This window comes from Pseudomonas sp. URIL14HWK12:I12, from assembly GCF_003097135.1.
GTDB lineage: Bacteria > Pseudomonadota > Gammaproteobacteria > Pseudomonadales > Pseudomonadaceae > Aquipseudomonas.
Genome location: NZ_QEQL01000001.1, coordinates 400301 through 514636 on the forward strand (window position 1 = coordinate 400301; position 114336 = coordinate 514636).

Genomic DNA, 114336 nt, shown 5'->3' on the forward strand with positions numbered 1-114336 from the left:
GGGAAATGATGGGGAACACGCAGGGCATGGCATTGAGGATCAACCCACCCAGGAAGGCGGCGAATACCGCGCTCAGCATGCTCTGAGCCCCATCAGGAATGGCTGGCGTGCCATTGCTTGACCGCCTCCATCGCCTTTTGAATATGCGCTTCGGGGTTACGGTCGGTGTAGCTGAGCAATACCTTGCCGTCGGGTGCGATCACGTAGGAGGTGCGATCGGACAGCGTCTTGCCGTCGGGCGTTTTGATCAGTGTCTGGTATTGCTCCGCCACCTTGGCACCGGGGTCGGCGGCTACGGTGAATTTGTCGCGGCATTCAAGTTTGGAGAAGTCGGCCACCCGTTCGAGGTTGCCGGCGGTGACACCGATCACGGTGGCACCGAGCTGCTTGAACTGGTCGGTAGCTTCGGCGAATGCATGGGCTTCCAGGGTGCAGCCGGCGGTGAACGCGGCCGGAAAGAAATACAGCACCACCGGCCCCTGTTGCAGGGCCTTGGCCAAGGAAAACGCGACCGGCTTGCCCGCCAGTGCGCCGTCGAGTGAGAAGTCAGGTGCACTGGCGCCCTCGGGCAGAGCGGCGAAGGCCGGAGCGGCCGAGGCCAACAGTGCGGCGAGCATGAACGGCAAAGCCTTGGAAATTTTCATCGAACATCCGGTTTTGGCATAGAGGGCGCGCGGGGATCGCACGGCCCTTTGCAGCATAGCCCAGCGTTACAGAACGCTGGATGAAACCGCCCTCAGATCAGCTGGCGGCGGCCGCATCCACGCCGATGCGCGATCGCTTCGCCCAGGCGCCGGGCCAGTGCTACGTAGTCGCTGTCGAAATGGTGCCCGCCCTCAAGCGGCACTACCTCACCCACCGAAGGCTGGCCAAGGCATCCGCTGTCTTTGGCTTCGTTGAGGCCATACACGCAATACACCTTCTCTGCCGGCACTTTCGCAAGCTCCGGGCCGGTTTGGTAATTGCCTTCGCCGGTGCCCAGCCAGCCTTCGATGCGAATCTCGAAGTTGGCCGTACGGGCAAAGGCAAGCAGGATCATACTGTCTACTGACTGCTGGTCGGCCGCTGGCAGCCGGTTGTAGATCGCCGGAAGGATATCGGCGCCAAAGGAATACCCGGCCAGCACGAAATGCTGCACGCCCCACTTCTGCCGGTACTCGGCCATCAATCGGGCGAGGTCCTCAGCGCTCTGCTCCGGGCTTTTGAAACTCCAGTAGTACTTCAGCGTATCCACGCCCAGTACCGGGTTGCCCAGGCTTGCCATGGTCTCGCCGACCTGCTTGTCGATATCACGCCAGCCACCATCCCCTGAATAGAAAATCGTGACGGTGTCCGAAGGCTGCGGGGTGGGCATCTCGACCACCTTCATTGGCTCATTGGCGTCGTCACTGGCAAGGCTCAGCACCGAGCTGCGCAGGTACTGCACCAAGCGTTGCCCTGGTTGCGCTTCAACCCCGGAGCCCAGCAGCAGCCGTTTGCCTGCATGGGCGCCAGCGGGCATGCACGGGCCCATCAGGCCATCCATCACGACCGCACGGGCGCCGCTGTGGTGGTGGGCACCTACCCACTGCGCAGCCAAGCCGCCACCTGAGCCAATGCCCGCCAGCAACGCAGGCGCGTTGGGCAACTCCTGCAGGGCCTTGGCTACCGAACTGGCCTGCTCTTCACAGGTGCCCTGCGGCACGCTGATCTGCACCAGTTCAGCGGAGGCATCGAGGCTGAGCTTCTGCAAATCATGGGCGCTGATCAGCTGTTCAGGGGGCATCAGAAGCGCCACCGTCTGGGCACTCTTGCCGCGAGGGATCACCCGCGTGATGGTGTTCGACATCTGCTCCACCGCCGGCAATGGCGGTGGCAAGTGCGGGCGGCGCTTGGAAGAATGAAAGGGCGAAATCAGATAAAGCGCGGTACTGCTCAACGCGACAACAAGGCACACAGTGGCCCAAACGCGATGTTTGCCAGGCATGGATAGCGTCTCGAAAGCTCGTTTTAGAGCCGACTCAGGAGCGGCGGGGCCCAGCGGTGGCTGGGCGTTCCTTCTTACGTCGGCTATCCATGCTCATCGGCCTGAACCGGGGCGCGCCTGCACGATTGCAACAGGCACGATACACGGACGGATCATAGTGCCGTTAGTGGCTAAATACTAGCACCCCTAGAGACCCATCGAGCCCCAAGCTACCCTCCCTGCTGCCAAGTCCCAAGCGCCTGTGCCCACGCTTTTGAAAACGACGGGCAGGGTGAGGTCGACCTGACCGCGCAGCGCCGAGGCCAGCGAGTTTACCTGCGCCCAGTCCACACGGGCGCGCAGCAAGTCGCCGGCCTCATGCCGGGCGCCGTCAGGCTCATCGGCAAACAGCTGGCTGCTGGCCAGGGTCTGGGGGCCGATTTCGGCCATTTCAGGCTTGAACGCCCCTACACCGATGACCAATCGCCCCGCCTGCCCGGGAAGGTCGTAGACAGGTTCGAGGCTGGTCGTGAGCAGGATCACCACATCGGCTGCTTCGGGCAGCTCATTTGGGCATGGCGCAAGGTTCGAGTGCCAGGGGGCACAGGCCCGGCAGAAAGCCTCGGCGCTCTGTTGGCTGCGGCTGCGCACCCACACCTGCGCCTTGGGGTACAACGCGGCAAGGGCCTGAACGTGATGCCGGGCCTGCACCCCGGTCCCGTAGAGCACCACTGAGCAGGGTGTGCAAGGTAGCAGCGTGCCGATGGCCAGCATGCTCACAGCGGCCGTGCGCCGGCCCGTCACTTCAGGGCCATCGAGCACGGCCCGGATCGCCCCGGTTCTGGCGTCGCATAGGCTGACCGCACCATGAATCGTGGGCAACCCCAACGCGCCGTTATGAGGCTGAACGTTTACCAGCTTGTGAATGGCCAGGTCGGAAGCGGTCGCCGGCATGCTCAGCATCACCCCGCCCTGCCCCAGCGGCACGACCAACCGCTCGGGGCTGATGATCTCGCCGCGTTCAAGCTCAGCAGCGGCCTGAGCGATTGCTTCGACCAAGGCTGGATAGTCGAGCAGATGCGCAGTCTGCCCGGCGTTGTACACCTCGATTCCGGCGTGGGAGTGGGCCATGCAAAGCTCCGTATCGATGTTGAAATGAGTGTAGGGAGTCTTCCCCATCTAGCCCTTCTGAGTATGGCCAGTCCAAGGGCAACATACCGCGTAAGGCTGCCCGATGAAATGTCTGGAAATAGGATCCTATGAGCGCTATACATGGAGAATGATTTCAAACGGGAGACCTCACCATGCCCCCCTTCACTGCAAACTTTCAGGCTGGAGACGCTTGGGAACCTTATGACCCAGGAGAACAGGCGCCGGTGTCGGGTATCTACCGCTGCGAACACTGCGATCAAGAAGCTACGGTGATCCGGGGCCATCAGCTACCTCCGCGTTCACATCACACTCATCTTTCTCCGCTGTCTATTCGATGGCGGCTGGTGGTCAAACGCAACGAATGATCCCCTGCCCGAGCGTCCAGGGCGCAAGCTCCCGTGGTAAAACTATGTAATAGCCCGTTACAATCACCGCCCTTGGGGCCACTGCCCCGCTACAGGCCCCTTTTTCTCGTAGGGGCCCCGGCCGTATTGTTTCGAGACCCACATGCCAGGACGCAACGGGCCCTCAGCCTCGCTTTTCGCCATGAACACGGTGCCGCACAGCAGCGGCACCCGCATCGTGCGCCTTTCGTTGATCTTCATGCTGCTCGTCTTGGCGACCTTTCTAAGCGTCGAAGGCTGGCGCGCATGGCGTGATTACCAGCAGGCTTATGCCAGCGCTCAAGACTCGGTCATCAACCTTGCCCGGGCGACCGCTCAGCATGCCGAGGATGCTATCCGCCAAGTCGATGTGCTGACTGACGCTCTGCGAGAGCGCATTGAAGGCGATGGGTTAGGCAGTCTTGACCGCACCCGCATCCATAACCTGATGAAGCAGCAAGCGCAGATCATTCCGCACTTGCACGGGCTTTTCCTGTACGACGCCGACGGCCGCTGGCTTGTGACTGACAAGGACGGGGTACCCGAAGGTGCCAACAACGCCGACCGCGACTATTTCGAATACCACCGTACCCACAGTGACCGGCGCGTGCGCATAGGTGCGGTGGTCAGCAGCCGGTCGACCCACGAGCTGATCATCCCGGTATCCAGGCGGCTGAACAACCCGGACGGCTCCTTCGCTGGCGTGCTGCTGGGTACGATTCGGGTCAGCTACTTCGTTGACTACTATGGCGACTTTCGAATCGATGATCGCGGTGCGCTGGTACTGGCCCTGCGCGACGGCACTATCCTGGTGCGCCGGCCATTCAGTCAGGATGTGATCGGAACCAGCCTCACCCAGAGCGAGATTTTCAAGCGCTACCTGCCGCATTCCAGCGAAGGCGTCGCCGAAGTCAAGGCAGTAGTAGACGGCACTACCCGGCTGTATGGGTACCGCGCATTGGCCAGCTACCCCCTGGTGGTAGAAGCAGGCTTATCGCGCGACTCCTATGTCGGCCCCTGGTGGCGGGACCTCGTCAAAACCGGCCTGGTGCTGGCGGTCATGGTAGCGTGCTTGTCGGGGTTCGGCCTGATCGTCCTAGGGCAGATACGCCAGCGGGTAACCATCGATGAGCAACTGCGCCTGGCCCATCAACGAGTGCGGGAGATGGCACTCACCGACAGCCTCACAGGCCTGGGCAATCGACGCCGGCTGGATGCAGAGCTGGCCGTTCAAATCGCCCATGCCGGTCGGCAACAGGCGCCTTTGGCCTTGATCATGCTGGATGTGGACTACTTCAAGCGTTTCAATGACCAGTATGGCCACGCTGCTGGAGACGACTGCCTGCGACGCGTCGCCGAGGCGATCGCAGGTGCATTGCAAAAGCCCACCGACCTCGCGGTGCGCTATGGAGGGGAGGAATTCACAGTGCTGCTGCCCGATACCGATGCCCGCGGCGCGGCGCAGGTCGCCAAGGCCGTGTTGGCGGCAATACGCAGCTTGAACATTACTCACCAAGCAAGCCCGCATGGCCGCGTAACGGCCAGTGCGGGGATCGCAGCCCGGCAGCCCTCTTCGCCCCTGGGGGCTGAAGGGCTGATCAAAGCTGCCGATACCCAGCTCTACCTGGCTAAGGAGTCGGGGCGCGATAACTACACAGGATGGCCGTATCCCGCGCCCGCTTTTGGCGGCAATCAGTAGCCAAGAACGCTACCTTGGCAGCGGTCACAAGCTTTGTATACCTGCCACGCCGACCATTTCGGGGTAACGCTGATGGGTGGTGGCATAGAACACGTTACCGTTGTAGTGCACGCCCGCTGCGTAACCGCGTTGGACTGATCCCAGCCAACAGTTCCTGAGGCCCTTGAACCTTAGAAGGAAATGCCTGCCCCAGCCGGCCTGGCAGCCACGGACATGTGCAGGCAAGCAAGGCGAGTAACCATGCTTTTTCTGCCACGCAACCGCCCCCGTGTGTGAGGTGTCCGAGATCTCGCCCAGTCTCATGAGGAATATGTTCGTAGCCCTGACCGGATAAGAAACGGTTTGGTTGCTGCCATCGGTGATGGAGATTCTGGCCGTACCGGACCGCAAGACCTTTACTCTGCCCTCAGAATCAACTTGCGCTACTGTGGGGTTGTCTGAGCTGTATTTGTAGGGTGGGCTGCCACCAGTGGCCTTGCGTGATTGAGCTCTGGTCTCGTCGCTCGGCCACTGATGGGCGTGGTTAATTCTTTCCGGAGCGAACCAGCCTTTAAGATCCACACAGACCCAGTCAAACACCATGGTGCCTTGATTCACTGCCAAAGGTGGTGCCAGCATATGCGGCTCTGCGACCTGGAACGTCAGATCCTCGGAGACCTGTTTGGGAAAGCCGTCGCGCTCTATGACGTAGTAAACCACTACATCCATTGGCTTTCCGGTAGCTGACTTGAACTGCGCCGGGTCGATGCCGAACGGGCTTGGGGCACTGCCTGCGGCGACCTGCTGGCTGTCTTCGTAATAGCCTCCTTCTGAAGTTGTCCATACCATTGTGAGTTTGTAAGCGGTGGAGATGTTGCTATTCGGAGGAATTACAACGTCGGCCCCAAGCTTGAAGTCGGCCAGTGAGGGATCCACTACGTGGTCGGTCTCAGCTGGGTCCAACGTCGGTGCAGGGAGGGTTTTTGCGCGGTTGCCGATCTCAACCGTCGAGGTAGCCGACTTTTCAACCACTCCGGATTTACGTTTAACCGTATAGGAAAAAGTCACCTCCCCACCGTCCAATGGCGCCACGCAGTCAGTCGCTTTGAAACGAAACACCACGCCTTTTCCTGCACCTTTGGCTGTAACCGTCCGCCATGGGGAGAGCTTGACCAGTGGCGTGCCGTCGGCGGCCATGCCTTTCCATTGCACCTGCACTTGGTCACCGGCAACCAGCCCTGCGTCTGCAGGGACCAGCACGCTGGCGCGAGCTGAATCAGCTTCAAGGCGCCCTTCCGGCGCTTCACTGAGCAGCGGTGCCGGCAGTTCATCCAGTGCACCATCGATGTCCACAAAGGCGCTGGGCGACCGCTGCGTAGTACCATTGCTAGTTACTTCATAGTAAGCGTGCGCATGCCCTTTACCCGCGTTTGCTACCGTGCCGTAGGGCACAGTGAAACGCAATGTCCTACCTACGGTGCTCACCACTTGGGCCGGCAATGGCAAAGTAGTGCTGTTACCAGCCTCGCTGGTTATGACCCAGTACAAGGTCACTGTGTCATTGACTGCGAAAGGTGCAGGGGTATCGACTTTGATCACCAGATCAGCACCGTCGATACGGTCCAGATCAATGGCCGACACCACCTCGTTGTTATCCGGGTCGCTGGGGTCAACAATACTGGGGGCGGGATAGCTGTCTTTTTTCAGCTCGACAATCACATCGGTTTCATAGGACCACTCTGACTCGTTACCCACTTCGTCTTCGATATAATAGGCCACCGGCAGCCGGTTACTGGCGCCCGCCGCACTGATTGTCGCTGCCGGAACAGTGATGCTCAGCGGCTTGCCAACATCCTCGGTGCGCACTTTGTATCCGACAACCTCGTCGCCCCAGTAGAGGTAAACGAAGTCGTTCGCTCGCATGTTCACATACGGGGGAACGGTCACGACGACAGCTTTTTTTGCATCATCCGCCGTGACTTTGCCTGGTGCAGTAGGTGCGGCCAGCGGGGTGGGGCTTGCTTGGGAGGGGTTGTTTTGCGAGCCACCTGCCTGGCCTGACTGGCTACCGTGCACCTGAACAAAGGATGGCCGTGAGGCGTTTACTGACTTGCCGCTGTAGACCTCGTAATAAACACATACCCGCCCTTGGCCATACTTGGCCACCTCTTCTTGGCGAAGTGTGTACCGGAGTGTTCGCCCCACCACTACGACGTCTTGGCTTCCAACAACTGTCGCCGTAGTACGCCCTGCCGCATCCGTGACTTCCCAGTACAACTTGACGGTATCGCCCTGCTTGAACCCACGTACCGTGTCGACTTTGACAATCACATCCAGCCCTTTGATAGCTTCAAGGTCCAGCGAGCTGACGGTGTAGTTCTTTTCAGGCGCTTTAGGATCTACGACGCTCGGCGAAGGGTAGTCAACGGTCGACAGCTGTACGGGCACGTTTAGTGCGTCTGACACCTGCGACTTCCATGCGGGCGCGGTAGTGATGTAGTAACTGACTGAAACTTGATCTTGCGAAGCGGCGGCCAGCAAAGTCGCACGGCCTACGTTGATCGTCACCGGTTTCCCGATGTCACCCGCCTGGACGGTGTAGTCGACAGTTTGATCACCCCAATTAAGCGTTATCACATCGCCTTCGCGCATGTTGGGGTAGCCGCCGATGGTCACTGAAACGCCGTTGGCCAGGTCTGCTTGGGTGACCGCTCCTGAGGGTGGAAGTGAGGGCTTCGGCGCTGCTGGCTTGGGTGTGCCGGTGAATGGGTTGGTTGCGGGCGTGGGCGAATTACCGGATGCACCTGTGCTCGTTCCTGGTTGAGAACCACTGTTTGACGGACCAGAACTCCCGCCGCCTGGGGCCTGGCCGCTTCCAGCAGAGCCGCCGGTGGCCGGTGCAGGCGTGGGTGCAGGCGCAACACCCGGCTGCCCGTAGCGAACCAAGACCTTGACCGAGGGTGACCTGGCATAAACCTGGCCACCGCGCTCCAAAGTGTAGGCCAACTCATGCAGCCCTTCAGGAACGTCGTCGCTGCTGACATTCAACGTCACAGGGTCATTGCGCATCGCTTGTGCGATCCGCTCCACCATGACGGTCGAGCCACCCCATTGGAGTTTGACAACATCGCCGGGCGCGCGCCCAGACGCAAACGGCACAATGACCATGACGCCATCATCTACCGCCCACACCAGTTCATCGTTCAGCCCCAGATCGGCACTATCCATAGGCCAAATGGCGTCGACGATAAAAGGCGGCAGACAATTATCGGGCGTACGTGACGGATAGCGCGTATTGATGTAGGAGCGATAGTCGTTCAACTGATCCGTGAGACCCTGACTTGGATCGAAGTCACTTTCAATTATGGCGTCGTCAATACTATCAATCATTTTCGGGGCATTAATATCACTCATGATGATTCCTTAGCACGTGAACGATCAAGAAGGCTTTGAAGCTTCAGGCTATCGGGCGGCCGTCAGCCCGACAACTGGCATATCTATCGGTAACTTCGTTGAATTCACGCTCTCTAACGTTATGGATTTAAAACGTTCCGGCTCGCGTCATTTAACTTAAAGGGCGCGCATCAAACTTTCTGCAAACACCTACTTGAATATTGATTTGCAGCACCTCGGGCGAGCCTCCCCCAGCGCCGGCTACGATTGCCTGTTTCCTCTGTTTGACCTGGCAGCCGCCTTTGCCCAAGCTAGCGAGCTTTGCCTACTTCGGAGCTTGCCTGCCGTGTCGCCTTTTTCTCACCGCCTCTGGCGCGCCCTGCCAGTGGCTATGGCCATTGCCCTGGCCAGCCTCACCGGCTGCAACAAGAATGAGCCGCCCAAAGAGGCCGCACCGGTGGCCACCTACACCAAAGCCAGCTGGAGCGACTTGCCCGCCAGTAGCGACGCCGACCTGCTGGCTGGCTACGCCGCCTGGCGCTCTGCCTGCACGCGCCTGGCCCGAGACCCCATCTGGGGGCCGGTGTGCGTGGAGGCTGCGAAGGTTCCCGGTGACGCAGCCTCGGTCAGGCGGTTTCTGCAGGACCAGTTGCAGGTCTACAGCTTGCGCTCGGCCTCCGGCCCAGATGGGCTGATTACCGGTTACTACGAGCCGGTCTACCCCGGCAGCCTGAAGGCCGATGCCAACCATACGGTGCCGGTCTACGGCGTCCCTGCCGACCTGATCACTGTGGCACTCGATAGCATCTACCCCGAGCTCAAAGGCAAACGCCTGCGCGGTAGGCTGGATGGCCAGGTGCTGAGGCCTTACGACGATGCCGCAACGTTGCGGGCCAAAGGCAGCAAGGCGCCGGTCCTGGCCTGGCTCACCAACCCAATGGATCTGCAATTTCTGCAGATTCAGGGCTCGGGCCGGGTGCATCTGGATAACGGCCAGCAGATCCGTATCGGCTATGCCGACCAGAATGGCTACCCGTACAAGCCAGTCGGGCGCTGGCTGGTCGAACAGGGGTTGGTGCCCAAGGACGAGGTGAGCATGGGCCGGATCCGTGACTGGGCCCGGGCCAACCCTGGGCGCGTGAATGAGCTGCTCGACAGCAACCCCAGCTACGTTTTCTTCAACGCTCGCCCTGACAGCCCGGAGGGCCCTCGAGGCTCGCTGAACGTGCCGCTGACAGCAGGCTATAGCGTGGCCATCGACCGCAAGGTCATTCCCCTGGGCAGTTTGATGTGGCTCGCCACCACGCGCCCCGACGGTAGCGCCGTCACGCGCCCGGTCGCCGCCCAAGATACCGGCGGCGCTATTGCAGGCGAGGTGCGCGCAGATCTGTTCTGGGGCACTGGGGACGCAGCCGGTGAGCTGGCGGGCAGCATGAAGCAGGCCGGGAAACTGTGGCTGCTCTGGCCGAAGGGCGTGCCGGTACCTTGACAGCGCAACGGCCAGGTCCACCGATGCCGCGATTGAATCTGGCACCAATCGGGATATGATCGCTGGTCCACAGCGTACACAGACATTGGAGACTTCATGGTCGCCGCCACGCCCGACCTCTGGTACAACTTCATCCGCGCGCATCGCTGCCTGATTCGTGAAATCGAACGGCGGTTGGCTCAGGAGAAATTGCCGCCCTATGCCTGGTACGACGCGTTATGGGGTATCGAAAGTGGCGAAGGCGGTGCCCGTCGCATGCACGCGCTGGCTGACGCCATGGCTATCGAGCGATACAACCTCACCCGCCTGGTCGACCGGCTTGAAAAAGAACAGCTGGTTACCCGGGAAAAAACCAGTGAAGACGGGCGCGGCCTGATCGTTCGCATCACCGACAGTGGCAGAACCCTGCGCCAACGCATGTGGGCGATTTACAAGGGCGCCGTGGCGGAGCTGTTCCTGGTGGAATTCGACGAAGAGCAGCGGCTGCAATTCACCCTGGCGCTGCAGCGTGCCAGTGCCAACGCAGTAGGTAGCCGCAAGGCTGATCATTCCAGCTGATAGCGCCGCCTGGCCTGATGCATGACGTTGGCATGAAGCGTGCCATTTAGCACCAATGCCTGCAGGGCAGCCAGAATGATCCAATGGCAACCAAGGTGATGGCCAAGCCTGAGACTATCGGCACCCAACGCTGTGTAGGGTACCGCTAGGTGGGGTTTCAGTTGCGCGGCCACATATTCGGCATAGCCCGTCACCGCGATAACCGGCGCATCGCTGCCGCTCAGGCACCGGGCCAGATGGCATGGAGCCGAGGTTCGGCTGCTTGCGCGAGTAGCGGCATCGCGGGCGAGCCGAGTAAAGCTGGGGCAGCTCCATACCTGAGCGACGATGCCCCAGTCGGCCAGCAGGCGGTCGGCAGCGGCCCTGACTTCGCGCAACATGGGGCCGGCGCCCAGCAAGCGCAGGGCCGGTGCTTGGTCGATCGTATCGTAGATGCGATACATGCCTTGGTAGGCGTCGGAACGATCGCAGGCAAGCCCTTCACGCGGCCCCGCCTGCAAGTCCATATATACAAAGCCGGGTTTTCCTTCGATATAAAGCTCTGCCAACGCGCCCACGAGAACGGCCCTGGCCTCTTCGCCGCAGGCAGGGTCGTAAGGAAGGCATTGCGGGTCACCCGGTGCCCAAGCCGGCAGATGGCGAACCAGCGTGTCTCCAACATGGCCAATGTCATTGAGCACGATGCCACGCGCGCCTTGTTGCCCAGTCATTGCAGCCAACCGCGAGCGGGTCATTCGATGTGTCAGGTGCAGTTGGAGGCTGGGCTCGGTGAGGTTACGCCCGGCCTGCTCCGCCAACTGCAATGTGTGCAGGGCACTGGCCAGATGACTCCGGTGGTCGAACACGCACAACTGCGTAGCCAGGTCCGGGGCCTGGAGCAACTGGCTTACCCGTTCGTCGATGTACGGCAAAGCCGCCTGCGCCGACCAGCCGCTTCGCTCGATATGCTCGATACAGGCACGCGCCGCCGCGGCGGTATCGGGCGAGGGTTTGGACGGATGATGATCCATCGGTAAAACTCCTGGCTGGCCTTGCGATATGCAATGGGGATAATGCAGACTCGTTGCACATGCAATCAGAAAACCATGGGACAGCGCAATGCCCGCCCCCCGCGCGATCGGCCAGGCTCAGCCCTTTGTTCAACTATCGGCCAACGGGCCTGCGTGACGCCGAGACCGTACATGGACCGCATCCCACCGTTGCCGCTGCCCGCGCAGGACGCCCACCTGGCCGCCTTGCTCGAGCACCTGCCCTTTGAAATCAACTGCCCCCTGACCTACTTCACAGTCGAAAAACGTACCGACCGCCTATCGCACTTCACCTCCAGCTTTCCCATGGCTTGGCAGCGGGAATATCGCGCCCTTGCCCTGCACCGCACCGACCCCCTGGTGGCCTATGCGGTACAAAGCGTGGCGCCTTTCTCCTGGGCCGAGGCCCCTGCGCCCAAGGCCGATGCCATGGGCGCCCTGTATCAACGCTTGCTCGAGCAATGCGGCCTGATGGAAGGCTATACCTTTGTCGTTCACGACCCCCGCCAGCGGATGGGCTTGCTGAGCCTGTTCAACCGCGAATGTGATCCGGCCTTCGAGAGGCAGATCCAGCGGTGCAAAGGAGCGCTGCAGATGGCGCTGGTCGCCTTTCACAGCCGCATGAACAGCGGGGCGAGCGGGGCCGCCCTGGAACAACCCCTGACGCCGCGCGAGCATTCGATCCTGGGCTGGGTGGTAATGGGCAAATCCTATGGCGAGATCAGCTGCATTTGTGACATCAGTGAGCGGACGGTGAAGTTTCACATGGCCAACATCGTGCGCAAGCTTGACGTGCACACCGCCAAGCAAGCGGTTTTCGAGGCGACCCGCCGGGGCCTTGCCTGAAAACACTGAGCTTGTACCACCTGCACCTGCACTTATACCTGCACCTCGGTACAGTTACCGCCCCCGAGCGAAAAACCAATGATGGCAAGGCGTTACCGACGCACATAACCCTCAAAGGAGTTCGCTCAAAATGGACCTTCCGTCCTCTACGGCCATGCCGGCCGCCGCGCTGGCGGCACACGACATCACTCAGCACGAGATTCAGGCGCTCAAGACTCGCCATAACCTTGCCGACGCACACACCCACCAGCGCCAGAGCCCTAGCCAGGCGCAAATCGTGCGCAACCTGCCATTGCTATGGGAACGTGCCCAGCACCTGACCCAGCACCAGAGTGAGCAGGCCTTCATCCAGGCGTTCTTCCGCTTTCACGGGCAACACCATGCGCTCAAGCGTAGCGACGAAATCTATTTGGTGTATGCCGCCTCTGTGGCCATGCACATCACCGCCACGTACTTGCGCAAGCATAAACTGCGCGTAGGCCTGATCGAGCCCTGCTTCGACAATTTGCACGACCTACTGGCGCATATGCAGGTGCCGATGGCCCCCTTGCCCGAAGCGATTCTTGCCGACCCCACTCAGGTGTACCGGCTGTTGCAAGCCCATGCTGGCGAAGTGGATGCGGTGTTTCTGGTCGACCCCAACAACCCCACGGGCAGCTCAATGTTCGCAGATGGCCATGAGAGCTTTGTGGAGGTGGCGCGCTATTGCCGTGACCACGGCAAACTGCTGATTCTGGATTTTTGCTTCGCCGCTTTTCTGATGACCAGCGGGCGCACTCGGATAGACGCCTACGCACTGCTCGATGCAATGGGCACCGATTACCTGGTGATGGAGGACACTGGCAAGACGTGGCCGTTGCAAGACGCCAAATGCGCCACGCTGATGAGCAGCCCAAGGCTCAATGCCGAGATCTACAGCATCGTTACGAGCGTACTGCTCAACGTTTCGCCGTTCGTGCTGCAACTGGTGACCGAATACATCAACGACAGCGCCGCCGATGGGTTCGCTTCGGTGCGCGACGTGCTTGAAACTAACCGGCGGGTCGCTCGCCAGTACTTGGATGGCACCTTGCTGAGCTATGTCGAACCCGCTGTAGAAACCAGCGTGGCCTGGTTCCACATCCTCAAAGACGGGCTGTGCGGTGACCGCTTGCAAGCTTATTTGCTGCAGCACCAGGCATACGTGCTGCCAGGAAGGTACTTCTACTGGAGTGCACCTGAACAGGGGGCGCCCTATGTGCGCCTGGCCCTGGCCCGTGAGCCGGAAGCCTTCGAGGCGGCCATGAAGGTGATTCGCGCAGCATTGGAGGCTTACGATGCCTGACGCCATCCCAATCATCGACGCCAGCTGGTTCATGGGCATGCACCATGAAAACTCGCATGTCCGCGCGCGTTCGCTTGCGTTCTTCACCCAGCACTACCATCGCCAGGCCTGGATGAGCTTCAGCCAGGTCGGGATCTGCGACGCCATCATCTGGAAAAAATCCCGCGAGCTGCAGGACCTCTACTATCCGTTCATGGACGTGCTGCACTCGCAGATGCGCATCCAGCGAGCCGGTTACTCAGAGGCAGCCCTGCAGCGCGCTGCAACCTGTGATGCCCTGGCGGGGTTGTCCCCGGAAAAACGTTTGTTGGCGGCTCAGGTGCTGGACTGCCAGGCGCCCTTTCATACCAATGACCAGGACTACCTTGGGTGCCCTGCCCTCAAGCCCTGGCTCGTGGCGCCTGAAGCCAGCCCTGTGCCTGGCCACTTCCCAGATAGCCTGCAGCAGCTTTATGAGGCGTCACTGGCGCTGAGCATCCAGGCGCAGGAGCTAGAGCATGTCTAAGCCCAATATACTGGTTCCGCTGGTAACCCCCCTGGACGCTCACGGTGAGGTGTGCGAGCGCTCGGTACAGCGGCTGATCCACGCCTGCGGCCCATTAGTGGATGGGTTCATCCCTTGCCTCACGTCCGGCGAAGGCTGGCGGCTGAGCCCTCGGCAATGGTCTGACATGCTCGGCCATACCCTTCGCCATGCGTTGCCGGTGCATCAGGTGGTGGCAGGTATCGAGCTGGCCAGCACCGAAGCAGTGATCGAACGTGCACAGCTTGCACAAACCCTAGGCGCTGCCGCAATCATGGTGGCATCGCCCTTCGGTGGCGGTGCCTCGCAAGAGGCGCTGTTCGAGCACTATCGGTGCGTGCATGACAGCACCCCATTGCCACTGATGGTCTACAACGAGGCAGCACTGTCGGGTAATGAAAAAAACCTCGAAACCCTGCTGCGCATTGCCAAGTTACCCAGGGTCATTGGCCTGAAGGACTCGCCCAGCCAGCCGCGCACGCAGGCGGAGGTAGACCAGTTGCGGCAAGCCGGTGTCGCTTATTACATCGGCTGGGAGCAAGAGCTGGCCGGGCGACTTATCAGCGACGGCAATGTGGTCTCGCTGGCCAACGTAGAGCCAGCCCTGTGTCGGCTAGCCTGGCAGCCAGGGCAGCCAGGGTTGGCAGCTCTGATCACGCAGCTCGATGCCTACCACCAGCTGGGCGAGCCGGCTTGGTATGAACACCTCAAGCGTGAACTGGTCGCCCGCGGCACCCTCGCCTGCGCGGCTACCGTACCGGAGCTGGCCCAATGACCCTATCGCACAAGCAACTGTTTCGGGCCAACAGGGCTCTGATCGATCACCTGCAGCCGATCGAGCCTGCCCTGCTGGCATTCGAACAGCGATGGATCGACCGCCTGGTGGTACGCACCCAAACTCCCGAGCAACCGGCCACGCTGGTTCAATGGCGGCGAATGTTCGACGCCCTGATGGCCCAAGACACCGCCGAAGAGTCGCCCAGCGCCCGCTATGTGGCGCAGTCGATGACCCGCGAGCAGTTCAAGTGCCTGGTGCAGGCCTTTGCATTGGACGGGCTGACCGAGGCCCAGGTGTTCTACCACCTGATGCCGAGGTTGAGCCTTGAGGCGCAGATGCCGATGCTGCGCATGCTGCTCGACGAGTTCGGCTGCGGCAACCTCAAACGCTCTCATACCACGCTCTACAAGGCGTTGTTGAGCGAGCTGGGCATGCCTACCGACCTGGAAAGCCACATCGAGGCGACCAACGAGGCAGGCTGTGCCTTCGCCAACTTGTTCTGCTGGCTGGCGATGCGTGCAGACGACCCCTCCTGGTTCGCCGGCATGATCACCTACTTCGAAACCCTGGTGCCGACGGCATTCGGCTGTTACACCGCCCTGTGCGAGCGGCTGGAGATTCAGGCTCACCACTATTACAGCGAGCACGTGCACATCGACGTGTTTCATGCCAAGGAGGGCCAACGGCTGCTCAAGGCGATGGCCAATGGCGGTGAGCTCGACTGCGCCAAGGCCTGGCATGGGGTGTGCGTGGGGCGGGCGGTGATCGACCAAGCGTTCGAGCAGGCCGTGCGCCAAGCTCGTGCCGGCAGCGCTCACCCGGAGGTGGCCGATGCCCGATGACCTACCGGTGGCCCCCACCTTCACCGTGCACCTGGAAGATGCCAGCTATGAGGTGCCCAGCCTGTGCCCGCATCGGCACGGCTGGCTGGCGCATGGAATGGTCAACCGGCAACGGCGCACCATTACCTGCCCCCTGCACTTCTCGGTGTTCAGCCTAGAAAACGGTGAGCAGTTGAGCGGGCCGCCCTGCGGTTCGCTGGCTTGCCGCCGCCTTTAAACCGCTACCAGTGTGCCGGTGCGAACCCTTCGCGCTGGCACACTGATGCTTGAGCGCCGCTCTCTGGTAATATCTGCCGCCTGCCCGGCCGGGGCCGCCGTTCGGCGAAGCCTGCCCAGGCCATTACCGCTTCGTTCAAGGACCCTTCATGCCCGCTTCAACCTGCAACTTCGTGCTCAAAGTCAGTTGCCCCGCAACCTCCGGTATCGTCTCGGCGGTGACCTCCTACCTGGCGGACTCGGGCTGCTACATCGGCGAAATGGCGCAATTCGACGACCAGAGCAACAACACGTTCTTCATGCGTGCGGTGTTCCGCTTCAACGACGGCGCCGCCAACGACATCGAGCAGATCAAAGCCGGCTTCGACGCCGTAGCCCAGCGCTTCGACATGAGCTGGGAACTGTTCGACAGCCGCCAGCCGCTGCGCGTCCTGCTGATGGTCAGCAAATTCGACCACTGCCTGCGCGACCTGCTCTACCGGCACAGTAAAGGCGAGATGAGCATGCAGATCACTGCGGTGGTCTCCAACCACCTCGACCTGCGGCACATGGCCGAGCGCGAAGGCATCCGCTTCGTGCACCTGCCGGTGAACAAGGACAACAAGGCCGCCCAGGAAGCGGCATTGATGTCCATCATCGAGGAAACCGGCACTGAGCTGGTGGTGCTGGCCCGCTACATGCAAATTCTCTCCGATGACCTGTGCCGCAAGCTTTCGGGCCGCGCGATCAACATCCACCACTCGTTCCTGCCTGGTTTCAAGGGCGCCAAGCCCTATCACCAGGCTTTCGAGCGCGGCGTCAAGCTGATCGGGGCCACTGCCCACTACGTGACCAGCGACCTGGACGAAGGCCCGATCATCGAGCAGGAAGTGCAGCGCGTCGACCACGCCTACCTGCCTGAACAGCTCGTCGCGGTGGGCCGTGATACCGAGACGATCGCCCTCTCCCGCGCGGTGAACTACCACCTGCAGCACCGGGTATTCCTGAACCACGACCGTACGGTGATCTTCAGATGAGCGACCAGGCGCCGCCCTCTGCGGCGGCGCCACGCCCTAACGCCCTGAAGATCGCCCTACTCGGCGTGCTGCAGATTCTCTCCTGGGGCGGCTCGTTCTACCTGCTTGGTGTGCTTGCCGACCCGATCGTGGCCAGCACCGGCTGGCCACGCCAGGGCGTGCTGGGTGGTGCCTCGCTGGGGCTGCTGGTGGCTGGCTTGCTGGCGCCACTGTGTGGCCGGCTGATCGCCCGGTACGGTGGGCGGGCGGTGCTGGCCGGGCATGGTTTCTTTCTCTGCGCCGGGCTATGGTTGATGGCGCTGGCGCCCTCGCTGCCATGGTTTCTGCTGGCCTGGGTGCTGCTGGGCGTTGCCATGGCTGGCGGCCTCTACGACGCGCTGTTCACCTCACTGGGAGCAAGCCACGGCCTTGGGGCCCGGCCGATCATCGTTGGAGTCACGCTGATTTCAGGCTTTTGCACCACGTTGATCTGGCCACTGCTGGCGGTCATGGTGCATGCACTGGGTTGGCGCTGGACCTGCGCAGTCTATGGGGGTGTCGCCCTGCTCGCCCTCTACCCGCTGTACCGCTACGCCCTGGCCGCGCCTGCATCGGCGGCCAACCGTAGCAAGGCTGCCACAGGCAACCCCAAGGCGTTGCCGGCCACGTTGCACTGGGTCATGACCCTCTTGTTTGCGTTGGCTGCCGCACTGATGACCTGCCTGACCCTGGTGCTGCTCAGCGTTCTGCAAGCGCGCGGCCATAGCCTCGCTTCTGCCATCGCTCTGGGTGCGCTGATTGGCCCGGCGCAGGTGCTTTGCCGGGTGACCGACCTGCTGCTCAAGCGCCAGGCACCGCTGTTTACCGCCCTGCTATCAAGCGGCATGACGCTGGTGGGTTTGCTACTGGTGGACTTCACGCCCAGCCTGGTGGCGTTGGGCCTGGTGCTGTACGGGGTAGGCAATGGGCTACGCGCCATCGTCAAAAGCACGTTGCCGCTGGTGGTCGTCAAACCGGCTGATTACGCCGTGGTCTCCGGGAGGATGGCGCAGCCGGCGTTGATCGCCCAGGCGCTGGCACCGCTGGCATGCGGCTACCTGATTGCCCACCTGGGCAGCGAGGCGATGATTCACTTGATGACGGCGATGGCGGCCGTCGCCTTCGCCTTATGCCTGTGGCTGGTACAGTTGATCCGCAGGTTCCAGGCAATCTGAAACAAAACCGGCGCTGATGCGCCGGTATGCCCTAGAACGGCCGTTCAGTACTTGAACCGCCCCACCAGCCCATTGAGCTCGGCGGAAATCTCGTTGAGCTGGCGTGCCCCGCTGCTGGCGGTTTGCGCTAACCCTTCGACCTCCTGAGCGTCGGTATGGATTTGTGCGATGTGGCGGTTGATGTCTTCGGCAACCTGATGCTGCTCCTCGGCAGCCGTGGCGATCTGGCTGTTTTGATCACGAATGCTATCGACCGCATCGCGAATCTTCTCGAAGCTGCCACGGGCCTGCTGGATGCGCGCTTCGCTCTGGCGTGAAATGCCCAGGCTTTGCTGCATCTGCACGGTCACTTCCTGTGTACGCCGCGCCAGGTTGCCCAGCAGCGTGTCGATTTCACCCGTGCTATCAGCGGTGCGCCGCGCCAACGCCCTCACTTCGTCGGCCACCACCGCAAAACCGCGGCCTTGGTCGCCCGCACGGGCCGCCTCGATGGCTGCGTTGAGCGCGAGCAGGTTGGTCTGCTCGGCAATCGAGCGGATGGTGTCGAGGATGCTGTTGATGTTCTGGCTGTCCTGCTCCAGCACCTGCATGGCCTGGGTCGCGTGTTCCAGGTTGCCAGCCAGCTGCACCACGCTGCCGGTGGCGTCATCGATGTGCTGCTGGCCGCTCTGCACGTCGCGCTGGCCCGCATCGGCGCTAGCGGCAGCGTGGCTGCAGGCGCGGGCCACTTCGTTGGAGGTGGCGACCATCTCATTGAAGGCCGTGCTCACCAGCTCGACTGCTTCACGCTGGCGGCCGGCCGCATCGTTCATGGCGGTGGCCACATCACGGCTGCCGCCGGCGGCCTGTTGCAGATCGCCCGAGGCTCGGCCAATACTGCGCACCAGTTGAGCGATGGCGCCAAGGAATTGGTTGAACCAACCGGCCAGCGTGGCGGTTTCGTCCTTGCCCTGCACGGTGAGGTTGCGGGTCAGGTCGCCCTCGCCCTGGGCAATCGACTGCAGGCCGTCGGCAACGCCGCGGATCGGCCGCACGATCATTCCTGAAAAGCTCATGCCCACCAGCGCGAACAGCACCGCCAGGGCCACGGCGATGCCGCTGATCAGCCAGGTCAGGTGGTTGGCCTTGGCCATCACTTCATCGCGCTGGATCAGGCCGATGAAATGCCAGCCCAGCGCCTTGGAGGTGACCACGTTGGCCATGTAGGTCACGCCGTTGAGGGTAACTTCGGTCACGCCCTCATTCACGGCAGCCAGGGGCGCGTAATCCGGGCCCAGCTCCTTGAGCTGCTTGAAGTTGTGCTTGGCGTCGCTGGGGTCGACGATTACGTTACCGTTGGCCTCGGTCAACATCAGGTAACCGCTCTTGCCCAAGTGGATTGCTTTGACCTGCTCGGTCAGGCCCTTGATGGAAACATCCAGCCCTACTACGCCACGCAGCTTGCCTTGGGCATCGTTGAAGCTGCGAACGGTACCGATCAACACCGCATCGTCCGGCGCCCAGTAATAAGGGGCGGTCCGCGCATTCTGCCCCGGTGCTGCGGTGGCTGCGAGGTACCAGGGGCGCTTGCGCGGGTCGTAGCTAGATAACTTGGCGTCGTCGGGCCAGCTGGCGTAAGTGCCGTCTTCAAGGCCGACCGATAGATAGGCCGTGCTGGGATGGCTTTTGGCGAAACGCTCGAACACCGCGAGCAACGCTACGTTATTCGGCGGCAGCGGCACACTGGCAGCATCGGCGCCCACATAGCTCTTGAGACCGTCGATTCCGGTAATGTACGGATCACGCGCCAGGTATTCCACGTTCTGGCTGATGCCAGCGAAAAACTGCTGCATGGCGTTGTCGATTTGGCGGATCTCCCTGCCGCTGCTGTCGACGAAATCCTCGGCCGCCTGGCCGCGCAGGTTGAACACTACCAATGCAGCGACGACCACGACGGGCACGCAGGCGATGGCAGCAAAAGCACAGGTAAGCTTCTTGCGAATATTCATAGGGAGATCCCGTAGCGATGAGCGAGAGCGGGCAGCAAAAAGATCGATAGTTGCGCCGTTTTTGTTGTTATAAGCAGTCAACGTGCGCGAGGCGAGTGCCTGTAACCAGCACATCGGCGCGGCAGGGATGAACTTGAGAAAAAAACAATGGATGCCTGTTCGGCCTCGGTATCTTGAGCGAACCGGCGTTTGCAAAACCGGTGAAATATCCCAAACTGCCCGCCATTCGGCTTGCCCACCAGGACCTTTTTCATGCCCCGCGACGACGCCTCACCGATGATCCCCGAACAACGTCGCGAGCAGATGCTGCGGGCCCTGCGCAAACAACAGGTACTGAGCGTTCACCAATTGATGGAGATGTTCGATTGCTCGCACATGACCATCCGCCGCGACATCGCGTTGCTCGAAGAAAGCGGCCAGGCCTATTCGGTCACCGGCGGGGTACGCATCGCCAGCCAGTTGCACAGCGAGCCCAGCCACCAGAGCAAGGCGGTGGTGGAGCTGCCGCAGAAGCAGGCCATGGCGCGCTGCGCCGCCAGCCTGTTGCACCCGGACATGACCGTGTACCTGGACGCCGGCACCAGTACGCTGGAGATCGTGCCGTACATCAGCGCCCTGCAGGGGATGACGGTGGTCACCAATGACTTCGGTGTGGTGGCGGCGCTGGCCGACGTGATGCACGTGCAAGTGATCCACACCGGCGGCCTGCTCGACCACCCCAACCGCTCCTGTGTTGGCCCGCTCGCCGCGCAGACCCTGCGGCGGCTCGCAACGGATGTGGCGTTCATGAGTACCAGCAGCTGGGATTTCAAACGCGGCACCACCACCCCCTCGGCACCGAAGGTCGAGGTCAAGCAGGCCGCCATGCACGCCGCTTCCCGCTGCGTATTGGTAGCCACCAGCAGCAAGTACGGTACCTTCGGCACCTACCGCATCGCCGGGCTGGATCAGTTCGACACCATCATCACAGACGCAGCGCTTGCGCCGGCTGCGGCCGAAGGCATCAGAACCCTGGGCGTGGAATTGATGCTCGCGGAGTGAGCCTTAACAAGGCGATGTTAAATTATGTTAATTCCGCCGACGTAGGAGTGAGGCACTGGGTGGCACGCTCAGAGCTTTAGCTTAAAGCCGCATGAGCTCTGCCTTTTGAAAGAGCCTTAAAAAAACACTTCACATTATCCGCTCACTGGCTCACTATCCGTTAACAAATCATAACATCGCTTGAGCGCCGCGTTCGCAGCGCTCCATCGAGGAGAAACGGATGAGCAACAAAAACGTCGGCGTCATCGGCCTGGGTGCCATGGGCCTGGGCATCGCCCGTTCGCTGCTGCGCAGCGGCTTCAACGTTCATGCCTGCGACGTGCGCGAAAGCGTTGTGCAGGCCTTCTCCGAAGAAGGTGGCGTGGGTTGCGCAAGCCCCGCGCAACTGGCAGCCGCCTGCGAGGTGGTGATCACCGTGGTGGTCAACGCCGAGCAGACCGAAACCGTGCTGTATGGCGAGAACGGCGTGGTCGCCGCGCTCGAGCCTGGCAGCCTGGTCATCGGGTGTGCCACCGTGGCCCCCACTTTCGCCATCGAGCTGGGCAAGCGCCTCGGCGAACAAGGCATCGACTACCTCGATGCGCCGATCTCCGGTGGCGCCGCCAAGGCCGCAGCTGGGCAGATGACCATGATGACCAGCGGCCCGGCGCAAGCCTATGCCAAGGCAGAAGCGGTGCTTGCCGGCATGGCCGGCCAGGTCTATCGCTTGGGCGACACCCACGGCCTGGGCTCGAAGGTCAAGATCATCAACCAGCTGCTGGCCGGGGTACACATTGCGGCCAGCGCCGAAGCCATGGCGCTCGGCCTGCGTGAAGGCGTCGACGCCGACGCCCTGTACGAGGTGATCACCCACAGTGCTGGCAATTCGTGGATGTTCGAAAACCGTGTGCCGCACATCCTCAATGCCGACTACACGCCCCTGTCGGCGGTAGACATCTTCGTCAAAGACCTGGGCCTGGTGCTCGATACCGCCCGGGCCAGCAAATTCCCGCTGCCGCTCTCGGCCACCGCGCACCAGATGTTCATGCAGGCCTCCACCGCAGGGTTTGGCCGCGAAGACGATTCGGCGGTGATCAAGATCTTCCCCGGCATCACCCTGCCCACCGCCAAGCCAGCCAGCGAGTAAGCCCATGAGCATTTCCGCCAAGCCCTTGCTGGGCTGCATCGCCGACGACTTCACCGGCGCGACTGACCTTGCCAACATGCTGGTGCGCGGCGGCATGCGCACCGTGCAGAGCATCGGCGTACCTTCAGCCGAGGCGCTGGCCGAGCTGGATGCTGACGCCATCGTGATCGCACTCAAATCACGTACCCTGCCTGCGGCCGAAGCTGTGGAACAATCGCTGGCGGCACTGGCGTGGCTACGTGAGCGTGGTTGCGAGCAAATCTTCTTCAAATATTGCTCCACCTTCGATTCGACCGAGCGGGGCAACATCGGGCAGGTTACAGACGCGCTGCTGCAGGCGCTGGGCAGCGATTTCACCCTGGCCTGCCCGGCCTTTCCGGAAAACGGCCGTACGATTTTCCGTGGCCACCTGTTTGTACAGGACCAACTGCTCAATGAATGCGGCATGCAGAACCACCCGCTCACGCCGATGACCGACGCCAACCTGGTGCGTGTGCTGCAGGCCCAGACACCCAACAAGGTCGGCCTGCTGCGCTATGACAGCGTGGCTCAGGGCGAGGCCGCAGTGCGCGAGCGCATTGCCCAATTGCGCTGCGACGGTGTCACTGTCGCGATCGCTGATGCGGTCAGCGATCGCGACCTTTATACCTTGGGCCAGGCTTGCGCCGGCCTGCCGCTGCTGACCGGCGGCTCTGGCCTGGCCTTGGGCCTGCCTGGCAACTTCCGCAAGGCTGGCAAGCTGCGTGACATCGACGCTGCCGAGCTGCCGCAGATCGAAGGCGGTGAGGTCGTGCTTGCCGGCAGTGCATCGGTAGCCACCAACGGCCAGGTAGCGGCGTGGCTTGAAGCCGGCCGCCCCGCCCTTCGCATCGACCCTCTGGCGCTCGCCGCCGGTGAGCCCGTGGTGCAACGCGCACTGGGCTTTGTCCGTGACGCCGGCCAAACGGTGTTGATTTACGCCACCAGCACACCGGATGACGTCAAGGCTGTGCAAGCCCAATTGGGCGTAGAGCGCGCCGGGGAGCTGGTAGAAAGCGCGCTCGGTGCCATCGCCAAGGGCCTGTTCGAGGCCGGCACTCGCCGCTTCGTGGTCGCCGGCGGAGAAACTTCCGGTGCCGTGGTGCAGGCGCTTGGCGTAAGCCTGCTGAAGATCGGTGCCCAGATCGACCCAGGCGTGCCGGCCACTGCCAGCACGGGTGCGACGCCGCTGGCACTGGCACTGAAGTCCGGCAACTTCGGCGGCCGTGACTTCTTCGCCAAAGCCCTGGCACAGCTGGCCGGAGGTGCCCAATGAGCCGTGAAGCCAAGCAACGCGAAGAGATCTGCGACATCGGCCGCCTGCTGTTTGGCCGCGGCTATACCGTGGGCAGCGCCGGCAACATCAGCGCACGGCTCGACGATGGTTGGCTGATCACGCCCACCGACGCCTGCCTGGGCCGGCTAGACCCTGCCGCCATCGCCAAGGTGAATTTGGCCGGTGAGTGGGTCGGCGGCGAAAAACCCTCCAAGACCCTCGCCTTGCATCGCCAGGTGTACGACCGCAACCCTGGCGTGGGCGGTGTGGTGCATACGCACTCAACTCACCTGGTGGCACTCACCCTTGCAGGGGTCTGGGCGCCAGATGACATCCTGCCGCCAATCACCCCTTATCAGGTGATGAAAGTCGGCCATATTCCGCTGATCGGCTACGAACGCCCCGGCTCCCCCAAGGTTGCCGAGCAGGTAGCGCAACTGGCGAACCGAGTGCGCGGCGTAATGCTCGAGCGCCTGGGCCCGGTGGTCTGGGAAAGCTCGGTCGCCAAAGCTGCGTATGCCCTGGAAGAGCTTGAGGAAACCGCCCGCCTGTGGCTGATGAGCAACCCCAAGCCTGCGCCATTGACCGCCCAGGCGCTTGAGGAGCTGGCCGAGACCTTCGGCGCGCGCTGGTAAGGCACCAACCCCCGGGGCCGGGCCCCGGGCACAATAAAAAAACGGAGCACCACCATGACCCCCATGTTGTTGATGGCCATCGCAGCGGCCGGTATCGCCGTGTTGTTGCTGTTGGTATTGCGCTACAAATTCCAGCCTTTTGTGGCCTTGATGCTGGTAAGCATCGTGGTGGCCCTGGTGGCCGGGGTTAAACCAGGCGACTTGGTGGCCACCATTGAAGGTGGCATGGGCAAAACCCTTGGCCATATTGCGATCATCATCGCTCTAGGGGCGATGATTGGCCGTATCATCGAGCTGTCCGGCGGTGCAGAAGCCCTGGCAAAGTCGCTGATCAAGCGCTTCGGCAACCGGCGCACGCCACTGGCGCTGACCGTCGCCGGGTTCATGGTAGGTATTCCGGTGTTCTTCGAAGTCGGGGTCATCATCCTGATGCCGCTGGCCTACGGCGTGGCCCGGGCTGCGCGCAAGCCACTGCTGGTGTTCGCCTTGCCTATGTGCGCAGCCCTGCTGGCCGTGCACGCCTTCTTGCCTCCTCACCCGGGCGCCGTCGCAGCTGCCGGCCAGTTAGGTGCTGATCTCGGCCGCGTGCTGCTGTTCGGCTTGCCGATCGTGGCCGTGCTCTGCCTGATCGGCTACCTGATCGCCGGGCGGATGACGCGGCGAGTCTACCCGATGACCGACGACATCCGCAGCGAGGTATTCGGGCCACACATCACTAACGAAGACATCCAGGCCTGGGCGCGCGACGACTACTCCAAGCAGCACATCGAGCACACCGCCCAAGGCAGCGCCCTCGATGAAAGCGCCAGCAGCCTGGCCGCTCGCCTGCCCGCTGCACCTGCGCCCGGCGCAAGCATCATCGTTTCGCTGATCCTGCTACCGATCGTGCTGATCCTGCTGGGCACTTTGGCCACGACGCTGTTGCCGGCCGATTCAACCGTGCGCGCGATATTGACGGTGCTGGGCGCTCCGCTGGTGGCGCTGCTGATCGACACCCTGCTCTGCGCCTGGCTACTAGGGGCGCGCCGGGGTTGGAGCCGCCAGCAGGTCAGTGACGTGATCGGCTCGGCACTGCCGGGGGTGGCGATGGTGATTCTGATCGCCGGTGCTGGTGGCGTGTTCGGCAAGGTGCTGGTCGACACCGGTATTGGTGCGGTGGTCTCCGAAGCGCTGCGCAACACCGGCCTGCCGGTGCTGGCGCTAGGCTTCATCCTGACTCTGCTGTTGCGCGCGGTACAAGGCTCGACCACCGTGGCGCTGGTGACCACCGCCGGGATTCTTGGGCCGTTGATCGCCACCCTGGGGCTCAACCCCAACCAGATGGCCCTGCTGTGCCTGGCCATGGGCGGTGGCGGGCTGGCCATGTCGCACATCAATGACGCCGGATACTGGATGTTCACGAAGCTCGCCGGCCTGAACGTAGGCGATGGCCTGCGCACCTGGACTGTACTCGTGACTATCCTGGGCACCTTGGGCTTTCTGATCACCCTGGCTTTGTGGCCACTGGTATAACCCTTCGGAGACTCGCGCGATGCCACGTTTTGCCGCCAACCTCAGCATGCTCTACCCCGAGCATGAATTTCTCGACCGTTTCGCCGCCGCTGCGGCTGACGGTTTCGAAGCGGTGGAGTACCTCTTCCCTTACGATTACCCGGCTCAAACCCTGAAACAGTGCCTGGTTGAGAATAACCTGGTGCAGGCGCTGTTCAATGCACCCCCGGGTGACTGGGCTGCCGGTGAGCGCGGCATCGCCTCCCTACCCGGCCGCGAAACCGAGTTTCGCGACGGCATCCAGCAGGCCCTGGCCTACGCTGAGGTGCTGGGTAACGACCGCATCCACGTGATGGCAGGGCTGCTGCCGAGCGAAAGCCTGCGCGCCGCGCACCAGGCGGTGTACGAAGCCAACCTCGCCTATGCCGCTGCGCAAGCGGCGAAAGTCGGTGTAACGGTGCTGATCGAGCCGATCAATACCCGCGACATGCCGGGTTTTTTCCTCAACCGCCAAGACCAGGCCCAAGCCATCGTCAACGCGGTTGGAGCGCCCAACCTGAAGGTCCAATTCGACTTCTACCACTGCCAGATCGTCGAGGGCGATGTCAGCAGCACACTGCGCCGGGATTTCTCCAACATCGGCCACATTCAGATCGCCAGCGTACCGGAACGCCATGAACCCAACCTGGGTGAGCTGAACTATCCCAACCTGTTCGCACTGATCGACCAGCTCGGCTACAGCGGCTGGGTGGGTTGCGAATACCGCCCCAAACGCGGTACCTCCGAGGGCCTTGGCTGGCTGCGCGAGTGGAAAGCCGCGCAACGCGGCTGAGCATTGCCCGCCACCTGGCGCCGGCCCATGGCGCCAGGTAGGCACCGGCTATACACTGCAGGCTTTGAACCGTTCCAGGTGCACCATGGCCACCGATACCTCCAAACTCGACCGCATCCTTGCCGACAACCAGCGCGAGCGCGAACGCGGCTACCGCGACAAAGCCCTGAAGATGTACCCGCACGTGTGCGGCCGCTGCGCTCGGGAATTCTCTGGCAAGCGCTTGAGTGAGCTAACCGTTCACCACCGCGATCACAACCACGACAACAACCCCCAGGATGGCTCGAACTGGGAATTGCTGTGCCTGTACTGCCACGATAACGAGCATGCGCGGTACACCGACCAGCAGTACTTTGGCGAGGGCTCGCTCAGCACGCCAAAGATCGCCACGGCCACCCACAACCCGTTCGCCGGGCTGGCAGGGCTGCTGAAGAAGTAAGCGAAGCAATGATCCGTCGCGGGCAGCGTACTGGGCGATGAGCCCTGTGCTCAGCCGAGCAAGTCGCGGCTGTCCAGCAGTGCCCAAAGAATCGGGGGTTGCTGCACCATCGCCCGCCTGACCGCCGCAGGCACGGCCTTGCAGGTCTTGCGGCACAGCCCCGGCTGGGGTTGCAGCTCGATACGTAAGCCCAACGCGCTGCGCACTTCAGCGGGCCCCGGCTCCACCACCAGGCGCACGCCCAGCTGCTCCTGCAACTTCTGCTGCATGCGCTGCAGATCTTCAAGGCTTTGCAGCCCCTCGAGCCGCGCGATCAGCCGTTTTTCCTCCTCGCGGGTAAGCCGCAGCACGCGCGCGTCGGCGCCTGGCTGCTGGAGCCGTTCTCGCTCGCACACGCAGGCGCCGGGGGGGCAAGGGTTACGCAAGGGCAACTCGAGGCTGTTCATGGAGCCGGATCATAGCCGTCCGCTCGACCCTTGCCCACCGCCGCGTATCGCCGTGTCAATGCAACTGGGCCCATAGGCCGAACAGCCCCAGCAGTACCCAGAACACCATGAAGATCACCGGGCTGCGGAGGCTGAACAGCAATGAGGCCCGGTAGCCTTTTTGGCTGTTCTCCCAGTCGCTGAACAGCGGCGAGTCGTCGTAAGCCCGGCCCATGGAGGGTTCGCTGGCCAACAGGTGGCGTTGCTTGAATTGCCAATGGTCGATGATTTCGTACGAAGCGCGGATGCCCGGCCAGGCATGCAGCGAGCTGACCACACCGAGCAGCGCCAGCAGCGAGGGGGCCACCATCGTGAACAGCTGGCCCCAGGAAGGGTTGACATTCGCCATGCTCGAGCAGAATGCGATCACCAGAAACGACTGCGCGGTCAGGTAGGCGTTAGTGCGGTTGGAAAGCAGGCTGGACTCGAAATGGATTTCGCGCCGGTAGAACTCCAACCGCGCGCGCGGGGTGTCGAACACGCTCGGTGCTTCTTCGGGCGTGGAGGGAGACAGCGGGGGGTCGACGATGATGCGTTGCATGGTTGCCAGGGCCTTGAGCTCGTTTGCGCCTTGCATCTGGCTACAGCGCGCGCCAAGGGTTCAACCGCCCTCAGCTTTCGCGCACTATCAATTCGAAGCCCAGGTCCATGTGCGGCTGCGGGTCGGCCTTGCCGTCAAGCCGGTCAAGTAGCTTCTGCGCGGCGAACTGGCCGATCTCGGCGCGGGGTGTACGGATCGAGGTCAACCGCGGAACGGTATGGGCAGAGGGCGGCAGGTCGTTGAAGCCGACCATCGATACCCGCCCCGGCACCGCGATGCCCTGGCGCTGGGCCTGGTAGATCGCACCATGGGCCAGGTCGTCGTTACAGAAGAACAGCCCGTCTACATCCGGACAGCGCGCCAGTAGATCCGCGAATAGCTCACCGCCCAGGCCAATGGACGAGCGCTGAGGGCACAGCACCTCCAGAGAAGCGTCGTACACGCCCTGCTCTTCCAGAGCCTGCCGGAACCCCTCAGCGCGGTGCAGCACCCGGCTGTCCAGTTGCGCTGCGACATACCCCAGGCGCCTGCGCCCCTGGCTGAGAAGATGCTGCGCCGCGGCACGGCCGGCCTGCTGCTGGGAAAACCCCACGCAGGGCACCGCGGGGTCGGTGGCCAGGTCCATCATATGGACGCACGGCACATGGCTTGCCGCCAGCATGCGGTAGGACGCCTCGCTGCGTTCGAGCCCCGTGAGCAGCATCCCTGCCGGGCGATAGGCCAGATAATTGCGAATCAGGTTTTCTTCTTCGCCAGCATCGTAGTGGAAGTTGCCGATCAGCACTTCCAACCCTCGCGGGTGCAGCACCCGGTGGATCGCCTCCAGGGTGTCGATGAACAGATGATTGGACAGCGATGGAATGAGCACCACCACCGAGGCACTGTGGCGAGAGGCCAGTGCCCGCGCCGCCGGGTTGGCCACGTAGCCCAGCTCAAGCGCGGCCTGGCGCACGCGCTCAGCCAGCATTGGCGCAACGCTCGGCACCCCGCGCAGCGCACGGCTGGCGGTAATGGGCGAGACATCCGCCAGTGCAGCTACCTCATTGAGGGTGGGGCGGCCGGTGGTACGGTTTCCAGTGGCGGGCATAAGGGCGCTGATAATGGCTCAAGTGGGGGGCGATTGTACTTGCCAATCCATTTAATTTGGTTAAGGTAGCGCTGTCTCACGCCAGCCTCCGTAAGAATTTTTCCCTCTGCCAGGGGTCGGAATGCTTGAGCGGCCTGGACGACTCGAATAACAACCATAGCGGTAGCGACCAAGGCGCGGTGGTGCTCCAGCCCACCGAGACAGCGCTACCCCGCCTGGAGGTACCGATGCATTCCCCACTCAACGCGCTGGTGGTCATGGGCGTGACCGGCTGCGGCAAAAGCACCATTGGCGCAGCCATCGTAACCCTGAGCGGCGGCCGCCTGATCGAAGGCGACAGCTTTCACCCCCCTGAGAACATCGAAAAGATGCGAGCCGGCACTGCTTTGACCGACGCCGACCGCGCCGGCTGGCTCAAGCGCCTGGGTGAAGAAATGGCTTCCATGATCGCCCAGGGCGAACGCCCGGTGCTGACCTGTTCTGCGCTCAAGCGCAGCTACCGCGAAACCCTGCGCTCGGCTGTGCCTGAGTTGGGTTTCGTGTTCCTCGAATTGACCCGCGAGGAATCGGCCTACCGCGTGGCGCACCGCCCGGGCCACTACATGCCTGCCAGCCTGGTGGACAGCCAGTTCGCTGCGTTGGAGGTGCCGACCGGCGAGCCCAATACCCTGCCCCTCGATGCCACCGCCCCGGTTTCAGAGCTCGCCGCCCAAGTCGACCGCTGGTTGCGTGAGCGCGGCTCGGTCAATTTAAAACAACCGGCCTAACCCGCCACATCACAATCACAACAAGAGGCCAAGGCCATGTTCGGGCTGTCTCACAACACCTTTCTGCTGCTCGATGCCGGCGTCACCATCGTCGGCCTGATCCTGTTGATCACCCACGCGCGCATCCATCCTTTCGTTGCCTTGACGCTGGCGGCGGGCTTTCTAGGCCTGACCTCTGGCATGCCTGTGGCGAAGGTCATGCAGGCCTACCAGAACGGCTTCGGTGGCGTGCTGGGCTTTGTCGGTATCGTGCTGGCACTGGGCACCATGCTCGGCAAGCTGATGGCCGACTCCGGCGGCGCCGACCAGATCGCCCAGACGCTGGTGCGTTGGTTCGGCGTAAAGAACGTGCATTGGGCAATGATGTTCTCTGCGTTCCTGGTGGGCATCCCGTTGTTCTTCGAGATTGGCTTCATTCTGCTGATCCCCCTGGTGTTCGTGGTCGCGCGGCGCACGGGGCTGTCACTGGTGAAGATCGGCATTCCGCTGCTGGCAGGCCTGTCGGTCGTGCACGGGCTGGTGCCGCCGCACCCGGGCCCACTGTTGGCGATCGGCGTGTTCGGTGCCGACATCGGCAAAACCATCTTCTACGGCCTGCTGGTTGGCCTGCCCACCGCAATCATCGCAGGCCCCCTGTTTGGTAGCCTGATCGCTCGCTACGTGCCCAACACGCCTAATCAGGAGCTGGTGGACCAGATTGCCAAGGAGTCCGACGCCAAGAACCTGCCCAGCTTCGGCGTGACCCTTTGCACCGTTCTGCTGCCCGTGTTCCTGATGCTGCTCAAAACCGCTGCCGACGTGGCACTGCCAGCCGACCACATCGTGCGAGCCTGGATGGACTTGATAGGGCACCCCATCACCGCCCTGCTCGCCGCCTTGCTGCTGGCCTTGTACACCTTCGGCGCGGCACGGGGCTTCACGCGTGACCAGGTGCTCAAGCTGCTCGACAAGAGCCTGGCGCCCACCGCGGCGATCGTGGTGATCGTTGGCGCAGGCGGTGGTTTCAAGCAGATGCTGGTGGACAGCGGCGTGGGCGACGTTATCGGCCACCTGGCAGTGCAGGCACAGATTTCGCCGATTCTGCTGGCCTGGCTGGTGGCAGCAGTGATTCGTGTGGCGACCGGCTCAGCGACCGTTGCGACCATCACCGGCGCCGGCATCGTGGCCCCTGTGGTGACGCTGGTGCCCGATGTGAACCGTGAGCTGCTGGTACTGGCTACCGGTGCCGGCTCGGTCATCCTGTCGCACGTGAACGACGCAGGCTTCTGGCTGGTCAAGCAGTACTTCAACATGACCGTGGCTGAAACCTTCAAGACCTGGTCGATGATGGAGACCATCCTCTCGGTGGTCGGCATTATCCTGATCATGTTGCTGTCGCTGGTGGTGTAACCCCTCCCTCGCCCCGTGGTGCCGGCCTGTCGCAAGGCTGGCACCCTCCGGCTAGTCAGGCACCTGAATGCCGGGCGTCAAGCCGCTCCCCGCCTGATCAGTCAGCCCAGCGTTTGCCATAACGGATGCACCAACAGGTCAGCCAGCGCCAGCGGCCGCGCCAGGTGATAGCCCTGCGCCTGGCCCGCACCGATGTCACGCAGCAGGTTCAGCGCCGCCTGATCTTCCACACCTTCGGCCACCACCGACAACCCCAGCGATTCGGCCATGCGCACGATCGCGCGCACGATCGCGCGGCTGCGGTTGCTGCCGGTCAGCTCCAGAATGAACGACTTGTCGATCTTGAGCCCCGTGAAGTGGAACTGGTGCACATAGCTCAATGACGAGAACCCGGCACCGAAATCGTCGAGCACTACCGACATGCCATGCTCGGCCAGTTGCAGCATGGCCTGGCGCGCTCGCTCGGGTTCAGCCACCAACGCGCCCTCGGTCAATTCAAGGCAGATCCGCCGTGGCGCCACATTGAAGCTGGCCAGCAACTCCAGCACTTCGCCGGCGAACTCAGGGCGAGTGATGCTGTAGCTGGAGCAGTTCACATGCACCGTCGGCCAGTGGGCGTGTGCGGGGTTGGCCAGCAATTGCGCGACACTGCGCAGCATGTAGTGGTCGAGCCGGCCAATCAGGCGAAGCCCCTCGAGCGCGGGCAAGAACGCACCCGGCGCAAGAATCCGGCCATCGGCCTGGCGCCATCGGATCAGCGCTTCGAGTGCGACCAGCCTGCCGCTTGCCACATCGACGATGGGCTGGAAGAACGGTACGAGTTCATCCTCGCGCTTGAGGGCATTACGAAGCGCGCTTTCGCGCTCGAGCTGGTCCGATACCTCACGGCGCAGCACCTGATTGAACACTGCGAAACTGTCACGCCCGGCGTTCTTGACTCGGTACATCGCAGCATCGGCGTCGCGCAGCAAGTCGGAGGGCTCGCGGTGGAATTGCTCGTCAGCGTTGACGACGCCCACGCTGCAAGATGAAAACACAGCCTGGCCGTCCAGATGAAACGGCAGGTCGAAGGCTGTCAGGATACGCTCGGCAATGGCCACAGCCACTTCCACCGATGCATCGGGTGCCAGCACTGCGAACTCATCCCCTCCCAGACGCGCCAGCAGGTCGCTTTCGCGCAGGCAACTGCGCAGGCGCGCGGCGGAAGCCATCAGCAAGAGGTCGCCAAAGTGGTGACCACGGCTGTCGTTTATCAGCTTGAAACGGTCCAGGTCGAGAAACATCACCGCCAGGGGGCGGCCATCGCGGCGGTGCTGCTCCCATTCCCATTCCAGCCGCTGTTGCAGGTGCGCGCGATTGGGCAGGCCTGTCAGCGAATCGTGGATGTTCTCGTGCAACAACTTGGCGTTAGCCAGGTCCAGCTCGCGCGTGCGATCTTGCACACGCGCTTCCAGGCGCAAATTGGCCTGATGAATCGCCTCAGCCGCGCTGCGCCGGGCCAGGGCCGTGTCGATGTGGCGCGACACGAAGGTCAATAGTTCCTGGTCGCGCTGGCTGTAGCGCACGTCGGCGATGTAACTCTGCACCACCAACACACCCCGTACCACTGCCTCGGCAAACAACGGTATGCCCAGCCATGACTGCGAGCGCACCGGCTCGTTGGTGTTCTGGATCTCACCGCTCTGCATAAGGGCAGTGGCATCTTCGTAGTCGATCAGGCACGGCCGCCGCTGCCGGATCACGTATTCGGTCAACCCCCGCCTGCCACGGCGCGGTGCAGGCCGGCGACCGACTTGTTCGTCGATGTAATAGGGGAAGGTGACCTCCGAGGTGTCCGGGTCGTACTGGGCGATGTAGAAATTGCGGGCATAGAGCAACTCGCCGACGATCGCGTGCAGTTGAGGGAACAACTCAGCCACATCACCCGGTTGGCTGGACAGCTCGGCAATCTGGAACAGCGCGGCCTGGAGGTGTTCGGCGCGTTCGCGCTCAGTGACCTGCTGGCGCAGGGTTTCATTCAGGCGTGTCAGCTCCCGGGTGCGCTCAGCGACCACCTCCTCCAGGTGCGCTCGGTGAAGGATACGGTCCAGCGCCAACGCCACGTGCCGCGCCACCACCAGAAACAGGGCACGGTCCTCGGCGCTGTAGAGGCGCTCGGGCTGGTAGACCTGCATTGCGATCATGCCGAACACTTCGTCGGAGGCGTTCTTGAGCGGCGCGCCCATCCAGAATTCAGGCACATGGCCCACGCAATAGAAGCGGCCGGTTTCCCGGGCGCGATGGATGTCTTGCCGCGTGACCAATAGGGGCCTGCCGGTGGTCAGCACCAGGCCTGTCATCGAGAGGCGGGCCAGGTCCAAAACCTCCCGGCCGTCGTTTTCAAGCGCTTCATCGTCGGTGGTATCGACGTAGTAGGGGTAGGTGATGGCCTGGGTACGGCTGTCGTACAGCGCCAGGTAGAAGTTCTCGGCATCGATCAGCGTGCCCAGCTCCTGATGCAGGCGCACCATGAAGGTCGCTCGATCGCGTACTGAGGTGGCCAAGTGGCTGATGCTGTAGAGCACCCGTTGAGTATGCTGGGCCCGGGCCAGCGCCTGGCTTTGCAAGCACAGGCCCAGGCGCAGGGCGAGCGCTGCCAGCTCCGGTGAGCCGGCACTTGCGCGAGGCGCAAGTAACCAACCCAATTCGATTTCACCGTGCCCAGTTGCCCAGCGAAACAGGTTCCAGGCTTGGCAAAAGGCATCCAATGCACCGTCGTCGAGGGTGGGCGGCCAGCCGAAGGGCGCACTGCCCTGGCCCGCCAACTGCAAATGCTCGCCGGCCCGATAAAAGCCCCATTGCTGATCATGCTCAGCCAGCGCGGCCTGCCTCAATACCTGGTCGAGGTCTCGCGGCGACAACTCCATGTATGCTCCAAACCAGCGTTTCTGAATGTTTCGACATCATCCGGTCTGCCAGCGGCTAATAGCAAGAGGCCAGAGCCCGAGACGGAGGCCGGCTGTCGCCGCACGTGTCGCTTATAGATAAGCGGCGGCCCATCGGGGCAATCGTCATCCCAAACCCTGGAGGCTCTGGCGCCGGATTGTTCGACACTCCGGCAATATGTAGTCCTTTAGAATTAACACTACAAAATGAGTTGACGCCGCTCTTTTCCTTTTGCATGATGCAGCCATCTCCCTGATCGGGAGCGCTGGCAACAGCGGTCTGATCGCCTGGCGACCGCCAGGCTCTTCGTGAGTGTGCTGCCCACAAGGCAGATTGATGAGCTAACCCGCAATGCGCCGTGCAGGCGTTGCGCGCAGGCTGGAATTTATCAAGCTGCTGGGCGGCCCCATGGCGTTCCTCCCCTGCTGATCTTCCCTGCGCCTTGCTGTGCCTGGCATTTGCATGTAGCGGCGTTAATCAACCCACTACACGATCTGCCCGCTGGACGAACTTGGATAACAGATCGATCGATACGAGGTGCATCATGACGCTGAACCTGAACCAACAACCGACCGTCGATGACCTGGCTCGCCTTTTCGCCGCCCGCCGGGATACCCATGACAGCCACATCCTGTGGGTGTGTGCTGACGGAAATGTTCACATCGAAGCGATGACCCCGCACACCTGTGAGGAGCAATTCGAACAGCATCGGCCGCATATGCGGGCACGCTTGCGGGTGTACCGCCGAGGTGCGGGTTATGTCGGCAAACGGGCTGCCGCTGACCGGGAATTCATCGGCAACGTGCTGAGCACCCTCACCCGCACCTGGCAGCAGCACCGCCACCAAGCTGGGGTGAAAGTCCTCGACCAGTATTGCTGAGCCTTGCGCCCACGCGGCAGCCTATCGCCGCGTGGGCATTTCTCCGCTTCGGCTCAGCCACAGCCTGCAACCTGCTCGAAAAGATGAGCTGGCGTAAGAAGACGGCCCAATAGGGCGGGCGCCACCCGAAGCGCTCAGTCTGCCAGTTGCGCCACCCCTTGGTCTTCCCCCAGAAACCCGCCGCTTTGATGCCGCCACAAACGCGCGTAGGCGCCGTTGCGAGCGAGCAGCTGCGCATGCGTGCCCTGCTCGATGATCCGGCCCTGGTCCATGACGATCAGCCGGTCCATGGCCGCGATGGTAGACAGCCGATGTGCGATGGCGATAACCGTCTTACCCTGCATCATTTCATCCAGGCTTTCCTGAATCGCCACCTCGGCTTCGGAATCGAGCGCGCTGGTGGCCTCGTCCAGCAACAGGATAGGCGCGTTCTTGAGCATCACTCGTGCGATGGCTACACGTTGGCGTTGGCCACCGGACAGTTTGATGCCTCGCTCGCCCACCAGGGTGTCGTAGCCGGTATTGCCGTCGCGGTCGCTCAGTTGCTGAATGAAGCCGTCAGCCTGCGCACTGGCCGCAGCGGCCTGAATCTGCGCATCGGTAGCCTCTGGCCGGCCGTAACCGATGTTGTCACGGATCGAGCGATGCAGCAGCGACGTGTCCTGAGTGACCATGCCGATGGCTGCACGCAGGCTGTCTTGAGTCACCTGGGCAATGTCCTGGCCATCGATCCGAATGTGCCCGCTGTCAACGTCATAGAACCGCAGCAGCAGGTTGATAAGGGTTGACTTACCGGCCCCGGACCGGCCCACCAGGCCGATCTTCTCGCCGGGGCGAATGGCCAGGCTCAGCCCATCGAGCACCTGGCGTTCGCCACCGTAGTTGAAGCTGACATTGTCGAACACCACTTCGCCCCCAGCGGTGGCGAGCACCTTCGCATCCGGCGCATCGAGCACCTTGGGCCCATGGGTCAGGGTCGACATGCCATCCTGCACCGTGCCGATGTTCTCGAACAAGGAGGTCATCTGCCACATGATCCAATGCGACATCCCGTTAACCCGCAAGGCCATGGCGGTGATCGCCGCCACCGCTCCGGTACCCACTTCGCCTTGATGCCACAGCCACAATGCATAACCGCCCCCGCCGAGGATCAGCCCTACCACCAGAGCCTGATTGACGATTTCGAACTGGCTGACCAGGCGCATCTGGCGAAAGCCGGTGTTTTTGAAGTCTTCCATGGCCGCACGAGCGAAGTGCGCCTCGCGCTTGGAGTGGGAGAATAGCTTCACCGTGGTGATGTTGGTGTAGGCATCGGAGACGCGGCCGGTCATCGAGGAGCGCGCGTGCGCCTGCTCCTCGCCCACCTTGCCCAGCCGTGGCACGAACCAGCGCATGGCCAGGCCGAAGAGCACCACCCAAGCCACAAAAGGCAACATCAATCGAAGGTCGAAGCCCCCGGCCAGGGCAATGATGGCAATGAAGTACACGCCGATGCCCGGCACGATCTCGATCAAAGTGAACAGCACCTCACGCACCGCCAGGGCGGTCTGCATGACTTTGGTAGTCACGCGGCCAGAGAACTCATCGGAGAAGAACGACAGGCTCTGGCGAAGCATCAGCCGATGAAAATCCCAGCGCAGCCGCAGCGGCAGGTTGATGGCCAGCACTTGGTGCTGAACCATAGTACGCAGCGCCACCAGGCCGATGCTCGCTATCAGCACCAGGCCGATACCCCAGAGCACCCGGCGTTCCTGCTCGGAACCTGGGCTGCCGGCCTGCCAGGCAGAGAGCGAATCCACCACTTGCCCCAGAAACGAGAACAACCAGGCTTCGTAAACCGACACCGCCGCGCTGAGCAATGCCATGGCAAGTACATAGCCCCGCGCACCGCGGGTGCACGCCCAGAGAAAACGCACCAGCCCGACCGGTGGTGGCGGAATTTCATCTGGGGGAAAGGGGTCGAGCCGTCGTTCGAATGAACGGAGCATGGGGGCCTCCTAGGCAAACAGGGTCGGCAATGGTGCCACCGAATGCTTTCGGTAGCACCCTTGCCCAACGATCTGACTCTGTTGCGCTCGATTATGCTCCGAGACGTTTGGCCATCGATTGGCGCTCGATGCGCTCGATCTCTTCGACCGGCACGTAGTAGCCTCGGTCGTCACGTGTGGCGTGGCGCACCATGACGGCCAGGGTTGTGGCCAGTGCTGCTAACGCCAACCACCAGATGTGCCAGATCATCGCAAAGCCCAGCAGTGCGCACCCTGCCCCCATCACAAGCCCAGTGCAGGTGTTGTTGGGCATGTGAATGGGGTGATAGGCAACCGGCGCTGGCGCCCCTGCCTGCTTGATCGCGTGCCAGGCATCCAGCCCTTCTACCTTGGGCAACACGGCGAAGTTATAGAACGGCGCCGGCGAGGTGGTAGCCCATTCCAATGTGCGGCCGCCCCAGGGGTCGCCAGTCAGGTCGCGGTGCGCCTCGCGCTGCCGATAGCTCACATACAACTGGGCCAACTGACAGACAATGCCGCAGGCGATCAGCAGCGCACCGACCATCGCCACGTGCAACCAGGGTGTCCACAGCGGGTTGTCGGTATGGTTCAGGCGCCGGGTCATGCCCATGAAGCCCAGCGCATACAGTGGCATGAAGGCCAGGAGAAACCCCACTGACCAGAACGCCACAGCCGCCCTGCCCCAGCTTTCGACCAGCTTGAAACCAAAGACTTTGGGGAACCAGTAGGTCATGCCGGCCAGGTACCCGAATAGCGCCCCGCCGATGATCACATTGTGAAAGTGCGCCACTACAAACAGGCTGTTGTGCAATACGAAGTCTGCGCCCGGTACTGCCAGCAGCACGCCGGTCATGCCGCCAATGCTGAAGATGACCATGAAGCTGAGCGTCCACCAGACCGGCGTGGTGAAACGCAGCCGGCCCCGGTAAATGGTGAACAGCCAGTTGAACAGCTTGGCCCCCGTGGGAATGGCGATCACCATGGTTGCGATGCCGAAGAAGGCGTTGACGTTTGCGCCCGAGCCCATGGTAAAGAAGTGGTGCACCCATACCATAAAGCCCAGCAACGTGATCGCACCGCTGGCGAAGATCATCGAACGGTGGCTGAACAGCGCCTTGCCGGCGAATGTCGCAACCACCTCCGAATACACCCCGAACGCAGGCAGCACCAGGATGTAGACCTCCGGGTGCCCCCAGGCCCAGAACAGGTTCACGTACATCATCGGGTTGCCACCCAGATCGTTAGTGAACAGGTGGAAGCCCAGGTAGCGGTCCAGCGTCAGCATGAACAAGACCGCGGTGAGAATGGGAAAGGCGCTGACGATCAGGACGTTGGCCCAGGTGCAGGTCCAGGTGAAGATCGGCATGTCCATCAGTTTCATGCCCGGCGCGCGCATCTTCAACACCGTGACCAGAAAGTTGACCCCGGTGAGGGTGGTGCCGATACCGGAGATTTGCAGCGCCCAGATGTAATAGTCCACACCTACACCCGGGCTGTAGCTCAGCTCGGACAGCGGCGGGTAGGCGATCCAGCCAGTCTTGGCGAACTCACCGACCCCCAACGACAGGTTCACCAGCAGCACACCGGCCACCAGCAGCCAGAAACTCAGCGAGTTCAGGAACGGGAAAGCGACGTCACGCGCACCCACCTGCAAGGGCAGCACGATATTCATCAAGCCGGTCAAGAACGGCATGGCCATGAAGATGATCATGATCACGCCGTGAGCGGTGAATATCTGATCGTAGTGCTCCGGTGGCAGGTAACCAGGCTGGCCTTCGGTGGCGAGCGCCAGCTGGCTGCGCATCATGATCGCGTCAGCGAACCCCCGCAGAAGCATCACCAGCGCCACGACGATGTACATCACACCTATGCGCTTGTGGTCCACAGAGGTCAGCCATTCATGCCAAAGGTAGCGCCACTTCCTGTACCAGGTCAGAGCGGCTATCAAGGCCAAACCCAGCAGAGCGATGCAAGCCAATGTGACCATGACGATAGGCTCGTGCCACGGCACCACCTCCCAACCGAGCTTTCCGAACATGACTATTTCTCCGTGGTGAGCCAACCGCTCTTGATGCCAAAGCACGCTAATGAGCGGGCAAAGGTGATCTGTTCAGATCGCGATAAAGGCAAAATGATCGGAACCGTTTATGTAGCACCTCGAAAATCCGGTAAATTTCATGATTCGCCAGACGGCGCGGGTGCCGTAGAAGGGATGGGCCAGATGCACAAGCTCAAGCGTTACGAAAAGCTCGCAGACGAAATCTCGGCGCTGATCCGCCAGGGTGTTCTGGGCCCCAACGACCGCATTCCTTCAGTGCGCCAGGCCTGCCAGACCTACAGCGTGAGCCCGGCCACCGTGTTCAAAGCGTATTACCTGCTCGAAGACCGAGGCCTGATCCAGGCGCGTGAGCGCTCGGGCTATTACGTACGAGAGCATGTCCGCCAGCCCTTGGCAGAGCCCGCCATGCAGGCGCGCCAGCCAGGCGCAACCGAAGTGGACGTCAGCGAACTGGTGTTCTCGGTGCTTGGCTCGCTGCGCAACCCGCACACCGTGCCGTTTGGTTCAGCCTTTCCAAGCCCGGACCTGTTTCCCCTCGCCCGCCTGGCTCGATCCATGGGCCAGAGCCTACGGCAGCTCTCACCCCATGCCATCATCGCCGACCAGACTGACGGCAACCCTGAGCTGAAGCGCCAGATCGCGCTACGTTACATGGTCAGCGGTGTGCTGCTGCCGATGGAAGAGCTGGTGATCACCACGGGCGCCATGGAAGCGCTGAACCTGTGCCTGCAAGCAGTCACCGAGCCAGACGATCTGGTTGCAATCGAGGCGCCAGCTTTTTACGCCTGCCTGCAGGTGCTGGAGCGCCTGAAGCTCAAGGCAGTGGAGATCCCTGTTCACCCCCGCGATGGCATCGACCTGGACAGCCTCGAGCACAGCCTGACGACACTGCCGATCAAGGCCTGTTGGTTCATGAGCAGCTTCCAGAACCCCATCGGTGCTAGCCTCGCCGACGCCAGTAAGCAGCGCTTGAGCGAACTGTTGCATCAGCATCAGGTTCCGCTGATCGAAGATGACGTATATGCGGAGCTACACTATGGCTTCCACCCCCCTCGCCCGCTCAAAAGCTACGACAACCAGGGCCTGTTCATGCATTGCGGCTCTTTTTCCAAATGCCTGGCGCCCGGTTATCGGGTGGGCTGGGTCGCTGGCGGGCGGTATGCACAAAAGATCGCCCAGCTGAAGCTGATGACTACCATCTCCCCTTCGGTACCCATCCAGGCCGCGATCGCCGACTACTTGCAGCACGGCGGTTTCGACCGCCACCTGCGCAAGCTACGCCAGGCGCTGGAGCAACAACAGCAAGCCATGCTCGCTGCAGCGGCCCGGCATTTCCCGCAAGGCACACGTGTGACGCGGCCAGCGGGGGGTTATTTCCTATGGTTCGAATTCCCTGAACAAGTGGACTCGCTCAAGCTGTTCGAGCTGGCGTTGGCGCAAGGGATCAGCCTAGCGCCAGGGCCGATCTTTTCGGCGCAGCGAGCATTTCGCAACTGTGCGCGGTTGAACCATGGGCACCCGTGGGGGCCAAGCTCGGAGGGGGCGATGGAGCTGCTGGGCCAGATCGTTCGGTCTTTCTGAGCGCCCGCATGACTGGGCGTGATATGCGCACTGCTTTGGGGCGGCGAGTTGCGTCGCCGCCACTATTAAGGCTGTGGGTACAGTTTCAAAGCACGATGTAATCGTTTTGTTGGATTATTCCCCGGTGCGGTTCTTGTACCAGGTGCACATACCGGCCGGCTATCTCATCAATTGGCAGGCAATCGTCGATGTCCATCACCGCATCGGTATGTGCTTTTTTCCAGGACGCAAGCATGCGCTGGCGACCCTGATCGATTGCAGCTCGCTTGTCTGGAGCGACGATCAAGACGTACTGATGGGCCTCACCAAACGCTCGGTTGTCATATCCGCCCAGATTGATGAAGAAAAGCCTCGGCGCACCGGAACCTGGCGCAACCGGGCTGAACTGCACTTTCCACTCATCTATTCCGTCAACAGCCATCCAGGCGTCGATATGCAGGCCCTTCTGGCTGCCAAACCAGCCTTCTCGCAAGGCCGGAAACGTGGCTTCGAGGCTCGGAGCAACCACAAACGCAACATCGTGGACTTCGATCTTTGCCCTTGGATGCTTGCCGCCGAGCATTATCACGAACAGCTTCTTTGCGGGTTCCGAAGGCATGCCCTGCACACTCCGATCGTTTGCATGTCGAGACTTCAATCCACCGCCGGCCCGCAGAACATACGGGCGTACCACCCTCGGCAGACACAACGCGTTAAAGGCTGCGCCCAGATGCCAGGGTACAGGCATAAACCGTGCGGGTACAAAAAAGCCCCGACCATGCGGGGCTTTGATGTATAGAGTATGGCGGAAGCGTAGAGATTCGAACTCTAGGATAGTTGCCCATCGGCGGTTTTCAAGACCGCTGCCTTAAACCACTCGGCCACGCTTCCTCGTTTTGCGGGCGACATCTTACTGTAATCTGCGCCCCTGTCAATCATGCTTTTCCCGTTCGTGCAGGCGCTCTGGTATGCTCGTTTTGCAACGAGGTGTTTCCATAACCCCTTTGTCACTTGCCGACGGCAGGAAGCCTTGATTCAATCGCAGCATCACTCAAGAGGAGTCTCGCCATGCGCGAACAAGACTATATCATCAACCAGCGTTCGGAGGCCGCGCAAGGCGAGGTCAGCCGTGTGCTGCGCAACACCTACGGCCTGCTGGCGCTGACTCTCGCGTTCAGCGGCGTCATGGCTTTCGTTTCCCAGCAGATGAACGTGCGTTACCCGAACGTTTTCGTCGTGCTCATCGGGTTTTACGGCCTGTTCTTCCTCACCAACAAGCTACGTGATTCGGCTTGGGGCATTGTCTCCACCTTTGCTCTCACTGGCTTCATGGGCTATATCCTCGGCCCTATCCTCAATCGCTACCTCGGCATGCAAGGGGGTGCAGAGGTTGTAGGTTCTGCATTCGCCATGACCGCCCTGGTATTCTGTGGTCTGTCGGCTTATGTGCTGATTACCCGCCGCGACATGAGCTTTCTGTCGGGCTTCATCACGGCAGGCTTCTTCGTGTTGTTGGGCGCTACGCTGGCAAGCTTCTTTTTCCAGATCAGCGGCCTGCAACTGGCAATCAGCGCGGGCTTCGTGCTGTTCTCCTCGGTATGCATCCTGTTCCAGACCAGCGCTATCATCCATGGCGGTGAGCGCAACTACATCATGGCGACCATCAGCCTGTATGTGTCGATCTACAACCTGTTCGTTAGTTTGCTGCAAATCTTCGGCATCATGAGCAGCGACGACTGATCTTGGTTGCATCAGCAAAAAGCCCGCTTCGGCGGGCTTTTTCGTGCCTGAAGGTTTAGAATCGGGGCATCTGCCACGCTAGGTCCGTCATGAAATTCGCTATAGCCGTATTCGCCCCTGCACACTCGCCCGCCTCACGGCGGGCCTTGCGTTTCGCCCAGGCCGTGCTGGCTCAGGGGCACGCCATTGAGCGGCTTTTTTTCTATCAGGATGGAGTCCACAGCGCATCGGCGAACGTGGTGTCGCCCCAAGATGAAATCGACGTGGCGGCGCAGTGGCGGGTGTTCATCAGCGAACATGCGCTCGACGCGGTGGTATGCATCGCTGCGGCGCTACGCCGGGGGGTGCTGGACGAGCAGGAGGCGGCACGCTATCACCGGCCCGCGGCCAACCTGCCTTCGCCGTGGGTGCTGTCCGGGCTGGGGCAGCTGCATGAGGCAGCGCAAACTGCCGATCGGCTCGTCAGCTTCGGAGGCGTTTGAATGGCCAAGTCGGTATTGATCATCACACGCCAGGCACCTTGGGCGGGCCCCGCTGCCCGCGAGGCACTCGACATCGCGTTGGCTGGCGGCGCGTTCGATTTGCCCTTGGGCATGCTGTTCATGGACGACGGCGTCTTTCAGATACAGCCGGGCCAGGCACCTCTCGCCCTGGAGCAAAAGAACCTCGCTGCCAATCTGCAGGCGTTGCCGATGTTCGGCGTCGATGACCTCTACGCCTGTGCCGATAGCCTGGCGGCACGAAGGGTGCCGACCGACTCGCTGGCACTGCCCGTTGAGATACTGGACGCCGACGCAATCCGAGCCCTCCTGGGGCGTTTCGATGAAGTGATCACCCTCTGATGGCAACCTTGCACGTAGTCTCTCATTCACCGTTCTCCGACAGCCGCCTGGCCAGCTGCCTGCGCCTTTTGGGTCGCGAGGACGGCCTACTGCTGTGCGGCGACGCTGCTTACGCCCTTCGCACACCTGAAACGCTACCCAATACCGGCCTTTTCGTACTGGCCGAAGACGCCGACGCACGTGGGCTAGTGGCACCACCGCACGCTCAGCTGATCGATTACGCAGCATTCGTCGACTTGACCCTGGCTTATGACAAGGTAAACAGCTGGCTATGAGCGACCCGATGACTGTAGAGGGCGCGGTTGTTGCGGTGGACAACGACGGTTTTTTGCTGGAGTTGTCCCAGTGGTCGCCAGCTGTAGCGCACGCCCTCGCCGCGAAGGCGGCCATCGAGCTCACGGACGCCCACTGGGAGGTGCTACACCTGCTGCGACGTTTCCACGAAGAGTATCAGCTCTCACCTGCCACACGCCCGTTGATCAAGTATTGCGCACTGCACCTTGGCCCTGAGAAGGGCAACAGCGCACACCTGAATCGCCTGTTCAACGGCACCCCGGCCAAGCTTGCCGCCAAGCTCGCCGGCCTGCCCAAGCCGACCAATTGCATATGACTACCCATGCCGACCTGCAACTGACCACGCCTGAGGAGCACCCTTTCGCGGTGTTCGTGCGCATTCTGGGCAAAGGAAAACGGGGCGCTCGCAGCCTCACGCGCGACGAGGCCCGGCAAGCTATGGGCATGTTGCTCGACGGCGAAGCCGAAGCCGCCCAGCTCGGGGCTTTCCTGATGCTGCTTAGGCACAAGGAAGAAAGCCCTGAAGAACTGGCCGGCTTCACCGAAGCAGTACGAGCACGCTTGCCAAACCTGGGGTTAGGCGCCGACATCGACTGGCCCAGCTACGCCGGCAAAAAACGCCACCTGCCCTGGTATCTGCTGGCGGCCAAGTGCCTGGCCGCCAGTGGCCTACGCATCTTCATGCATGGCGGCGGTGCTCACACAGCCGGGCGCCTGTATACCGAACAGTTGCTCGAGCCGTTGGGCATCCCGGTGTGTCGCAACTGGGGCAGCGTCGCCCAGGCCCTGGATACTCAGCACCTGGCGTTCATGCCCTTGGCGGCCTGGGCCCCAGCGCTTCAGCAGATGATCGACCTGCGCAACACTCTGGGCCTGCGTTCGCCCATTCACTCCCTCGCACGGGTGCTGAACCCGCTGGGGGCTCGCCTGGGGCTGCAGAGTATTTTCCACCCGGGCTACCAGGCAGTGCACCGTGAAGCCAGCCGACTGCTGGGCGATACCGCCATCGTGATCAAGGGCGATGGCGGCGAGATCGAAGTGAACCCTGATAGCCCTTGCCACCTCTACGGCACGGCGGGCGGGCAGAACTGGGACGAAGAATGGCCGGCGCAGGCGGCCCAACGCCATGTCAAGCCAGCGAGCCTCGAAGTACCAGCGCTGCTGGCCGTGTGGCAGGGCCAGGCCCAAGACAGCTATGGTGAAAAAGCGGTATTAGGCACCATGGCGCTCGCCCTACGCGGCCTGGGCGAACCGGCCGAACAAGCTTTCAACCACGCCCAGACGTTATGGGCGCAGCGCGAGCGCTGAGAATTGCCTTGCCCTTTCGCGCGGCGACACCTTCGGCCTGGCCGTCGCGCTGCTTACCAAGCCGCGCCTGGCTCATCAGCCGAGGAATCAGCGGCCCTTCAGGCAAGTGCTGCCAGAAGCGCTCGGGCATGTGGCCTTGCATGGCCTTCGGGTTCAAACGGGCCGGGTTGAAGATGTTTTGGTAGTATGCCAGCCACAGAGCTTGCCCCGCGTCAGCCTCGCCCTGTGCCAACGCCTGCCATTGCGGGGGGCATTGGCGGCGGTAATCCAGGGATTGCCCATCGAACGCCAACCCGTCGGTAGGCGTGGCGATCAGCCAAGGCTGCCGGCCCATGCGCGCTACGAAATGCTCCCCCACTTCTGCTAGCACGTCATGAGCGGGCTCGTGCCAGGCGGTGAACAGCTCAGCACGTTGGGTAAAGCGCAAAAAAGCATGTACATGATGAATTTCTCGGCGCACCTGCTTGATGCGGCGGTGCAATTCGCTGCCCAGGCTGTCGCCGGCCAGCATGGCGGTACGGTCGCCATGAGCGACGCGCCAGAGCACTTCATAAAGAAAGCTCCAACGTTGCGGGCCAATGAAGCCTGCGGCCTGGTGAAGCATTTCGAGCAAGCTGCGGGGGACGCGCAATAGATAGGGCCCGGCACCCTCTGGCAACTCTTGTGCGCCAAAAAAAAGGTCGTCAGCACCCTCCCAGCTGACCAGCGCCGGGTCAATGCCATGGGCGAGCAATTGGCGCGCTTGCTGCCGCCAGGTGGAAAAGTCGTCGCACGCAAGGCAGATCATCCAAATAGCCCCATCTGCTGCGGTGGCGGGGTGTCGCGCAACTGCTGACGCAAGAGCGCGCTAGGCACCTCTGACTGGCGCGGGTGATAGTCACTGGTGACGATAAACGGCTTGGCTTTGGCCAGCACACAGCGCAGGCGGGTCAGGTCGTCATAGCGAATTCGCCGTTCACGGCGCAGCGCGACCAAGCGCTCGGTAGTGCGCAGGCCGATGCCGGGGACACGGGCGATCAGCGATGCATCTGCTCGGTTGAGGTCCAGCGGGAAGTGCTCGCGGTGCGCGAGGGCCCAGGCCAGCTTGGGGTCGATGTCCAGCGCCAGGTCGCCTGGGCCTGAAAGCAATTCTGCAGCTTTATAGCCATAGCCTCGCAATAGAAAGTCAGCTTGATACAGGCGGTGCTCCCGCAGCAAGGGCGCGGCCGCGTGCGGTACGCTGGCGGGGCTTTGCGGAATAGGGCTGAAGGCCGAGTAGTACACACGGCGCAGACGATAGCCTTGATACAGCGCCTCGGCGCTACGGAGAATCACGCTGTCATCACTGCTGTCGGCGCCGATAATCATCTGCGTGCTTTGACCGGCGGGGGCAAAGGCAGGCGCGCGAGCATGGCCGGCCACGGCTTGTTGGCCACGGTCGATGGTGCCCATGGCGGCACGAATGGTGGCGCCTTGTTTCTCCGGTGCAAGCCGGCGCAGGCCGCTTTCGCTGGGTAGCTCGATATTCACGCTGAGGCGGTCGGCATAACGGCCTGCCGCCTCGATCAACAATGGGTCCGCCTCAGGAATGGTTTTGAGATGAATGTAACCTCGAAACCCGTGCTCCTCGCGCAGTAACCGCGCCACTTCCACCAATTGCTCCATTGTGTAGTCTGGCGAGCGAATGATGCCTGAGCTCAGAAAAAGCCCGCTCACGCAATTGCGGCGATAGAAGTCGAGAGTCAGGCGCACCACTTCTTCGGGGCTGAAGCGCGCGCGCGGTACGTCGCTACTGCGGCGGTTTACACAATATTGGCAGTCATACAGGCAGAAGTTGGTCAACAACACCTTGAGCAAGGACACACAGCGGCCGTCCGGGGTGTAGCTGTGACATATCCCCATACCCGTGGTGGCACCGAGCCCGGCCTTACCGGCTGAACTTCGCTTGGGCGCGCCGCTGCTTGCACACGAGGCATCGTATTTAGCAGCGTCGGCGAGGATGCTGAGTTTATCGATCAGTTCCATGGCTACTTATACAGTGGTTTTACGTACAGTATAGTGCCGCTAACGTCGGAGCAAGCGCCGCTAGTCAGTAGATGTTTTTTGAGAACAGCGTGAAAGGCGTCTTGAGCAAAATCTTGATATCCAGCCATAGTGACCAGTGATTGATATAAGCCAGGTCTCGCTCCAGGCGGCCCTGCATTTTTTCTAATGTCTCGGTCTCGCCGCGAAAGCCACTGACCTGCGCCAACCCCGTGATACCGGGTTTGATTCGATGGCGGGCCATGTAGGCGGTGAGCTTGTCTCCATAATAATCATTGTGCGCCACCGCATGCGGGCGCGGCCCGACCAGCGCCATTTCGCCCCGCAGCACGTTTATCAATTGCGGAAGCTCATCGAGCGAGCTGCGTCGCAAAAACGCGCCTACCGGCGTGACCCGGCTGTCATTGCGAGTGGCCTGGCGGACCTCGGTATCGTCGTGCACCCTCATCGAGCGGAACTTGTAAACCTGGATCACTTGGCCATTGCAGCCGTCCCGCCCCTGCCGGAAAAACACCGGGCCGGGGGAAGAGATTTTCACCGCAAGCGCCGCCGCCAGCAGCACAGGTGACAGCGCGATGATCGCCATCAGGGCCAACGACCGATCGATCAGTTCTTTTCCGAATGCCGCTGCCGGGTGCGAGCTCAACGGTGTTTCATTGAGGTAAATGGCGGGGAATTGCTCGATTTGTGAAACGGATTGATTGAGCAGCATCATGCTGCCGAAATCCGGGACCCACACCACGTCCACGGCAAGGTCAAGCAAATCGACATAGATCGACTCGATCTGCACCATGCGGTCTAGGGGCAACGTGATGTACACCCGGCGAACCTGCTCGCGCTGCACGATACCGCGCAGCATGTTCATGTCACCCAGGCGCGACAGGCCCGCCACCTCGGTGCCATCAGGGGCAATCAAGCCCAGGATGGGTACTCGCGGCTTGAGTTGGCGGGCGAGTTTACCGGCCAGCTCACCCTCGCCGATGATCAAAGCGGTGCGCACCCTGCGCAGCCGGCGGCTGTGACGATTGAGCAACCAGCGCAACGGCAGGAAGCTGGCAGCCTGGGCCAGGTAGCCGAAGATCATCATTTCGGTCGCAAGCTCTGGCTCCAGCTCCAGCGGGCTGCCGCTGGCCATGAGCAGCGCACCGAGGGTACCAATGAGCACCGACCAGCCTGCCAAGAGCCTCAACAGACCGGCAGCGTAATTGAGGCGCTTGTGGTAGACGTGGAGAAATCCATAGATCGGGAACGAGGCCAGCATACCCAGGAGCAGCAGCACCCGGTAGGCCGGCGCCACAGTGCCAGCTTCAAACATCAGCAGTACACAAAGCGTAATGCCCGCGAGCACTGTGCCAGCGGACCACATGACCCAGAACGTCAGGCCACGTCGGTTCGCCAAGGGGTGTAGACGAGGAGCGATCATCGTGATGTTCTCCAGGGCAAGGCACGGCAAGCCGCTGCGCAAAACCAGGGGAAGGCCGGGTTTCGGGCAGGCTACCGCCGCAACAAGGGACGTTGAAGTGAGAAAGAGTCAGGCTGGAAGGAGGTGCAAAGCGAACCGCGCTACAGGAGAGCAACGGTGAAATGATGTTATGAGGCCATACATTTTCACGCAAGGGGCTGCGTGATAATCCACATGAGCTTTATGAGTATTTTCTATTTATATCATGTAGTTAAATCTAATTCTTAGAAATTATATAAAGTAAACATCGCCAATTTAATGACAAAAAAACCGCACCCATGGTTAGGTACGGTTTTTTGACAATTTTTTGTCACTCACTATGCGTCAGCCAATCGGCGAATCAAGGCTAAGCACCACCCGCCCAATGCAAGGGCATTCATCCATGTACCGGTGCGCCTCCACGAATTGCTCGAACGGAAACACTCGGGCTGGCTGAGGAGTGATCACACGGTCTGCTGTCAGCTGGTTGATTTGAACCAGTGCCTTGCGAGTTGCCGCCTCATCCTGGGGAATGTCGAGCTCAGGCTTGCCAGTGAAATTGCCAAGGCAGTGCAGATGTAACTGAAGGCTCTTCTGAAACGCCGCGCAGGCCGGCAGCGAGGTTTGGTTGCCGCCCTGAAGCCCGTAAAGGATCAGGCTACCACGAGGGGCCATCAAGTCGCCCAGCATCGACATCTGCGGCCCCCCAAGCCCGTCGAACACCATATTCACCCCACGACCGTCGGTGTACTTGCCGACCTGGGTGACCAGGTCCTGTTCTTCGGTAGCGATGACTTTGTCGGCACCCAATGCAAGCAACGCCTCGCGCTGCTCACTGGTTTTGCTTACCGCAATCACTTTTACACCCAGCGCCTTGCCCAACTGCACAAAGGCAGGGCCTGCACAGTAACTGGCACAGGTCACCAGCGCAGTCTGGCCCGGTTGGGCGCGAGCAAGGTCAACGTAGGCAAACCAGGCAATCAGCAAGGGGGTGTAGTGCACCGCAGCCTGCTCAGGCGACAGCACATCGGGGTATCGCACCAGCGCTTGGGCGGGCAACACCGCTACCTCGCCGTACACCGGGTGATCGTTGGCGCTGGCGGCGGGAAAACTGGCGACTGCATCGCCTACTTTGAAGCCTTCGACCCCCTCACCAACGGCGGTAACCACACCGGCCATTTCCTGGCCCAGGCTCGCCGGCAGGCGAGCCTGGGAAGGCGCCAGGTTCTGGCGCCAGAGCACGTCGTACCAAGTCACGCCGATAGCGGCCACTCGCACTTGCACTTCGCCGGGGGCAGGCAACCGGGCCTCGTGCTCTTCGCACTTGAGGACCTCTGCCGGGCCGAACTTGTGAAAACGAATTGTGCGGGGCATCACGAACCTCGTCTCATGACCTCTAATGGCTTGCAGATTATCCGGGCTTTAAGGGAGGCACCATCGGCGCAGGTTAATAGTCACCATGCCTGGCATTGATCCTCACGCGCCCGAACGCGTGTTACTGTCACATTCTCGATGCAGATTAACAGCTTTTCGCCTTACTATTCGACGTCTGCGCCCACCCTGAGCATGAAGCCCGCCGATGAACCGCAACGATTTGCGCCGTGTCGACCTGAATTTGCTGATCGTGTTCGAAACGCTGATGCACGAGCGAAGCGTCACCCGTGCTGCGGAGAAGCTTTTTCTCGGCCAGCCGGCGATCAGTGCTGCGCTGTCACGTTTGCGCACCCTGTTCGACGACCCCTTGTTCGTGCGCACTGGTCGCAGCATGGAACCCACCGCTCGGGCGCTGGAAATCGGCGCTTTGCTCTCCCCGGCGCTGGACTCGATCTCCACCGCCGTGAGCCGGGCTGCCGAATTCGACCCCGCCACCAGCACGGCCGTGTTCCGGGTCGGGCTGTCTGATGATGTCGAGTTCGCGCTGCTGCCTCAGCTGCTCAAGCGCCTACGGGCCGAAGCGCCTGGGATTGTGCTGGTAGTGCGCCGCACCAACTACATCCTGATGCCCGCACTGCTGGCCTCGGGCGAGATCTCGGTAGGCGTAAGCTACACCAGTGACCTGCCCGCCAACGCCAAGCGCAAGGTGCTGCGCCGCAGCCGCCCTCGCCTGCTGCGTGCCGACAGCATGCCCGGCAGCATCAGCCTCGACGACTTCTGCTCGCGCCCCCATGCGCTGGTATCGTTCGCCGGCGACCTCTCAGGCTTCATAGACGAAGAACTGGAAAAGATCGGCCGCCAGCGGCACGTGGTGCTCGCCGTGCCACAGTTCAACGGCCTCGGCTCACTGCTGGCAGGTACAGACATCATTGCCACCGTGCCTGATTACACCGCAGACAGCCTGACTGCCGCTGGCGGCTTGAGGGCCGAGGATGTACCGGTCAGCACGCGCACCTTCGAGCTGCACATGGCTTGGCGAGGGTCACAGGATAACGACCCAGCGGAGCGGTGGCTGAGGTCAAGATTGCAGATGTTTTTTGGCGACCCTGACAGCCTGGCGTAAAACGATGCCTGTTGAGAGGCCGCCAGCCTTTGGCCGCAACTGACCGCGCCGACACCCTAGCCTCGTACTGCTGGAATTAGCGCAGTACCTCAGCGTGGCTAACCTCGCCACGGAGTACCTATGAGCGAAAAACTCCCCTGCCGCAGTTGCGGTAATTTGATAGCAATGAGCACGGCAGAAAAAAACGAAGGCATGTGCATGCCCTGCAAGGGCGGTTATCGGGAACGTATCGAACAGAGCAAACGTCGAGCCGAGGAGCACAAGAAATACACCGCCAGCCCGCAAGCGTCGTATTGGAAAGCGCTGGTCGACCGCGTTTACCACACCCCCGAAGGTTTCTCGGGTCTGGCATTGGCCGAACAGCACTATTACGCGGTCAGCGTATTGGTGGGTGAAGTTTACAATGGCGGTTTTGACCAGTACTTCGGTAACTCATCGGGGGATCACTACGCCGAGGCCTGCGCGGGGCTGCTGCAATTGGAAGCGACGCAAACGCTGGCATTGCTCGAAAAGGCCAAGCGTCTGTTGTTCGGTATCGAGCCTGTACCCACCGACCAAGGCCTGCGCCAATTGAGCATGCCTACTTACGCAGACCAGCCGGACCTGGATTGCGAAGCTGCCCTGGATACGCTCGACCAGCAATTCTATCTGGACTGCGAACAGCTCGATGAACGCTTGCTCAAATACGCGGGCGAACACCGCTTGTTCGAAAGAGCGCGTGGCTGACACCCAGCCCTGCACCAGAACTCAGCGATCCCCTACCGCCGCTGCGCGCGCCGCCCACTGAACCTGGGTAGCGGGATGCGCGGCCGACTCACTATTCGATACATCTGGAAGCACCCTATGACCATGAGCCTCGTCGATACCTACCTCGCCGGCGTCCGCGAGGCGCTGCCCGATAGCCAGCGCACTGAGTTGGAACTCGCCCGAGGGGCCTGCGCGGCGGACCTGCGGCGGCTGGCCGAGCGTTATCCGTCATGCCCGGCCAGCTTGGCGGAGTTACTGAGCCGGATCGACGGTACGCACTACCGAAATTATCCGGGCGGCCGGGTCATGGTGCTGATGCTGGGCTCTGATGTATTCGAGTACCCCTACTACCTCAGGTCGATTAGCCAGATCCTTGAAGAAGGTGGCACTTACCGGCGAAGCATTGCGCAAATCTATGAGGGCTATCTGGAGCAGGAGCCTGACCTGGTCGGCCCTGGGATCGATCTATCGCCAGGCATGCATGAGCGGCTGTGCTTTTCGCACTGCATGAACAACGGCGGCAGCTCGAAGCTGTATATCGACTTCAAGCCAGCGGCCGGCGGCCAGGTGGGTCAGGTAGTGCGTTACCTTCACGACCCTGATAGTTACAAGGTGATCGCGCCGAGCTTCGACCATTACCTGCAGCAACTGATCGACGGCAACTACGCCTTCATTTTCGACGATGAGGATTACTGATGCAGCGCCCAGTGCCACGGGCCCCGTTCTGAACAGCCGGCCCGGGAGCGCCCCGAAGCCGGCCTACTGCCAAGGGAACGAGCGATAGGTCACTCGCTGCAAAGAAGCCGACAGCGCAGAGAAACGCGCTTCGATCTGCAGGCATTGGTCGCCGGTGATGCGCTCCCCCAGGCGCACAGGCAGCCCGCGACAAGCCTGCAGCGCCTTCGCGATGTTGATGCCCATGACGGCGCTGACCTCCCGGGCTGTCGAGGCCAACTGATCTGGCGCGTATCCAGCCAGCCACAGATCGTGCTCGGCGTATAAGCCTTTCGCCAAGCCGTGCTCTGCTGGCTGGGGGGCATCTGCGCAAGGCAACTCAAGGAATGCATCCCACTCAGCGTAATGCTCCAGGGCAAGTGCATAATCCTCAAGACCGGAGTGCGGTTGCTGTCGCTTCTGCACACACAGCACGTCTGCAAAAGTCGCCGCCTCCAGGCAGGGTGAAAGGTCATAGCGCTCAACGAGCGCCAGAAGGCGGCCCTCATCGTCTTCATCCTCCCTCGACGCCAGATAAAATCGGCTGTCGAGCAACCTGGCGCCTCCTTGCACGTAAACCCACGCGTATCGCTGCCACACAACCTGATCATCAGAGCACGCCGCAATAACCTCCAGTGTTTCGCGAAACGAGTTGAGCCTGAACATTGCACCGAGCCTCCTTAGCCTTCGAGCGCCAGTGCCTGATGTGCACTGAAGCCATCCCATCTACATCGAATATCAAGAAGTGCCCTGGTTCGATTGGCCTGCCGATCAGGCCCCGCCCAGATCGAGCCCCGCTTCATGCCCCAACTGTCGTAGCGCCCGCAGCCCTCATGCTTAACGTCGAGCAGCCGATATTGAGATGGCGAAGCAAGGCAGATTAATTTCAATGCGCCGCTAGTGGCCATTGGCCTTCACCCTTATACTCCACCTCCACCTCCACCTCCACCTCCACCTTCCCCTGCGCCGGCCTATGCTGCCGCGATGGACGCCACATCTTACAAGGAGCTGTTCTTGAAACCCATGTTCACCCCGGCTGCCCTGCCCTTGCTGGCAGCGGCCGCGCTTGCTGTGCTGGCCGGTTGCGCCGCGACAGAAACCTCCCGCGCCCTACCCGTTGCACAGGTCGAGAGCGTTGCCCGCCCCTACAGCGGTGCTCGCTCGCCGATTGCGGTAGGCAAGTTCGACAACCGCTCAAGCTACATGCGCGGGATTTTCTCCGACGGTGTTGATCGCCTGGGCAGCCAAGCCAAGACCATCCTGATCACTCACTTGCAGCAGACCGGCCGCTTCAGCGTGCTAGACCGCGACAACCTGGGCGAAATCCAGCAGGAATCGACCTTCAAGGGCCAGGCTCAACGCTTGAAAGGCGCCGATTATGTGGTGACAGGCGATGTAACCGAGTTCGGCCGCAAAGAAGTGGGCGACCAGCAGTTATTCGGCATTCTCGGGCGGGCCAAGAGCCAAGTCGCTTACGCCAAGGTGGCACTCAACATCGTCGATAGCGCCACTTCAGAAGTGGTGTATTCGACCCAGGGCGCGGGTGAATATGCCCTATCTAACCGTGAAATCGTCGGTTTCGGTGGCACTGCCAGCTATGACTCGACCCTAAACGGCAAGGTGCTGGACCTGGCCGTGCGCGAAGCTGTGAACAAGCTGGTCGATGCCGTGGACAGCGGCGCCTGGAAGCCTCAACGCTGATCGAAGGAGCGATACATGAACAAGGCGTTCACCTTTGCCGCCACCGCCTTGGTGTGCGGCTGGCTGGCCGGCTGTGCGGGGCCGCGCACGCTGTATCAATGGGAAGGTTATCAAACCCAGGTGCGGGGCTACTTCAAGGGCGATGCCAAAGAAGCCCAACTGCAGGCGCTGGACGCCGGGCTGGAGCGCATCAAGGCAAAGGGCGGTGCAGTGCCACCGGGTTACCACGCCCAGATGGGCCTGCTATGCGCAGACCTCGGCCAGCAGGCACGGATGGTTCAGGAGTTTCAGGCGGAAAAAGCACTGTTTCCTGAATCGGCCACGTACATGGACTTTTTGCTGAACAATGCAGGCAAGCCGGCCAGCGCCGCAACCGCCAGCGCGTCCAGCACCGAGCCTGCGGCAGGGAAATCACTATGAATATCTGGATCAAACGCCTGGCGCTGATCGGCCTGGGCGCGCTGGCCGGCGGCTGTGTTCCTACCAAAACCGTCGACTATCAGGCCTACAAGCAGGCCCGGCCGCGCTCGATCGTCGTGTTGCCGCCGCTGAACGAGTCACCGGACATCAAAGCCACCTACAGCCTGTTGTCGCAAGTCACGGTGCCGCTGGCCGAAGCCGGCTACTACGTGGTGCCCGTAGCGCTGGTAGACGAAACCTTTCGCCAGAACGGTGTGACAGCCGCCGGGGACGCCCATCAGCTGCCGCTGGCGAAGCTGCGTGAAATCTATGGCGCCGATGCAGGGCTGTACATCACTGTAAGTGACTACGGCACCAAGTACATGGTGCTGAGCAGCGCCACCATCGTCACCGCTCATGCGCGCCTGGTCGACCTGAAGACCGGCACCACACTGTGGACCGGCAGCGCCAGTGCCTCCAGCCAGGAAAACCAGAACAACTCTGGCGGCGGCCTGGTGGGCATGTTGGTAGTTGCAGCGGTCAACCAGATCGTGGCCAATGTGGTAGAGGACGCCGGTTACCCGATTGCTGGCGTCGCCAGCGGCCGCCTGTTGTCGGCCGGGCAGCCCGCCGGCTTGCTGTACGGCCCGCGTTCGCCCCGCTACGGCAGCGATTGAGCCCAGCGGTTCACTGCGCGTTGTTTTCCAGGCGGCTCAGCAAAGCGTTATAGCGAGCCGCCGAGCCGCCCAGCGCCCCAGTCGCCTGGCCGGCCAATTCAATCACGCGCCTGCGTACCAGTACCATCTGGTGGCGGCGGCCTGCCCACTGCGCGGCTTGCTGCGCGTCGATTACGGCGACAACCAACGTGCGTCAGTCGGCTGGAGCAAGGGGAGCTGCGCTGCCCTGTTCGGGGCGGCAGTGCTGATAGGCTCGCTATCAACCCTCGCATGATGCTCGTTTAACCTGTATAGGCGGCCACAGGCCCTTGCCCTGGCGCCTGCGCTTCGCTATATAGTCGCCTACACAACGAACTATGCCCCGGAGCTGCTGCATGACTGCCCTAACCCCCCGTATCGCTACGCTAGCCCTGGGGCTGATTGCCTCTACCGCCTGGGCTGATGAAGTCCAGGTGGCTGTGGCGGCCAACTTCACAGCGCCCATTCAGGCCATTGCCCAGGGTTTCGAGAAAGACACCGGCCACAGGTTGGTCGCAGCGTACGGTGCCACGGGGCAGTTTTATAGCCAGATCAAGAACGGCGCGCCTTTCGAGGTGTTCCTGGCGGCAGACGAAGCCACCCCGGCGAAGCTCGAAAAGGAAGGCGAAGCCGTCGAGGGCTCGCGCTTCACCTATGCCATTGGCACCCTGGCGCTGTGGTCGGCCACGCCAGGCTATGTAGACGGCCAGGGCAAGGTGCTCAAGGCCAACCACTATCAGCATTTGTCCATCGCCAACCCCAAGGCCGCCCCCTACGGCCTGGCCGCGACCCAAGTGTTGAGCAAATTGGGCCTTGCCGACGCCACCAAGGCCAAGATCGTCGAAGGGCAGAACATCACCCAGGCCTTTCAATTCGTCTCCACCGGCGGCGCTGAGCTGGGCTTTGTAGCGCTGTCGCAGATCTACAAGGACGGTAAGGTGACACAGGGCTCGGCATGGATTGTGCCCACGGAGCTGTATCAACCGATCAAACAGGATGCGGTCATCCTCAACAGAGGCAAGGACAGCACCGCTGCCAAGGCTTTGGTGGAATACCTCAAAGGCCCGAAAGCCGCCCAGATCCTTCAGGCCTACGGCTACGCACGCTGATGCCACTGGATGCCGCTGACTGGGCCGCCATCCGCTTGACGCTTGAGCTGGCGAGCCTCACGACCGTGCTGTTGCTGCTGCTCTGCACCCCACTCGCCTGGTGGCTGGCTCATGGCCGTTCGCGCTGGCGGGCAGTAGTCGGAGCGGTGGTGGCGCTGCCGTTGGTGCTACCGCCGACGGTCATCGGCTTCTACCTGCTATTGTCGCTCGGGCCTCACGGGTGGATTGGCCAAGCCACCCAGGCCCTAGGGTTGGGCACGGTGGTGTTTAGCTTCTCAGGCCTGGTGATCGGCTCGATGATCTACTCGTTGCCATTCGTGGTGCAGCCCTTGCAGAACGCGTTCAGCACTATCGGCCCGCGCCCGTTGGAGGTGGCAGCGACCCTGCGCGCCTCGCCCCTGGACTGCTTCTTCAGCGTAGTGATGCCCATGGCCAGGCCGGGCTTTATAACCGCTGCCGTGCTGGGCTTTGCCCACACCGTGGGCGAGTTCGGTGTTGTGCTGATGATCGGCGGCAATATCCCTGGCAAAACGCGCGTGGTTTCGGTGCAGATTTTCGACCATGTCGAAGCCATGGAATACGCCCAGGCCCACTGGCTTGCAGGGTCCATGGTGATTTTCTCTTTCCTTGTGCTGCTGGCGCTCTACGCGCGACGCGGGCCCAAGGCTGGTTGGAGCTGAGCGCCATGACCGCCTCTCTCAACGCTCGCCTGAAGGCCAGCCGCGGCAATTTCCACCTACAGGTGAGCCTGAACTTGCCCGCAACGGGCATCACAGCGCTGTTTGGCCCTTCGGGGTCAGGCAAGACCACTCTATTGCGCTGCCTGGCGGGGCTTGAGCGTGCACACGAGGCCTATATAGAAGTGGCAGGCAAGGTGTGGCAATGCACGAGCAGCGGTGTCTTCCTGCCGCCCCATCGGCGGCCGCTGGGCTATGTGTTCCAAGAAGCGAGCCTTTTTCCGCATCTGTCTGTTCAGGAAAACCTCGATTACGGCTGGCGGCGAGTGCCTGCAGCGCAACGGCGCATCTCCCACGCGGCCGTCTACGAAATCCTCGGCATCGGCCACCTGCTGGCACGGCACCCCGAACAGCTCTCGGGCGGCGAGCGCCAGCGAGTTGGCATTGCCCGGGCGCTATTGACCAGCCCTCGGTTGCTGCTGATGGATGAGCCGCTGGCTGCGCTGGACAAAGCGCGCAAGAACGAAATCCTGCCCTACCTGGAGCGCCTGCATGCCGAACTGGACATTCCGGTGATCTACGTCAGCCATGCCCAGGATGAGGTGGCCCGCCTCGCCGACCACCTGGTCGTGCTCGAACGCGGCGAAGTGGTCGCCAGCGCGCCGCTCGCCGAAACGCTGGCACGGCTCGACCTGCCCTTGGCGCACGACGCCGATGCAGGCGTGGTAATCGATTGCCAGGTAGAAGCGTTCGATGCGCACTATCACTTGCTGGCGCTGAGGCTGCCCGACGGTGATGCCACCCTGCGCATTGCCCACCCTGTGCGGCCCACGGGCAGCCGCCTGCGTGTTCAGGTGCAAGCGCGGGATGTGAGCCTGAGCCTGCATCCAGACACTCAGAGCAGCATTCTCAATCGCCTTCCGGCGACGGTACGCCAGCTGCGACCACTGGGCGCCCACGCACTGGTGCGCCTGGACTGTGCCGGTGCGCCTCTGCTGGCTCGGATCACGCGGTACTCGGCTGATCACCTGGCGCTAGTGCCCGGTTCAGTGGTATGGGCGCAGATCAAGGCCGTCGCGGTGCTGGCCTGAGGCCCGCGGCCAACGGGAGAACTTTCAGCCGCCGTCCTGGGTCGGACCTATCAACCACGCCCCGGAGAGCTCCCCATGGCTATCGAGCCCGCCGATGCCCCCGCGCGAGCCGCAGACGCGCCCACCGAACAGGGTCAGGCTGTCGACGCCATCAAGGTGCTGACGGTCAACACCCACAAAGGCTTCAGCGCCCTCAACCGGCGCTTCGTGCTGCCTGAGCTACGCGACGCGGTAAGAGCACTGTCGGCTGACGTCGTCTTCTTGCAGGAAGTGCTGGGCCGCCATAGCGGCCATGGCGAACGTTACGACAACTGGTCCGACACCCCGCAATACGAATTCCTCGCCGACAGCATGTGGCCTGTCTATGCGTATGGCCGCAACGCGGTGTACCCAGAGGGCGACCATGGCAACGCCCTGCTGTCGAAATTCCCGATCCTGCGGCATGACAACCTCGACGTGACTGTCAGTGGCCATGAGGAGCGCGGCCTGCTGCATTCGGTGCTCCAAGTGCCCGGCCGAGGGGAAGTGCATACCGTGTGCATTCACCTTGGCTTGCACGAAAGCCAACGACAGATGCAGCTCAAGTTATTGTGCCAATTGCTCGAAAGCCTGGGCCGCCATGAGCCGGTGATCGTGGCTGGAGACTTCAATGACTGGCGGCTCAAGGCCAGCGGGGTGCTGGAGGCGTGCGGCCTCAAAGAGGTGTTTACCCAGGCCTATGGAGCACCGGCGCGCAGCTTCCCTGCACGCTTCCCCTGGCTGCGGCTGGACCGTATCTACCTGCGTAACGCCGAGGGGCACTGCCCGCAGGTGCTGTCGCGTAAGCCCTGGTCGCATCTTTCGGACCACGTGCCGTTGGCTGTGGAGGTTCGCTTGTGAGCACAGGTAATGCATTGGAGCTGCTGATCAACGGCGAGGCGTTCTACCCGCGGGTGTACCAAGCCATCGATGCCGCTCGGGAAGAGGTGCTGCTGGAGACGTTCATCTGGCGTGAAGACAAGGTCGGCTGTGCACTGCAGGAGCACCTGATCGCTGCCGCCAAGCGAGGGGTGCGGGTGGAGGTGCTGGTAGACGGCTATGGCAGCGACGAATTGAGCGCTGCATTCGTGCAGGCGTTGGCCGAGGCAGGTGTGCGCCTGCTTGCCTTCGACCCCAGCCCTCGGCGGCTCGGGGTACGCACTAACCTGTTCAGGCGTCTTCACCGCAAGATCATAGTCGTAGACGGCGAGATCGGTTTTATCGGGGGCATCAACTTCTGTGCCGACCACTTGGGTGACTACGGCCCCATGGCCAAGCAGGATTACGCCGTGCAAGTGCGGGGGCCGGTGGTCGAGGCCATGCATCAAGCCAGCCTGCGGCTGATGGACGAGACCGCTAGGGTAAGCCGCCAGCCCAAACCCTGGCTGACGCGGCAGGTTCCGTTGGAGCCCGACACCGCCACTGCCAGCGCCAGCCTGTGGATTCGCGACAATCAACGCCATCGCGACGACATCGAGGAGCAATACCTGCTGGCCATCGATCAGGCCCAAGAGCGCATCCTGATCGCTAATGCCTATTTCTTCCCTAGCTACCGCTTGCTGCGCGCACTGCGGCAGGCAGCGCGGCGGGGCGTAACGGTCACCTTGATGTTGCAGGGGATGCCCGACATGCCCCTGGTACGGCTGTGCTCGCGGCTGCTCTACAACGACCTGCTGCGCGATGGCGTGGCCATCCGAGAATACATCGAACGGCCGCTGCACGGAAAAGTCGCGATTATCGACCGGCACTGGTCGACGGTTGGCTCGAGCAACCTCGACCCACTTAGTTTGTCGCTGAATTTGGAAGCCAATCTGGTAATCGACGACCCGACCTTCAACGAACGGCTCTATGACCACCTGCATCAGCTGACCGAAGCCCATAGCAAGGAGGTTACACAGCAACGCCTGCTCCGCGGCTACTGGTGGCGCGCACCGCTGGTGTTCTTGTGCTTTCACTTCCTGCGTCACTTCCCGGCCTGGATCGGCTTGCTCCCTGCCCACCGCCCACGGCTCAAAGCCTGGGCGCCTGTTACCGAACGAAGGGGCCAGATGCCCGAAGGAGACGCCGGATGAAAGGCTCACGGTGGGCACTGGTACTACGGGTCTTGAACTGGGTATGCATCATTGGCGTGCCGGTGTTGCTGTACTTTCTGTTGCGCAACCAGGATTGGGGGGAGGTTTGGCAGGCGCTCAAACGCTACCCCGCCACTACGCTGCTCGTAGGCGCGGTAATTGCCCTGGCCAGCTATGCCGTTTTCAGCAGCTTCGATCTGATCGGCAAGGCCTACACCGGCCACCCCTTGCGCCGCGGCCAGGTGATGCTGATCGCTTTCGTCTGCTACGCCTTCAACCTCAACCTGAGCTCATGGGTGGGCGGCATCGCACTGCGTTACCGGCTGTACACCCGACGGCAAGTGAAGGCCGCTACCGTCACACGCATCCTGAGCCTCGGCCTGCTCACCAACTGGTCGGGTTACCTGTTGGTGGCTGGCATAGTGTTCGCCTGTGGGCTGCCGCCATTGCCCGATAGCGTGCACATCGGCGCCACCAGCCTACGGGTGGCCGGCTGCGTGATGGTTCTGGCCAGTGTCGGCTGGGTACTGGCGTGCCGCTTTTCGCGCAAGCGTTCCTGGACGTGGAAAAGCCACGAAATCACGCTGCCATCTTCGCCCATGGCACTTTTACAGGTCGCCAGCGGCGCAGTGAACTGGACGCTGATGGGCACGCTGATGTGGTGGGTTATGCCGGCAGGTGCAGACTTCCCAACCGTATTGGCTATCCTGCTGATCAGCAGCATTGCTGGGGTTATCGCGCACATTCCGGCCGGCTTGGGCGTGCTTGAAACTATTTTCATCACCTTGATGCAGGGCCAGTATGGCAAAGGCACCTTGCTTGCTGCGTTGATTGCCTACCGAGCACTGTATTTTCTGATGCCGCTGGCCCTTGCCTGCCTGACATACCTGTACATGGAGCGTCGGGCCATCGCCCATGTGGCACCCTCGGCACGTGGATAATACTGGCAATCGGCGAGGAGCTTTCCGACACGTCGGATCGTCCCTCAGCCAATGAGCACTCCGTAGGCTGGGGCGTCTGGATTGCAGACGTCACCATGCGAAGGAGTGCATCATGAAACCCACCCAACCGGCCTCGCCCGGTAAGACCTTGGTAATCGTCGCGCTAGCAGCACTTTTGCCCATGGCTGCAGGGCTTGTGGCAACGCTATACAGCGTCGAACACACACTGCAACGTGAGACGGACAAAGTGCTGAAAAGCGCGCTGGCGCAACTGGACCAGGTTTTCGATCAAGTCGCCACTTCAGCCCTGCACTTGTACCCCCTGCATGTGGCCAACTGCCAGCCCAATCACCCCTTCCCTGCGCTTCCAAGCGGGCGCAACGTGTTCGTTGACGAATTCAAACTGGTGGGTGATTGCGCAGCCCAGCTCGACTTCCCTGGAACCGCCGGCAATGAAAGTGTCTGGACGTTGTCCATTGAACCACCTGCGCCGGCGAGCGATGATCTGGGCTACCTTCACATGCGCTATGGCAACGAACATCAGCACATGGTTGCGCTGATGGACATACAGCGCCTAGCCCAGTGGATGAAAATGATCAGCGGTGATACCTACCTGTCGCTACGTATAGGGGGCTATCAGATGTGGGACGACGGGGCGCTTCTGTATGGCAAGACGACCGATAGCCAACGTTACGCGTCGACCGCAAAATCGTCGTCATGGCCCTATGAAGTAACCAGTACCCTTTCCGCAGACGACATCCTGCGCGCATTTCGCGACGGCCTGATCGAGATGCTGGTCAAGTTGGGCGCCCTTTCAGTGGTCTGCGCCGGGCTTTGCCACTGGGCACTGACTCGAACACGCCCCTGACCTGCTTGAAAGCGGCGCGGGCACTGCCTGCGCCGTTTGCTAGCCTTGGTGCAAACACAGCGGCGGGCGGCGCCTGCGAAGAAATGAATGCCTTCGGCTATCGCTTGAGGTAAGGTGCCCGCCCGCTCTGTTTCAACACTTCTGCACGAGGTTCCTTTGCACAAAGGCATCATCGCATCGGTTGCTGCATCCGCCCTGTTTGCCACGATGTATTACTACACTTCCCTGCTTGCCCCGCTGACCGGCGAAGAGATTTTCGGCTGGCGAATGCTGCTGACCCTGCCCTGTGTCACGCTGTTTCTGATCACCACCGGTGACTGGCGGCTGGCTGTGGGCCTGCTGCGGCGCATTCGCGCAACGCCTGTGCTCCTTGTGGGCTGCATAGCCACGGCATCGCTCATGGGTGTGCAACTGTGGCTGTTCCTTTGGGCACCCCTGCATGGCCGCAGCCTGGAAGTCTCGATGGGGTACTTCCTATTGCCCCTGACGATGGTGCTGACTGGCAAGTTGCTGTGGAACGAACGCCTGTCGCGTTTGCAGACTGTAGCGGTATGGTTCGCAGCCATAGGCGTAGCCCATGAGGTACTGCGCCATGGCTCGTTCGCATGGGAAACCTTGGTAGTGGCACTGGGTTACCCGGTGTACTTCGTGATTCGCCGCCGCTGCCGCAACGACCATTTGGGTGGCCTTTGGGTCGATATGCTGTTGCAGGCGCCAGTTGCGCTGTGGTTCGTCTGGAGTGGGCCGCTGTCAGCCACCGACCTTGCCGAACACCCGGCCTTGTACGGTTTGATTCCGCTGCTGGGCGCCATCAGCGCGGCGGCCCTTGTCAGCTATGTCACAGCCAGCCGCAACTTGCCATTCTCGCTGTTCGGCCTGCTCAGTTATGTCGAGCCAGCATTGCTGGTCGTGGTCTCGCTGCTGCTGGGAGAAACCATCGGGGCTGATCAATGGCCTACCTATGGATTCATCTGGCTCGCCGTTGCCGTGCTGATCCTTGAAGGTGCACGCCATCTGGCCCGCCAGCGACGCCGTGCATGAAAGCCATGCGCCAAGGGATCGTTATGTGCGCTGCGCAATCAAAGCACCATCACCCCAATGGACAGCGGTGAGCCTATTGCCCAGAATGCAACGCCCATATGGATTGCGCACCACTGCGCCAGCCACAGCATTTGGCGAGCCAAGGACCATGACCATCGCCCCCGACTGGATCATCTGCGAGCATTGCGACACGCTCTATCGCGCTGCGCCACTGGCGCGCGGCCAGACAGCCCACTGCCGGCGCTGCAAGGCGGTGCTATGGCGTGCCCCCCGCTTCGACCTGCAACAGCAATTGGCACTGACGATCACTGCGGCGCTGCTGTTTCTATTCGCTAACTTCTTCCCGGTCATCAGCATTCGCCTGGAGGGGCTCGGAAATGCCGCCACCCTTTCGCAGTCAGTGCAGGCCCTGGCACGCGGCGAAATCACCCCCATGGCGGCGGTGACAGGGCTCACCATCATTCTTGCGCCCCTGTTGCAGATCGTGCTGCTGGGCTGGGTACTGGGATACGCGGTCACGGGCCGGGTGGCGCCGGGGTTCCGGGTGTGCATGCGTACCCTTGAACATTTGCGGCCCTGGAGCATGCTGGAGGTGTGCCTGCTGGGCATTCTGGTGGCGATCATCAAGTTAGGCGGCATGCTCGATGTGCACCCGGGGGTCGGCCTATGGGCCCTCGCTATGCTCACCGTTCTACTGATTCTGATCTCGGGCAAAGGCGTTCAACAGCTTTGGAAGCTCTACGAGGCTCGCCATGGCTGAGCTCCCGTTTGCCCGAGACCTGGGCTTGGTGCATTGCCATACGTGCTCCAAGGTATGCCCGCAGGCCGTTTCTCACTGCCCGCGATGCGGTAGCCGGCTTCATGCGCGCAAGCCCAACTCGATCGTACGTACCTGGGCCTTTCTGCTGGCAGGGCTCATTTTCTACATACCTGCGAATATGCTACCGGTGATGAACACACGCATGTTCGGCAACGCCGCCGAAAACACCATCATGAGCGGTGTGATCGAGTTCTGGAAAGGCGGTTCATGGGACATCGCGCTGCTGATCTTCTTTGCCAGTATCGTCGTTCCTTGCCTCAAATTTCTGGCACTGGGGCTGCTCTTGGTCACCTGCCAGCGCCGCAGTACATGGGCCATGCCCCAGCGTGCCAAGCTGTTTCGTTTTATCGAGTTGATCGGCTATTGGTCGATGCTCGATGTGCTCGTGGTAGCGCTGGTCGCTGCGCTGGTGCAATTTCAAAGCCTGAGCGCCATCACGCCGCGCCCGGGCATCCTGTTTTTCGGCGCAGTAGTGGTGCTTACCATGCTCGCAGCCATGAGTTTCGACCCCCGCCTGATCTGGGACGCAGAGGTAAACGATGAGTGATGAACAACGATCTCCGGCACCTGGCCTGCCGGAGGTGAAGCGGCGCCGCTTCAGCGTCTCACTGGTGTGGTTGGTACCCATCGCCGCCGCCGTGGTCGGCGTGATCATGCTGGTACATGGCACGCTGTCGGCCGGGCCGCAGATCAATATCGATTTCCAGAGTGCCGAAGGGCTCGAGGCCAACAAGACTCAGGTCAAATACAAGAATGTCGTCATTGGCCATGTGACCGACATCAACCTGGCGAGCGACCGCAGCCATATCACGGCGACCGTTGCACTCAACGCCTCCGCCAGCGCCTTCTCTTCGGAAGACACTCAATTCTGGGTGGTGCGCCCGCGCATCGGTGCCCAGGGTATTTCCGGCGTAGACACCTTGCTCTCCGGCGCATTCATCGGCGCCGACCCCGGCCGCTCGGAGAAAACCCGTCGGGACTTCACCGGTCTGGAAACTCCGCCACCCATTACCTATGGGCAGAAAGGCCGGCGGTTCAACCTTCATACCGATGACCTGGGTTCGCTGGACATCGGCTCGCCGGTCTATTACAGGCGTATCCAGGTCGGCCAAGTGATCTCCTATCGCCTTTCCGAAGACGGCAAAGGTATCGACGTACAGATTTTCGTTAACTCACCAAACGATAAATTCGTCACCGACGACAGCCGCTTCTGGAACGCCAGCGGCGTGGACGTGGCCTTGGGCGCCAGCGGCTTGAAGGTCAATACCCAATCCATGGCGGCAATACTCTCGGGCGGAGTAGCCTTCGTCGAGCCCAAGTACAGCCCTAATGCCAAGCCTGCCGAGCAGTGGCATACCTTTAACCTTTTCGACGACCAGGAAGCCGCGCTCGCCCCGCCCGATGGCGACGCGCGCTATATCAGCATGCGCTTCAATCAATCGCTGCGTGGCTTGGCCGTTAATGCCCCGGTTGAATTCCACGGCGTCAACCTGGGGCGGGTGGTGTCAGTCGACCTGGACTACGACCAGGACAGCAAGACCTTCCCAACCGTGGTAGGCGCAGTGATCTATCCGGCGCGGCTGGGCAAGGCCTACGAGAAAATACTGGCCCAGTGGGGAGCCGAGGACGACGCGCGTTCCGCCCAGCTGATGGCTGCCTTCGTCAAGCAGGGTCTGCGCGCCCAGGCTCGGAGTGCCAACTTGATCACGGGGCAACTGCTCATATCCCTGGACTTCGTGCCCAATGCCGCACCGGTGAAATTCAACATGGCGGCGCGCCCGTTGGAGATCCCCACCGTCCCTGGCAGCCTCGACAAGCTTCAGGAACAATTGCAGACCATGGTGGAGAAACTCGGCAAGCTGCCCATCAACGAAATCGGCGATAACCTCAACGGCAGCCTGGCTCAGTTGAGCAAAACACTGGGGCAGTTCAACGGCTCTACCCTACCGCAATTGAACCAGACTTTAGCGCAAGCGCAGAAAACCCTGGCCAGCGCAGGCAAAGCCTTGGGCGAAGATTCCCCGCAACGCCAGGAGATCAGCGACGCCATGCAGGACCTGCAGCGCACTGCGCGGTCGGTGCGTGCCCTTACTGACTTCCTGGGCCGCCACCCCGAGGCACTTATCAGAGGTCGCACGGGCCAAGGCAAGCCAGACGCCTACCATTCTTCAGACTCCAATTCCCGCGAGGTGGAACAGCCATGACCCTACAGACATCTCGCGTTGGTGCTTTGCTTGGCGCCCTGCTGCTGGCCGGATGCAGTTCTGTGCCGACACACTATTACACCTTGGTAGCAGCCGACACCGGCCCTAGCCCCGCGACGCCGCCCGGCCCGGCCTTTCAGCTGCAGTCGGTACGCATACCGGTGCAGGTCGACCAACCCTCTCTGGTGGTTCGCCAGAGCCAAGGTGACCTGGCCATTTTGGACAACGAACGGTGGGCCGCACCGCTGGCTGATGAATTTCACGACGCTTTGGCCGGCCGTCTCGAACAGGCACTCGGCGGGCGCGACCTCGCCGGCATGCCCAAACCAGCAGGGGTTGCACTGCTCAACATCCGCGCCGATGTGCGCCGCTTCGACTCCCTGCCTGGCAACTACGCATTGATCGATGTGGTATGGAGCGTCTCGCTCAACGGCGATCAGCCCCGTTCCCTGACTTGCGGCAGCCGATTGAGGGTCCCCGCCCAGGCATCGCTTGCCAGCATCGTGCTTGCCCATCAGCAGGCAATCGGGCAACTTGCCAACGCCATCGCAGGTACCGGCCGAGCGTTAGCGAATCAGGCACAGGCCACTTGCCCCCGCTGACCTGTGCGCTGGCGGCGCGCCAGAGCGGCTGGTAAAGTCGCGGCTCCCTCCGTTTCGAGACCTGCCATGAAGCTTCTGCCAACCCTGGCCTTGGGTATGCTTGCCGGTGTTCTGCCGGGCATCGCCTCGGCCCACGCGCATCTATCCGGCGCCTCCACTGACGCCAACCAGCTCAAGTTGGTGTTTTCCGAAGGCCTGGAAGCAGCGTTCTGCCAAATCAGCGTAAGCGACATCCAAGGCCGTTCGATAGAAACCCGAGCCCCCATGACCGCGCCTGACGACAAACGCGTGCTGTTGGTGCAACCCGCAACCGCCTTGCCACCGGGCGAATATGATCTGAAGTGGCGTGTTGTGTCGGTGGACACCCACGCCTCCAACGGTACATTTCACTTCATAATCAAGCCGTAACCCAATGACACTACTCGTTTTATTCAGGTTCGTACATTACCTCTGCCTGATGCTGCTATTTGGCGTATCGCTGCTGCGTCCGCGATTGGCGCCTACCGCCGCGCTGCAGCCGCTACGGCGGCTGATGGACCCTTTCCTTTGCTTGGTGGCGCTGCTGGGCTTGATCAGTGGGGTGGGCTGGCTACTGAGTACCAGTGCTGAATTCAGTGGCAGTTGGGCAGTGGGTGTTCAACCAGTAACGCTGCGTGAGGTACTGTTCAATACGTTTTTTGGCAAGGTATGGGGTGTGCACATCATCCTGTGCCTGATACAGCTGGTGTATTGGCGGATCCCCGGAAGGCGCTCTCACACGCCGGCCCTGGCGCTTTCGACACTGGCATTGGCAACGTTGGCGCCTGTCGGTCATGTGGCGATGTTCAGTGGGCCCCTAGCCAGTGTCATGGTGCTCAACCAGCTGTTGCATTTGGTAGCCGCTGGGGCATGGCTAGGCGGCCTTTTTTTCTTAATTTGGATGAGCTTTCTGCCGCAACTGATTGATTTTAAAAAATCAGTTAGAGCATTCAGCACGCTGGGCGTGCCGCTGGTGGCCGTCGTATTGGCCACAGGGGCGCTAAGCACACGCCTGATCACTGGCCAGTTTCTGCCTACCGGTTCAACTTTCGCCAGCGTATTGGCCCTCAAGGCGTTAGCCGTGCTGGCGATGCTTGGGCTGGCCTTTTATAACCGCAGGCAGGCCCGCCAGGAAGTGCCTCAAGGCTTGCGCCAGGCACTGATCGCCGAGGCGTTGCTGGGAAGCCTGGCGCTGTGGGCGGTTGCGTGGCTGGGCACATTCCCCCCCGGTCCGATGGTGGCCTCATGAAAGCTCAAGCGAGGCATATCCTCGTAGCCACGGCTGCGCAGGCCGAAGCGCTCAAGCAGCGTTTGGCCAAAGGGGAAGCATTTGATGTATTAGCCCGCAAATTTTCACAATGCCCCTCCGCCAAGCGGGGAGGTGATTTAGGTGAGATTCGCCCGGGCCAATTGGTACCTGTGATCGACCAAGTAATTTTCAAAAAACCTCTGCGTTGCGTTCATGGGCCCATCAAGAGCAAATTTGGCTATCACCTTGTGCAGGTATTCTTTCGAGGGTAAGCGCGAATGTGCGGGCCTTCCAAGCCAGCCCACAACCAGCAGCGCCTATGAAAAATCAGAAAATCTCCTAAAAACAACAAATTAAACGGTACAGATCAAGTAAATTGTCAGATCCATCGTATAACGCATTGGGTAGCCGGTTATCCATCTCGTAAAAGCCAAAAAACCATGGCATTTCAGCTAATTACGGCGAGTTTTTCAAAACCGACTGTCGATTCAGCTTGCCAGCGGGCCAAGTGTTTTAGATGATCTATCGAACTACCCGCACACGCAACGGAGGCGCAGCGGTTTCACATGAGCCAGAACAAGCCTGAACTGAGCCTTAAACGCGATCTACAGGGTGTGGCTTCAGACCTGAAATGGTCTGTGGTCGAGCTTTTGCAAATTGCCAGGCGCCTTGAAAGCAACGGTAACCTTGCGGATGCTCAGGGCCTCAAACGTATGGCCGAAGTCTTCCAGCGCGATGAAGCACAGCTGAACGAATATGCGGAAGCGTTGAAGGAAGGCCGGCTGCTGTGTGAGGCCACCCCTCCCTCGGCTTGACCTGCGTCACAGCTGCGGCAATTGGCCACTAACCGCATTGCGCAAAATGCGCGAAGGGGTGAAAATGCGAGGCGTTTTCATTCGCTCGTGACCCTCCATGCCGCCCCGTTACAGCCCTTTGCGCCGTGCGCTGCACTGGCTCTCTGCCCTGATGATCCTTTGGGCCACCCTCAGCGGGTTTGGAGCCCTGGCCCTAGCCGCAGACGCACCGTTGCGGCTTTGGGTCGAGCAGTTCAACCCACAGGTCACCTCTGTGTTCATTCCATTTTTCGCATGGCGTTGCGTGCTGCGTTGGAAGGCCGCAGCAACCGACGACAGTGAGCGAGTTGCCCATGTCGTTCACCTTGCCCTATACGGTGTGACCGGTGCAGTACTGATCACAGGGGTGCTGATGATGTCGCATCCGGTGCGGATGTTCTCGCTGTTCACGCTTCCTGAGCTGATACACGACAGCGCCTGGCTTGCCCGCCTGCATCAATGGCACCACGCGGCCTGCATGGCGCTGGCTGCACTGGTATCGCTGCATGTTCTCGCTGTGGCCTGGCACCACCTTAACGGGCGGCGCGTGCTGGCGCGCATGTTATAACAGGCGATTTATCCCCCTCGGCTTTGAAAAAAATCTTCCATAGACTAACCTGTCTTTCCGCTTGCGGTTCAGCGTCTCGCTTGAATACCCCAACCTCAGGAGGAATTTCCAATGGCCAACTCGATAGCCGCCCTGTTTCTCAACGCTGTGGTGTGCGCCGACACCGCCCACAGTGTCTGCATGCCCGCGCAGTTCGTTTGGGCTGCCCCGAAGTCGGTGGCTGAGCGCCGCCGGGCGAGCAGCTGCGAAAAGTTCGCCGAAACCCTCAACCACGCGCAGCAGGATAAAACCATCTTCTATCGCTGTGAGCAGCAACGCGGCGCCTGATTTTGCTATCCTGCGCGCCCTTTCCAGACTGCTGCGCTTTCGATGAACCATGCCGTGCTTGACCTGTTCGATGCCCTTGTATCGCCACAGCTGGCTGACCCGCCTGCCGAAACCCGCCGCCTGTTGCACGGCCGTGGGCGGCGGTGGCCGGGCCTGGAACAAGTCAGTGTCGACTGGCTTGAGGGCGTGCTTGCGATCTCGCTGTTTCGTGCGCCCTCCGATCTGACAGCGTTTAGCCAGCGGTGCCTTGAGATCGCAGCTCGCCAGCCGCTGGTCGAGGCCGTTCTGCTGCAGCTACGTTACCTGCCAGGCGCGCCTAGCCAGTGGCTGGCCGGTGAGCCAAGGCCAGAAGCGGTGGTGCATGAGCAGGGCATGCGTTATCAGCTCAGCCTAGGGCAGGCGCAGAACAGCGGGTTGTTCCTCGACATGCGGCTGGGCCGGCAGTGGGTACGTGAGAACAGCAACGGCGCCCGCGTGCTCAACCTGTTCGCCTACACCTGTGCATTCTCGGTATGCGCCATAGCAGGCGGCGCCGAGGCCGTGGTGAACCTGGACATGGCGCGCGGGCCACTGGCGCGTGGCCGGGAGAACCACCGGCTCAATGGCCACGACCTTTCTCGGGTCAGTTTCCTGGGCCATGAACTGTTCAGGTCATGGGGCAAGCTAACCCGCTTGGGGCCTTACGATCTGATCATCATCGACCCACCTACCTTCCAGAAAGGCAGCTTCGTGCTGGGCCAGGATTACGAACGCATCCTGCGCAGGCTGCCCACTTTGCTCAACCCCGGCGGCCGAGTATTGGCCTGCATGAATGACCCCGCGTTGCACAGCCACTATCTGGTCCAGTGCATGGCCGAGCATGCACCGCAACTGAGGTTCGTCGAGCGAATCGGCAACCCACGAGAGTTCGCAGACAGCGACCCCGAAGGGGGCCTGAAGGTACTGAGTTTCTGCCTTGCATAGCCGACAAACTGCATTGCAGCAAAAGGCCAGGCGGCCGATACCTCTGGAATGAAACCATCACGCCTTTCATCCGCGGCCTCACCCCGCTCCCCCCGCCTCGCCTCACCCGCTCAACAGGGGTCGGTGCGCAGCTGGGGAATCTGGGCACTGCCAGTGGGTATCGCCCTGGTGGGCTGTGCCTTGTCAGTGTGGGCCAGCCTGCTGGACCTGCGCCACGAGCGCCAGGAACAGTGGGCTGAGGTGCACTTGCAATTGAGCGCCGTAGTGGCCCGCGCCCACGACGAAATTCGCACTGTCTACAGCGAAACCGAAGGTGTACTGCAACTGATCAATGTAGACGGTGATATCTCACCGAGGCACTTCCATGGCATGGCCGAGCATGTCATGGTCAATGTTCCCTATATCCGGCACCTGGCGATCGCGCCGGACGATGTGATTCGAGACATCTACCCCCTGGCCGGCAACGATGCCGCCCTCGGCCTTGACTACCGCACCCTGCCTGGCCAATACGCCAGCGTTCGTCGTGCGCGAGCGTTAGGGCAGACAATCCTTGCAGGCCCGGTGCAATTGCGCCAAGGCGGTATGGCGTTGATTTACCGGCGGCCAGTGTTCGTCAGTGGTCATAGCGGGCACCTTCGCTACTGGGGCACCCTTGGGATCATCACCGACATCGAAGGGTTGTTGAGGGCCGCTGGGCTGCTGGAGCATCCACAGCTTCGGCTGGCAGTTCGCGGTGGGGATGGCAAGGGCGCTCAGGGTGAGCTGATACACGGCCAAGCCCGCCTCTTCGACGAGCCCAGTGCCCGCGCACCGCTGGACGTTCCGGGTGGCCAGTGGGAGATAGCCGCACAACCCATGGCTGGCTGGGAGCAGAGCAACCTAGGCAGTTCTCCGCTGTTTTGGGTGTGCATGGTCGCCACGTCCATTCTCACGGCCTTCGCCTTGGCGTTGAGCCGGCAACACCTCCAGGCTCGCCGCCGCAACTTGGAGTTGAGCTACGAAATCACTGAGCGGGAAATCGTCGAGGCTGAGTTGATCCGCCAGGCCCATCACGATGCCGTAACCAGTTTGCCCAACCGCGTACTGTTTCAGCAGCGTTTGGCGCACAGTATCGAACAAGTGCAGCGTCAAGGCGGTTTCATGGCGGTGCTGCTGCTGGACCTGGACTGTTTCAAGGAAGTCAACGACACCCTGGGCCATAGCCAGGGCGATGACCTGTTGGTGCAAGCCAGCCGCCGCTTCGCCGAGCACATCCACCCTTGGGATACGCTGGCCCGCCTGGGCGGCGATGAGTTCGCTTTCATACTTGACCGCCTGAACCATCCCAGCGATTCGATCCCCGTGGTTCAGCGCCTGCTGCAGGCTGCCGCACGCCCTTTCGTACTCGGTAGCGACACGGCGTTGGTCAGCGCCAGCATCGGAGTTGCCATCTGCCCGGCCGACGGCGCGAGCCCGCTCGAACTGCTTCGCCATGCCGACACCGCGATGTACGGCGCAAAAGAAGCTGGCCGCAATGACTTTCGCTACTACCAGGCCTCCATGACCACTCGCATCCAGGAACGAGTGGCTATGGAACATGCGCTGCGCCGCGCGCTGCAGCGCGATGAATTCGAGCTCTGGTATCAACCCCGAATTGACCTCGCCAGCGGCCGGGTACAGGGCGCCGAAGCGTTGCTGCGCTGGCGCGACCCGGCCCAGGGGCTGATCTACCCCGACCTGTTCATCCCCGTGGCCGAACGGACCGGGCTGATCGTCCCGATTGGCCAGTGGGTCTTGGACAACGTGTGTGTCCAGCAGCGCCGCTGGCGTACACGGGGAGTGTTCGAAGGGCGTATCGCGATCAATGTGGCCACTCCCCAGATCGAGCGTAGCGACTTTGTCACCAGCGTCTCACGTGCTCTGCAGTTGCACGGGCTACCGGCTCACAGCCTGGAGGTGGAAGTTACCGAGAGCTTATTGATGCAGCACCAAGACCTCGCCTGCCAGGTCCTGCATCAGCTACAGCGCCTGGGTGTGCACACGGCGATCGATGATTTCGGTACCGGTCACTCTTCGCTGGCCTACCTCAAGCTGTTGCCAGTCAATCACCTCAAGGTCGACCGCGCTTTTGTAAAAGACCTGCCAGGCGACAGCACCTATGCTGCCATTACCCAAGCGGTCGTTGATTTGGGAAGAGCACTGGGGTTCGAGGTGACCGCCGAAGGCATCGAAACTGCAGAGCAGTGGGAACATCTGCGGGACATCGGTTGCCAGAGCGGCCAGGGGTACTACATCGGCCGGCCCATGCCGGCGGCCGATTTCGAACAGTGGCTGGCACGCTATGGCACCTCTCACCGCCAATCGTCGAGCAATAACACCGTCTCGCCATCGTAACCGGCGCCGCGGTGCATGCTGACGCCCAGGATACGGATGCTGAACCCTGCCTCCAGCAACCAGCGATACGCCCGTAGCCGGCCGGTGTTCACACCCAGCATCAACTGCCGCGCCGAATGCTGAGCGGCCAGCGCCTCGCATTGCTCGATCAACCTGGCCAGGCTGCTTGCATCGGCGCCGGGGCGAACCGCTGCGAAACGGACGTAACAGACATCCGGCCCCGCCTCACACCGCTCCCCATAGTGGCAGATGGCGAAACCGTCAGAGGTAGCCACCACCGCGCCGAGGCCATGCTGCTGCACGGCGAGGATCTCACCTTCAACTTCCAGCCCTAGGCTGATGGCTTCGGTGATGTTGCGGCAATGGGCTTGCAGCGCTGGCAGCTCCCCCTGCCACGCGGGGTTGGCAGCCACGACACTGCCACTCAGTGGGCGCACCATTACCGCGGCCAGGCAGCGTGGCCAAAACCCAAAGTGTTGGTACAACCCCAGGTGACGGGGGCTGTCAGGGAAGGTAAAAAGCCCAGCGTGGACGCAACCCCATTGGTCGATCAGCCCGGTGATTCGTGCCATCAGTTGCTTGGCGATATCCTGCTCCCAGTACGCCGGCGCCACGGCCACGGGGCCGATGACAGCATGCTCGCCCCAGCGCACCACGCAGGCCACCCCCACCAGCGTTTCGCCGGCTCGAGCCTTGAACCAGTGGCTGTGGGGCGCATGCCAACGGCCGCTGACGTAGTCTCGCTGGTCCCAGAACTCTCCAGGCTCGGCTTCACCCAACACATGGGCGAAGGCCTCGCGCACCAGCGTGCGGGCAGCCGGCAGGTCTACGGCTTGCAGATCTTCCACCTCGACCGAGCTTTCAATGCGAGGCATGGCAATGCACCAGGTCAGGCAGCGGGCGCCGCTGCTGACCGGCCAGGGCACAGGCGGCACTCAATGGCATTGGCCGGCCCAGCAGAAAGCCTTGCACGTTATCGGCGCCAAGCTCGCGCAGGGCTTCCAGCTCGCTCACCCGCTCCACACCTTCGGCAATGACGGTAGCTCCGGTCTCGCGGGCGAACGCCATCAAGGCGGAAGCCAGCGCTCGCCGCTGAGAATTCTCATCGATGCCGTGGGTCAGGCTCATGTCTAGCTTGATCATGTCAGGGCTTATTTCCAGAATGTGACGCAAACTCGCGTACCCGGCACCGGCATCGTCGATGGCAATGCGCAGCCCCCGTGCGCGCAGCGGTGCCATGGCCCGCAGCAGCTGAGCGTAGTCGGCGACGATGGCATGCTCGGTCACCTCCAGCACAAGACGGTGTGCCGGGTAGGGAGCAAGCAAGGTATCAAGCCGGTCACAGAGGAACATCTCGGGCGAACAATTCAACGCCAGGTACGCCGAGCCTGGCAGCTGGTCGAGGCCTTGAAGGGCCAGTTCGATGGCCTTGGCCTCCACCAAGGTTCCCAACCCAGCGTCGGCCGCTTCCTTGAACCAAAGATCGGGGCTGCGCCGTGGCTCGCCACTGAATCGCGATAAGCACTCCCACCCCACCAGCGCCCCGGTTTCCACGTTGAAAATCGGCTGGTACACCACTGACAGATCACTACCATCCAGCACCCGGCTAATGTGCCGATGCTTGCGCAAGCGCTCGCTCACCCTGCGCAGCTCAGCATCGAGGCGTTCTGCGATCAGTTCGGCAAACACCTTCATCATCTGGAGATCCCGCTCGGTAAGGCTGGCATCGGGCTGGGCAGAAAAACAGCACAAGGTCCCATAGACGCGGCCATCGCCAAGCAAAACAGGAACGCTCACATGTGCCCCGATCGGCAGCGCCTGTGTCTCGGGAATCGCGAGCGCGGCTGGCACCAATGATGTGTCAGGGATCAACTGGGGGAGCTCGCCGGCGACCACTTTCTGGCAGTACCCCGCTTCCATGGGGAGACTGTCGCCTGCCTGCAGCAGCCCGGGCAGGTCGGTGTCAACATTCGTGAAGACCCGGTCATGCCCGCGGAACTGTGAAATGAACGCCACATCCATGCTCAAATGCGTGCGCAGTGCATGCAGCACCCGATCAATGCCGCTGGCTCCGGAAGACTGCGCGCTCAAGGAAACCACGTGGGTGAACGACGACATGCCACGACCTCCTGGTAACGTGAAAGTCCGTGTACAGAGAGTAGAACGGCGAGATGGAGTTTTCGATGCCTGCGGTGGCTACGCAGGCACCTTTCAGACCAAATGCAGGGTTTGGATCCCTCACTGCCTAGCTACGAGCAAAGACCGAGGCCCCAATTGCATCACTGAACCGCTCCAGGGCCGCCATACCGGCCAGGGAATTGCCCGAGGCATTGAGCTCCGGTGACCATACGCATACCGTATAGCGCCCCGGCACCACAGCCAGAATGCCACCCCCTACCCCGCTCTTGCCCGGTAAGCCAACCCGATAGGCGAAGTTGCCGGCTTCGTCGTAGAGGCCACTGGTTGCCATGATTGCATTCACTTGTTGGGTCTGCCTGGGAGTCAACACCTGCTCGCCGGTGTGCGGGCAGGCCCCGCGGTTGGCCAGAAACGCGAAAGCCCGTGCCAGCTCCTGGCAACTGATCGCCAGCGCGCAATGGTGGAAATAGCTGCGCAAGACAGCATCGACATCGTTGTGGAAATTGCCGAACGACTGCATCAGCCAGGCCATGGCAGCATTGCGGGCACGGTGCTGATATTCGGACTCGGCTACCACAGCATCTGCAACTACCTGCCCATTACCCGATAGCCGGCGCACGAAATCCCGCATCGACAAGGTCGGGGCGGCAAAGCGCGACTGATTGATGTCACAGATGACCAACGCCCCAGCATTGATAAAAGGATTGCGGGGTCGGCCGCGCTCGAACTCCAGCTGTACCATGGAATTGAACGCCTGCCCGGAAGGTTCGTGGCCCAACCGCGCCCATATTTCCTCACCCGAATGCTGGATTGCCTGCACCAGGCTGAATACCTTGGAAATGCTCTGGATCGAAAACGGTGTATTCGCGTCGCCGGCATGCCACGCCTGACCGTCGACGGCCTGCACGGCGATGCCCAGTTGGCCTGGCGGCACCTTGGCCAGCGCGGGAATATAAGTGGCCACATGGCCTTGGCCGATCAACGGCCGCACCTGTTCGAGAATATCGTCAAGCAACGCTTGCATGGAACACCTGTCTCAGACACCGAAGCGGAGTCAGGGCTAGACGCCTGATGCCCCCGGTTCATCACATCGGCAGTTGCGCCGCAGCCGCGCTTCTGCGAAAACTGCGCTCATCGCGCCACCTGAGGGAACCAGCATGGCCATCGCACGTTACAACGGGGTCGCCCAGGCCCTGCATTGGTTGACCGCCGCTGCGCTCTGCGGGGTGCTGCCTTTCGTGTGGGTCGCGGAAAACTTTCCCCCTGGCAGCACGCGCGTGTTCTGGTACCTGCTGCACGAATCTACCGGCATCATGGTGTTCTTGCTGGTGCTGCTGCGCATCACTTGGCGCTGGCGCCACGACTCGCCCCCGCCGCTGCCGGGCACGCCCCGCTGGGCGGAGTGGTTCGCGCACCTCAACCATGCCTTGCTCTACCTGATTCTGCTGGTAATGCCCATCACCGGTTACATGATGGCTGGCAACGGCAGACCGGTGCCGGTTTACCGGCTGTTCTCATTGCCTGGCTTTCCGACCCACGATGCGCTCGGGCAATGGGCAAACCAGGTGCATGTAGCTGGGCAGTTCGTACTTTATACCCTGGTTATCCTGCATGTCGCTGCCACAGCCTGGCACGTGGCGGTGCGCCGAGACGGCCTGCTCGAGCGCATGTTGCCGCCCCAGCGCCCCCGCGACTGAGGCAGAACGGGAAGGCCGGGGCGGTGATATAGTGGTGTCACTTCAAATCCCTTTGCCTGCCCTGCGGAACGCTCCCTGGATGACTCCACCTCTCCATTCCCATCCCACCGTGGTATCGCTCAGCCCTGCCGGGTGTTCTGGCCGGTGGCTACACCGAGTTCATTGCCGCACCGCCACTGGAATCAGTGCGCACTGGCCAACCCCTTTCCCAACAACAACTGGCGCAGGCGGTGCACCGGGTGTTGCGCCCCATCGAGGTGAGTGATGAGTAACAAAATCCGTGTCGGCATCGTGTTCGGCGGCCGCAGTGCTGAGCACGAAGTATCCCTGCAATCGGCCCGCAACGTTCTCGAAGCGCTGGACCGCGAGCGTTTCGAACCGGTGATGATCGGCATCGACAAGCACGGCCATTGGCACTTGTGCAGCACTGCCGATTACCTGCTCAACCCCGGTGACCCAGCCCATATTGCCCTGAACCCCAGCCACCGCGAAGTCGCCCTGCGTCCTGGCGACACCCGCCATTCCCTGGAAGAGGCCGGGGCGCCCCATGCGCTGGCCAAGGTCGACGTGCTGTTCCCTCTGGTGCATGGCACCCAAGGGGAGGACGGTTGCCTGCAAGGCCTGCTGCGCATGCTTGACCTGCCCTTCGTCGGCTCCGATGTGCTGGGCTCGGCGATCTGCATGGACAAAGACGTCGCCAAGCGCCTGCTGCGCGAAGCGGGCCTGCCGGTCACCCCTTCGCTGACGGTTCGCCGCCATCGCTCCATCAGCTTTGCACACGCACAGGCGACCTTGGGCATGCCGGTTTTCGTAAAGCCTGCCAACAGCGGCTCCTCGGTAGGCGTAAGCCGCGTCGAGGATGCGCCCAGCTTCGAGGCTGCGCTGGCTGAAGCGTGGCGCTACGACGACAAACTCTTGATAGAGGCCGCCGTGCAAGGCCGTGAGATCGAGTGCGCTGTGCTGGGTAATGAATCGCCAGTCGCCAGTGGTTGCGGTGAGATCGTCATCGGCCAGGGCTTTTACTCTTACGAAACCAAATACATCGATGATCAGGCTGCTCAAGTGGTAGTGCCAGCGGCAATCGACGAGGCGGCCAGCAAGCGCATACGCGCGCTCGCCTTGCAGGCATATGAGGTGCTGGAGTGCACGGGCCTGGCGCGGGTGGACGTATTCCTGCAGGCCGACGGCCAGGTGCTGATCAACGAGCTCAACACCCTCCCCGGCTTCACTCGCATCAGCATGTACCCCAAGCTGTGGCAGGCCGCCGGGCTGAGCTATACCGAGCTGGTCAGCCGCCTGCTTGACCTGGCACTGGCGCGCCATCAGGGCCGCCGCTTGCTCGCCACCAGCCGCTGAGGGGCCCGATGATCAACCGCCACCTGCCTCCTCTGCTACGCCGCGCGCTGCGCCCCCTGCTCGACCCCTACCGGCGCTTTCGCCATGCCCGCCTGATCCACGCCTTGCGGGTTTCGGTAGGGTTGGTGGCAACCATTTTGCTCACTACTGGCATCCACTTGCCCCACGGCGAGTGGGCTTCGGTGACCATGTTGATCGTGATCGGCGGGTTGCAGCACCATGGCAACATTCGCCGCAAGGCCACCGAACGCGCTTACGGCACGTTGATCGGCGCGGCCATTGGCCTGGCGATCGTAGTCCAGCAAAGCTACTTGGGCTGGCACCTGCTCACCTATGTGCTGATGTCATCGGCGTGTGGCTTCTTCGCCTATCACGCCATCGGCAAGGGCGGCTATACCGCGTTGCTGTCGGCCATCACCGTGTTCATTGTCGCAGGTCACGGCGACAACCCGATGTCCGACGGCCTGTGGCGCACGGTAGACATCCTGATCGGCAACGTGCTGGCGCTGGCGTTTTCCTTTGCCCTGCCGCTGTATGCGGTGTATTCCTGGCGCTACAACCTGGCAACCACCCTGCGCGAATGCGCGGCCGTGCACGGTCGCATCGTAGCAGGCGATGGGGTCACCAGCGACACGCACCTCAAGCGTATGCGCAAGCTCAGCGCTTCGTTGGTGCAATTGCGCGGTTTGATGGCCTCGGTGTCCAAAGAAGTGCATGTGTCGCAGACCGAGCTCGACGCGCTGCAACGCAACCTGCGGCTTTGCATCTCGATTCTTGAGATCCTTGCCGATACCCGCCCGGCCGGGGACGACGCTTCAGCCATGGAGGCGCTGCGCCAGTCATTGCAAGTGGAACACAGGTTCGTCCGCCGCCAGTGGATTGCCATGGCACGGGCCTTACGCGATGGGAACAGCGAGCGCCTGCGGCGCAGCGGCGAGCCGTATGGTGACCTGCAAGCCCAGGCCGACTACCCAGCGCTCGACGGCTATCGGGCGCTGACCCGCCAACTGGTGGCCAACGTCGACGACATGCGCCAACGTTTGGCCAAAACCGCGCCGCGCTGGAGCTTCTCGCACCTGCCCCTGGCTGGCGAACCCGAGGATCGCCCGCCTGCCTGAGCGCGTGCTCATCGGCAACAACGGCAGCATCAACACCTGGTGGCCAGGCGCGTGCGAGCCCTCAGGCAAGGCAAGCGACGCGCGCAGCCACTTCTTGATAGTCCCGCGCGCGATGAAACTGAGGCAGGTGCTCAAAGGCCGAAAAATCGTCCTCGCCGTAACCGATAACCTGGCTACCCGCCGCCAGCCCGGCCTCTACACCTGCGTGGCTGTCATCGATCAACACGCACTCTTGAGGTGTCAAGCCCATCACCTGGGCAGCGGCCACGATCAGGCCAGGGTCGGGCTTCCATGCCTTGACCTCATAGGCACTGACGATACGCGCATCGAAATGCTCCAGCAGGCCCGCCTGCCCGAGGCAGGTCTGGATCTTCTCCATCGGGCCGTTGGACGCCACGCATTTGTCCAGGGCCAAATCACGCACGAACTCCAGCGCTCCCGGCATCGGGGCCAGCCCCGTCTGGAATACTTCCAGGCTTTGCCGGCGGAACTCGCTCATGAACGGCTGCGCATCCAGCTGCGGGTGCTCCTGGCACAACTGCTCGACGAACAATGCGAACTGGACTCCGCGAAACCTGCGCAGCACCTCCGGGCTGTCCATTTCAACGCCCCACTGCAACAACTGCTGGCTCAACAACTGCGCGGCGACGCGCTCGCTGTCCACCAAGGTCCCATCTGAATCGAATATCACGCCGCGTATGGCCATGCCGTGCTCCTGTGATCAGCGTTGAACCGGGCGTGTGACCGGCAAATCATTCAGAAAGTCCGTTCACCTTGAAAACCCAGTCTATTGGGTAGTGGCCCTTCTGGCCTGCATTACCACTATTGCAGGGCCCAATGGTCTACAGCAACCGCCGCGGTATCACGGGATACTCGAAGGATGTTTGCACTATCAAGGCCGAACAAGACCCGTGTGCCTCCGGGCCCTCAGTTTTACCCATCGGTTGCGCCGTGCCGGTACAGCACAAGCGTTATTTATTCCAATGAGTAATGCATTGAATTAAAAACATGAATTTCATTTATACAGAAGAGTGGCGTAGCGTTGGCTTTCCCTCTTGCGGAGCTCGGCCATGCCCGATTCAGACAGCAACCCTCATTGGCGGCGCAACCTTGCCGTGTGCGTCTTCGGCTCGTTCACTACATTGATTGCGATGACCCTGCTGCTGCCTTTTCTACCCCTGTACGTTGCCCAGCTCGGCGTTCATGATGCCTCCGCCGTGGTGCAATGGTCGGGAGTAGCCTTCGGCGCCACCTTCTTTTCGGCTGCTTTGACCGCACCATTATGGGGGCGGCTTGGTGACCGTTACGGCCGCAAGCTGATGCTGATCAGGGCCAGCCTGGGGATGGCGATTGCCATGTCATTGATCGGATTAGCCCAGGACGTATATCAGTTGGTAGCCCTGCGCTTGCTCGCAGGGCTGCTGGGCGGATATGCGTCCGGCTCTACGATTCTGGTGGCTACGCAAACGCCCAAAGGCCGTTCGGCGTGGGCATTGGGTACGCTGGCGTCCGGCGTAATGGCCGGCAATGTCGCCGGGCCTTTGATAGGCGGTATGCTGCCACCACTGATCGGCATTCGCGGCACCTTCCTGCTCGCCGGTGGGGTCATCTTCATTGCCTTCCTGGCTACCGCCTTTCTGTTGAAGGAGGAGCCCCGCACTCGCTCGAATGCAGCCGCCGTGACAGTATCTGCTGCTGAGCTGGCGCCGGTCGTTAAGCGCCAGGTATGGATCATGTATGCCACGGCGGCCATGCTGATGTTCGCCACGCTGTCGATCGAGCCTATCATTACCGTTTACCTGCAGGCCCTAGGCGCCGAGCCCCTGACTCTGATGGCAGGGCTCGCAATGGCAGCGACAGCGTTGGGCAGCATTCTGGCCGCTCCTCGTGTAGGCAAGCTCGCCGACCAAGTGGGGCACTGGAAAACAGTTGCCGCATGCCTGGCGCTGGCAGCCGCTACCGTTGTGCCCCAGGCGGTTCTCACCAATAGTTGGCAACTGATCGGGTGGCGATTCGTCATGGGTTTGGCCTTGGGGGGCCTGCTCCCATGCGTGGCAGCGATCATCCGCCACAGCGTGCCCAATGCACTGGCAGGCAGAATGCTCGGCTATTCGACGTCTGCGCAGTACGCAGGCCAAGTACTGGGCCCACTCGCCGGTGGCTTCATCGCCGGGCACATCGGCATGCGCGCGGTATTCGCGCTTACCGCGCTGTTGATGATGATCGCCGCCGGTATGGTATTGGCCGCCAGGCCCCGGCCGGCAGTGAGCTGAATCAGCCGTGGCCGAACCAATAAACGGCGGCCACGGCCACCATCATGACTAAAAAGGCAGTCGCCCAGGCGTCGACATGATGGCTGGCCTTGCGAGGTTTCACGGGATGGCTCATGGTGGTGCCCTCATTGTGGGTTGTTATCAATGGCACTTTCGTACCAGTGAAGGCCAACCTCGGCATTAACACAAGGTAATGCGCCAAGCGGATATAACCTTCTTAGAGCTTTTAGTTCTTTGGATATGCCAACTGGCGGCTTTAATGAATATGTAAAAAAGGGTATCTTCCCCGCCGCTCTGCGAGGAGTGCGCGGCCGTGCGCGCAGAACCCGCCTGAAAACAGGATCCCTATGTACGTTTACGACCAGTACGACCAACGGATCATCGAGGACCGCGTTAAGCAGTTCCGTGACCAGACCCGCCGCTACCTGGCAGGTGAACTGAGCGAAGAAGAATTCCGCCCGCTGCGCCTGCAGAACGGCCTGTATATCCAGCGTTTCGCTCCAATGCTGCGCGTGGCGGTGCCCTACGGCCAGCTGACTTCGCGCCAAGCCCGCATGCTGGCGAAGATCGCGCGTGACTACGATAAAGGCTATGCGCATATCAGCACCCGCCAGAACGTGCAGTTCAACTGGCCGGCGCTGGAGGACATCCCGGATATCCTCGCTGAGCTGGCGACGGTTCAGATGCATGCCATCCAGACCAGCGGCAACTGCCTGCGCAACGTGACCACCGACCAGTTCGCCGGGGTAGCCGCTGATGAGGTCGTGGACCCCCGGCCGTGGTGCGAGATCGTGCGCCAGTGGACCACCTTCCACCCCGAATTCGCTTACCTACCGCGCAAGTTCAAGATCGCGGTGAACGGCTCGGCCGCCGATCGTGCGGCCATCGAAGTACATGACATCGGCCTGGAGCCGGTGCGCAACGCCGCAGGCGAGCTTGGGTTCCGGGTACTGGTGGGCGGCGGCCTGGGCCGGACCCCGATCGTCGGTGCGTTTATCAACGAATTCCTGCCTTGGCAAGACCTGATCAGCTACCTGGATGCGATTTTGCGCGTCTACAACCGCTATGGGCGCCGGGACAACAAGTACAAGGCGCGCATCAAGATCCTGGTCAAGGCGCTCACCCCGGAAGTGTTCGCCGAGAAGGTCGAAGCCGAAATGGCCCACCTGCGTGGGGGCAGCACCACCCTGACCGAAGCTGAAGTCGAGCGCGTCGCCAAGCACTTCGTCGACCCTGACTACAAAGCCCTTGCCGACTGCAGTGCCGAGCTTGCCGCGCTCGACGCCGAGCACCCGGGTTTTGCCCGCTGGCGCTCGCGCAACGTGCACGCTCACAAGCGCCCCGGCTATGCGGCTGTCACCTTGTCGCTCAAGCCCACCGGCGTAGCGCCGGGCGATGCTACCGACAAGCAGCTCGACGCCATCGCCGACATGGCCGACCGTTACAGCTTCGGTGAACTGCGTACCTCCCACGAACAGAACATCATTCTCGCCGATGTCGAGCAGAGCCAATTGCACGCACTCTGGCTCGAGGCCCGCGAGCAGGGCTTCGCGACGCCCAATATCGGCCTGCTGACCGACATCATCTGCTGCCCAGGCGGTGATTTCTGCTCATTGGCCAATGCCAAGTCCATCCCGATTGCAGAGTCCATCCAGCGCCGTTTTGACGACCTGGACTACCTGTTTGACATCGGCGAGCTTGACCTCAACATCTCCGGCTGCATGAACGCGTGTGGCCACCACCACGTGGGCCATATAGGCATTCTGGGTGTAGACAAAAAGGGCGAGGAGTTCTACCAGGTATCGCTCGGGGGCAACGCCGCCCGCGACGCAAGCCTGGGCAAGATCCTGGGCCCCTCCTTCGCCCAGGAGCAGATGGCCGATGTGATCGAGAAACTGATCAACGTCTACGTCGAAAAACGTACCGAAGATGAGCGCTTCATCGACACCTACCAGCGAATCGGCATCGAACCTTTCAAGGAGCGCGTCTATGCAGCGAATCATTAAGAATGGCCAAGTGGTAGACGAAACCTGGCACTTGCTCCCCAAGGACGCCACGCTTGACGTGCTGACCAACTGCGACGACTACATCGTGCCGCTGGCCCTCTGGCGTGAGCATGCACATGCTCTCAAAGCCCGCGACGGCGGCCTGGGTGTCTGGTTGGACAGCGACGAAGAAGCCGAGGAAATCGGTGAGTGCGTGGGTGAGTTCCAGGTCATCGCGCTGAACTTCCCAGCGTTCACCGATGGGCGCAACTATTCCAATGCGCGGCTGTTGCGGGATCGTTACCAGTTCAAAGGTGAGCTGCGGGCCATTGGCGATGTGCTGCGCGATCAGCTGTTCTATCTGCACCGCTGTGGCTTCGATGCATTTGCCTTGCGCGCCGACAAAGACCCCTACGAGGCGCTTGAAAGCCTCAAGGATTTTTCAGTGACGTACCAAGGTGCCACGGACGAACCCCTGCCGCTATTCCGCCGGCGCGGTTGAGCACACCAGGAGAGTCACAGCACTAGCCGGCGTGGCCGAGCGCGGCTGTGCGAAAGAAAAACGGCCCGGTGCACTGCATCGGGCCGTTTCGATTGTCCTTCTTGGTTACTCCTGTACCGGCTCCCACCAAGGCCGCACTGCGCCCTCGGTGATCTCCCGGGCCAGCCGTTCCTGAACGAGCACCCTGGCACGCCTGTAGACCTGCGAAGCACGGCGATATTGGTCCTCGTTGAGCTGCACGGGCTGGGCTGCGCCATTGACTCTCCAGACCACATCGCTCACCGGTTCCACCACATCTGCAGGAGCGCCGGCACCGGTGTAGGCGCGTGGTAAGTCATGGCTGGGCGCGATCATCTGGTCCACTAGCTCTGCAGGCAAGCGCCCACTGTCTTGTGGAGTTTCCAGTGCGTCTTCAAGCCAGCTTTGCGCCTCTTCCCAGGCGGTTCGGCTAAGGTTCCAGCGAGTGTCGATCAGCCCCAGGTACGGGCGCCAGTCCTGCTCCCCCAAAGGGGGCTCAATTTCGTTCTGATCCAGGTCGCTTTGAGTGTGAAGCAACCATGTGACAAACCGATCCATCTGCGTGAGGCGGGCCACCCCTTCCGGTGAAGAGTGCTCGGCCAACTCCGCTTGCCATGACCGGTAATTGTGTTGAAGCAGCGCATCATACCGGTCGTCGGCAGGCGCCAATGTGATCTCCTGAGCAGCCGTGAACGCCTCGAGCTGCCGCATGAGCCCCCGCAACTCCGGCTTCCAGTAATTATGTATCTGGCTGAACAGCCCACGACGAAACGTTTCCAGGCGCGCCTCGAAATCGCCGATGGCTTCACGAAACCTCGCGAAGCCGTGTGCGACGTCGAAAATCCGCGTGAGAAACTCTGCCCACCGCCCCGCGTACTGCAACGATTCGTTGACCCGAACGCTTACCCAGTCGAGGAAGGCTGCATTGAGCGTATTGCCCCTCGCCAATCGAACCGCGCGCCTTAGCTGAGGCGATGGAGGAAGCCATGTATCGGCGCTGTGCCTCAGATAGACGGCCATCGACTCCAGCTCGGCAATCTGGGCCCCCTGAATGGGATTGTCGTTGAGCCGGATATACAGCACTCGACCGGCCTGATCCACCGCACGAAGCGCCGAGATCAACGGCTCGATATGCTGCAACCTGTTCCCGCCCAGATCGATCCAAGACAGCCGCCCGGGCTCGCCCTGCGCCAGCTCTACCATTCCGGCCGGCAGCGCACTAAGGTGGGCGTTACGCAGAATGAGCCTGGCCAGGTTGACCATGCCCGTGACGTCCGGCGCGAGCGTCAGGGGGTTGTTGCCAAGGTCTATCCACTGCAATTGAGACAAGTTACGTAGAAAACCTTGGCTGCCAGGGGTCAGCGTGATCCCGCTGCGGTTTAACACTAGCGTGCGTAGGTGCTGGAGGCTGGAAATCGCGCTCAAGTGCTGATCGGTCATCGCACGGGCATTGGACCAATGCAACACGTTCAGACGATCAAGCCGGCTCAATTTCATCAGCGCCTGGGCATCAATCGCCGGAATGTCCGTGAGCGTCAGGGAGTGCAGCTGGCTGCCAGCCCCTTCAGCCTCCGGCACTAGCGGGTCGAACATCGATGGCTGAGGTACCAGCGGTGTGTTGGCAATGTTGAGGACCCGAAGGGACTTCATTTTCGCTATCGAGGGCGGAAGTTGCGTGATGAGGTTGTTGTTCAAATGCAATTCGCGAAGATTCGGGAAGCTCTGGAGGAAATCATCGACCTCCAAACCAAGCATCATCGAATTCAGCCTGAGAATTCGCACATGTTCGAACCCTTCGCCCAAGTGCGGAAGCTGGCCCACTTCGTGATAGGACAGATCCAGTGAAAACTGGGGCTCAACGTCCTCACTCCCCAGCGAGCGGGTTTCACGCCGCCAACAGGCCCTGATAAGTTCGCACAGCTGACTGCGTGTACTTCTCATCCTGTCGTACGGGGTATCGATGATGGATGGGACCGGCTCAGCCATCCAGTCGCTCAAAGAGATATTCAGCCCAGCCCACTGGTTTTCGAGCCTTACGATGACTTGAGCCAAAGGTAGTCCGGTTTCGGCCTGTAGCTGTTCCTGAAAGCGTGCCATGGCCTGTTGGTTCAGTGTGGGGTACAAACGAATCAGTCGCCATGAGAACGTCCTGGCCACCCGGAAACGCCCAGATAAAGGGTAGCCGATGCGATCATCAAACCGCTGTGGTAGCTGAAGTGCGCTATTGTTTGCCGGGCGAATACCCAAATCGCTGCGCAAGCGCGAAAAGTCGCGCCATGCCAAGGCACTGACCTTTTGCCGTAATCGCAGGGATGGTGCCCCCCCCGTCAGCCGCTCGCGATCCAAGGGCGTCAACGTATCGCAGATCAGCTGTTCCAGACTGGCTGGATCGCTCCACCCCCCCCCAATACGACGTCGGTAAACACTTCCGGCACGAAATATTTCTACGCGAGGCTGCTGATTGGGCCCTACTGCCCCCAATGGCTGGCCAGAGAAGCTATCGCTGTCGAGGCGCACACTCATTGTCGCAGGCCAGTGCTCGAGGCGACCCAGATTCGCCATGAACAGGCGATCGGCATCATCGGAAGGTTCAGCGCGGTCCAAGGCGTCCAGTGCCCGGCCAATGCGCATTCGGCGGCTTGCTTCAAGCGCCACCAAACTCAGCTCATGCGGCACCTTGCCTTGGAACAAAGATCTGTATTGACGGCTGTCGGCCCCATCGACCACCTCCTGAATGATCTCTTCGGGCAGGCTGGGGAAGGCACGGAGTAAAGTAATGCCCGCTTCATCCAGAACCCCTAGCCTCGACAATCGAGTGAGCTGCATCGGTAGCGTATCCTCAAGCCGCTGGGCCCAGCGCCTGCTCAGCAATACGCCCTGCTCATTACGCCGGGAGGAGCCGGTGAGTATGGCGCGGTCTCGATCAGGCATCAGGCCCAGTATCTGCTCAGCCCACTGCCCGGAGGAAAACGCCAGAGGCGTGAGCGACAATCGAACGGCTTGGAGTTCGCTGCCTATACGCAAGGTGCCATCGGCGTCGGTGTACTCCAGTGCGAGATCGTGCGGCCAACCCGGCAACTCCACAAGTTCGGTCATCAGCTCGGGATGTTGCACCTCCACGGTCGTTCCCGCCCGCAGCCTGGTGAAGAAGGTAGCCAGCTCTTGGCGAAGCTGCCTGTCGCGCAGCCAGAAACAGACGGCGCCGGGCAGCGGCCGCCCATTGGCCAACAGCCAGCGCAGCCGAGCTGAAGACAACCCCGACAGCTGCCAGGCTTCGAGCAAGTCCTGATCCTGAGCCGAAGGCGGCAGGTCTGCGAAGCAGTGCAGCAACGAAAGCCCTTCTCGCCCCAAGGGGCTATCGTGCAACCATTGCCATGTCTGGCCCTCGGCCGGCAGGAGAATGGGCACTGCTCCAGAATGGTTGCGCGGGACATTGAGCGCGCGCTCACTCTGGCCGGCCCCAACCACGACAAACGCCTCTTCCTCATTGAGCGGCACCCACTCATAGCCGGCTTCGCGGAAGGGAGCTCGTACCCGATTCGCGACCCTTCTCAAGGAAATCGGTTGCCAAAGTGAGGTCTCATGGCGCCATAAACGAGCCTCGCCTTCCTGATTCTCTACGACATGCAAGCCGGAAAGCAGCCGCCCCTGGATACGGCTGACAATCGCACCCGCAGCCAGGTTAGCTCCTACGTTGAAAAATTGGCGCACGGCAGCTTCGCGATCGCCCAACTGCCACGCCTGGTAACCGTCATACACCTGATCTACCACGCCATGGACGAACACCGCTAACGCGGCCCAGCCAAGGGGCTGGCAGCCCGGAACCAGCATGGCGGCGGTGAACAGCACCTGCTCACTCTGTGCAACGAGCGCGGCAATGTGGTCGTCACGTAGTCGCTGGGCCAGGGCGCTGGCCGGCACTGCAAGCACTGCTGCGTTGAGCAGGATGCTTTCGCGCCACTGCCGGTAGTTGAACTGCACGTCATCACCGCCCAAGGCGTTGAACTGAATTATTGCGTAGTCGCCGGTGGTGTTACCGGCATGGGGTAAAGCGGCAGAGGTTGTGCCCAGGTTGCTCAACAGCTTGCCCGCAAGCGTACGCTGGTCTTTGAGTAACGCCATGCGCACCACAGAGGCCCGTTGTTCTTTGGCCCGCAGCAAGTCAAGTATGTGATCTCGTACAGCCTGTTCGTTGGCGAAAGCGTGTAGCGCCCCCTTTTGCGAGTTGGGCAGGTACAGCAATACACCGTCGGCGCCGAGATCGTAGCAGCGCGCGCCCTCCAAGGTATGGCCGAACAGACGCACATCTTTGCGGCCCGCGCGCAGAGCACCATTCAGCCAGCGCTGGCCGATTTCTCGCGAGATGTGCCCTTGCAACACCCCCTCCTCGGCCTCCACTGCGCGTTGATCGCGGTGCCAGGTGACGAAGTGGCTTTCCAGCGAAGACGGGGGGGTTGCTGGCTTGGGGATGTGCGTTGAAACCAGCGCCTGGTACTGGGAACCGATATCCAGGTTGTAGACAAGCTCCACAAACGCCGCTGCGTCGACCTGCGTTGAGCCAATGATTTGAAACGACTCGTCGACGTCTCCGTAACCCCCGGCGCTGGGGTAGTTGGCCAGTGCAGCATAAAGCAATGGTTGAGCCTGCGTCTGGGTCGGGCAGAACTCGCGGAGGGCGTCATAGACAAACTGATTGGGGTCGAGCACTGACCCTTCGGGGATGCAGGCAGGCCGCCACGTGCGCTCAATGCGCACGCTCTCGGGGTCGATACCTTCCCCGAATCGCTGATCGAGCGCCGGCTGCAGCCCCTCAAGTGCAAAAGCCCGCACCGAGGGTATGGGCAGCATTGCAAGGCGTAGAGCCTCGGCACTTTGCTGAGCTTTAAGTATCAGGCGCTGAAGCTCGTCGCGTTCAGCCTGGGTTGCGGACAACAGCCACTGCGGAATGCGTTGTTGGAAGGTGTGAAAGTGGGGTATGCGATTGTCCATGGCGTGACCTCTCCAAGAAAGGCCACTACCATGCCGAAACTACGACAAGGACTGGTGAGGGCTATCTACCACATGCGATGGCCAGACAGCGCGGCCCACAGGCGGCCTAGCCCATGCTCGGCAGCATGAGTTGCCGCCAGCCCTACTCGCTCCTGTAAAGACTTGCGTTCCTCGAAGTGGAGATGGAATACCTCGGCGACCTGTGCGCGCTCAGCCAGGTATTCATCGCTGGTCTTGATCTCGTCGATAAGCTTGACTTCCAACGCGCTGACACCTAGCCAGACCTCGCCGGTAGCAACTGTCTCGATGGACAATTGCGGACGGTAGTGCACGACGAAGTTCTTGAACAACCGATGCGTGACTTCCAGATCTTCCTGGAATTTTTCACGGCCCTTTTCGGTGTTCTCGCCAAGGATGGTGAGTGTGCGTTTATATTCACCGGCGGTGTGCATTTCGACGTCGATATCGTGCTTGCGCAACAGGCGATGCAGATTGGGAAGCTGGGCGACCACTCCAATCGAGCCGAGGACGGCAAAAGGGGCACTCAGAATTTTTTCGCCGATGCAGGCCATCATGTAGCCGCCGCTTGCGGCGACTTTGTCGACGCACACTGTCAACGGGATGCCTGCCTGGCGAATTCGCGCCAGCTGCGAGGACGCCAGCCCATAGCTGTGCACCAGCCCACCTCCACTTTCCAGCCGCAGCACTACCTCGTCACGGGGGGTGGCGACGGTCAGCAGTGCGGTGATTTCACGGCGCAGGCTTTCAGTGGCCGAGGCTTTGATATCGCCCTCGAAATCCAGAACGAACACGCGCTCGGGATTATCCTTGGTTTTCTTCCGGGCTTTCTGGGCTTTGGCCTGCTGCTTGCGCAGGCGCTTGAGCGCATCTTTATCGAGCAGGCTGCTCTCGAGGCGCTCACGCAATTGCTTGTAGGCATCATTGAGCTTGTGGACCTGCAACTGCCCACCCTTGCGGCGCCCCTTGCCACGTGCGGCAGCGACCGCCGCCACCACGATCAGTATCGCTACCACCAGCGTGGCGGTTTTGGCGAGAAAGCCCATGTAATCGGTGAAAAACTCCACGGTGTCTCCTTTGTTAGCGCAGGCCATGGCCGTGCCACGGCGAGGCGATGGCCGCAAGCATACCGGGGCGCCGAAGCGCCGGCCAGCCGCGCACTCTGGTCAAAGCTGAAACACTCTTTTGAAACGCTCGTATGAATTTGCGTTGACAGCGCTGCCCGGTTGCTCCTAACCTGCGCCATCGCTCGCAGTGCGAGCTTTTAAAAGCCCTTTACTGGAGTCCACCATGACCGACGTCTCCCGCGCCATCGAAGCCATGAAAGCCCGGTTCAACCCTGCCGCTGCTGCCGGGCTCGACCTGGTGTTCGGCTTCAATATCGATGATTCAAAGCATTTCAATCTGGTCGTCAAAGACGGCACCTGCGAGCTGCAGGAAGGTGAAAACCCAGACGCTAACGTCACGCTGGTGACCGACAGCGAAACCCTCGAGGGCATCGTGAGCGGCGAAACCGACGGCATGCAGGCATTCATGCAGGGCAAGTTGCGCACCGAAGGCGACATGATGTTGGCGCTCAAGCTCAGCGAGCTGTTCCCAGCCTGAGCCCATCGCCACCGGCGAGCAATGCGGCAAGCGTCGCCCGAAGCTTGCCGGGCCTGGCGGGCTTGTTCAGTTGCGGTGCACCCAGCTTGCGCATGGCTTCTCGGCACGCGTCGCTGCGGTCGGCGGTGATGAACAGCGCCCTCAGGTCCTGCCCCCACGCCTTGCGTAGCACAACTAGCAATTCGGTGCCGAGTTTGCCGTGATCCAGGTGGTAATCGATGACTACCACCTGCGCAGGGGGCCCTTCGAGAGCGCTTCGCTCGTCCAACGCTGTTCTTACCTGGCAACCCCATTGGGCCAGCAGTGCCGCCATGCTCTCGAGGATGGCCGGCTCATTGTCGACTACCAGCACCGAGGTACCAGGCAGGGGGTCGAATGCCACCGGCAAGCCCGTGGCCGTCGTGGTCGGTGGCAACAGCTCGGTGGAAAGGGGCAGCGCAACGCTGAACACAGACCCTCTTCCCACGCGCGATCGCACGCTCACGGGGTGCCGCAAGATCGTGGCCATGCGCTCGACAATTGCCAGCCCCAGCCCGACGCCCTGGCGGTCCGCCGCCCGCCCTGTATCGAGCTGGCGAAACGCCTGGAAAATCACCTGTTGCTGGTCGGCGGGTATCCCGCAACCGCTGTCCCATACCTGAAGCAACATCCCCCCTTGGGCCTTGCGGGCTGCGACCAGGACGCCGCCGCTCGAGGTGTATCTGCAGGCATTGCTGATCAGGTTGCGCACGATACGTGCCAGTAGATGCGCATCGGTTTCTACCACCGCATTGCGACCGACCCGGCAGCGGATCTTCAGCCCCTTGGCCGCCGCCACTGGCTCGAATTCGGCAGCCAGAGACGGCAACCACTGCTGCAGCGCCAGGGGCGCAAGCGTGGGCGTAACAGCATCCTGGTCGAGGCGAGCGATATCCAGGAGGTCACTGAGCAACTGCTCAGCGCCTTCAAGCGCCAGATGGCTACGCTCCACCAGATGGGCCTCGGTAGGCGGTAAATCCCGCTCCCGAAGCGCGGAAATCAGCAGCCGCGCGGCATTGAGCGGCTGCAGCAAGTCGTGGCTGGCGGCAGCCAGGTATTTATCCTTGCTACGGTTGGCGGCCTCAGCAGCATCCCGGGCCAAGCGCAGTTGCTCGGTACGCTCCAGCACCCGCCGTTCGAGTTCGTCATTGAGCTGGCGGTAGCGGTTACGCTCGGTTTCCAGTTCTTCCAGGCGGCCGACCAATTCGGCGTAATGGTGCTTGCGCATCGAATGATTGCCCAGACCAAGCAACCCCTCCAGCGAAGCGCCCTCCTGCTCAAAGGGCTTCGCCAAACACCACCTCGACGTCGCGCTGATTGGAATGGCGCGGGTTGGTCAGAATACAGGGGTCGCCCATGGCGTGGGCCGAAAGGAACGGAATGTCCGAGCACCCAACGCCATGGCCGCCCAAGGTTTCATGAAAGCCGACTGCCCGCTTAAGGTCTATCAGGTGCTGCACAAGGCGCTCGCGCACTTGGCCGGCACTCAAACCGCGGCAATCGATACCGAAGGTTTGCGCGATGACCTTGAAGCGCTCCGGCGCCGCGCTGTAGTTGAATGCAACCACATGCTCGACCAGTACGGCGTTGCACAGGCCATGGGGTAGGTCAAGAAAACCGCCCAGGCTGTGCGACATGGCGTGCACTGCACCGAGAATGGCATTAGAAAAAGCCAACCCCGCCTGCATACTGCCCAGCATCACTTTTTCACGAAGGGTGATGTCGTTGGGGTTGGCGATCATCGGCACGAGGTGGCCATTGATCAGCCGCATGGCTTCGAGCGCATGTGGATCGGTGAGCGGCCCGTGGCCGGTCGAAACGAACGCTTCGATGGCATGCACCAAGGCATCGATGCCAGTACAGGCTGACAGAAACGGGTCCATGCTGGCAGTGGTTTGCGGGTCGATCAGCGCCACGTCGGGAACAACCGCCTTGCTGACGATCGAAAACTTCATCCGCTCCTGCTGATCGGAGATGATCACAAACTGTGACACATCCGCAGATGTACCGGCTGTGGTGGGGATGAGGATCAAAGGCGGGCTGGGGGCCCGGAGGGTATCGACACCTTCGAATTCCAGGATATTGCGCCCATGGGCCACCACAATACCGATGGCCTTGGCGCAGTCCATCGGGCTGCCACCCCCAATGGCGACAATCACATCGCACTGCTGCTCGCGGTAAAAATCCGCACCCGCCATGACTTCCTCTACCCGCGGGTTCGGCGAGACGGCACTGAACAGGCTCCACGCCACCCCCTGGCCTTCGAAACTTGCCTGCACATCCGCCACCCAACCGGCGGCCATCACACCGGGGTCGCTGACCAGCAACACCCGCCGAGCACCGAAATGGCGCGCATAGTGGGCCGCACTATGGCGGCTGCCGGCACCGAAGATGATTTCAGGGGAAACGAACTTGCGCAGCGCGCTCAGCGGGGCGGTCATGGCAAAGCCCTGTTCTTATGTGTTTTGCAAACAGGGTATCACGCCCCTGCCCCTTCCGCCGGCGCGCGATGCTCCTCAAAAAATGCCAGGAACTGCTCCAGCGGAAGCGCCCTGGCATACAGCCAGCCTTGCACATAGTCAACTTGGCGCGCTTTGAGATACTCGGCCTGGGCCAGCGTTTCGACACCCTCTGCGACAATGCCGAGCCCCAGTTCATGGGCCATATCAATGATATAGCCGGTAACTGCGCTGGTGGCGGCATCAGCACCGATGGTATCGATGAAGGCCTTGTCGATCTTGAGCACATCCAACGGAAGGCCTTGCAGGTACTGTAGGCTGGAATAACCTGTGCCGAAGTCATCGATCGCAACACGATGGCCCGCCTCACGGGCTGCCTCGATGGTCTGCCGCGCCCGCTCGATATCCATGAAGCCGCGCTCGGTCGCCTCCAGCCATAGCTGCGCCGGGTCGATTCCAGAGCCCTCAAGCACGCGTTTGATCACGGGCAAGGCTCGGCCGCTTTTCAGGTCCTCTGCACAAAGATTGACTGCGATATGCAACTGGGGATGACGTCGCAGCAGTGGGCCCAGATCTTTGACGATCAAGGCCAGCACCTGATCGGTGATCGGTTGAATCAGGCCGCTTTCCTCTGCCAGCGGAATGAACAGGTCAGGCCGCACGAGGCTGCCGTCTGGGCGCCGCCAACGGACCAGTGCCTCTGCGCCCACACACTGGCCGCCGGCCAGGTGCATGATCGGTTGATAGTGCACCTCGAACTCGCCACGGCTCACAGCGATCTGAAGTTCTCCCAGAGGCGAGAGCCGCCGGTAACAAAGCCAGGCCACCAGCCCCACCAGCGCGGCAGCACACACGATCGCCAGCGGCAACAACCAGAGCCATTGGGCATTCAACAAGGATGAAAAGGACGTTTGCGGGCTCACTACTATGGCACGCCACCCCGGTGCTTGCGCCTGCTCGACCCACATGCCCGCGGGAGGCTGTGCACCTTGAACCAGCGTAGCGAGCCGGGCACGGTCGGCACCGTCGTTATAGGCCAGCAACGCGCCGTTGTTGGCTACCAGGCCAATCTGCATCGGCGAATCCGTGAGCACATCGGCTAGGCGGGAAGGGATAATCAAGACGTTGTAGTTGCCCCGCTGCAAGCCGACCATGGCGGTACCATTGCCGACCTGCGGCCGAATCGCGGTAAACACTTCGGTGCCATCATCGAGCAGGTAATCTGCCGCCCCTTGATGCACCGGGGTGGCGACCGTGCCCCAGGAGTTGCATCGCAAGAGCCCGCCTTCGAAATAGCCGATTTCTTCGATAAAGCGTGTATTGGCCGTAAGGCTCTGCATGTGCGCAATATGGGCTGTACTGCACGCCGGCTCGGTGCTCTGCTGCATCGCATCAAGCGCCTGGCGGGCGCCCTCAAATGACAGCTGTGCGCGGCGGATCGCCCATTGGGCAGTCGATTGCAGGTGGATTCTGGCTTCACGCTCTACGCCTTGCTTGGCCAGCCATGTGGCCATTACCAACGGGACCATCGCCGCTGCCACCGCAGCAAGGCAACTGATCAAAACTATGCGTTTGCGTATCACTGGCAGGGTCCGTTGCGTGCGATTGGCAACCAGACTAACCCCGGGCCGCCCGCCTGCCAACTACGGCTATGGCGTTTTTCAATAGGGTCGATGGCGTAATTTGAAGTGCGTGTTTCAAAGGCTTGCCTGATGCTTGGGCCGCGTCCCCACAACAAGATCGGTGCCCTATGAAAACCGTTGCGCAGCTGCTCAAGGAAAAACCTGAAAGCCACCACGCCGTGCTGACCATCGGCCCGGACCAACTAGTGCTCGAAGCACTTCGGCTGATGGCGCAGATCAACGTCGGTGCCCTCCCTGTGGTCGAACACGGCGAAGTCGTGGGCGTCGTCAGCGAGCGCGACTACGCACGCAAGATGGTGCTGCAGGGCCGGTCTTCGGCCGGAACGCCGGTCAGGGCGATCATGAACGCTCCAGTGATCACCGTGGGGATGGGTGAAACGCTGGAGCGTTGCATGAACATCATGACCGACAGCCACTTGCGTCACCTGCCTGTTGTAAACGACGGCGAGCTGGTTGGGCTGTTGTCGATTGGCGACCTGGTCAAGGCCGCCATTGCCGAACAGGCGAAGTTGATCGCCCAGATGGAACAGTACATCCGCGGCGAGCACTGAACACTGTGCTGTTGGTCAGCTTCCCCACCATTGCTGGACGTAGCGAGTTGTCAGTGTTTGCGCCAAGGTGTCGAAGGCTTCCTCACGGGCGCTGGCCAATCCTCGGTACAACGCGTTGTATTGCCCCTCGCTCAGGCGTACCGGCTGGCGCCCAGGCCCCCATTCTATCTCCGGAATGGCTGAGCCCTGCCCTTGAGCGGCTTGGTTTTGCCGGGCGATACCGTTGGCGGCAGCGGCTACCAGCTGCTCGTATTGCTGATCGCTGAGGCCCTCCAATGGTACGTGTTCCAGATCGCCGACAGCGTCGTCCGCCCATTCCTGCAGCCGATCCCATAGCGCTTCAGCCGCCTGCCACTCTGGCGCCCCATAGCGAAGGTAAGGCTCCCAACTGCGGTTGGTGCCTAACACGCTGCGTAACGGGTGAAGCTGCCCACTGACCCGAGACCGCCCTGTCAATTCCCAGGCAAACGCCCTGGGCGAAGGCTCATCGTCGTAAAGATGAGTCAACAAGGGCCAAAAGACCTCGGCCTCACCCATCCGTACACTCAAGGAGGGCAGAAAGGCACTGATTTCCACGGCCGTGCACCATACCCAGTCATGCAGGTTTGCCGCCTGCCCCAGGTCGAATATGGGGTTGGCCACCGCATTGCTGAACACCCGCTCTTGCAGCGCACTCAAACGTGCCTGGAAGGCTTCGTCGCTCAAGGCCTGCCGGGCGGCGAAATACACCGAAGTGCGCGCCTCGGCCCCAAGGATGAGGGCTTGCCGGTCTGCTGCGGCGATGTCGTTGCCCAAGGCTTCATCGGGGATGATGGCGGTAGCATCGAACAACCCGGTTATGGCTTCTTCCAGCCAGTAGACCGCTTCGCCACGCTCGATCAAGCGACGGGCGCACTGGCTGAATAGCTCCAGCGTTCGGTCGCCCGCGCGACTACGTTCGCGAAAACGCTCGACGGCCCGAAGTAGGTGAGGCTGGTCTGCGAGCCATTGGTCAGCTGTGTGTATGCAGAGGATGCCGGCCTGCCTGAGCGCTTGGGCTGTGCTGTGCGTGAAGCGGTTGTCAGTCAGGTCGATCGTCACCTCGACGCCTTGCCGCTGCAGAGCGTTGCTTAGCTCGACCAGTTCACCAGGCTCCTGGATGTTGTTGTCGCCCAGGTTGAGGTTCACATCACGCGCAGTGGTGGTACGTAACAAATCCATGGCGGGTTGTGGGATGTCTACTAGCCCGTTGCTCGAAAGGTCCAGCATCGTCAGCGTTGCCGGCACCTCGAAGCTTGGCGACCCAGCGAAACGATTGCGCGCCAGTGACAGATAGCGCAAATTGACGAAAGGTGCGATCACAGCTCGAACTTGATCAGCCGCCAGCCCCACGTGGTCCAGCGACAGGCCCTGCAGCTGTGGCATGCCCGCCAAAACTTCCAGCTGCGCAGGTGTCAAAGGGTTGTCATCGAGCGACAACGAGCGCAGCCCTACAAGGCGCTGTACGGCGCGCAGAGGTTCAAGTGCACCCGATGCCAAGCTGCCCGACAGATTCAGATTGCCGATGGGCGAGATACCCTGCGCCGGTGCAAGGCCCTCGAATGCCTGAGCGGAGTCGGCCAGCGGCAGATCGCGCAGAGACAGAAAACGCAGGCGAGGCAGGCTTGCCACTCCGATCGGCACCGTGGTCAATCGGTTCGCGCCTAGGTACAGGCTGTCGACGTTGCCGAAGCAGGCCAGAAAATGCGCATCCACCTCAGTCAGTTGCATGTTGCTCAAGCGCAGCTCACCGACATGCTCGAACCGGCCCAGAACCACAGGTAGACGGCCGATGGCAAGGCCACTCAGATCGAGCAGCGTACTACCGTCGGTGTTGCGAACTTCTCGACGCCAGGCACGCAGGACGCGCTCGGAAAAAGCACGTCGGTGCTCTGCCAGCATTTCCAGGGCCTGTGCAGTGGGCGCACCATCTGCCCCCCGAAGCGGCGTTGTCGTTTCCGGCAGACGCTCCAAGGCCGTGAGCTCATCTTCATGCCTGACGCCGCTGGCCTGCCAGTCTGCCAGCGCGCCACGCAGCACACGGTATTCCTGTTCAAGGCTGGCAACCTCTAGGGCCGCGCCTCGGTCGCTGGTATTGAACTGTTGGAGCAACGCGGCATGCTCTGAATCCGGCAGGCTCGGATACAGCGCTCTCAGCCGCTCGGCCACCGTATTTACCCAGCGTTGCCCGGAACGGCCACTCAACGCATACCCCACGTGCTTGCCATACCGCCCAGGCGCGGCAAACCAGCCACGCTCCGGGCGCAACCCCAGATCGCGCCGGGTGGCCGTCAGGTCTTCAATGGCGATACGAGTGGCTTGGTCGCGCAATTGCTCAACAGCGGTGGCAACATCGCTCGACCATCGCTCGCGGGCAGCCTGCGGCATGGCGTCCAGCAGTAACTGCTCCAGCGGCACAGGCGCGGCGGAGGTTATGGCACTGGCCAGTACATACCCCCCTTCGGTTTCTCGTATCCGAAGATAGGAAGCGGTGTTACCGGTGCGAACCGCTGCTTTTGGGCGCCCTTCCAGCATCACGTGCAAGCCCTCTGGCCAGCCGGCCAGCCGCTGAACCACCGCGATCAACACCACATCGCGGTCTCGGCTCGGCAAGCCCTGCGCGAGCGCCAGCACCGCCTTGATGGTGCGGGCTTCACGCACGGCACTCGCTGCCGCGGCGCCCATCGATGGAGGGACTTGCCCACGGGAGAGCTGCTCACGCTCCGCGGTCGAAGCACTGTCGACGATCTGATTGGCATATTCTGCCGGCAGCGTAGGGAACTGGCGCATCAATGTGGATGCCCCCGCTACCGGAGCGGGCGCGGTCACGGGGCCTTGCAGCGAGGCGAGCCTCTCAGGCAATGGCATCCCACGACCGGCGTGAAGCTCCGCTGCCAGGGCCGTCGCGTAGCTCAGGCTCGCCGGGGCAGGTCTGCCATTGATCAATGCGTAGCGGATCTGATCGTCCCGCACCCCTGCCAGCACCTTCACACGTTGGAGCGTCTGATCGTCGAGCCTACCGGCCGAAGCGTCCAGCGCACGCAGCAAGCGCGGACCTGACCATTGCCTTGGGGAATCATGGACCCAGCACCAGCCCCTTCCTGGCAACTGCTCCAGTGCAGGCACTGGCAAACGGTTACCAACGGGTGCATCGACCCGAGGATGCCCCTCTTCCAACGCCACCGGGTAGGCCCGGTCCTGGATAACGACCCACTGCTTCTGCCCTGAGCGGTAGAGCCCATCGGAGCCCTGCAGCGCTCCGTCAGGTAGGGGGTGAGGGTCTGCGAACACAGTTGCATCGCCACTGAAGTGAGTGCCGATCGGCAGGCGCTCGATCGCTGAGCCCACGCCTGCCAGGGCGATGGATTGGAGGGCGCCGAACAGCTGCTCTACGGCCTGGTCGATTTCATGCTCTTCAAGCAGATGAATACCGTTATAAATCTGCGACACGATGCCATAGCTGCCTACGACCATCGCCACGCCACCCAACAGGGTTGAGCCCGGGACCAGCATGGCGAAACCGAACAATACCTGTTGCCCAATCGACCAGTATTTCTGCCAGGCCGCGAGCATCCGCTGCGTGTCGTAGACCTGGGTGGGCACTGCAACCTGCAGCGCATGCCTGCGCACGGATTGGCGCCACTGCTCGAAGCGCAAGACCAATACAGCGTTGCCAGTATCGCGCAGTGTCACCGCACGGCGAATGCCTGCCGTGTCGCCAGCTGCCAGGGCCGCGAACAGCCCGAGGCGCTCGTGAAGAGGGAGTTTGCGCCCAACGCAATCGCGCATCGCGGGCGCCGCCATACGATCAAGCAGGCCTCGGGCAGCAGCGCGCAGGTTGGGGTATTCGTAGAATGGGGCGTCTGGCGCGCCAGGGACGTAGAGCACCACGGGGAACGCACCAGAAGCGTTGGGCTGCTGCCCGGTGATGACCAGGCAGCCCTGTATGGGGGCCTGGTCATACCATAGGCCCTGGGCCGTGCTGGTGGCCACCCGGCCGCCGCGCGGCGGCACGCCCACTCCCGCGAGCAGTGCATACCCTTGCTCGCTCAAGGTGCCGCTGAGCAGGGCCTCGAACGCGTCATAACGCATCGTTGCCAAGTCGCTACCTTCCCAGGCAGCCTGCAGCTCCTGCCCGGCAAGTGCCTGAGCAATATAGTCCTGGTAGCGCTGGCCGATATCTAGCTTGCGCACGGCCTTGAAGAACCGATCGAACGAAAAGCCCGGGACGCCGTCGAGGCGATACTCCTGGCGGTCCAAGTCGTAGCCGGTGTCGGAGGGAAAGTTGACCACCGCAGCTTCGAGCAAGCTGCGCGACAATTTCTGATAGCCGCCCTTGGCCCCGTCATCGGGGAGATGCACCGGGTTGATCAGGTTCGGCCCGATGCTGAAATCATTTTCCTCGGGCACATACCAAGTGCAGTGAAACGTCGGAACGAGAAGATTGATATCTGGATGCCCGAGCTGTTTGAACATCGGTTCGAGCAAGGGCACGGCAAACTCACAAATGCTCTGCAAGGGAGCGAGCGCTGCGCGCAGGCGACGTGCCTGGCGGTTGCTCTCCAACCAGCGAGCCTGGAGCTCATCGCGGTCGGACTGGCTTGCGTCAGTAAGCCACTGGGGGGCCTGGCGGGCGAGATCGCCGGCTGGATGCTGATCAAGGTTATAAGGCATGGCAGCTTTCCTGGTTGAGAAAGCCGCCACCATGCCGAGCGCAGCGCTGAGCTCGACGGTACTTATCTAGCGCCCCACGCAGGAGCCACATGAAAAGGAGCCAGATGGCTCCTTACGCATTACTGGCAGGCCTTTGCCATATCGACCCAGGCGCGCGACTCGCGCCACTGTTGCGGCACGAATAGCTGCACCTTTGAGCCTGACCCATCGCGATCAATGCTGGCGCTTATCAATGCCTGGGTAAAGCCCGCACTGGCGACCAACCGTACACCGCTGTCAGTCACATCCTGACGTGCTTGTGGGCGCCAGGTCTGCCATTTGGGCAGCAAGCACTGCCCATACTGCTCGGGTGCCTTGCTGGAAGTACCCGACCAGGTGGGCGCATTGTCATCTTGCTGCTGGCTGGAACAACCGGCCAGCAGCCCTGCCACGATCAACCCCATTACCCTGCGCTTCATACCTGTCCCTCGGTGGTGGTGGTGCCACACTGTAACAGGGCCGGATAAAGTTGTTTACAGGATCGACAAAGGATACTGAACGATCAGGCGGTTTTCGTCGAAACTGTTGGTATTACCGTAGTTGCGACGCAGGCTCGAGTTGCGCCAGCGCACCGTGAGCGCCTTGAAGGTTCCGCTTTGCACAACATAGGCAAGCTCCGTTTCACGGCCGCGATCTTCGCCATCGGTGACGGCGCCCGAGTGCACATTGGTACCTTCGATAAAGCGGTTCATCAAGGTCAAACCAGGAATGCCGAGCCCGGCAAAGTCATAATCATGGCGAACCTGCCAGGAGCGTTCGTCCTTCATGTCGTAACTCCAGCCGTAGCTGTCGTTGGCCAGCGTGCCGCCGCTGGTGCCACTAACACGCTGCCAGCCAACGTCCCCGGAGACTTTCTGCAGGCCCACGTAGAACGTGTTGAAACCGTATTTAAGCGAAAACAGCCCCGAGACAGTGTGGTTGTCCTGATCACCGGCGCGTTCTTGGCCATCGGCACCGCCGATGAAGTAACCAATGTTGGCACCCAAGGTTACAGGGCCTACAGGTTGGGAGTGCAGCAACTGGAAGTACTTCTGATCGTAGACGTCTTCAAGCTGCGCATACCAGGCACCCACCAGCGTGCGTTTGTCGTTGAACGTGTACTCGGCGCCTGCGAAATTGAAGGCGCTGCCGTAAACGGTCGGGCGGCCATGGGACACCTGGTCGAAGTTATTCAGCCCGATGTGCTCCATGCTCGCATCGTTGCGCTGGCTGTTACCTTGGAACTGGCCGGCGTAGAGCGTGACATTGGTGATATCGCGGGATGTCACCTGTGCGCCGCGCAAGGTTTGCGGCAGCGAGCGGCCATCATCGGCGCGCAAGATAGGCAGCACCGGCATCCATTCGCCCACCTTCAGTTCGGTCTTGGAAACCTTGGCTTTGGCAGCCACTGCCAGGCGGCCGAAGTCGTCGGCAGGCTTGTTACCGTCATGAACCGGCAGCAGTTGGGTACCGTAAGTCCCTCGGCCGCCGTCGAGTTTGTAAGACATCAGCCCCAGCACATCCACGCCAAAGCCAACCACACCCTGGGTGTAGCCGCTCTTGGCATCAAGAATGAAGCTCTGGGTCCATTCGGCAGCCTGTCCTCGCTTGGTGGGACCGGGCAACGCCTGCGACTGGCCTTCGTCGACGAAGTTGCGGTTCATGTAGAAGTTGCGCAGGTTCAGGTTGACCTTGGCGTCGTCGACGAAACCTTCGGCATGGGCAACACCTGTAACGCTGGCGAGGCTTACGGAAAGGGCGAGCGTGTGGCGGGTAAGGCGAGCGAGCTTGACGGTCATTATTGTTATTCCCGACGTTTATGGAAGACGCTCCGGGCACAGCGATGCATGGTGAAAAGCGGCGATGGGGCGATCTGTACGCCCTGGCTGCGGGCCCCCCGGCCCGCCCCACTGCCCAGCATTGCTGACCTGAATACGTTGCGTGGAAATTAACCAAATGTTTCAAAACCCGCAACTGCACACCTAGCCCGGGGGCCAATTAACCTCATCAAGGGATTTAAAAAGTGTGCGATAGCCGAACATCGGACCCTGATCGTCAAAAACCGAATAACGCCCTCGGCCCGTGGACGCGCAGCGCCTCGCGCCACCCCTGATGGGGAGCAATGCGCTCGAGCAGCGCGCACTGGCCCGCGAAGTCCATCTGGCATTCGTGTTGGGTGTGAGGCCAGTCACTGCCCCATACAAGCCTGCGCTCGCCGAAGTGCTCGAAAAGCGCCGGCACGGCCGCCTCGGCAAATGCGATGTTTTCAGCGTGGGTGCCTCCGAGCCGATACACCGCCGACACTTTCACCCAGACGCGCTCGCTCTTGCCCAGCGCCAGCATCTGCTTGAAAGTTTCATGGGCTACCCCCAGGCTGGCATGGGGCCGGCCGAAATGATCGACCACCACCTTGCAACCTTGGGCCAGCAGTGCTCGGCAGAGGGTCGGAATGTCCTCGATCTGGCGGTGCAGCTCCACATGCCAGCCCATCTGCGCAACCTGTTGCAGCAACGGCTTCCAATGCGGGGCGTTCAGATCAGGCAAGGGCTTGCCGATCAGGTTCAAGCGGATGCCGACGATACCCTGCACCGCCAGTGCCTCCAGCGCCGCGGCATCAATCCCTTCCTCGACCACCGCCACCCCTTTGAGGCGTTGGGGTGCCTTGGCGATGGCCGCCAGCAGGTGGCTGTTGTCGGTGCCCAGGAAACTGGGCTGCACCAGCACCCCGTGGCTCAGGCCGTGGGTGTCCAGGTGCTCTAGCCAGGCGCCCAGCGTGGCGTCGTAGGCCGGGCTGTAGCGGCGTGCCGCAGTGAGTGCCAGCGCCTGGTCGAACACATGAGCGTGGCTGTCCACGCCGGTTACGGGAATGCTGATCTGCGAAGTCATTGGTTCGGTCATCACGGTTGCTGAATCAAGCCTTGCTCGCCGGCTGCGCGGTGTCCAGATTGCGGCCGCGTGTTTCGGGAAGCGCCAGCGCGGCAATCATCGCCACACCGTAGGCAATGCCGGCATCGATACCGATGGCGCCACCCAGCGACATACTCTGGCTCATATGGCCCACCAGCACCGGGAATACTGCCGACAGCACACGGCCGAAGTTGTAGCAGAAACCTACACCGGCGCCTCGCACGTCGGCCGGATAGAGCTCGTTGAAGAACGACCCAAGGCTCGCCGGGATACCTGCCGCGAAGAAACCGAGCGGGAAACCAAGGAACAGCATCTGCGTGTTACTCAACGGCAGGAACACATAGCACTGCACGGTCACTACGCAGCACAATGCAAACAACAGGATGTTCTTGCGACGGCCCAGCTTGTCCACCAATACGCCACTGGCCATGCAGCCGCACCAGAAAGCAACGATGATCACGGCCAGGTAGCTACCGGAGTTCAATACCGATAGGTGCCGCTCATTTTTCAGAAAGGTCGGCAGCCAGGTCATCACCGCGTGATACCCGCCGTGTGCGCCCAGGCCAAGCAGGCCACCGAGCAAAGTCACGCGCAGCAGCTCAGGGCGAAAGATGCCCCCCACCGAGGCCAGAAACGATCGACCTTGGACGTGCTCGCGCTGGTGAACCGCAGCATCGGGCTCCTGAACATTGCGGCGCACCCAGATGATCATCAGCGCCGGCAACAGGCCCACCACGAACATCACTCGCCAGGCGATGTCCTGCGGGAGCCAGCTGTAGATCAGCGTATAGAGGCCGACCGCAGCGCCCCAGCCCACGGCCCAGGCGCTCTGCACGGTACCCATGACCTTACCGCGGTAACGCGGGTTGATGGTCTCGGCCATCAGCACTGCGCCGGCGGCCCACTCTCCACCGATACCGAAGCCTTGCAGCGCCTTGACCACCACCAGTTGCTCAAAGCCGGTCACGAAAGCCGACAGGAAGGTGCAAAGGCTGAACCAGAGGATCATCCACTGCAGGGTTCGCACGCGGCCGTAACGGTCCGACAGGGTGCCGCCGACCCAACCGCCAATGGCGGACGTTACCAGTGTCACACCGCTGATCAGCCCAGCCTGGCTATTGCTCAGGCTGAAGGCGATCAGCAAGGCTGGAATGGCCAGGCCAAACATCTGGGTTTCCAGCGCATCGAGCGCCCAGCCGCCGAAGCAGGCCCAGAAGGTCTTGCGCTCACGCGCGGTGATGTCTCGATACCACTTGAACATGGGGCTGTCCTGTTGTTGTGTTGGGCACGGAAGCGCTCAGCGGATCTCCACGCTGTAGCGAAAATGTTGGGCGTGGCCGCGCGAACGGCGCCATTCCAAGGGCTGGCCGGCATACCCCCGAGCCAAACGCTCGATCAGCACCACTGGGCTATGCATGGCGATGCCAAGCAGGCTGGCGCTGTGCTCGTCGGCAGGCTCAGCGGTCAGGGTCTCGTCGGCAGAGGCGATGACCTGGCCGCAGAACTCTTCATACAGCGGGTAGAGCAGCGGCCCTTCCTGGTTCAAGTCTTTGTCGAGGATGGCCTCAAACAGCGTCTTGGGTAGCCAGATGTCTTCGGCCAGCAAAGGTTGGGCGTCGATCAGGCGCAAGCGGCTCAGGTGAATCACCGGGTCGCCTTCAGCCAGTTGAAGGGCCTTGGCCGCATCGGACGGAGCAGGTAGCACGTTGACGGCCAATACCTGACTTTCGGGCAGGCGGCGCTCGCCTTCAGTGGTTTGGAAACGGAAAAAACGAAACAGGGAGTCATGAAACTGCGCACGGCGGATGAACGTCCCACGGCCCTGCTGGCGCTCCAGAATGCGTTCGCTAACCAGCATGTCGATGGCCTTACGCACTGTGCCGATCGACAATTGATAGTCAGCGGCCAAGACCGCCTCGGTTGGGATCGCCTCACCCGCTTTCCACCGGTTCCCGCTAATATGCCCGGCCAGCTCATCGCGCAGGCGCTGGTAGAGGGGTAAACGCTCGTCACTGGATAACGCCGGCATGAGACAGCTCCTGGATGTTGTTCTATTTATTCAGTCATCTATATGAATCTACCCGCGCAGTATTGACTGGTGGCAACATGCCGTCAACCCGCCGCGGGTCAGATGGCCTGGAACCCTCACCGCACCTCGCACTCTTCTGCATACACCCATGCAAAACGGAGGGCATTACCATGACCGTTGCTCACTGCACTCATCGGGACTACCTTATCGAGGCGCAGGTTGAAGAACATCCCGGCATTCCGACGCCGTGGGCTGGAGGATGCAGGATCACCCCGCCTGACGGCGCAATCACACGCCGCCTTCCTCTGCCCGTGCAAGCGGCGTTTCTTGCCGACCTTGAATCAGCTCAACACGCTTCCTTGGCCCATGGCCGTTGGCTGGTAGACCAGCATTTGGACGCCGGGCGAGCGTTCTAGCCACCCGCCGCAAGCAGGCTGGCTGCCCATGGCGGTGCACGCTGGCGCCATGGGCACCTGCTCAGTAGTACCGCCCAGGTATTGCGCGGTCACGCTTGAATTTAGGAAAAGCTGCTTCGCTTAACGCTTAGCAAGCTAATTTTCGCAAACAAATATTGCAGCATGTTCCTACAATAAGCCTTTCGCCCTGTCCAAGGCCCGCTCATGTCGCTCCTACCTCAGGCCCGTGTGGCCGCCCTCTCCGCCCGCATCGACCGCCTACCTGCTACCGGCAGCTTGTGGAGGCTGGTCGCGCTGTTATCCATCGGCGGCTTTTTCGAGCTATATGACCTGTTTCAGACCGCCTATATCAGCCCTGGCCTGCTCAAGGCGGGTATATTCGCAACTGGCGCCCAAGGCGCATTCGGGGTATCTGACCAGGCAGCCTTCGCCTCGGCCACCTTCCTGGGCTTGTTCGTTGGTGCAAGCCTGCTCAGCCCGTTCGCCGATCGCTTCGGCCGGCGGGCCGTGTTCACCTACGCGCTGATCTGGTACACCCTGGCGACTGTGCTGATGGGTGTGCAATCGAGCGCCATGGCTATCATCCTCTGCCGTTTCATCGTCGGGATCGGCCTTGGCATCGAATTGGTGACTATCGATACCTACCTCTCCGAGCTGATGCCCAAGCGCATGCGCACCTCGGCGTTCGCCTTTGCGTTTTTCGTGCAGTTTCTGTCGGTGCCCGCCGTGGCGCTGATGAGCTGGTGGCTGGTGCCCCAGGCGCCGTTGGGTATCGACGGCTGGCGGTGGGTGGTGCTGGCCAGCGCCGTGTTTGCGTTGTTCATCTGGTGGCTGCGCAAACGCCTGCCCGAATCGCCCCGCTGGCTGGCCCAGCAAGGCCGTTTCGAAGAGGCCGAAGCGGTCGTGGTGCGGCTGGAGCAACGCTGTGAACAAGAACTGCGCCAGCCGCTGCAAGCACCAGAAATAGAGCAAGCCGAATTCGAGCCCAAGGGGCGCTTCGCCGACATCTGGAAACCGCCGTATCGGCGCCGTGCGTTCATGCTCATCGCTTTCAACTTCTTCCAGGCCATCGGCTTCTTCGGCTTTGGCAACTGGCTACCGGCCCTGCTCGCGGGCAAGGGTATGGAGGCGACCCACAGCCTGGGCTACGCGTTCATCATTACCCTGGCCTACCCGCTGGGCCCGCTGCTGTTCACCCGCTGGGCCAACCGCTTCGAGAACAAATGGCAAATCGTAGGCTCGGCCATCGGCACGGTGATCTTCGGTACGTTGTTCGCTGCTCAGAGCACACCGACCGGGCTGATCGCCTGCGGGGTTATGGTCACGTTCTGCAATGCCTGGCTCACCTTCGCCTACCACTCCTATCAAAGTGAGTTGTTTCCCACCTCCATCCGCGCCCGGGCAGTGGGCTTCTGCTACTCGTTCAGCCGGCTGTCCACGGTGTTCAGCAGCCTGATGATCGGGTTCTTCCTGGAGCATTTCGGCACGCCCGGGGTGCTGGCATTCATCGTCAGCAGCATGCTGATCGTGACGCTGACCATCGGCGGGTTCGGCCCCCGCACTCGCAACCTGGCACTGGAGCGCATCGCGCACTGATTCAGAACGCCGCCGATTTATCCGGCGGCACCGGCGTGGTTCCATCCGCAGCTTTCTGCCGATGGAACCACGACCATGCCACCGCACGACGCTCATTCGCAAAGGTTGCAGACCTTCGCCAGTGCCCTACCGGGCACAGAGCACTTGTACCTGTTGCTTGACCCGCTGGCTGCCTACCCTATCGAAGGGGCATTGAGTGGCCGCCATCTGGCTGAGCACCTGGGAACTGCACGGGTGTACCCCATCCCCTGCCGACGGCTGGCGCACAGCACGGCCCATCAACCCTTGCTGTGCCAACTCGCCGGGCCTGGCCTGCGCTTGGCTACGACAGCGCTACAGGCCAGCGTACTGCGCGCCTGTCAAGAACAAGGCGCCCAACAGCGCTATATCTGCGGTTGGCTGCATAGCCGCGCTTGCATTGCAGAAGTCGCCCGGCACATTAGCCGCCAGGCTGACGGGTTACCTGAACTCGGCGGTGCGGCCCTGCCATGGTACGAACCACTGCGCCTGGAGTTGCTGGCGACCACGCTCGGGGACAGCCTAGGTGGTTTACTGGGGCCGATTCAAAGCTGGTGGGCGCCCTCCAGCTGGGGGCCAATTGCCCAATGGGCCGGGGGCGGCCGGGCGACCGATGAGCAATGCGCTCGAGCCACGCAGGCTCAGGCTCTCGTACCGCTGGTACGGCGCCTTCTGGACCTCTGGCGAGCGGCACAGCGAGCGCCCTTGGTGCATTTCGCCCCCGCGAACGGCAACTCGGCAGCCTTGCCGCCGAATGCCGCGCGCGAAGCACTGAGCCTTATCCTGCACGCTCAAACCCTCGGGCTGCACCGCACTCAGGACATACTCGCGCTCTGCCTGGGCAGGGCTTGCGTGGATCAGCGGCTGCATGAACACCCAGGTATCCGGCTGCACATCGATCAGGCTGCGCGCGGCGTGCATCCGCTGCCCGTGGCGCTGGCCCGCTATCATGGCGGGCAATGGCAAAGCCTGCTTGCCGAGCCCAGCGATACCCGCCAGGGGCGAGCTTTCAGCCAAACCCTGCCGACGGCCGACGCAGTACCGGGTCGAACGGATTGACCCGCGCCCCGATCGACGCGGCTTCGCGTTTTAGCATGTCCACCACCATGGGGCGGCGCTGATCATTGAGCCGCTCGCTGAGCGTAGCCACACTCAGCGCCGCCACCGCAGTGCCCTGGCGATCGAGGATTGGCACCGCCAGCCCTGCCATGCCATCGAGCACGCCAGTGTTGCGGTCGGCATAGCCGCGCTCACGCACGTTAGTGATTTCTGCGCGTAGCAGCACCTCATCGTACCGATGCTCGTCTTTGAGCCTCGGCAAGTTGTAGCGAATGATTTCTTCACGTTCTTCGTCGGGCAGAAACGCCAGGATTGCCAGCGCACCTTGCCCACCGCCCAACGGCAAGCGCCCGCCAATATCACCGGTGAAGGTCCGGATTGGGTATGGGCCTTCGCTGCGGTCCAGGCACATGGCTTCGAAGCCTGCCCGTGCCAGCAGAAATATCGAGTCGCCCAGCGAAGCCGACAGCCTCAGCAAGCTGGGCCGCGCCGTTTCGCGCAAGTTACCTGCACGCCCCGCTTGTGCAGCGAGGGCGAAAAAATCCAGCCCCAGCCGGTAACGCTTGCTGTTTGCACATTGCTCAACCACGCCTTCTTCGACCAAGGCACGCAACAGGCGGTGAGTGGTGGGCTGGGACAACGCCACACGCTGCGCCAGGTGAGTGAGCTTTTCACCCTCCGGGCTGGCCGCAGCCAACGCCCGCATCACGCTGAACAGCCGGCTGGCAGCACCCACACCTGCATCGGACTTTTGCTCACTGGAATTATGCATGCCATATCGCCCTATTAATTTCACTCATCGAAATTTTATAAAGAAAGTTCTCATTGAGTGAAAACACATCTTGTCGGCGATCCTAACGTCGGCCTACCCTCAGGTCCATAGGGCGATACCCACAATCATCGGCCGCCGCCATAGAAGCGAGCGCCACCGTCCGACTGCAAAGCCATTTCGCCCCTGCCTATCACCGTGCCCGCTCATTGCGGGCGGCCCCTGAGGAGCATGACGCAATGGCATTTCTGACCCTTGAAAACCTCAGCAAGCAATACGGCCCAACCTGGGCTGTGGCGAGCACGTCACTGGCAATCGAACAGGGCGAGTTCGTGTCCTTGCTCGGCCCCTCCGGTTGCGGTAAGACCACTACCTTGCAGATGATTGCCGGCTTTGTCGAAGCCAGCGCCGGGCGCATTGTGCTGGGCGGGCGCGACATCACTCATGCCAAGCCGGCCAGCCGCGGGCTGGGCGTGGTGTTTCAAAGCTATGCACTGTTTCCCCATATGAGCGTGCGCGACAATGTCGGCTTCGGCCTTCGCATGCGCAAGGTGCCGTCAGCAGAGCTGGCGCAGCGTGTGGCACAGGCACTTGCACTTGTGCGGCTGAGCGCCCACGCCGAGCGCTACCCCCGGGAGCTTTCCGGTGGGCAGCGCCAGCGCGTAGCCCTGGCGCGAGCCTTGGTCATCGCCCCGCCGGTGCTGCTGCTCGATGAGCCGCTGTCGAACCTGGACGCGCACCTGCGCGAGGAGATGCAGTTCGAAATTCGCCGCATCCAGCGCGAGGTCAACATCACCACCTTGATGGTCACCCATGACCAGGCCGAGGCCTTGTCGATCAGCGACCGGGTCGTGGTGATGGAAGCTGGGCGGGTGACCCAGGTCGATGCGCCCTACCGCCTCTACGAACACCCGCGCACGCGATTCATTTCCGATTTCGTCGGCAAGGCCAACGCCCTCCCCGGCACACTGGCGGCCCATGGCCTGCCGCAGGTGGATGCCGAGGGCAACCTGCAGCTGTCGTTGCGCCCGGAGAAGATCGACCTATGCCCTGCTGGCCAGGGCCGGCTGCAAGGTGAGGTGCTGGCGCGGTTCTTTCTCGGCAGCCAGTGGCTGTACCGCCTGCGCACAGTAGTCGGCGAGCTCACAGTGGTGCAGCGCAATGACGGCCAGCCCCCCCATGATGAAGGCACCGCGCTGGGCCTGAACTGGGACGACGCGCTACTGCGAGTGCTGGAGCCTGGGGAGGTCGCGGCATGAGCACGCCCCTGATGCGTGAGGCGCGGGCCGGGTATGGCTTGAGCGCACCGGCGTTGATCCTGTTCGCCGCATTGCTGGTGTTGCCCCTGGCGCTGACCCTGGTGCTGTCGTTCAACGTGTTCGACTACGAGACCGGCATCAAGGCCGGCCAGTACACCCTGGAGCACTACCGCGCGCTGTTGAGCGACCCCTATTTCTACGAGATCTTCTTGCGCACGTTCTGGATCAGCGCGCTCGTGACTGTGCTGTGCGTGTTGATCGGTGTGCCGGAAGCCATCGTACTCAGCCGTATGGGCACGCCGTGGCGCTCGATCTTCCTGATCCTGGTGCTGACGCCCCTGTTGATTTCGGTGGTGGTGCGGGCCTTCGGTTGGAGCCTGCTGCTGGGTGCGGACGGGCTGGTCAACCAAGCGATCATGGCCCTGGGCGGCCGCCCATTGAAACTGCTCTACACGCCATTGGCAGTGATCGTCGGGCTGGTGCACGTAATGCTGCCATTCATGATCATCCCGGTATGGACGTCGCTGCAGAAACTCGACCCCGCGGCGGAACAGGCTGCGCTGTCGCTGGGCGCAAGCCAGTGGACGGTACTGCGCCGGGTGGTGCTCCCGCAGGTGGTGCCGGGCATGCTTTCCGGCACCTTGATCGTCTTCGGGCTGGCGGCCAGCTCCTTTGCCATCCCCGGCCTGCTGGGTGGCAGGCGGTTGAAGATGGTCGCCACGGTGATCTACGACCAGTACCTGGCAGAGCTGAACTGGCCGATGGGGGCCACCCTGGCGGTGGCACTTCTGTTGCTGAACCTGGTGGTGATGCTGGGCTGGAACCGCCTGATCGAACGCCGCTACCAACGTGCCCTGGGAGCCTGACCCATGACCCGCAATGGCCCATTGGCCCTGAGTTTCCACGCCCTGGTAATGCTGTTCATGCTCGCCCCGCTGTTGGTGGTGTGCCTCGTGGCCTTTACCCCAGAGAACACGCTCAGCCTGCCCACCGCCGGGTTTTCCTTGCGCTGGTTCAAGGCCGTGTTCGAGCGCCAGGACTTTCTTGACGCCTTCCTCAACAGTTTGCGGCTGGCGGCGCTGTCGGCGAGCCTGGCCACCCTGCTTGCGGTACCGGCTGCGCTGGCAATCACCCGCTACCGCTTCCCAGGCCGAGGGGCGCTGAACGGGCTGTTCCTCTCGCCCATTATCATTCCGCACCTGGTACTGGGGGTGGCACTGCTACGGCTGTTCGCGCTGCTGGGCGTGAACGGCAGCTTCAGCTGGCTGGTGCTGGCCCATGTATTGGTGATTACCCCTTACGTGCTGCGTCTGGTACTGGCCGCGGCAATCGGCATGGACCGCAGCGCCGAGCAAGCGGCCCTGAGCCTGGGCGCCGGGCCCGTGTCGCTGTTCTGCCGTATCACCTTGCCGATGATCCTGCCCGGTGTAGCCGGGGGCTGGCTGCTGGCATTCATCAACAGCTTTGACGAAGTCACCCTATCGATCTTCGTGACCTCTCCGGCAACCCAGACGCTGCCGGTGCGCATGTATGTCTACGCCACCGAATCGATCGACCCGATGATGGCGGCCGTTTCGGCGCTGGTGATCGCCCTCACCGCTGCGACCATGATCCTGCTAGACCGCATCTACGGCCTGGACCGTGTGCTGGTCGGCAAACAGTGAACCACAGGAACCGCGCCATGGCCCTGCTCCGACGCCTTGCTGAAACCCAACGCCCCCGCGTGCCCTTCACCCTCGATGGGCAGGCGGCCGAGGGCTTAGCCGGCGATACCCTGCTGACCGCAATCCTCACCCAGGCAGAGCACCTGCGCGGGGCCGATTTCAACGCCGAGCCGCGCGCCGGTTTCTGCCTGATGGGCGCCTGCCAGGATTGCTGGGTGCGCCTGGGCGACGGCCGCCGGGTACGGGCCTGCTCCACTTACCTGGAGCCGGGAGCCTGCGTGCAGCGCGAAGCGGGGCGCAGGCCATGAGCGAGGTAGTGATCGTTGGTGCAGGGCCTGCCGGCATTCGTGCCGCCCAGACACTGTGCGCGCATGGCCTGCGCCCGGTGCTGCTGGACGAAGCGCCCCAGGGCGGCGGCCAAGTGTACCGCCAGCAACCCCCGGGGTTTACCCGTGATGCCGGCCAGTTGTATGGCTTCGAGCGGCGCAAAGGGCAGGCGCTGCACACCGCCCTGGCGCAGCTCGAGGGGCAGCTCGACTACCGCCCCGACACGCTGGTGTGGAACGCCGAAGCACCCTGGCTCGACACCCTGTCTCAAGGCCGTGAAGCCCAGCGGCTGGCGTTTTCCGAAGTGCTTATCGCCACCGGCGCCACGGACCGCATCTTGCCGGTACCGGGCTGGACGCTGCCTGGGGTGTACAGCCTGGGAGCAGCCCAGATCGCGTTGAAGTCCCAGGCGTGCGCCATCGGTGAGCAGCTGGTGCTGGCCGGCAGCGGGCCTTTGCTGTACCTGCTGGCCTGGCAATACGCCAAGGCCGGCGCGCCGCCACTGATGGTACTCGACAGCGCCCCACTGAGCGCCCAAGCCCGCGCTACGCCGGCCCTGCTCGCCCAACCGGCCACCTTCGCCAAGGGCGTGTATTACCGCGCCTGGCTGGGCGTGCACGGCGTGCCCGTGCACACCGGTGCGCAGCTGCTGAACGTGGAGGGTGACCAGCGCGTTGAGGCGGTGCATTGGCAAGATAGCCGCGGCCAGGCGCACCGCGTCGCCTGCGACGCGCTCGCCTTCGGCCACACCCTGCGCAGTGAAACCCAGCTGGCTGACTTGTTGGGCTGCACCTTTCAATGGAGCGCCGCGAACCGCGCCTGGTTGCCTACGCGAGACGAGGGTGGGCGGGCCAGCGTAACGGGTGTGTACCTGGCCGGTGACGGGGCCGGCATTCTCGGCGCCGACGCCGCCGAGCTGGCCGGCGAGCTGGCAGCGCTGAGCCTGGTCAGCGATCGCGGGTTGCACGTAGACCCGACTCGGCGCCATGAGCTGCAACAGCGCCTCGGCTCGCTTGAGCGCTTCCGACAAGGCCTTGAGCGGGCATTTCCTTTTCCCGAGCAGTGGGCTGGCCAGGCCAGCGATGAACTGGTCGTTTGCCGCTGCGAACAGGTGAGCGCTGGGGAAATTCGCGCCGCCGTACGTCAAGGGCATTGGGAGATCAACCGGGTCAAAGCCACTTGCCGAATCGGCATGGGTCGCTGCCAAGGGCGCCTGTGTGGGGCCGCTGCGGCGGAGCTGATCGCCTGCGAGAGTGGCCGGGCTGTCGACCAGGTGGGCCGGCTGCGTGCCCAGGCGCCGATCAAGCCGCTGCCCTTTGGCGTGGAGGTAAAACCATGAGTACGCAGCCATTGGATGCCATCGTGATCGGCGGCGGCATCGTCGGCGCCAGTGCCGCACTGTGGCTGGCCCGGGCAGGCAAGCAGGTGGCGCTGCTGGAGCGCGACTTTTGCGGCTCGCGCTCCAGCGGGGTCAACTATGGCGGTGTGCGCCGGCAGGGGCGGTCGCTCGTACAACTGCCCCTTTCCTGCCGCGCTCACCAGATCTGGGGGCAGTTACCGGAGCTGCTGGGCATCGATGGTGAGTATGTGCGCTCGGGGCATCTGAAACTGGCCCGCAGCGAGTCAGATTTCGCAGCATTGCAGCGCTGGGCGACGTTGAGCGAGCCGTTCGACCTGGGTTTGCAATTGCTCGACCGGCAGCAACTGCGCGCCCGCTTCCCCTGGGTGGGAGATATCGCCGTGGGCGCCTCCTATTGCCCTGAAGACGGCCACGCCAACCCGCGCCTGATGTCCCCTGCCTTCGCCCAGGCCGCGCGGCGCCACGGTGCGCACGTACACGAGCAATGCACTGTCACTGCAGTCGAGCCGAGCGGCGCCGGTTTCACGGTGCACACTGCGCAAGGCCAGCGCTTCAGCGCCCCTTGGCTGCTCAACTGCGCCGGCGCCTGGGCCGCGGCGCTGGCCAGCCAAGTCGGCGAGCCGGTCCCGCTGGTGGCGGGCCATCCGGCCATGCTCGTCACAGAACCTCTACCGATGTTCATGACCGCCAGCACCGGCGTCGAAGGCGGCGGTATCTATGCCCGCCAGGTGGCGCGCGGTAACTGTGTAATGGGCGGCGGGCAGG

The 114336-nt window shown here is 61.9% G+C and carries 106 protein-coding genes, 1 tRNA gene and 2 pseudogenes (2 of these 109 only partly in view); 71 read left to right on the top strand and 38 right to left on the bottom strand.

All coding sequences use genetic code 11. From position 1 onward, the window contains the following. The 4 genes from F474_RS01785 to lhpI form a co-directional block, all read right to left on the bottom strand. Positions 1 to 79, bottom strand: the beginning of a protein-coding gene (locus F474_RS01785) for a protein-disulfide reductase DsbD (RefSeq protein WP_097084238.1). 1139 nt of this gene lie to the left of the window's left edge; only the first 79 of its 1218 coding nucleotides appear in the window; the start codon lies at positions 77 to 79; its stop codon lies off the left edge, out of view. A gap of 13 nt (positions 80 to 92) precedes the next feature. Next, positions 93 to 644 (bottom strand): peroxiredoxin, encoded by a 552-nt coding sequence (locus tag F474_RS01790; RefSeq protein WP_097084237.1) that lies wholly within the window; start codon positions 642 to 644, stop codon positions 93 to 95. A gap of 92 nt (positions 645 to 736) precedes the next feature. Beyond that, entirely contained in the window at positions 737 to 1828 is a 1092-nt protein-coding gene (locus F474_RS01795) for a virulence factor family protein (protein ID WP_256582771.1), read from the bottom strand. A gap of 324 nt (positions 1829 to 2152) precedes the next feature. After that, positions 2153 to 3076, bottom strand: coding sequence for a bifunctional Delta(1)-pyrroline-2-carboxylate/Delta(1)-piperideine-2-carboxylate reductase (gene lhpI / locus F474_RS01800; RefSeq protein WP_097084235.1), 924 nt, complete (start codon positions 3074 to 3076; stop codon positions 2153 to 2155). Positions 3077 to 3604: 528 nt separating this feature from the next. Between lhpI and F474_RS01805 the strand changes: the two genes are divergently transcribed. Continuing rightward, on the top strand, positions 3605 to 5179 hold the full coding sequence (locus F474_RS01805; RefSeq protein ID WP_097084234.1) for a GGDEF domain-containing protein: 1575 nt from the start codon (positions 3605 to 3607) through the stop codon (positions 5177 to 5179). A 24-nt stretch (positions 5180 to 5203) separates the two neighbouring features. On the opposite strand, the gene F474_RS01810 is transcribed toward F474_RS01805, so the two are convergent. Continuing rightward, a complete protein-coding gene (locus F474_RS01810) occupies positions 5204 to 8572 on the bottom strand; it encodes an Ig-like domain-containing protein (protein WP_116562219.1) in 3369 nt (1122 codons plus the stop codon). Positions 8573 to 8942: 370 nt separating this feature from the next. Here F474_RS01810 and F474_RS01815 point away from each other — a divergent pair, with 370 nt between their 5' ends. Together F474_RS01815 and F474_RS01820 are read left to right on the top strand one after the other, a co-directional pair. Then, positions 8943 to 10040, top strand: a complete 1098-nt coding sequence (locus F474_RS01815; protein WP_097084307.1) for a murein transglycosylase A — start codon at positions 8943 to 8945, stop codon at positions 10038 to 10040. 96 nt (positions 10041 to 10136) lie between these two features. Beyond that, positions 10137 to 10598: a MarR family winged helix-turn-helix transcriptional regulator gene (locus F474_RS01820; RefSeq protein WP_097084232.1), complete on the top strand. Its 462-nt coding sequence runs from the start codon at positions 10137 to 10139 to the stop codon at positions 10596 to 10598. On the opposite strand, the gene F474_RS01825 is transcribed toward F474_RS01820, so the two are convergent. After that, positions 10586 to 11608 carry a pyruvate dehydrogenase gene (locus tag F474_RS01825; protein WP_097084231.1) on the bottom strand — a complete coding sequence of 341 codons (1023 nt, stop codon included), beginning with the start codon at positions 11606 to 11608 and terminating at the stop codon, positions 10586 to 10588. The two genes, F474_RS01820 and F474_RS01825, sit on opposite strands and share 13 nt — an antisense overlap. 171 nt (positions 11609 to 11779) lie before the next feature. Here F474_RS01825 and F474_RS01830 point away from each other — a divergent pair, with 171 nt between their 5' ends. From F474_RS01830 to F474_RS01865, 8 genes are all read left to right on the top strand, one after another. Then, the gene (locus tag F474_RS01830; RefSeq protein ID WP_097084230.1) at positions 11780 to 12472 is read left to right on the top strand and encodes a LuxR family transcriptional regulator; all 693 of its coding nucleotides are present in this window, start codon (positions 11780 to 11782) and stop codon (positions 12470 to 12472) included. A 130-nt stretch (positions 12473 to 12602) separates the two neighbouring features. Continuing rightward, positions 12603 to 13796, top strand: a complete 1194-nt coding sequence (locus tag F474_RS01835; RefSeq protein WP_097084229.1) for an aminotransferase class I/II-fold pyridoxal phosphate-dependent enzyme — start codon at positions 12603 to 12605, stop codon at positions 13794 to 13796. Beyond that, complete coding sequence (locus F474_RS01840) at positions 13789 to 14301, top strand: DUF6190 family protein (protein ID WP_097084228.1); 513 nt, start codon at positions 13789 to 13791, stop codon at positions 14299 to 14301. The genes F474_RS01835 and F474_RS01840 overlap by 8 nt, the downstream gene beginning before the upstream one ends. Further along, positions 14294 to 15094, top strand: a complete 801-nt coding sequence (locus F474_RS01845) for a dihydrodipicolinate synthase family protein (RefSeq protein ID WP_097084227.1) — start codon at positions 14294 to 14296, stop codon at positions 15092 to 15094. The genes F474_RS01840 and F474_RS01845 overlap by 8 nt, the downstream gene beginning before the upstream one ends. Further along, complete coding sequence (locus F474_RS01850; RefSeq protein WP_097084226.1) at positions 15091 to 15939, top strand: iron-containing redox enzyme family protein; 849 nt, start codon at positions 15091 to 15093, stop codon at positions 15937 to 15939. Before F474_RS01845 ends, F474_RS01850 begins: the two co-directional genes overlap by 4 nt. Further along, positions 15929 to 16156, top strand: coding sequence for a Rieske 2Fe-2S domain-containing protein (locus tag F474_RS01855; protein ID WP_097084225.1), 228 nt, complete (start codon positions 15929 to 15931; stop codon positions 16154 to 16156). The genes F474_RS01850 and F474_RS01855 overlap by 11 nt, the downstream gene beginning before the upstream one ends. Before the next feature lie 148 nt (positions 16157 to 16304). Further along, positions 16305 to 17171 carry a formyltetrahydrofolate deformylase gene (gene purU, locus F474_RS01860; RefSeq protein ID WP_097084224.1) on the top strand — a complete coding sequence of 289 codons (867 nt, stop codon included), beginning with the start codon at positions 16305 to 16307 and terminating at the stop codon, positions 17169 to 17171. Then, positions 17168 to 18364: an MFS transporter gene (locus F474_RS01865; RefSeq protein WP_097084223.1), complete on the top strand. Its 1197-nt coding sequence runs from the start codon at positions 17168 to 17170 to the stop codon at positions 18362 to 18364. Before purU ends, F474_RS01865 begins: the two co-directional genes overlap by 4 nt. A gap of 44 nt (positions 18365 to 18408) precedes the next feature. On the opposite strand, the pseudogene F474_RS23125 reads toward F474_RS01865, so the two are convergent. Both F474_RS23125 and F474_RS23130 read right to left on the bottom strand, forming a co-directional pair. After that, positions 18409 to 18945 (bottom strand): annotated as a pseudogene (locus F474_RS23125) (methyl-accepting chemotaxis protein); the annotation flags it as partial. Positions 18946 to 19269: 324 nt separating this feature from the next. Further along, positions 19270 to 20466 (bottom strand): annotated as a pseudogene (locus F474_RS23130) (sensor histidine kinase); the annotation flags it as partial. A 138-nt stretch (positions 20467 to 20604) separates the two neighbouring features. On the opposite strand from F474_RS23130, the gene F474_RS01875 reads away from it, so the two are divergent. The 7 genes from F474_RS01875 to F474_RS01905 all read left to right on the top strand — a co-directional run bounded on the left by F474_RS01875 (position 20605) and on the right by F474_RS01905 (position 27210). Next, the gene (locus F474_RS01875; protein WP_165830250.1) at positions 20605 to 21393 is read left to right on the top strand and encodes a DeoR/GlpR family DNA-binding transcription regulator; all 789 of its coding nucleotides are present in this window, start codon (positions 20605 to 20607) and stop codon (positions 21391 to 21393) included. Between the two features lie 205 nt (positions 21394 to 21598). After that, a complete protein-coding gene (gene ltnD / locus F474_RS01880) occupies positions 21599 to 22519 on the top strand; it encodes an L-threonate dehydrogenase (RefSeq protein WP_256577699.1) in 921 nt (306 codons plus the stop codon). Between the two features lie 4 nt (positions 22520 to 22523). Next, positions 22524 to 23813, top strand: coding sequence for a 3-oxo-tetronate kinase (otnK, locus tag F474_RS01885; RefSeq protein WP_097084220.1), 1290 nt, complete (start codon positions 22524 to 22526; stop codon positions 23811 to 23813). Continuing rightward, positions 23810 to 24448, top strand: coding sequence for an aldolase (locus F474_RS01890; protein ID WP_097084219.1), 639 nt, complete (start codon positions 23810 to 23812; stop codon positions 24446 to 24448). The genes otnK and F474_RS01890 overlap by 4 nt, the downstream gene beginning before the upstream one ends. 54 nt (positions 24449 to 24502) lie before the next feature. Then, complete coding sequence (locus F474_RS01895; protein ID WP_097084218.1) at positions 24503 to 25960, top strand: SLC13 family permease; 1458 nt, start codon at positions 24503 to 24505, stop codon at positions 25958 to 25960. Between the two features lie 19 nt (positions 25961 to 25979). Next, complete coding sequence (gene otnI / locus F474_RS01900; RefSeq protein ID WP_097084217.1) at positions 25980 to 26771, top strand: 2-oxo-tetronate isomerase; 792 nt, start codon at positions 25980 to 25982, stop codon at positions 26769 to 26771. Between the two features lie 85 nt (positions 26772 to 26856). Then, on the top strand, positions 26857 to 27210 hold the full coding sequence (locus F474_RS01905; RefSeq protein WP_097084216.1) for a YajD family HNH nuclease: 354 nt from the start codon (positions 26857 to 26859) through the stop codon (positions 27208 to 27210). A gap of 50 nt (positions 27211 to 27260) precedes the next feature. Here the strand turns inward: F474_RS01905 and F474_RS01910 are convergent, their stop codons facing one another. The 3 genes from F474_RS01910 to F474_RS01920 form a co-directional block, all read right to left on the bottom strand. Continuing rightward, complete coding sequence (locus F474_RS01910; RefSeq protein WP_097084215.1) at positions 27261 to 27656, bottom strand: hypothetical protein; 396 nt, start codon at positions 27654 to 27656, stop codon at positions 27261 to 27263. Between the two features lie 55 nt (positions 27657 to 27711). Further along, positions 27712 to 28236, bottom strand: coding sequence for a hypothetical protein (locus F474_RS01915; protein ID WP_097084305.1), 525 nt, complete (start codon positions 28234 to 28236; stop codon positions 27712 to 27714). Positions 28237 to 28306: 70 nt separating this feature from the next. Further along, complete coding sequence (locus F474_RS01920) at positions 28307 to 29323, bottom strand: LacI family DNA-binding transcriptional regulator (RefSeq protein ID WP_097084214.1); 1017 nt, start codon at positions 29321 to 29323, stop codon at positions 28307 to 28309. A gap of 227 nt (positions 29324 to 29550) precedes the next feature. On the opposite strand from F474_RS01920, the gene F474_RS01925 reads away from it, so the two are divergent. Together F474_RS01925 and F474_RS01930 are read left to right on the top strand one after the other, a co-directional pair. Next, entirely contained in the window at positions 29551 to 30090 is a 540-nt protein-coding gene (locus tag F474_RS01925; RefSeq protein WP_097084304.1) for a gluconokinase, read from the top strand. Positions 30091 to 30126: 36 nt separating this feature from the next. After that, positions 30127 to 31479, top strand: a complete 1353-nt coding sequence (locus F474_RS01930; protein ID WP_097084213.1) for a GntP family permease — start codon at positions 30127 to 30129, stop codon at positions 31477 to 31479. 101 nt (positions 31480 to 31580) lie between these two features. On the opposite strand, the gene F474_RS01935 is transcribed toward F474_RS01930, so the two are convergent. Further along, a complete protein-coding gene (locus F474_RS01935; RefSeq protein ID WP_097084212.1) occupies positions 31581 to 34385 on the bottom strand; it encodes an EAL domain-containing protein in 2805 nt (934 codons plus the stop codon). 569 nt (positions 34386 to 34954) lie between these two features. On the opposite strand from F474_RS01935, the gene F474_RS01940 reads away from it, so the two are divergent. Then, positions 34955 to 35284, top strand: coding sequence for a hypothetical protein (locus F474_RS01940; RefSeq protein WP_097084303.1), 330 nt, complete (start codon positions 34955 to 34957; stop codon positions 35282 to 35284). 134 nt (positions 35285 to 35418) lie between these two features. On the opposite strand, the gene F474_RS01945 is transcribed toward F474_RS01940, so the two are convergent. Both F474_RS01945 and cyoB read right to left on the bottom strand, forming a co-directional pair. Next, positions 35419 to 37272 (bottom strand): ABC transporter ATP-binding protein, encoded by a 1854-nt coding sequence (locus F474_RS01945; RefSeq protein ID WP_097084211.1) that lies wholly within the window; start codon positions 37270 to 37272, stop codon positions 35419 to 35421. Positions 37273 to 37363: 91 nt separating this feature from the next. Then, positions 37364 to 39331, bottom strand: a complete 1968-nt coding sequence (cyoB, locus tag F474_RS01950; RefSeq protein WP_097084210.1) for a cytochrome o ubiquinol oxidase subunit I — start codon at positions 39329 to 39331, stop codon at positions 37364 to 37366. Positions 39332 to 39514: 183 nt separating this feature from the next. Between cyoB and mapR the strand changes: the two genes are divergently transcribed. After that, positions 39515 to 40933 carry a GntR family transcriptional regulator MpaR gene (gene mapR / locus F474_RS01955; RefSeq protein ID WP_256577682.1) on the top strand — a complete coding sequence of 473 codons (1419 nt, stop codon included), beginning with the start codon at positions 39515 to 39517 and terminating at the stop codon, positions 40931 to 40933. A gap of 85 nt (positions 40934 to 41018) precedes the next feature. Here the strand turns inward: mapR and F474_RS01960 are convergent, their stop codons facing one another. Both F474_RS01960 and F474_RS01965 read right to left on the bottom strand, forming a co-directional pair. After that, positions 41019 to 41531, bottom strand: coding sequence for a DUF1543 domain-containing protein (locus F474_RS01960; protein ID WP_097084208.1), 513 nt, complete (start codon positions 41529 to 41531; stop codon positions 41019 to 41021). Between the two features lie 184 nt (positions 41532 to 41715). After that, positions 41716 to 41803: transfer RNA gene (locus F474_RS01965), tRNA-Ser, on the bottom strand. Between the two features lie 177 nt (positions 41804 to 41980). Between F474_RS01965 and F474_RS01970 the strand changes: the two genes are divergently transcribed. The 6 genes from F474_RS01970 to F474_RS01995 all read left to right on the top strand — a co-directional run bounded on the left by F474_RS01970 (position 41981) and on the right by F474_RS01995 (position 45096). Then, positions 41981 to 42652: a Bax inhibitor-1/YccA family protein gene (locus tag F474_RS01970; RefSeq protein WP_097084207.1), complete on the top strand. Its 672-nt coding sequence runs from the start codon at positions 41981 to 41983 to the stop codon at positions 42650 to 42652. An 89-nt stretch (positions 42653 to 42741) separates the two neighbouring features. Further along, a complete protein-coding gene (gene tusD / locus F474_RS01975) occupies positions 42742 to 43134 on the top strand; it encodes a sulfurtransferase complex subunit TusD (RefSeq protein WP_097084206.1) in 393 nt (130 codons plus the stop codon). Continuing rightward, a complete protein-coding gene (tusC, locus tag F474_RS01980) occupies positions 43135 to 43494 on the top strand; it encodes a sulfurtransferase complex subunit TusC (RefSeq protein ID WP_097084205.1) in 360 nt (119 codons plus the stop codon). Further along, on the top strand, positions 43494 to 43769 hold the full coding sequence (tusB, locus tag F474_RS01985) for a sulfurtransferase complex subunit TusB (RefSeq protein WP_097084204.1): 276 nt from the start codon (positions 43494 to 43496) through the stop codon (positions 43767 to 43769). Before tusC ends, tusB begins: the two co-directional genes overlap by 1 nt. A gap of 8 nt (positions 43770 to 43777) precedes the next feature. Beyond that, complete coding sequence (locus F474_RS01990; RefSeq protein WP_371916127.1) at positions 43778 to 44104, top strand: TusE/DsrC/DsvC family sulfur relay protein; 327 nt, start codon at positions 43778 to 43780, stop codon at positions 44102 to 44104. Next, on the top strand, positions 44101 to 45096 hold the full coding sequence (locus F474_RS01995; protein ID WP_097084202.1) for a glycosyl transferase family protein: 996 nt from the start codon (positions 44101 to 44103) through the stop codon (positions 45094 to 45096). The genes F474_RS01990 and F474_RS01995 overlap by 4 nt, the downstream gene beginning before the upstream one ends. Here the strand turns inward: F474_RS01995 and F474_RS02000 are convergent. From F474_RS02000 to F474_RS02015, 4 genes are all read right to left on the bottom strand, one after another. Beyond that, positions 45056 to 45883 carry a TIGR03915 family putative DNA repair protein gene (locus F474_RS02000; protein WP_097084201.1) on the bottom strand — a complete coding sequence of 276 codons (828 nt, stop codon included), beginning with the start codon at positions 45881 to 45883 and terminating at the stop codon, positions 45056 to 45058. The genes F474_RS01995 and F474_RS02000 overlap by 41 nt on opposite strands. After that, positions 45880 to 47100, bottom strand: a complete 1221-nt coding sequence (locus tag F474_RS02005; RefSeq protein WP_097084200.1) for a putative DNA modification/repair radical SAM protein — start codon at positions 47098 to 47100, stop codon at positions 45880 to 45882. Before F474_RS02005 ends, F474_RS02000 begins: the two co-directional genes overlap by 4 nt. Positions 47101 to 47164: 64 nt before the next feature. Next, complete coding sequence (locus F474_RS02010) at positions 47165 to 48541, bottom strand: undecaprenyl-phosphate glucose phosphotransferase (RefSeq protein ID WP_097084199.1); 1377 nt, start codon at positions 48539 to 48541, stop codon at positions 47165 to 47167. Between the two features lie 363 nt (positions 48542 to 48904). After that, positions 48905 to 49933 (bottom strand): zinc-dependent alcohol dehydrogenase family protein, encoded by a 1029-nt coding sequence (locus F474_RS02015; RefSeq protein ID WP_097084198.1) that lies wholly within the window; start codon positions 49931 to 49933, stop codon positions 48905 to 48907. 205 nt (positions 49934 to 50138) lie between these two features. Between F474_RS02015 and F474_RS02020 the strand changes: the two genes are divergently transcribed. From F474_RS02020 to F474_RS02030, 3 genes are all read left to right on the top strand, one after another. After that, the gene (locus F474_RS02020) at positions 50139 to 51056 is read left to right on the top strand and encodes a LysR family transcriptional regulator (protein ID WP_097084197.1); all 918 of its coding nucleotides are present in this window, start codon (positions 50139 to 50141) and stop codon (positions 51054 to 51056) included. A 120-nt stretch (positions 51057 to 51176) separates the two neighbouring features. Further along, entirely contained in the window at positions 51177 to 51782 is a 606-nt protein-coding gene (locus F474_RS02025) for a DMP19 family protein (protein WP_097084196.1), read from the top strand. Positions 51783 to 51899: 117 nt separating this feature from the next. Further along, positions 51900 to 52499 carry an SMI1/KNR4 family protein gene (locus tag F474_RS02030; protein ID WP_256577681.1) on the top strand — a complete coding sequence of 200 codons (600 nt, stop codon included), beginning with the start codon at positions 51900 to 51902 and terminating at the stop codon, positions 52497 to 52499. Positions 52500 to 52562: 63 nt separating this feature from the next. Here F474_RS02030 and F474_RS02035 read toward each other — a convergent pair whose 3' ends face one another. Continuing rightward, entirely contained in the window at positions 52563 to 53183 is a 621-nt protein-coding gene (locus tag F474_RS02035) for a hypothetical protein (RefSeq protein WP_097084195.1), read from the bottom strand. 357 nt (positions 53184 to 53540) lie between these two features. Between F474_RS02035 and F474_RS02040 the strand changes: the two genes are divergently transcribed. Genes F474_RS02040 through F474_RS02050 form a run of 3 tightly spaced genes read left to right on the top strand, consistent with a single transcriptional unit; the run spans position 53541 to position 55294 of the window. Next, complete coding sequence (locus F474_RS02040) at positions 53541 to 54218, top strand: CsgG/HfaB family protein (protein WP_097084301.1); 678 nt, start codon at positions 53541 to 53543, stop codon at positions 54216 to 54218. Positions 54219 to 54233: 15 nt separating this feature from the next. Next, the gene (locus F474_RS02045; RefSeq protein ID WP_097084194.1) at positions 54234 to 54638 is read left to right on the top strand and encodes a DUF4810 domain-containing protein; all 405 of its coding nucleotides are present in this window, start codon (positions 54234 to 54236) and stop codon (positions 54636 to 54638) included. Next, positions 54635 to 55294, top strand: a complete 660-nt coding sequence (locus tag F474_RS02050) for a DUF799 domain-containing protein (RefSeq protein WP_097084193.1) — start codon at positions 54635 to 54637, stop codon at positions 55292 to 55294. Before F474_RS02045 ends, F474_RS02050 begins: the two co-directional genes overlap by 4 nt. Before the next feature lie 10 nt (positions 55295 to 55304). Here the strand turns inward: F474_RS02050 and F474_RS22605 are convergent, their stop codons facing one another. Continuing rightward, positions 55305 to 55481, bottom strand: a complete 177-nt coding sequence (locus F474_RS22605) for a hypothetical protein (protein WP_165830251.1) — start codon at positions 55479 to 55481, stop codon at positions 55305 to 55307. A gap of 187 nt (positions 55482 to 55668) precedes the next feature. Here F474_RS22605 and modA point away from each other — a divergent pair, with 187 nt between their 5' ends. The 20 genes from modA to F474_RS02150 all read left to right on the top strand — a co-directional run bounded on the left by modA (position 55669) and on the right by F474_RS02150 (position 73086). After that, on the top strand, positions 55669 to 56421 hold the full coding sequence (gene modA, locus F474_RS02055) for a molybdate ABC transporter substrate-binding protein (protein ID WP_097084192.1): 753 nt from the start codon (positions 55669 to 55671) through the stop codon (positions 56419 to 56421). Next, complete coding sequence (modB, locus tag F474_RS02060) at positions 56421 to 57101, top strand: molybdate ABC transporter permease subunit (RefSeq protein WP_097084191.1); 681 nt, start codon at positions 56421 to 56423, stop codon at positions 57099 to 57101. The genes modA and modB overlap by 1 nt, the downstream gene beginning before the upstream one ends. Before the next feature lie 5 nt (positions 57102 to 57106). Next, positions 57107 to 58189, top strand: coding sequence for a molybdenum ABC transporter ATP-binding protein (gene modC / locus F474_RS02065; RefSeq protein WP_097084190.1), 1083 nt, complete (start codon positions 57107 to 57109; stop codon positions 58187 to 58189). Positions 58190 to 58264: 75 nt separating this feature from the next. Then, entirely contained in the window at positions 58265 to 59068 is an 804-nt protein-coding gene (locus F474_RS02070) for an endonuclease/exonuclease/phosphatase family protein (protein WP_097084189.1), read from the top strand. Next, positions 59065 to 60279, top strand: a complete 1215-nt coding sequence (gene clsB, locus F474_RS02075; protein WP_097084188.1) for a cardiolipin synthase ClsB — start codon at positions 59065 to 59067, stop codon at positions 60277 to 60279. Before F474_RS02070 ends, clsB begins: the two co-directional genes overlap by 4 nt. After that, on the top strand, positions 60276 to 61220 hold the full coding sequence (locus F474_RS02080) for a lysylphosphatidylglycerol synthase domain-containing protein (RefSeq protein WP_097084187.1): 945 nt from the start codon (positions 60276 to 60278) through the stop codon (positions 61218 to 61220). Before clsB ends, F474_RS02080 begins: the two co-directional genes overlap by 4 nt. Before the next feature lie 112 nt (positions 61221 to 61332). After that, a complete protein-coding gene (locus tag F474_RS02085) occupies positions 61333 to 62088 on the top strand; it encodes a hypothetical protein (protein ID WP_097084186.1) in 756 nt (251 codons plus the stop codon). Between the two features lie 156 nt (positions 62089 to 62244). Beyond that, complete coding sequence (rarD, locus tag F474_RS02090; RefSeq protein ID WP_097084185.1) at positions 62245 to 63129, top strand: EamA family transporter RarD; 885 nt, start codon at positions 62245 to 62247, stop codon at positions 63127 to 63129. Positions 63130 to 63277: 148 nt separating this feature from the next. Continuing rightward, positions 63278 to 63889: a paraquat-inducible protein A gene (locus F474_RS02095; protein WP_097084184.1), complete on the top strand. Its 612-nt coding sequence runs from the start codon at positions 63278 to 63280 to the stop codon at positions 63887 to 63889. After that, positions 63882 to 64496: a paraquat-inducible protein A gene (locus F474_RS02100; RefSeq protein WP_097084183.1), complete on the top strand. Its 615-nt coding sequence runs from the start codon at positions 63882 to 63884 to the stop codon at positions 64494 to 64496. The genes F474_RS02095 and F474_RS02100 overlap by 8 nt, the downstream gene beginning before the upstream one ends. Further along, complete coding sequence (locus F474_RS02105; RefSeq protein WP_097084182.1) at positions 64489 to 66153, top strand: intermembrane transport protein PqiB; 1665 nt, start codon at positions 64489 to 64491, stop codon at positions 66151 to 66153. The genes F474_RS02100 and F474_RS02105 overlap by 8 nt, the downstream gene beginning before the upstream one ends. Then, on the top strand, positions 66150 to 66755 hold the full coding sequence (locus F474_RS02110) for a membrane integrity-associated transporter subunit PqiC (RefSeq protein ID WP_097084181.1): 606 nt from the start codon (positions 66150 to 66152) through the stop codon (positions 66753 to 66755). The genes F474_RS02105 and F474_RS02110 overlap by 4 nt, the downstream gene beginning before the upstream one ends. A 66-nt stretch (positions 66756 to 66821) precedes the next feature. After that, a complete protein-coding gene (locus tag F474_RS02115; protein ID WP_097084180.1) occupies positions 66822 to 67163 on the top strand; it encodes a copper resistance protein CopC in 342 nt (113 codons plus the stop codon). Positions 67164 to 67287: 124 nt separating this feature from the next. After that, positions 67288 to 68022: a CopD family protein gene (locus F474_RS02120; RefSeq protein ID WP_165830252.1), complete on the top strand. Its 735-nt coding sequence runs from the start codon at positions 67288 to 67290 to the stop codon at positions 68020 to 68022. Further along, entirely contained in the window at positions 68019 to 68294 is a 276-nt protein-coding gene (locus tag F474_RS02125; RefSeq protein WP_097084178.1) for a peptidylprolyl isomerase, read from the top strand. The genes F474_RS02120 and F474_RS02125 overlap by 4 nt, the downstream gene beginning before the upstream one ends. 294 nt (positions 68295 to 68588) lie before the next feature. Continuing rightward, the gene (locus F474_RS02130) at positions 68589 to 68837 is read left to right on the top strand and encodes a hypothetical protein (RefSeq protein WP_097084177.1); all 249 of its coding nucleotides are present in this window, start codon (positions 68589 to 68591) and stop codon (positions 68835 to 68837) included. 97 nt (positions 68838 to 68934) lie between these two features. Continuing rightward, a complete protein-coding gene (locus F474_RS02135) occupies positions 68935 to 69423 on the top strand; it encodes a cytochrome b (RefSeq protein ID WP_097084176.1) in 489 nt (162 codons plus the stop codon). Positions 69424 to 69534: 111 nt separating this feature from the next. Beyond that, positions 69535 to 69750, top strand: coding sequence for a hypothetical protein (locus F474_RS02140; protein WP_097084175.1), 216 nt, complete (start codon positions 69535 to 69537; stop codon positions 69748 to 69750). A gap of 42 nt (positions 69751 to 69792) precedes the next feature. Next, positions 69793 to 70713 carry a class I SAM-dependent methyltransferase gene (locus F474_RS02145; RefSeq protein ID WP_097084174.1) on the top strand — a complete coding sequence of 307 codons (921 nt, stop codon included), beginning with the start codon at positions 69793 to 69795 and terminating at the stop codon, positions 70711 to 70713. A gap of 123 nt (positions 70714 to 70836) precedes the next feature. Continuing rightward, positions 70837 to 73086: a bifunctional diguanylate cyclase/phosphodiesterase gene (locus F474_RS02150; protein WP_256577680.1), complete on the top strand. Its 2250-nt coding sequence runs from the start codon at positions 70837 to 70839 to the stop codon at positions 73084 to 73086. Here the strand turns inward: F474_RS02150 and F474_RS02155 are convergent. The 3 genes from F474_RS02155 to glsB all read right to left on the bottom strand — a co-directional run bounded on the left by F474_RS02155 (position 73044) and on the right by glsB (position 76249). Then, the gene (locus tag F474_RS02155) at positions 73044 to 73961 is read right to left on the bottom strand and encodes a GNAT family N-acetyltransferase (protein WP_097084300.1); all 918 of its coding nucleotides are present in this window, start codon (positions 73959 to 73961) and stop codon (positions 73044 to 73046) included. The two genes, F474_RS02150 and F474_RS02155, sit on opposite strands and share 43 nt — an antisense overlap. Then, positions 73948 to 75204: an EAL domain-containing protein gene (locus tag F474_RS02160; protein ID WP_097084172.1), complete on the bottom strand. Its 1257-nt coding sequence runs from the start codon at positions 75202 to 75204 to the stop codon at positions 73948 to 73950. The genes F474_RS02155 and F474_RS02160 overlap by 14 nt, the downstream gene beginning before the upstream one ends. A 127-nt stretch (positions 75205 to 75331) precedes the next feature. Continuing rightward, positions 75332 to 76249 (bottom strand): glutaminase B, encoded by a 918-nt coding sequence (glsB, locus tag F474_RS02165; protein WP_097084171.1) that lies wholly within the window; start codon positions 76247 to 76249, stop codon positions 75332 to 75334. Positions 76250 to 76382: 133 nt separating this feature from the next. Between glsB and F474_RS02170 the strand changes: the two genes are divergently transcribed. The 3 genes from F474_RS02170 (at position 76383) to F474_RS02180 (ending at position 79396) form a co-directional block, all read left to right on the top strand. Beyond that, positions 76383 to 76922 carry a cytochrome b gene (locus F474_RS02170; protein WP_097084170.1) on the top strand — a complete coding sequence of 180 codons (540 nt, stop codon included), beginning with the start codon at positions 76383 to 76385 and terminating at the stop codon, positions 76920 to 76922. Between the two features lie 264 nt (positions 76923 to 77186). Further along, positions 77187 to 78278 (top strand): D-alanine--D-alanine ligase, encoded by a 1092-nt coding sequence (gene ddlA, locus F474_RS02175; protein ID WP_097084169.1) that lies wholly within the window; start codon positions 77187 to 77189, stop codon positions 78276 to 78278. A gap of 8 nt (positions 78279 to 78286) precedes the next feature. Further along, a complete protein-coding gene (locus tag F474_RS02180) occupies positions 78287 to 79396 on the top strand; it encodes an FUSC family protein (protein WP_097084168.1) in 1110 nt (369 codons plus the stop codon). A 61-nt stretch (positions 79397 to 79457) separates the two neighbouring features. Here the strand turns inward: F474_RS02180 and F474_RS02185 are convergent, their stop codons facing one another. Beyond that, the gene (locus tag F474_RS02185; protein ID WP_097084167.1) at positions 79458 to 80102 is read right to left on the bottom strand and encodes an HAD-IA family hydrolase; all 645 of its coding nucleotides are present in this window, start codon (positions 80100 to 80102) and stop codon (positions 79458 to 79460) included. 364 nt (positions 80103 to 80466) lie between these two features. Here F474_RS02185 and F474_RS02190 point away from each other — a divergent pair, with 364 nt between their 5' ends. The 3 genes from F474_RS02190 to F474_RS02200 all read left to right on the top strand — a co-directional run bounded on the left by F474_RS02190 (position 80467) and on the right by F474_RS02200 (position 84156). Next, positions 80467 to 81669, top strand: a complete 1203-nt coding sequence (locus tag F474_RS02190; RefSeq protein WP_097084166.1) for an MFS transporter — start codon at positions 80467 to 80469, stop codon at positions 81667 to 81669. Positions 81670 to 82016: 347 nt separating this feature from the next. Further along, positions 82017 to 83675, top strand: a complete 1659-nt coding sequence (locus F474_RS02195; protein WP_097084165.1) for a nitrite/sulfite reductase — start codon at positions 82017 to 82019, stop codon at positions 83673 to 83675. Further along, complete coding sequence (locus F474_RS02200) at positions 83659 to 84156, top strand: DUF934 domain-containing protein (protein ID WP_097084164.1); 498 nt, start codon at positions 83659 to 83661, stop codon at positions 84154 to 84156. Before F474_RS02195 ends, F474_RS02200 begins: the two co-directional genes overlap by 17 nt. 105 nt (positions 84157 to 84261) lie before the next feature. Here F474_RS02200 and F474_RS02205 read toward each other — a convergent pair whose 3' ends face one another. Beyond that, a complete protein-coding gene (locus F474_RS02205; protein WP_097084163.1) occupies positions 84262 to 89163 on the bottom strand; it encodes a leucine-rich repeat domain-containing protein in 4902 nt (1633 codons plus the stop codon). A gap of 65 nt (positions 89164 to 89228) precedes the next feature. Then, complete coding sequence (gene sohB / locus F474_RS02210; protein WP_097084162.1) at positions 89229 to 90248, bottom strand: protease SohB; 1020 nt, start codon at positions 90246 to 90248, stop codon at positions 89229 to 89231. 223 nt (positions 90249 to 90471) lie between these two features. Between sohB and F474_RS02215 the strand changes: the two genes are divergently transcribed. Continuing rightward, the gene (locus F474_RS02215) at positions 90472 to 90786 is read left to right on the top strand and encodes an SCP2 sterol-binding domain-containing protein (protein ID WP_097084161.1); all 315 of its coding nucleotides are present in this window, start codon (positions 90472 to 90474) and stop codon (positions 90784 to 90786) included. Here F474_RS02215 and F474_RS02220 read toward each other — a convergent pair. Genes F474_RS02220 through F474_RS02230 form a run of 3 tightly spaced genes read right to left on the bottom strand, consistent with a single transcriptional unit; the run spans position 90764 to position 94777 of the window. Further along, entirely contained in the window at positions 90764 to 92098 is a 1335-nt protein-coding gene (locus tag F474_RS02220; protein ID WP_097084160.1) for a hybrid sensor histidine kinase/response regulator, read from the bottom strand. The genes F474_RS02215 and F474_RS02220 overlap by 23 nt on opposite strands. Then, positions 92082 to 93245 (bottom strand): alcohol dehydrogenase-like regulatory protein ErcA, encoded by a 1164-nt coding sequence (gene ercA, locus F474_RS02225; RefSeq protein ID WP_097084159.1) that lies wholly within the window; start codon positions 93243 to 93245, stop codon positions 92082 to 92084. Before ercA ends, F474_RS02220 begins: the two co-directional genes overlap by 17 nt. Before the next feature lie 38 nt (positions 93246 to 93283). Next, positions 93284 to 94777, bottom strand: a complete 1494-nt coding sequence (locus F474_RS02230) for an EAL domain-containing protein (RefSeq protein WP_218191648.1) — start codon at positions 94775 to 94777, stop codon at positions 93284 to 93286. 236 nt (positions 94778 to 95013) lie between these two features. Here F474_RS02230 and F474_RS02235 point away from each other — a divergent pair, with 236 nt between their 5' ends. Next, positions 95014 to 95457, top strand: coding sequence for a CBS domain-containing protein (locus F474_RS02235; RefSeq protein ID WP_097084157.1), 444 nt, complete (start codon positions 95014 to 95016; stop codon positions 95455 to 95457). A gap of 15 nt (positions 95458 to 95472) precedes the next feature. Here the strand turns inward: F474_RS02235 and F474_RS02240 are convergent, their stop codons facing one another. The 6 genes from F474_RS02240 to F474_RS02265 form a co-directional block, all read right to left on the bottom strand. Continuing rightward, on the bottom strand, positions 95473 to 100149 hold the full coding sequence (locus tag F474_RS02240) for a leucine-rich repeat domain-containing protein (protein ID WP_097084156.1): 4677 nt from the start codon (positions 100147 to 100149) through the stop codon (positions 95473 to 95475). A gap of 119 nt (positions 100150 to 100268) precedes the next feature. Next, entirely contained in the window at positions 100269 to 100607 is a 339-nt protein-coding gene (locus tag F474_RS02245) for a hypothetical protein (protein ID WP_125483358.1), read from the bottom strand. A 54-nt stretch (positions 100608 to 100661) separates the two neighbouring features. Continuing rightward, a complete protein-coding gene (locus F474_RS02250; protein WP_097084154.1) occupies positions 100662 to 101966 on the bottom strand; it encodes an OprD family porin in 1305 nt (434 codons plus the stop codon). Positions 101967 to 102222: 256 nt separating this feature from the next. Then, on the bottom strand, positions 102223 to 103053 hold the full coding sequence (locus F474_RS02255; protein WP_097084153.1) for an amidohydrolase: 831 nt from the start codon (positions 103051 to 103053) through the stop codon (positions 102223 to 102225). Positions 103054 to 103078: 25 nt separating this feature from the next. Further along, positions 103079 to 104335, bottom strand: a complete 1257-nt coding sequence (locus tag F474_RS02260) for an MFS transporter (RefSeq protein WP_097084152.1) — start codon at positions 104333 to 104335, stop codon at positions 103079 to 103081. A gap of 36 nt (positions 104336 to 104371) precedes the next feature. Next, positions 104372 to 105103, bottom strand: a complete 732-nt coding sequence (locus F474_RS02265) for a GntR family transcriptional regulator (RefSeq protein ID WP_097084151.1) — start codon at positions 105101 to 105103, stop codon at positions 104372 to 104374. Between the two features lie 170 nt (positions 105104 to 105273). Between F474_RS02265 and F474_RS22860 the strand changes: the two genes are divergently transcribed. The 3 genes from F474_RS22860 (at position 105274) to F474_RS02280 (ending at position 108192) form a co-directional block, all read left to right on the top strand. Then, entirely contained in the window at positions 105274 to 105519 is a 246-nt protein-coding gene (locus F474_RS22860; protein ID WP_097084150.1) for a hypothetical protein, read from the top strand. A 204-nt stretch (positions 105520 to 105723) separates the two neighbouring features. Further along, complete coding sequence (locus F474_RS02275) at positions 105724 to 107115, top strand: MFS transporter (RefSeq protein WP_097084149.1); 1392 nt, start codon at positions 105724 to 105726, stop codon at positions 107113 to 107115. A 75-nt stretch (positions 107116 to 107190) separates the two neighbouring features. Next, positions 107191 to 108192 (top strand): hypothetical protein, encoded by a 1002-nt coding sequence (locus F474_RS02280; RefSeq protein WP_097084148.1) that lies wholly within the window; start codon positions 107191 to 107193, stop codon positions 108190 to 108192. Here F474_RS02280 and F474_RS02285 read toward each other — a convergent pair. Beyond that, entirely contained in the window at positions 108143 to 108964 is an 822-nt protein-coding gene (locus F474_RS02285) for an IclR family transcriptional regulator (RefSeq protein ID WP_097084147.1), read from the bottom strand. The genes F474_RS02280 and F474_RS02285 overlap by 50 nt on opposite strands. Before the next feature lie 236 nt (positions 108965 to 109200). Here F474_RS02285 and F474_RS02290 point away from each other — a divergent pair, with 236 nt between their 5' ends. The 6 genes in view from F474_RS02290 to F474_RS02315 are tightly spaced (at most 17 nt apart) and all read left to right on the top strand, a layout consistent with a single transcriptional unit that may run on beyond the window. Further along, complete coding sequence (locus F474_RS02290) at positions 109201 to 110220, top strand: ABC transporter ATP-binding protein (RefSeq protein ID WP_097084146.1); 1020 nt, start codon at positions 109201 to 109203, stop codon at positions 110218 to 110220. Next, positions 110217 to 111086 carry an ABC transporter permease gene (locus tag F474_RS02295; protein ID WP_097084145.1) on the top strand — a complete coding sequence of 290 codons (870 nt, stop codon included), beginning with the start codon at positions 110217 to 110219 and terminating at the stop codon, positions 111084 to 111086. The genes F474_RS02290 and F474_RS02295 overlap by 4 nt, the downstream gene beginning before the upstream one ends. 3 nt (positions 111087 to 111089) lie before the next feature. Continuing rightward, positions 111090 to 111884, top strand: a complete 795-nt coding sequence (locus F474_RS02300; RefSeq protein ID WP_097084144.1) for an ABC transporter permease — start codon at positions 111090 to 111092, stop codon at positions 111882 to 111884. A 17-nt stretch (positions 111885 to 111901) separates the two neighbouring features. After that, positions 111902 to 112192, top strand: coding sequence for a (2Fe-2S)-binding protein (locus F474_RS02305; protein ID WP_097084143.1), 291 nt, complete (start codon positions 111902 to 111904; stop codon positions 112190 to 112192). After that, positions 112189 to 113550, top strand: a complete 1362-nt coding sequence (locus tag F474_RS02310; RefSeq protein ID WP_097084142.1) for an NAD(P)/FAD-dependent oxidoreductase — start codon at positions 112189 to 112191, stop codon at positions 113548 to 113550. The genes F474_RS02305 and F474_RS02310 overlap by 4 nt, the downstream gene beginning before the upstream one ends. After that, positions 113547 to 114336, top strand: the 5' portion of a protein-coding gene (locus tag F474_RS02315; RefSeq protein ID WP_097084141.1) for an FAD-binding oxidoreductase. The gene runs 347 nt beyond the window's last position; only the first 790 of its 1137 coding nucleotides appear in the window; it begins with the start codon at positions 113547 to 113549; its stop codon lies beyond the right edge, outside the window. Before F474_RS02310 ends, F474_RS02315 begins: the two co-directional genes overlap by 4 nt.

Coding starts and splice junctions, on each gene's coding strand:
- F474_RS02195 (WP_097084165.1), top strand. CDS start 82,017: ATGTACGTTTACGACCAGTACGACCAACGGATCATCGAGGACCGCGTT.
- F474_RS02200 (WP_097084164.1), top strand. CDS start 83,659: ATGCAGCGAATCATTAAGAATGGCCAAGTGGTAGACGAAACCTGGCAC.
- F474_RS02230 (WP_218191648.1), bottom strand. CDS start 94,777: ATGGCCACATGGCTGGCCAAGCAAGGCGTAGAGCGTGAAGCCAGAATC.
- F474_RS01990 (WP_371916127.1), top strand. CDS start 43,778: ATGACTGTAGAGGGCGCGGTTGTTGCGGTGGACAACGACGGTTTTTTG.
- F474_RS22860 (WP_097084150.1), top strand. CDS start 105,274: ATGACCGTTGCTCACTGCACTCATCGGGACTACCTTATCGAGGCGCAG.
- modC (WP_097084190.1), top strand. CDS start 57,107: ATGACCGCCTCTCTCAACGCTCGCCTGAAGGCCAGCCGCGGCAATTTC.
- F474_RS02045 (WP_097084194.1), top strand. CDS start 54,234: ATGAACAAGGCGTTCACCTTTGCCGCCACCGCCTTGGTGTGCGGCTGG.
- F474_RS01845 (WP_097084227.1), top strand. CDS start 14,294: ATGTCTAAGCCCAATATACTGGTTCCGCTGGTAACCCCCCTGGACGCT.
- F474_RS02275 (WP_097084149.1), top strand. CDS start 105,724: ATGTCGCTCCTACCTCAGGCCCGTGTGGCCGCCCTCTCCGCCCGCATC.
- F474_RS01810 (WP_116562219.1), bottom strand. CDS start 8,572: ATGAGTGATATTAATGCCCCGAAAATGATTGATAGTATTGACGACGCC.
- F474_RS01805 (WP_097084234.1), top strand. CDS start 3,605: ATGCCAGGACGCAACGGGCCCTCAGCCTCGCTTTTCGCCATGAACACG.
- F474_RS02240 (WP_097084156.1), bottom strand. CDS start 100,149: ATGCCTTATAACCTTGATCAGCATCCAGCCGGCGATCTCGCCCGCCAG.
- purU (WP_097084224.1), top strand. CDS start 16,305: ATGCCCGCTTCAACCTGCAACTTCGTGCTCAAAGTCAGTTGCCCCGCA.
- F474_RS02135 (WP_097084176.1), top strand. CDS start 68,935: ATGCCGCCCCGTTACAGCCCTTTGCGCCGTGCGCTGCACTGGCTCTCT.
- F474_RS02160 (WP_097084172.1), bottom strand. CDS start 75,204: ATGTCGTCGTTCACCCACGTGGTTTCCTTGAGCGCGCAGTCTTCCGGA.
- F474_RS02030 (WP_256577681.1), top strand. CDS start 51,900: ATGACCATGAGCCTCGTCGATACCTACCTCGCCGGCGTCCGCGAGGCG.
- F474_RS02130 (WP_097084177.1), top strand. CDS start 68,589: ATGAGCCAGAACAAGCCTGAACTGAGCCTTAAACGCGATCTACAGGGT.
- otnK (WP_097084220.1), top strand. CDS start 22,524: ATGAGCATTTCCGCCAAGCCCTTGCTGGGCTGCATCGCCGACGACTTC.
- F474_RS02280 (WP_097084148.1), top strand. CDS start 107,191: ATGCCACCGCACGACGCTCATTCGCAAAGGTTGCAGACCTTCGCCAGT.
- F474_RS01815 (WP_097084307.1), top strand. CDS start 8,943: ATGGCCATTGCCCTGGCCAGCCTCACCGGCTGCAACAAGAATGAGCCG.
- F474_RS02260 (WP_097084152.1), bottom strand. CDS start 104,335: ATGTTCAAGTGGTATCGAGACATCACCGCGCGTGAGCGCAAGACCTTC.
- F474_RS01790 (WP_097084237.1), bottom strand. CDS start 644: ATGAAAATTTCCAAGGCTTTGCCGTTCATGCTCGCCGCACTGTTGGCC.
- modB (WP_097084191.1), top strand. CDS start 56,421: ATGCCACTGGATGCCGCTGACTGGGCCGCCATCCGCTTGACGCTTGAG.
- F474_RS02250 (WP_097084154.1), bottom strand. CDS start 101,966: ATGACCGTCAAGCTCGCTCGCCTTACCCGCCACACGCTCGCCCTTTCC.
- tusB (WP_097084204.1), top strand. CDS start 43,494: ATGGCAACCTTGCACGTAGTCTCTCATTCACCGTTCTCCGACAGCCGC.
- otnI (WP_097084217.1), top strand. CDS start 25,980: ATGCCACGTTTTGCCGCCAACCTCAGCATGCTCTACCCCGAGCATGAA.
- F474_RS02310 (WP_097084142.1), top strand. CDS start 112,189: ATGAGCGAGGTAGTGATCGTTGGTGCAGGGCCTGCCGGCATTCGTGCC.
- F474_RS01875 (WP_165830250.1), top strand. CDS start 20,605: ATGCCCCGCGACGACGCCTCACCGATGATCCCCGAACAACGTCGCGAG.
- F474_RS01855 (WP_097084225.1), top strand. CDS start 15,929: ATGCCCGATGACCTACCGGTGGCCCCCACCTTCACCGTGCACCTGGAA.
- F474_RS02105 (WP_097084182.1), top strand. CDS start 64,489: ATGAGTGATGAACAACGATCTCCGGCACCTGGCCTGCCGGAGGTGAAG.
- F474_RS02080 (WP_097084187.1), top strand. CDS start 60,276: ATGAAAGGCTCACGGTGGGCACTGGTACTACGGGTCTTGAACTGGGTA.
- F474_RS02245 (WP_125483358.1), bottom strand. CDS start 100,607: ATGAAGCGCAGGGTAATGGGGTTGATCGTGGCAGGGCTGCTGGCCGGT.
- F474_RS02300 (WP_097084144.1), top strand. CDS start 111,090: ATGACCCGCAATGGCCCATTGGCCCTGAGTTTCCACGCCCTGGTAATG.
- F474_RS01970 (WP_097084207.1), top strand. CDS start 41,981: ATGCGCGAACAAGACTATATCATCAACCAGCGTTCGGAGGCCGCGCAA.
- F474_RS02005 (WP_097084200.1), bottom strand. CDS start 47,100: ATGGAACTGATCGATAAACTCAGCATCCTCGCCGACGCTGCTAAATAC.
- F474_RS01820 (WP_097084232.1), top strand. CDS start 10,137: ATGGTCGCCGCCACGCCCGACCTCTGGTACAACTTCATCCGCGCGCAT.
- F474_RS01825 (WP_097084231.1), bottom strand. CDS start 11,608: ATGGATCATCATCCGTCCAAACCCTCGCCCGATACCGCCGCGGCGGCG.
- F474_RS01925 (WP_097084304.1), top strand. CDS start 29,551: ATGCATTCCCCACTCAACGCGCTGGTGGTCATGGGCGTGACCGGCTGC.
- F474_RS02235 (WP_097084157.1), top strand. CDS start 95,014: ATGAAAACCGTTGCGCAGCTGCTCAAGGAAAAACCTGAAAGCCACCAC.
- F474_RS02170 (WP_097084170.1), top strand. CDS start 76,383: ATGGCCATCGCACGTTACAACGGGGTCGCCCAGGCCCTGCATTGGTTG.
- F474_RS01920 (WP_097084214.1), bottom strand. CDS start 29,323: ATGCCCGCCACTGGAAACCGTACCACCGGCCGCCCCACCCTCAATGAG.
- F474_RS02125 (WP_097084178.1), top strand. CDS start 68,019: ATGAAAGCTCAAGCGAGGCATATCCTCGTAGCCACGGCTGCGCAGGCC.
- F474_RS01930 (WP_097084213.1), top strand. CDS start 30,127: ATGTTCGGGCTGTCTCACAACACCTTTCTGCTGCTCGATGCCGGCGTC.
- F474_RS02085 (WP_097084186.1), top strand. CDS start 61,333: ATGAAACCCACCCAACCGGCCTCGCCCGGTAAGACCTTGGTAATCGTC.
- F474_RS01830 (WP_097084230.1), top strand. CDS start 11,780: ATGGACCGCATCCCACCGTTGCCGCTGCCCGCGCAGGACGCCCACCTG.
- F474_RS02115 (WP_097084180.1), top strand. CDS start 66,822: ATGAAGCTTCTGCCAACCCTGGCCTTGGGTATGCTTGCCGGTGTTCTG.
- tusC (WP_097084205.1), top strand. CDS start 43,135: ATGGCCAAGTCGGTATTGATCATCACACGCCAGGCACCTTGGGCGGGC.
- F474_RS01905 (WP_097084216.1), top strand. CDS start 26,857: ATGGCCACCGATACCTCCAAACTCGACCGCATCCTTGCCGACAACCAG.
- F474_RS02120 (WP_165830252.1), top strand. CDS start 67,288: ATGGACCCTTTCCTTTGCTTGGTGGCGCTGCTGGGCTTGATCAGTGGG.
- F474_RS01850 (WP_097084226.1), top strand. CDS start 15,091: ATGACCCTATCGCACAAGCAACTGTTTCGGGCCAACAGGGCTCTGATC.
- F474_RS01835 (WP_097084229.1), top strand. CDS start 12,603: ATGGACCTTCCGTCCTCTACGGCCATGCCGGCCGCCGCGCTGGCGGCA.
- F474_RS01995 (WP_097084202.1), top strand. CDS start 44,101: ATGACTACCCATGCCGACCTGCAACTGACCACGCCTGAGGAGCACCCT.
- F474_RS01915 (WP_097084305.1), bottom strand. CDS start 28,236: ATGCAACGCATCATCGTCGACCCCCCGCTGTCTCCCTCCACGCCCGAA.
- F474_RS01960 (WP_097084208.1), bottom strand. CDS start 41,531: ATGCCTTCGGAACCCGCAAAGAAGCTGTTCGTGATAATGCTCGGCGGC.
- F474_RS01795 (WP_256582771.1), bottom strand. CDS start 1,828: ATGTCGAACACCATCACGCGGGTGATCCCTCGCGGCAAGAGTGCCCAG.
- F474_RS02265 (WP_097084151.1), bottom strand. CDS start 105,103: ATGCCGGCGTTATCCAGTGACGAGCGTTTACCCCTCTACCAGCGCCTG.
- F474_RS02290 (WP_097084146.1), top strand. CDS start 109,201: ATGGCATTTCTGACCCTTGAAAACCTCAGCAAGCAATACGGCCCAACC.
- lhpI (WP_097084235.1), bottom strand. CDS start 3,076: ATGGCCCACTCCCACGCCGGAATCGAGGTGTACAACGCCGGGCAGACT.
- F474_RS02095 (WP_097084184.1), top strand. CDS start 63,278: ATGACCATCGCCCCCGACTGGATCATCTGCGAGCATTGCGACACGCTC.
- F474_RS02140 (WP_097084175.1), top strand. CDS start 69,535: ATGGCCAACTCGATAGCCGCCCTGTTTCTCAACGCTGTGGTGTGCGCC.
- F474_RS02110 (WP_097084181.1), top strand. CDS start 66,150: ATGACCCTACAGACATCTCGCGTTGGTGCTTTGCTTGGCGCCCTGCTG.
- F474_RS02020 (WP_097084197.1), top strand. CDS start 50,139: ATGAACCGCAACGATTTGCGCCGTGTCGACCTGAATTTGCTGATCGTG.
- F474_RS02285 (WP_097084147.1), bottom strand. CDS start 108,964: ATGCATAATTCCAGTGAGCAAAAGTCCGATGCAGGTGTGGGTGCTGCC.
- glsB (WP_097084171.1), bottom strand. CDS start 76,249: ATGCAAGCGTTGCTTGACGATATTCTCGAACAGGTGCGGCCGTTGATC.
- F474_RS02180 (WP_097084168.1), top strand. CDS start 78,287: ATGATCAACCGCCACCTGCCTCCTCTGCTACGCCGCGCGCTGCGCCCC.
- F474_RS02025 (WP_097084196.1), top strand. CDS start 51,177: ATGAGCGAAAAACTCCCCTGCCGCAGTTGCGGTAATTTGATAGCAATG.
- F474_RS02305 (WP_097084143.1), top strand. CDS start 111,902: ATGGCCCTGCTCCGACGCCTTGCTGAAACCCAACGCCCCCGCGTGCCC.
- cyoB (WP_097084210.1), bottom strand. CDS start 39,331: ATGTTCGGAAAGCTCGGTTGGGAGGTGGTGCCGTGGCACGAGCCTATC.
- F474_RS02015 (WP_097084198.1), bottom strand. CDS start 49,933: ATGCCCCGCACAATTCGTTTTCACAAGTTCGGCCCGGCAGAGGTCCTC.
- tusD (WP_097084206.1), top strand. CDS start 42,742: ATGAAATTCGCTATAGCCGTATTCGCCCCTGCACACTCGCCCGCCTCA.
- F474_RS01895 (WP_097084218.1), top strand. CDS start 24,503: ATGACCCCCATGTTGTTGATGGCCATCGCAGCGGCCGGTATCGCCGTG.
- F474_RS02215 (WP_097084161.1), top strand. CDS start 90,472: ATGACCGACGTCTCCCGCGCCATCGAAGCCATGAAAGCCCGGTTCAAC.
- F474_RS02205 (WP_097084163.1), bottom strand. CDS start 89,163: ATGGACAATCGCATACCCCACTTTCACACCTTCCAACAACGCATTCCG.
- F474_RS02145 (WP_097084174.1), top strand. CDS start 69,793: ATGAACCATGCCGTGCTTGACCTGTTCGATGCCCTTGTATCGCCACAG.
- F474_RS02185 (WP_097084167.1), bottom strand. CDS start 80,102: ATGGCCATACGCGGCGTGATATTCGATTCAGATGGGACCTTGGTGGAC.
- F474_RS02035 (WP_097084195.1), bottom strand. CDS start 53,183: ATGTTCAGGCTCAACTCGTTTCGCGAAACACTGGAGGTTATTGCGGCG.
- F474_RS02040 (WP_097084301.1), top strand. CDS start 53,541: ATGTTCACCCCGGCTGCCCTGCCCTTGCTGGCAGCGGCCGCGCTTGCT.
- F474_RS02010 (WP_097084199.1), bottom strand. CDS start 48,541: ATGATCGCTCCTCGTCTACACCCCTTGGCGAACCGACGTGGCCTGACG.
- modA (WP_097084192.1), top strand. CDS start 55,669: ATGACTGCCCTAACCCCCCGTATCGCTACGCTAGCCCTGGGGCTGATT.
- ddlA (WP_097084169.1), top strand. CDS start 77,187: ATGAGTAACAAAATCCGTGTCGGCATCGTGTTCGGCGGCCGCAGTGCT.
- F474_RS01865 (WP_097084223.1), top strand. CDS start 17,168: ATGAGCGACCAGGCGCCGCCCTCTGCGGCGGCGCCACGCCCTAACGCC.
- F474_RS02050 (WP_097084193.1), top strand. CDS start 54,635: ATGAATATCTGGATCAAACGCCTGGCGCTGATCGGCCTGGGCGCGCTG.
- F474_RS02070 (WP_097084189.1), top strand. CDS start 58,265: ATGGCTATCGAGCCCGCCGATGCCCCCGCGCGAGCCGCAGACGCGCCC.
- F474_RS02000 (WP_097084201.1), bottom strand. CDS start 45,883: ATGATCTGCCTTGCGTGCGACGACTTTTCCACCTGGCGGCAGCAAGCG.
- F474_RS02295 (WP_097084145.1), top strand. CDS start 110,217: ATGAGCACGCCCCTGATGCGTGAGGCGCGGGCCGGGTATGGCTTGAGC.
- ercA (WP_097084159.1), bottom strand. CDS start 93,245: ATGACCGCCCCGCTGAGCGCGCTGCGCAAGTTCGTTTCCCCTGAAATC.
- F474_RS01935 (WP_097084212.1), bottom strand. CDS start 34,385: ATGGAGTTGTCGCCGCGAGACCTCGACCAGGTATTGAGGCAGGCCGCG.
- F474_RS02155 (WP_097084300.1), bottom strand. CDS start 73,961: ATGCCTCGCATTGAAAGCTCGGTCGAGGTGGAAGATCTGCAAGCCGTA.
- mapR (WP_256577682.1), top strand. CDS start 39,515: ATGCACAAGCTCAAGCGTTACGAAAAGCTCGCAGACGAAATCTCGGCG.
- F474_RS01890 (WP_097084219.1), top strand. CDS start 23,810: ATGAGCCGTGAAGCCAAGCAACGCGAAGAGATCTGCGACATCGGCCGC.
- F474_RS02100 (WP_097084183.1), top strand. CDS start 63,882: ATGGCTGAGCTCCCGTTTGCCCGAGACCTGGGCTTGGTGCATTGCCAT.
- F474_RS01910 (WP_097084215.1), bottom strand. CDS start 27,656: ATGAACAGCCTCGAGTTGCCCTTGCGTAACCCTTGCCCCCCCGGCGCC.
- F474_RS02190 (WP_097084166.1), top strand. CDS start 80,467: ATGCCCGATTCAGACAGCAACCCTCATTGGCGGCGCAACCTTGCCGTG.
- F474_RS02255 (WP_097084153.1), bottom strand. CDS start 103,053: ATGACTTCGCAGATCAGCATTCCCGTAACCGGCGTGGACAGCCACGCT.
- F474_RS01840 (WP_097084228.1), top strand. CDS start 13,789: ATGCCTGACGCCATCCCAATCATCGACGCCAGCTGGTTCATGGGCATG.
- F474_RS01945 (WP_097084211.1), bottom strand. CDS start 37,272: ATGCTCCGTTCATTCGAACGACGGCTCGACCCCTTTCCCCCAGATGAA.